Raw genomic sequence first — 115,343 nt, 5'->3', positions numbered from 1 at the left:
TTAAGTTTACAAATGTTGGTTGAAACCGTTCAAATAATTTGTCTAATTTTCTTTGTCCCACACTATTCAAAAGTGTCAACGACAGAACTTCATCTTTAAAAAAACGTTCAGCAGTTTCAGGGTGATTTAAACGATACATGAAATGCACACCTAACTCAGAATCGTTTTTTGCAAAAGTCGACAACAGTCCAATCCCTTCTAGCTTTTTTCGGGCTGTTTCGATTTGTTTTATACTCATATCCATCATCGTAATCAAATCAGCATGAAAAAGTGATTCACTAGTACCTTTCCCTTCCACTTCCGATAAAAGTGTCAAATATAAACTGAACGCTTCGGCACCAATAATCGGTTGATATAAAAGCGTCAATATCGTTTGTTCTTGATTGGATAATGGATAAGGTACGGCTACTTGAAAAATACTTTTAGGATGGACTTCTTTCCAACTGTCTTTCAAAGAAAGACCTCCTTATTCATTGGTTGTATCTGAATTTGAAGATTTTGCTTTATCCACGATACCTTGCAGTTCTTTTAAGAAGACACTCATATCTTTAAATTGACGATATACACTAGCGAATCGAATATACGCAATTTCATCTAAATTGACTAAATCTTCCATAACATACTCACCAACTAAAGTAGTTGAAACTTCATTTTCACCCAAACTACGAACACGGTTTTCAACATTATCAACGATTTGTTCCATTTGTTCCATGGCCACTGGACGTTTTTCCGCAGACCGAATCAACCCACGTAAAATTTTCTCTCTATTAAATTCTTCCCGATCACCATTTTTCTTGATAACAAGTAGCGGAGCTGCTTCGATTCGCTCGAATGTTGTAAATCGGTAATTACAATTTTCGCATTCTCTACGACGACGAATTGCACGCCCATCATCTGCTTGACGGCTATCAATTACACGGGAATTATTATGATGACATCTTGGACAACGCATAATATTCACCTCATTTTATCTTATGCTATCTATTTATAAAGTTTCGTTTTAATTTACTCTCCATATTATAACATGAAATGCTTCAGAAACCAGACATTAACTGTTACTTCTTAACCATTTTTTTTAGTTTATTCAGATTTCATTTAATAACAATTTTCTAGATTCAAAAAATAACTGAGTAAGATAACAGGCTAAATGTCTTGTCTTGCTCAACTACTCTCTTGTTAAAGTTCTGTTTTGTCTCTCATTCCACACTCCATATTCTTCTGAGCCATATAGCTCCAAACTCGATTTAGAGATAATAGAACGATTGCCTATGAACTATAAAATAGAAAGTAAAGAAACACAATCCATTTATCTCGATTTGCTAAATCGTTTCTGGGAATAGCAAGATATGACAAGGAATAAACGGACTCAATGTTAATGGAGCCTATAAAATAAACGAAAAATCGTTCATTATAAAAATTAGTCAATATACATAGTTATGATTGATTTAAACTCGGTTGAATTTTTTTCAATTAGTTAAATTAACCATTCTTTAATCGCATCACCCCTAATCTTTACCTCATGACTTATCATACTTATCAGACCAACATATTCACCTAAATTAACGCTACTTCTTTTTTCTTTCTATTCTCCATTCCCTTTTTGTTTTTTACATTTCTGTTGTTCAAAAAAGAGAATACAGATTTCAAGATATCGATTATGTTTACCGACACAATATCGTTATTTTAAATTAGATTTTACAAACAGCTTCAAAGTAGGTTGAAATTTATCAAAAACAAAAAAGATGTATAATCAGCAGTTATACATCCTAAACTTTTTTCAATTCATCGTAAAATTTAAATTTCCGAAAAAACAATTATGCATCTTTGTTATACTATAAGAAATTATTTTCTAATACCCAGTCCTTCACTATTTTTTCTGTTTCTTGAATGCTTTTTTGATTATCAAATATTATATCAGCTTTTTCTTTTTTCTTTTCAATTGACAATTGACTATTTACTCGTTGATTCGCTTCAGTTTCAGTTAAATTATCTCGTTTCATCAAACGAATCATCTGAGTTTTTTCAGGTACATAGACAACGGCTACTTTGTCAACAAACGCATCATACCCACCTTCGTATAATAAAGGTATATCCACAACAATCAGCGAAGCTTCATTTTTTTTGGCTGCAATCTGAGATAAAATAGCCTCTTTGAGAAATGGGGATAATAATTCATTTAATTGTGTTCTTTTTTTTTCATCTGAAAAAACAATGTCTCCAAGTTTTTTTCGATCTAATGATCCATCTGAGTATAATACCTCTGAACCAAAAGTAATTGCTATTTTTGTTAATGCCGGAGTTCCTATTTCAACAATTTCCCGAGCGATCACATCGGCATCTACCACAGGAAATCCTAATCCTTTAAATACGTTAACAACCGTACTTTTCCCCGTTGCGATTCCACCAGTCAAACCTAAGACCATTCCCATTGATCAATTCCTCGCTTTCAATGTCTGGCACTTCGGACAAAAATGGGTCCCTCGTTGAGCGACTTTTATTTTCTTAATTGGTGTTGCACATCTTGGACAAGGTTTTTCCGTCTGACCATAGACATTTAATGAGATTTGAAAAGTCCCAGCTTCCCCCAGTGCATTTAAATAACTGCGAATTGTTGTTCCGCCGGCTTCAACAGCACGTCCAAGAACATCAATGATTGCATGATATAGCCTTTCGACTTCTTTAGGTTTTAAAGTATCAGCTGGCTGTTCTGGATGAATTTTTGCTTCCCACAATGCTTCATCTACATAGATATTACCTAGTCCTGTCACTAAACGCTGATCTAATAACAGTGGTTTGATTGCTTTGTGGTGTCTTTTTAACCCAGTACGAAATTCTGATAGTTTAAACGATGCTGGTATCGGTTCAGGACCTAGCGCTAAAATCCCCTTGTATTTTTCTCCTTGATCTTTCGCCACTAACACCATCCGTCCAAATTTCCGAACGTCAAGATATCGTAATTCTGTTCCATCCGTAAAGGTGAAAATCACGTGAGTATGTTTAGTACGTTCTTCTTCCGGATCATGGGTTTCGTATTTTCCTTCCATTCTCAGATGGGATATCATATCGTAATTGGTTAATTTAAAAATCAAAAACTTCCCTCGACGTTCCATTTTTTCGATTTTTTGACCAATCAACTGCTGTGCAAAGATATCCGTTTCTGGTGATTCAATGATTCTCGGCCACAAAATCGTGACTTCTTCAATCGTTTTCCCTACAACTAATTTTTCTAACCCTTTTCTGACTGTTTCAACTTCTGGTAATTCAGGCAACTTTCATCTCTCCTTAGAAGAAAAAGACCGAAACGAACAAATCAAAGATTTAAAAACCTTTTTTTGTTTGGTCAGTCTTTTTCAATTATTTTAATTAATTATTTTGCTTCATACCATGTCTTGCCCCAACTGCTGTCTGTTAACAGCGGTACATGCAGAGCCACAGCATTCTCCATCACATCTTTAACTAATGCATTTAGTTGTTCTAATTCAGATTCAGGCGCTTCAAAAACAAGTTCATCATGTACTTGTAACAACATCGTCGCCTGCATGTTTTCTTCTTTCAATCGCTGTTCCATATTGATCATTGCGATTTTCAAAATATCTGCAGCACTTCCTTGAATAGGTGTATTGATCGCCGTTCGCTCTGCAAACGACCGCAAATTGAAATTACGAGAGTTGATATCTGGTAAGTAACGGCGGCGATTATAAAGCGTTTCTACAAAGCCTTTGTCTTTTGCATCGCGTACGATATCTTCCATATATTTTTTAACTCCTGGGTATTTTTCAAAATAGGTATCAATATATTCTTGCGCTTGTTTTCTAGTAATCCCTAAATTTTGAGACAAACCATAATCACTGATACCATAGACGATCCCAAAGTTGACAGCTTTCGCCTGACGACGCATATTCGGCGTCACATCTTCTGGTTTTTCAATGCCAAATACACGCATTGCTGTACTAGAGTGAATATCTTGTCCTTCAATAAAGGCTTCCTTTAAATGCTGATCATCTGAAATATGTGCTAAAACACGTAATTCGATCTGAGAATAATCGGATGAAAAAATCATCCAATCCTTTTCTCTAGGCACAAAAGCTTGACGAATTTTTCGACCCTCATCTAAACGAATAGGAATATTTTGTAGGTTAGGATCAACCGAACTTAAACGACCAGTTTGTGTCAATGTTTGAACATAGCGTGTATGAATTTTATCATCTGGCTGAATTACTTTTAGTAATCCTTCTACATATGTTGATTGGATCTTGGCAATTTGACGATAAATCAAAATGTCTTCAACAATCGGTGCCTGTTCTTTTAATTGCTCTAATACATCAACAGCTGTTGAATAGCCTGTCTTTGTCTTCTTTATTACAGGTAGACCCATTTTTTCAAATAAAATCACCCCTAGTTGTTTTGGTGAATTTAGATTGAATTCTTCGCCTGCTTCTGCATAAATTTTTTGTTCGATTTCACGAAGTCGATCTGAAAATTCGATACGCATTTCTTTCAATCGATTTGCATCTACACGAATTCCTGTAATTTCCATATCACCTAAGATTTTCGAAAGAGGCAATTCCATCTTATAGAATAAGTCAGCTTGATTTTTTTCAACTAATTCTGCATCTAGTTTTTCAGAAAGGAAATGAATAGCATTGACTTTTCGAGCGAGATGACTGAAAAATGCCTCATCATCTTCTGGTAAACCTTTCTTAGCCCCTTTTCCATAGACTGATTCATCAGAATGGATATCTGTATAACCATAGTGCTGCGCTACTCCTTCGATATCAGCACTATTATCGTTTGTATCTAATAAGTATGCCGCTAATAATACATCGAATGTAATGCCCTGAGTTTTACCAACATAACGGTTAAGCGAGACATATGTGCGCTTTGCATCATATACTATTTTCTTAAATTTATCTGATAACAACCATTCAACAAATGGTTTGCTTTCAAACAGTTCAAGGCTATTTGTCGCATATACTTTGTTCTTCGTTCCCCATGCCACACCTACAATCGGAGAGGTATGATAATTATCTTCTAGCATCTCAACATATAATGCCATATCATCAGTAAACATTTCTTTAGTGAACGTATCTACTACATCAAAATGGACATCTTCAAGTTCAACCGTCTCTTCTTCGACATTTAACTTACTTAACATTTGCTTGAATTCCATTTCTTTATAAAAAGGAATTAATTTCTCTAAATCTTTGCCTTCGTATTTCAACTCATCAATATTGACTTCAACTGGAGAATCAACATTGATCGTTGCTAAACGTTTAGACATAAAAGCTTGTTCTTTGTCGTTGATTAGATTTTCTTTCATTTTGCTTTGCTTCAAGCTATCGATATTTTCATAAACACCTTCGACTGAACCAAATTCTTTTAATAACTTAATTGCGGTCTTCTCACCGATTTTGGTTACGCCAGGAATATTATCTGAAGTATCTCCAGCCAAACCTTTCATATCGATAATCTGATTTGGAGTCAAACCATCATATTTTTCGGCCACATGCTCTGGTGTGTAAGATTCTAGATCACTAACTCCTTTGATCGTGATGTCAACTTTTACTGAATCTGTTGCTAGTTGAGTCAAATCTCGATCTCCTGACAATACAACAACATCAAACTCGTCTTTTGGAACTTTAGTTGCAAGTGTACCAATGATATCGTCCGCCTCATAATTATCTAACTCATAATATTTCACACCTAAACCAGTCAACAACTCTCGAATGTAAGGCATTTGTTCTTTAAATTCTCCCGGTGTTTTTGAACGGCCTGCTTTATATTCAGGATAAAATTCAGTTCTAAAGGTTGTTTTGCCCGCATCAAATGCAACTAAAACATGGGTTGGGTTTTCCTTTGCCATAACGTTTTCAAACATATTGTTAAACGCATAGACGGCATTAGTATGTAATCCATTTTTATTTTTAAAACGCTCTAGTGAATTGTGTAAAGCAAAAAAAGCGCGAAATGCCACACTATTTCCATCAACTAATAATAACTTATTTTTTGTCATCTTTTTTCTCCTCATCTTCAGCAAACTGGTTTCCTTCTTATTCTAACAAAAATCTGCCAACTTTGCAGTAGGAAGGAACTAAAGTTCGTAAAGCTTAATTGAAAACACAAGAAAACCCGCTCTGCACACTCAGAGCGGGTCAATTAGGAGTTCACACAAATGAAATTAGTTCCTAGTAGCTATTGTCTTTCTTCTATGTCCTCATAGTACAAGGAATTTGTGAATATTATATGAACGAAAAATTTCCAAAGTGTAACTTTTTTAGGTACTCTCGTCCTATTCTTATTCTTAAAGATGAGCAATCAGTTAAACAAATTGAAAACCAGATAAAGTTGTTGCTCCAACACTCATCATCACACCCAACACCAACTACAATATTGCACTAGTTATTATAAAAAGAATTCGGAACAAAACTCAAAATAAGCTTCGTTCCGAATTCTAACCTAATAGTGATTATTCAGTTTATTATTGTAATTTATGGTAATATATTGCCCGCAGCACGATAGATTTCATACCACTCTTCTCTACTCAAAACAATATCTGAAGCTTTAGCAATCTCTTTAATCCGCTCTTTATTCATACTCCCAGCTATTACTTGCATTTTTGCAGGATGTCTTAAGATCCATGCCGTTGCTAGACCAGTTGCAGTACAATCATGATGTTCAGCAATTTTGTCTAAAGTATTGTTTAACTCTGAAAATTGTTCATTGCCAATAAAAACGCCCTCAAAGAAACCATATTGATAAGGCGACCAGGCCTGAATCGTCATCTCATTCAAACGAGAATAGTCCAAAATACTGCCATCTCTCTCAATGCTTGCATCATCTGTCATATTTACATGGATACCTTGATCAATCATACCAGTATGTTTGATGCCAAATTGTAATTGATTGGCTAATAATGGTTGTTTTACAGTCTTTTTCAGTAGTTCGATTTGCATTGGTTTTTGATTACTTACACCAAAATGTTTTACTTTCCCTTGCGCTTGTAACTGATCGAAAGCTGCCGCTACTTCTTCTGGCTCCACAAGAGTATCTGGTCGATGAAGTAACAATGCATCAACATAATCCACACCTAATCGTTTCAAGCTACCTTCAAGTGAAGAAACAATATGTTCTTTTGAAAAATCGAACATCCCTTTACGAATACCACATTTTGTCTGAATAATAATATCTTCTCTTTTAATTGCTGTCTCTTTTAAAGCTTTGCCAAAAATCGTTTCGCATTCACCACCGCCATAAATATCTGCATGATCAAAAAAATCTATACCATGCTCATATGCAGTTTCGATAATTTCTGCTGGATTTTTTGCACCATTCATTCTCATACATCCCAAAATAACAGGTGATACTTGTATATCGCTTGTGCCAAATTGAATCTTTTTCACTAGAAAACCTCCTAAAATTGTATTCACAATCTCATTTTAACACATTTGGTTGAAAGGGCTTCATTTTCTAACTTCTTTTAATAATTTTTCAATTTTAAAAAATATTTCTTCAGAAAAATCGTGTTCTATAAGCAGGATTGGCTGTGCGTATTTTTTACTTAATGCTTGATAGACAACAGTGGTTAAAATAATATCAGTATATAAAATTGATTTAGACGTTCTAGCAAAGATAACCATTAGATTGAACTTACTACTAAAAAAATCAGTGATCCTTTTCCCTAACTCAATTTCTTTTTCAAGCGATAAATCAGTCATTAGGCAGATAAATATTCTTTTTTCATTATATACAGGTGAAATAAGTGAACTTAAAATCATAAAATAACGATAACTTAATGCATCTCTTGGTATTTTTTTGTAAATCGAGCATTCCTCAACTAATTCACATAGCCCTTCTTCCACTTTACGCATAAAACTAGGATAGTTCTCTTTTAAAAAAGCTCTGGATTGAATTTTTTCAAATAAAAAACCTGAAATCAGTTCATAATATAAATGAAAGCCTAAAAATGCCACCACACTTGCTTTCGAATGATTAAAATTCTTATCCCAAAATATTTGTTTGAATTTATTTGTAGCAACTAGTGTATTTGAATGACATGTGGTCTTTTTTAAAAAATGCTCTTCAATAATATACGCCTGCATGCTCGAACTAAAGTATGGTAAAAAATGTGCTTGAATAATTAAGTAGAGATAGGATAACTCTTCAAAATCTAAATTTGTAACGGTTCTAACTCTTCCCATTGTTTTTATAAATTTAAAAAAAATGGAGCTATGATTGAGATACTGCTTCCATTCTTTCTTTATACAGATCTTTTTTCCCTTTTTGAAACGCCATGTCGCAATTTGAACAATTCGGAAAAGCGATTCTTTTTGAAGTTCATTAATTTGCATTTGAAAAAATTGGACCAATTGATTGGACAAGTGTTGGCTGTCTCCTTTTTCCAATGGTAAAAATTTATTTTCAGTGCCTTGATAAACAAACCAGTAAAAATGTAAAATCAATGCTCTAATCTGCTCTTCTTCCCCTATAAACTCATATGTTCCTCGCTTCAAATGAATGTCAAATTTTTTCAGCCATTCATTGATCTTTTTCACTCGTCTTCTCAAACTCGACTCACTGATCATCATTTTTTCAGCAAGCTTCTTCGTCTGAATATTCTCTTCTTCTATAATAGCTTTTAAAAAAATAATTTCAGGTACATCACTTAGATACTGCACTAAAAAAGTTTCTAAATATAAATCATTCTCTCTTTTTATATAGAAAAATTTTTTTGAATGACTGCAAATAGCTAAATGCTGATCTAATTGATAACGCTGAAATAACCTCTTCATTTTTTTTATTGACCTTACTATTGTTCTTACGTTAAGCCCTAATTCGCTAGAGATATTCTCCAATGATCTGCTCTTTTCAGAAGACTTAAGTAGATCAAAAAGTCCTAGTAATTTTCTCGATTCAAAATCAAGTATTTCTTTATATTCCATACTATACCGCTTCCCCCTCAAAAATGAACACTCATTATAGCAACTAGAAACAAAAAAAGTAATGAACATGCATAAAAAATATACGCACTATTCATTACTTTTCATTTTTTATTCGTGGATTCTTAAGGTCATAGCGTTTATGGCTACAATCACTGTACTCATGGACATCAAAATTGCACCTACTGCTGGGCTCAATATAATCCCCCAAGGAGCTAGAATACCTGCTGCAAGTGGTATTGCAATAATATTGTACCCTGCACCCCACCATAAATTTTGAATCATTTTAAGTCGTGTCTGTTTAGCTAAATCTAAAAAACGAAGTATATCTTCAGGATTACTATCCGCCAAAACAACATCAGCTGAATCAATTGCAACATCTGTCCCTGCTCCTATCGCAATACCAATTGTTGCTCGAACTAAGCTTGGAGCATCGTTGATACCATCACCAACCATCATCGTTTTTTGACCTTTCTTTACGTAAGTTTGAATTATTTGTTCTTTATCTTCTGGTAATAATTCTCCATAAAACGCATCAATACCTAAATATTGTGCAACAGATTTTGCAGCTTCTTTATTATCACCTGTCAGCATTACAGGTACGATACTTTGTTTTTTTAAATCTGTTATAAATTGTTTTGCCTCTGGTTTCACTACATCACCTAATGCAATCATAGCAACTATTTGGTCATTAATAAGTAAATAGCTTAAAGTATTTCCTTGCTCCTGATACTTCTGTTTCAACGCATGGTCAAAAGAAATATTTAAACGTTCCACTTCTTTTTCATTAACTATTTTAACAGCTTGCCCATTAACGTTTCCATTAAGGCCTATGCCAGAAATAGTATGAAGATTTTCTACTTTGTAAGGAGATATTTTTTCCTCTTTCAAATAGTTCATGATGCCAATTGCTAAGGGATGATTCGCATTGTTTTCTAAAGCACCTATCACTTTTAACGCTTCTTTTGCTGTGATTTCGTGAGTAAACATTTCAAGTCCTGTTACAGTAAATTTTCCTTCAGTTAATGTTCCTGTCTTATCTAACATGATAACTTGGATGTCATTTGCTTGTTCTAATGCATTTCGATTTTTTATTAATAACCCATGTTTTGCTGCAATCGATGTAGAACGTGCGATAACTAAAGGAATAGCTAAACCTAAAGCATGCGGACAAGCAATCACAAAGACTGTGACCATTCGTTCAAAGGCAAGGCTCAAATCTTGATCCACAATCCACCAAACAACAAAAGCCAAAATCCCTGCAGCTAGCGCTATATAAAATAGCCATTTGGCTACTCGATCAGAAAGAGATTCTAGTTTTGATTTTTCCATCTGTGCTTTTTTAACCATATTCATAACTTTGGAAAGATAACCTGATTCACCGATACCAGTTACACTTATTTCAATCGTTCCACTACCATTAACAGAACCTCCGATAACAGTATCCTTCTCTCTCTTTACAACAGCCTTTGACTCACCAGTGACCATCGATTCATCTATTGAGGTATTCCCTTTAATGATTATACCGTCAGCTGGTATTTTGTCTCCTGTTCGAATAACTAAGTGATCATTTTCCTGTATTTGTTCTAATGGGACTTCTTCTTCTTGGCCTTCTTTATTAACTCTTATGACTTTATCAGGTAAAAGTTCAGCCATCTTCTGCAAAGCGTCACTGGCATTAGAAATAGCACTCATTTCAACCCAGTGTCCTAACAGCATAATAACAATCAGTGTTGCAAGTTCCCAGAAAAAATCCATCACATGCCCCTGCGGCATCAGTTTATTCATAATAAATGCATAAATACTATAAAAATAAGAAACAGAAATCCCCATCGCGATCAGGGTCATCATCGCCGGATTTTTTTGGCTAAGTTCCATTTTTGCTCCACTTAAGAAAGGTTGGCCACCATAAAAAAATAAAACAGATGCAAGTATCAAGACCAACCAATCCGAACCTTTAAACGTAAACTGAAAAGGTAAATCAATGCCCATCATTGGTGAAAGAACAATAATTGGTAGCGCAAGTATAAGAGACAGCCAAAATTTTTTCTTAAAGTTCTCCATATGCATAGAATGATCCATATTATTCATTTGATCATGACCATTCATTGAGTGATGCTCCATTGTTCCCATCGTATGATTTTTTTGAGTAGCATGCTTACTTTCATTGCTGTTCACTAAAATTCCTTCTTTCTTTGTATACGTTTTATTTCTATAATATCCGTACTCTAGAACAACCTTTGAAGAAGAAAATGACATCCTTATTAAAAGCATAGCACAACCTATCTTTTGGGAAAAATAAAGTCTCTCAAGTTATAAAAGCATTTTTTTGCGTATCTTACAATTGAACCCTTTTCAATGCCAAGTGTAACTCTTTAAAAGCCACAGTGCATAATCTCTTTTTTCTTTGATTCTAGCGTATTTTAAGCGCCCTGTGTCTTTGATATATCTAAATAGATTCTTCTCTGACTCTTGCTTTATTGCTGCATACATCCGTTTGATCGCATTTCGATTTGCTTTATATTTTTTTCGGTTTCCTCCAGTAAACCCATAAAATATATCAATCCCTTCAGATTCTTTAGTCAGAGGTGAATGAAGGAATAATTCGTTTTGAGCTTTTTTTAATTTTTTTAGTAGTTCTTCTGTTACGTCCTTGTCAAAATTTTGTTTTATAATCATTTTACAAAGTCTTGTATATTCAATCTTGGCGACATGATTGTAAACATGACCTGCGTAATCTAAACCTTTATACAAGATATTCGCACTGAAAGACATATTCACCAATAGTCTGTACTGATGCACACAACTATCTTCTAGTTTTTGTTTGTTTTCCTGATACGGAACTTCTCTGTTCAATTTTTCCAAAAATTGATACAAAAGATGATTTTTCTGTTCTTCAACTCTAGCTATTTTTTTCATTCACACTCTTCCTCCCTAAAAATGAATAATTTTCGGCATCTCAATTTCAATATAATAGTAAATAAATGTTCTATTTATACTTAGTTTTTAATCCGTTTGATGATAAACATCTCACAAATCAATTAAATTTATTATTAAGTTTTTAAAGTATAAGTACATTTATATTGAAAAAGAATGCCGGTTAAAAGAAACAAACCAACTGAATAAATTTCGGTATAAAAATAATAGCATTTAAATAGAGATATTACAAGAACAAAATGAAAAAAAAACGGTACACCCATTCTTGAAATAATGATATAGTAGAGGAAAGAGTTTTAGTTAGCGTCACGAGTTGATCTTTCAATAAAGATCATGCATGAATAAACCAAAAAAGGATCACAGTCATACTTTTCCACTTTTAGTCAAAACAAAATCAGTTCGTTCAAGCTTTTATGATTAAGGAGGTATTATTTTGGAATTAGATTTAAACGCGGCGGGAAAACGGATCAAAGAAATTAGAAATCAACACAAATATTCAATGGCTCTTTTTGCAAATCTAGTTGGAAATTCAAGTGCTAGTACAGTTAACAATTGGGAAAAAGGAAATAATTTACCTAAACAAGAACGACTGGAAAAAATAGCAATTCTTGGTAATACAACTGCTGACTGGATTCGCTATGGAGATTTCATCGAATATGTCAGGAAACTATTAACTGAAGCAGGTTTGCGTAAAGATCTTGATCCTGAGCAGCTTGAATATTTAATCGGTACACTAGAGAAACGTAAAATTACTTATGCTCAAGATTTGTTAATATTAACTACTGCAAATGAGTTATTTCCAGAATTATTTGAAACAAACTATCAATTAGAACGTTCAAAGCAACCACTATTAATTGCCGAAGATTTTGCTGTGTATAAGATTGAACAAGACGATCGCTATAGGAATGACTTTTTACCCATACTAGAGGAGTTATTAGCTGATTCCACCCAAAAAGAAATAAATGCCTCTGTCCTATTTCTAGTATGCAATATATTAAAACGCACTGAATCAAGTAAAAATTTTCTATCGATTCCTCAACTCTTTAATTTATTGTCAGAAGTTGTGACTAACGATATATCCTATAGAAATGAAATAGGATCCAAAGTAGTTGATTATACTGATCTTACTAAAGTAAAGATCAAAGGAAAACCCTTGTCTGAGAAAACAGTGAAGAAAAAGCATTCCAAAATAAAAAAAGATTTCCTTGATTTACTGGATGAATTTCATGCAGAATACAACGATATGTAGCATTTATATAGTCTAAAATATGTTATAAATGACTATTACAACTAATTTCTGTTATTAATAGTAAATGTCATATATTACAATTAGATGATACCTTTGTTGCCAGATTTTAAATTTCAGCGTTCTCTATTAATCTTGCTCTTTAAACATGATTATTCTCTAAAGATTATGGTATACTTTATCTTGTGTTATTAAAGAATGATAATGGTGATTTTTTTAATCCCCTGTTTAAAATGATAAATAAAAAGCGAGGAACATCACTTGAAGAAAAAACTACTGATTACACTTTCATTTATTTTACTAGTAAACGTTGCACCACTGGGCGTGTTAGCGGATGATCTTGATCAAAAAATCGAAAATCAAACGAAAAAAATAGAAGATATCGTAAAAAACGAGAAGGACGCTAAAGATTACTTAGCAACTTTAGAAAATGAAATCGCAACAATCGAAACAGAATATCAAACTGTTCTCTCTGAGAAACAAAAACATGAAAAAGAAATGAATAAATTAAACACTGATATTGCGAATTTAGAAACTAAAATAAAAAAACGAAATGAACAGTTACGCGCTCAAGCAAGAAATACTCAAACAAATCATGAACAAGAATCTATGCTAACTGTTTTACTAAGTGCTGAATCGATTTCTGATGCTATTTCAAAAGCCTTAGCTGTCAATACATTAGTTACCGCTAATAATGATATTCTAACTGCTCAAAAAAATGACAAAAAAGATCTTGACGCACTGAAAGTATCTCTGACAGAAACATTAGCAACACTTGAAAAGAAAACGGCTGAACTTGAAGAAAAAGAAGCAGCTTTGGCAGAGGCAAAACTTGAACAGAATGTTAAAATCAATGAAATTGCTGCTAATCTTGCAACAGAAACGGCTGAAAAAGACAAGTTCGTTAAACAAAAAGAAGAAGCTATCAAGAAAAAAGAAGCCCAATTAAAAGCGATTGCTGAAGAAAAGAAAAAAGAAGCAGATGCCAAAGCTTTAGCTGAAAAGCAAGCGAAAGAACAAGCTAAAATCAAACCAACAGCCACTACTACTACTCAAACAACAGAAAAGGAACAGCCAGCAAGTGTGCCTGATACTTCAGCAGATACTGGTAGCAATGATGTTTCTGATAATACACAACAAGCTCCTACTCCTCCACCAGCTTCTTCTGGCGGATGGTCTGCTCCTGTAGCAAGTATGAACATCACGAGTGGATTTGGCGGTCGTGAAGATCCTACTGGGATTTCTGGCAGTTTCCATGATGGCATCGATTTTGGTGGCGCAAGTGGTACACCAATCATGGCTGCTCGTTCAGGCGAAGTCGTTAGTGCAAATTATAGTGGTATGGCAGGAAATCATGTTGTAATCAAACATGACAATGGCTATTATTCCTATTATTTACACATGAGTAGCTTAAGTGTCGCAGCAGGACAAAGTGTTAGTGCTGGACAAACTTTAGGGGGCATGGGAACTACTGGAAATTCTACCGGTGTTCACCTACACTTCAGTATTTCAACAGGATTATGGAGTGGTTTTGTTAATCCCGCACCTTTCCTTGGCTTATAAGCAATCAAAAAAGATAAGAACCCAGTCTGATTCTGGTTTCTTATCTTTTTTTGATTTAATTCGACTCTAACACATGCTTTCCATCGATTCGTTTAACCTCTGCCAATGAACGTGCTATAATGAAGTTAGATAAAGAAAGGTGCTGATTACAATGATCAATAACTACTCAAATATCTTAGTCGCTCTGGATGGATCAAAAAACTCTGAGCTAGCTTTAAAACATGGTGTTGCTATTGCAAAAGAAAAAGATGCTACCTTATATTTATTATCTGTTGTTGACGAAAATGCAATCAGCCATAGCTCTTATGCTTATTCAAAAGTATTGGCTGAAGAAAAAGAAGCTATCGAAAAGGAACTATTAAAAAATATTTATTATGCCACTGAACAAGGTTTAGAAGATGTGATTCCAATTGTTGAAATTGGTAATCCAAAGGAAATGATTTCTACAATAGTACCCACAAATCAAGCAATTGATTTAATTATCGTTGGAGCTACTGGTAAAGGGATGATCCAATCGAATCAACTAGGTACTACGACAAGTTATGTTGTGCAATCTGCTCCTTGTAATGTCCTTGTTGTGAAATAAGTTTTTATTTGTTTATAACAACTTAAAAAGCGTGTAGTCAGCAAGTTTAGAGCTGGCTACACGCTTCTTCGTTACCCTTTTAGCCTTCCTACTAGAGCAAATCGATGTTGTTGATTATAAATGAACCTATTCTTTAGTAATTCTTCTTGAAGCGCAAGTAATTCATCAAAATGAGTTTCTACAGAAAAATTGGGATATTCCCAGGGCACTCTTTTAACGTAATAAATCAATCCTTCCATATCGTAAAAATGTTGATATGGATAATATTCTCTAGCAAATATAGTATCAAAATTTTCCTTTAACAATGATTTTTGTTCAACTTCTAGTGACCACTCGTTGATTTTTGGTTGAACATTCTTCAGCAATTTTTCTGAAAGAACACAGCCATTTTGATCTCCAACTTGTTGTGTAATAAAAACTCCGCCAGGTTTCAATACTCTCCTTACTTCCCCAAGATCATAAGACTCATGCCTATTTAAAACGATATCAAAGGAGTTATTAGGAAAATTTAACTGATCATCTTCAGCAACAAAAACAATCGTTACACCTAAAGGTTGAAGTTTTTCTTTTAGCAACTGATAATTTGGTTCCCATCCTTCAGTTACACAAGTCTTATCATAGGGATGATTAAATGTCAGTAATAATTCTCCTCCACCAGTTCCCATATCCAATAAATTCAGATCCTTGGACAAATACTCACGAACAAATTCAGAATAACACCAAGGCAACTCTTCAATTTCCCATCTGTGATTCATATACGAAAAATCCCAACCACTAAAAGCCAGTTCTTCAATAGTTTGCCAATACTTTTTTAACTTCATTTTCTCCATAACTAGACCTTCCTTACATCTTATTTTGCTATATTGTAAGTTAGATACAGTTTGTTCTGACAGAAATAGTTTTCTCAATACAGCTTCTATCAGATCATAACTGTACTGAGTAGCTACTTCGATGTATCACTTTTCTTTTCAATAGATCATCTCCTAGATTTTTCGATAAATTTTAGTCCAATATAAATCCATAGATACCCCATTACAACACAAAAAAGTAAACCGCATAAAAGAAACCCCGCCCCTTCATAAAAAGTCGTTGATACCACATGCTTCATTAAAGGAACAACAAAGATAAACAAAGCAACTGCGATTAAAACACCTGTAAAATATATAAGTCCTGTCGAAAAGTAATAACTAGCTGCAGATGGTTCTCTCTCTGTTGGCAGGACATTTTTACCTTGACCATTAGAAAAGCGAGTTTGATTTGTATTCATTGCGTCAAATGTACTATTACTGATATTTGTTCGTTCGGAAAATTTCTTTTGTTGTTCTCGATTATTTATCTTCATCATCCCTTTTCAATTTACACAATATCTTCTTTATTTATTATAACACCAATCAAAAAAGAATAAAGCCAGATTTATTTCCAGCTTTATTCTTTCGCTTATATTAAGCCATTTCGGTCAATCAGCTCTTTGAACCAAATCCCGCTCTTTTTCAAAGAACGCTCATCACTTTCTAAATCCAGTCGGTAAAAACCATAACGATTTTTATATCCATTCAGCCAAGACCAGCAATCGACAAAAGTCCAAGTATGGTAGCCAAAGCAATTACTTCCTGCTTCGATTCCTTTATGCAGCTGATTTAAATGTTCTTCCATAAATTCAATCCTATAATCATCTTGAATCATCCCAGTTTGATCCAAAAATCGCTCTTCATCTGCCACACCCATTCCATTTTCTGACACATACCAGGCAATATTGTTGTAGTCATTTTTGATCATCATGGCTACATCATATAGTGCCTCAGGATAAATTTCCCATCCTCGATAAGGATTGATTTTTTTATCCGGCCAATCATAATGATCATAAAAATCAGCTGGCGATATAGCTGGCTGATTCACCTCAGCAGGCGCTTGAACACGACGAGGTTGATAATAATTCATACCAATAAAATCAACTAAGTTCATTCTGATCATTTCTAAGTCTTGCTCTGCAACTTTCGGAAGAAGCTCATTTTCAGCTAAACATTCTACCAACTTTGGCGGTACTGTACCTAAAACGGTCGGATCCAAAAAACTTTTTGTATTCAGTAAATCAGCAAGTTCCGCTGCTCGTAAATCTTCTTCCGATCGACTTTTAGGATAACATGGAGAGACATTCAAAATGATTCCGATTTGCCCTTTATACTTTCCGTCTTTAAATGCTTTTACAGCCATCGTATGCGCCATTAACGTATGAAAACCTACTTGGACAGCTTTTTTCAAATCATGAACTGCAGGATAATGGTAACCGTATAGGTAGCCACATTCTACATGAACCATAGGCTCATTGAAAGTTGTCCATTGATCCACTAAATCACCAAACAGCTCAAAACAAGTAGTCGCATAAAAAGAAAATGCATCAATTGATTCTCGTGTTTCCCAACCACCTTTTTCCATCAACCACCAAGGCATATCAAAATGAAATAGATTGATGATTGGTTTTACCCCATTTGCATGTAATTCAGAAAAATAATTACGGTAAAAAGTAACAGCTTCTTGATTAACTGTTTTACCATCTGGCAATAAACGAGTCCAAGCAATAGATGTTCTAAAGGAATTCATATGGATATTTTTCATTCTTTTGACATCTTCACTGTACATTTCATACATATTTGATGTATGTTCAGGTCCTTGATTCTTTTGAAATTTCTCTGGATTCATTTCATACCACTTATCCCATGTCGAAGGGGATTTTCCATTCAAGGAGCCATGTCCTTCCGATTGCGGTGCAGAAGTAGCCGCTCCCCATAAAAAATGCTCTGGAAATTTTTTCATTGCTTTTCTCCTATTTACTTATTTTTAAATAATCTAAAAGTAGCTCACAAAACATCATATTCGCCCATGAAAACCATTCACGAGTATACAGGTTAGGATCATGAACATTGATTCCTTCATGCATATGATTTGTACCTGCATCTGTCTGAACTAAATTATTTAGAAGTTCAGCTTTTTCAAATCGATCATTAGTCGTCAATCCTTGAATACACAGTGCAATTGGCCACACATACTCTTTAGGCGTATGCTCACTCCCAATCCCTTTTAACTTACTTCCTTCGTAGTAATATGGATTCTTATCAGATAAAACCAGCTTTCGTGTATTTTGATAAACAGGATCTTCAATCGAACAATAACCTAAATAGGGTGCTGCTAACAAACTTGGTACATTTGCATCATCCATCAAGAGGTAGTTGCCTAGTCCGTCCACTTCATAAGCATAAACTTTTTGCCCAAAATGGTCAATAATCCCCCATTTCTTAATACCATGATCGATTTCTAATTTTAGCTCACAAGCCTTCTCAGCTAGTAATGTATCAAAATAAAATTCATTTAAAATTTCTTCTAAATAGCCCAAAATAACAACAGCAAACATATTGGCTGGAATTAAATAATTATATGTACAGCTGTCATCACTTGGACGGAAACCAGACCAAGTCATACCAGTATAGCCGAAAGCTTCACCAAATCCATTGTTGGAAAGCGTATCTTCTGGCCTTTCGCCAATACGCTCAAAACGATAAGGTGAGTTTTCATGCCGCTGTTCAGTTTTGAAAACATGAATGATCATCTCTGCAGCTTTTTTGAAATCATTAGTGAAATGCTTTGTTTCCCCTGTTTTTTTCCATAATAAGTAAGCTAGCTCGATTGGATAACACAATGAGTCCACTTCATACTTTCGTTCCCAGATCCAACCATTCATTTGTGTGATATCTTCATGATAGCAATTGCCATTATCCTTTTCATTGAAAGCATTCGCATATGGATCGATCAAAATACATTTTACTTGACGATCAACTAATCCTCGAATCATTTTTTTGATAGTTTCATCTTCATTTGCTACGATCAAATAAGGTTTTATTTGAGCAGATGAATCTCGCAACCACATTGCTGGGATATCGCCCGTGATCACAAAAGTATCTTCGGCTGTTGATTTTACGGTTGTTTCTAGCGTATTGTCAAAGCAATTTGAGAACACTTCACCCCATCTTGGATTGTCGGATTGTTCGCTTACTATTTTTTTTACATTTTCGATGACTGATTTTGAATAGTTCATTCTTATGATCATTCCCCTTTTTACTTTCCTTTTAAAATCACTTCTGACTTAATCCAAGATTTAATTGTATCTTCATGGTACATCGCTAGTATTTCAGTATATAAGATGTCAATTACCGTCAACACAGGAATCTGAGGTGATATCCCACCCATATCTTTTTTCCCCATTGAACTTGTTAAACAAAATGCTTCAGAAAATGCTTTATAGGGACTTTTTTCATTTGCTGTGATCACAATCACTTTTGCATGTTTTTCTGAAACAATTTTTATTGCTTCCTGAATAGCTGCGTTGTCCCCCGAAATCGAAGATACAACAACTAAATCACCTTGTTGGACACCGTGAGCCATCATCACAATGGAATGTTCATCTTTGATCACGTTGACAATTTTTCCAAGACGAGAGAATTTAAACTGGAAATCTTCTCCACAAAAAGCATTATAGCCTGTCCCCCAATAGTGAATAATTCGTCCACCATCAATCATTAACGCTGCTTTTTTTACTTCATCTTTGTCTAGTTTTTCGATAATATCATTTAGCAGTAATGAGTAATTTAAATTTACATAGCTAATACTTGAATCGGTTTGTTTTTTTGTTCCTTTACTGGAATATTTATATAAGTATATCAATTCTTTATAATTAGCTAACCCAATTTTTTTACAAAAACGCGTAATTGAAGAATTAGATACACTTAATTGTTTAGCTAGCTCTTGAATCCCTAGTTCTTTATTCCCGTCAAGAAAATATTGTGCAATCACTCGTTCTACATCAGTAAATTTTTTTTGATTTGCCTGAATAATTAGTTCAATGTAACTTTCCATGATTGATCACTTCTTTCTTCATAGTAAATAAAACAAGAGACTGGGCTACTTCTAACCCAGTTTATCTCTTGTTATTTTACCATCTACTAATCTTGTGCATTTAGTAATTGGCTTTCATCAAATTTCATATTCATCCGAACAAATGGCGCATAGATAAAGATATCTAAAACAACTAAAACAGCCGTTAAAACTACTGGGCTTAAATGGAATGCCCCTAAAATCCAAGTACTGATAAAGATTGGCTCATTACCTGAATTTAACACAACTAGTGGGACGACCCAGCCAATTTTAGTAACAATGTATGCAACAATTGCATTAAATACTGGTACAAATACAAACGGGATAAACATTAATGGGTTTAGAACGATTGGAAAACCAAAAATAATCGGCTCATTGATCCCGAATAAACCTGGGATAAACGAAAGTTTAGCGACTTCACGTCCACTGTATGTTTTTGGTGTAAAAATCAAGATGGCTAAAATCAAACCAAACGTTGCCCCTGAACCACCGATCATTGCATACACATTCGTCATTGTATTTGGTGCCACAGAAATATCAGCAAAGCTTTTTGTTTCGGCAAATTTTGCAACGTTTTCCAAGAAGATTGGCAACCACAAAGCTGAAACAACACCCCAAACAATATTGAAGCCATGTAATCCTAAAAACCATAATATTTGTTCTAACAAAATAACAACGATAATTGCAGGCAACCCTGTTCCAACAGAAGTCAACGGTTGAACAAAAAGTTGACTGACCATATCCATAAAGGAATTAAAATCAAATGCTTCGATCACAACTTTCATGACAGAACAAACTAATAACACGATAGAAATTGGAATCAATGCAAAGAATGAGTCAAACACATTTGGCGGAACATTTCCGGGTAGTTTGATGGCGATTTTATGTTTTGCTAAAATCGAGTAGAGAAAAACAGCAAGTAATCCGACAATCAACGCTGTAAACATTCCTTCATAACTAAAGAAATTATTGGCATATCCTTGTAAAATATCAGCAGAACTATCTGCGAAATTCACATTATTTGGTACCATTACAAAATAAGCTGCGAAAGCTAATAATGTTGCCAACAAAGGATTGATATTGGCCTCTGGATGCTTTTTCATCAATTCTTTTGCATAGTTATAAGCAGTAGAAAACACGATCAGTAATGCAACGATTCCAAGTGTTCCTTGGTAAACATTACCAAAAATCGCAGAAGCAGTTTGTCCGATTGCCGTCTCTCCAAAAAATGCATCGATCTGCATCTTGATCAAATTAGAAAAGGAGCCCACAACAGTAAAAGGAATACTGCTGATAAAAGCATTTTTAATTGCTTGTAAAACACTGTTATTATCTACTTTATTAGCGATTTTTAGTAATGGATCCTGAATTTTCTCAATATTTATTTTCATCTTAGCTCGACCTTTCTTGTGTTATCTTTCTATTGAAACTGTTTTAATTTCCCCTGGTTTAAATTCACCTAATGGAATTTCATTTATATTCCCTAAAGATTCAAGCAAGTCACCATTTAAATCAACAAAAGAAACATTCTTTTTATCTGTTAATAGGATTGTTTCGTTGACAACTTGTTCTACTAATGATGGGTTGTACAAACGAATATTGATTCTATGACCATCACGGCTTAACTCCAATGCACTAAATACTAGATTAGAATTATCTAAATTCAGAATTTCTTTTGGACTATTTAATTGATCTATTTTATTGCTTTGGAAGTATTGAATGGGATTGGTAAAGCGATTCAATTGCTGAACTTGATAATACGGACTTGCCACTGAATATTGTTGATATTCTTTTTGGATTTTCACGGGATCAAACTCCTCAGCAATCATCAATGAAAATTCCATTTCCAAAGTCCCTAGCAATTGACTGTCCGGCGTTGGAATATAGCGGAATTGATTCCCAGAAGCATCTCCAGGTCTTCTTAACAATTCAGGTCTACCTAAAAACCCTACACCCCTAAACAAAGTAATATACATCTTGCTGTCAATCACTTGATATTCCTTGATTCCTTTGCTAATAACAGTCCAGCTAGCTGTTGTATCATGAATATTCGCATAATGGATCATTGGATAAATTTCTGTTGGTTCTTCTTTCCAACCAAGTTCTTTCCAATCATTGATATGAGGATCGTGATTATTTCGTTCGACAATGCCAAATAGTGTATCCGCATAGCTGACCTGACTTTCAACTGGTGTCTTTACAACGAAGCGCATTCGATGATCCAAAGCTTGATTATTGATTTTTAATTTCATATCAATTCGCTTAGAACTTTTGCTTAATGACAATGTAAAAGTATAGTCAATCACTTCATTTAAATTTTGCTCTTTTCTAGCGTTTAAATCTTTTGGTACCTGCCAACTCCCCTTTAATGTCATTGTAGAAATAAAGGAACCAGTTTGGACGGATACATCTGTCGTATCAAAGGTCAACTGATGGATTTTATCGTGATAAGCAGGTGAATAATCATACGTATCTCCTTCATCACCAGATTCTTCCATATAAAGACAATTTTCATACATTTTTCCTTGGTCTTTTGCTAAAATAGAGAACTTCCCTTTTGCAAAACTGATTTTATATGAATCATTTTCAATAATTGCATTTTCTCTATCAGTTCGATCTGTGCTATCAATCATTTCATTTTGCTCTTCTATGGTAACAATCCTATATGATAATGGTAATGTTTCTTTAATGAAGCTTATTTTATGGATGTAGTAATATTTTGATTCATCGTAATCACTTTCTGATCGTCTAACTTCACCTGCATACACTTTATCTGTTGATATTACTTGGATATCCAGTTCACTATGATTTTCATCAAATAACTTAATATTTTCAAGTTTTGTACTCACTTCTACCACATAAGGATCCGTTCTGGTATAGGGCAGTGTATTAAATAAAATTAAATCATTTTCTTTGATTCCTTCAATGGATTCAGATATTTTTCGCACAAGGTAATCGATCGTTGAATAAGACAATTGATCCGCTTCTTTATATCTAGCCAAAATCATTTCATTGGTTTTATCCGTATTACAACCACCGATGCTGTCATGGGCATGATTTTTCAATAATAGCTTCCAAATATAATCCAACAGTTCTCTTTTAAAGGGAATTCCTAAATCATCCGCCATTAACATCAAAGGTTCTAACTGGAAAATCAAGCGATTTTCGATCGTGTCATTCAATTTTTTTAAGTCGTATCTTGATGAATAGATCGAACGATGAATTTTCGAAACACTTCCGCTCATAAATTCCCCTTGAACCGTTGGTAAATTTTCTGCTCTGGCTCTTAATAGATTAAAAATATGAGGGTAATTGCTTTCTTCAATTTTGTATTCGCTGTCAAATTGTTCATTAACTTCTTGGATAATTGCTTTCAAATTGCGATCTACCGCTCGCTGATCTCCTCCAACTGGTAAAGTCACTATCTCTGTACTGCTATCCTCAGATACAAGATCCAGCATAGATTTTTTTTGATAAAGATCGCCCTCAACGAGCGTCACTCCAGCATAGTAACCATTGCGAATATTGACCGTCAATACTTTCGAACCATCTTCAGCAGTCCAATAAAATTCACGACTTTTTGTGACTTCACTAGGCATTCCTCGCCAAAATACAGCATCTTGAATACCAAACCCATTATAAATTTTAGGCATGTCCTTTCCTTGACCAAAAGAGTCGGGTAAATAGCCCAAGGATGTGTAGCCGCCTAATCTTTTTGACATATCGATACCAATTTGTAAGTTTTTCACAACTGATTCCCCAGCTACCACAAATTCATCCATCTGCGTATACCATGGTCCGATAAATAATTTACTCGCTGTAACTAATTTTATGATCATTGCTTCTTTTTCTGGATAAACTTTTAAATAATCATCTAAAATACTTAATTGGCCATCTAAATAATAGTAGTCTAATTCGTTATTTTCCAAAGCATAAATCACTTCATCCATATGATAAGAAAATTGGATAAAAGCTTCATTATCGCTAAAATACCATTCACGATCCCAATGTGTATGAGCGACAACATGTATTTTCTTCATTATAATTCTCCTTCCAGCTCTCTTCTTATTTAATATACTCTGGATTATAAAAAAAGAGAACAATTCCGATAATATTTTCAAGTATTTTCTTCGTTATCTATAATTAATGAAAATATTTTCATCGAAACAAATAAATAAGTGTCTTATGAACGAAAGGAAAATTCTTCATTAGACACTTATTTCACTACATATTCATTTTTTATCAGTTAGAAATTGTAAACACTTTTTATTCGCTATCCCTTCTTTACTAGCGGTTCTTACCATTTTTACAACTATTTACTCTTGATACGCTTGTTCTGAACGCTTCTATAGATGTTTTTTTACGACTTTAAATCAGTGAGTCTGTGTATGTCTCTAAAGTCATTTTGGTGGACGTATGCCCTAACTAAATCTCCCCACCTTAGTTTCTAATCACCGGGTTGCATAGATATGGCGCAAAGAATGGATGTCCTCTCTCTTATTCCAGTACTATCCACAATTTTTTTACGTTAAAACTTCATATTCAGCTATTGTACTTGAAATAAATCCAGCTCTTTTAGGTTGTTCGTTTTCATGCTCTTCTTTATTGTCTTTTCTTTGATGCATCTGTTTGAACGATTGACTGTTCACCCAATTTTTTTGATGCTCCTTTGAAGTCCAGCGGCTTAAAACAACCAATTCCGTTATTTCAGGATCCTCTGGTAATAATCGATGCATTAATTGAAAATTCAAAAATCCATCTACCGCTTCCATACTTTCTTTAGTATGACCAGCGGTAAACTGTTCAATGATTTTTTGTGAATGAGCCGTCTCAGTTTTAATCGTATTCGTTACAATATACATAGCTTTTCCTCCATTAGTCTTTTATAGTTGTTTCAATAAAATAATCTTCTATGATTTGCCCCTGTTCAAAGTGAAGAACTCGCTGACATGTTTGACTGAGAAATTCTTTGTCATGAGTAATCACTAGTACCAATATTCCTTCTTGATGCAGCCAACGAATCGTATTACTGACTTCCTCCATATGCACTAAGTCTAAACCGCTTGTCGGTTCATCAAAAATAATCACGTTTTTGCCTGATAATAAGGCACTAGCAATAGCAACACGTTGTTTTTCTCCTCCTGATAAGGTCTGCGGATGACGTAATAACAAGGATTCTAAATTCAACATCTGGACAACTCTATCAAACTCAGCAGTATTTTTTGCATTTAAACTGATTTCTTTTTCTACTGTTTCAAAAAATAATTGCAAATTAACATCTTGCATCACCACAAAACTCTCTTTGATCAACTCTTTTGGTCGCATTGCAAGCTGATTCAACCGAATTGTTCCTTGATTAGGTTTGAGCAGTCCTGATATCAGTTTTGAAAAAGTTGATTTTCCAGCTCCGTTACAACCAATTATACCTGTAATATGCGTACTAGTTAAAGTGAGTGTAGGAATGTTCAGAACGGAAGGCTGCTTGCGGTAATGAAAATCAAGTTCCTCACATGTTAATACTATTTCCCCATGAGATTCAGTTGTTTGAATCCTCTTCTTAAAATAAGTTTGTTCAAGAGATCTTAGTCCCATTTTTTTAATGTCTAAGGAGGATTTTTCTTTCATTTCATGACTTGTATAGTTTTCAATGATTCGACCTTGATCCATAATTAAATAGCGATCAGCAAGGTCCGTCAAATAATATAAACGATGTTCAGAAACTATGATTGTCATCCCTTGATTTTTTAATACTTGTAAATAGGCTTTCAACTGGTTGATTGTCGCTTCATCTAGATTACTTGAAGGTTCATCTAGTAAAAATAATCGATGTTTCAACATACTGGCAGAAGCAAATGCGATCAATTGTTTTTGGCCTCCTGATAAATGAAACATACTGCATTCTAAAAATTCCTCTAATGAAAACAAACTAGTTATTTCATTGATTCGCTCAATCATTTCTTGTTGCGCTACGCCATAATTCTCCATCGCGAAAGCTAACTCAGAATACACATCACTCGTAAAAAACTGAGTTTTCGGATTTTGAAATACAACCCCTATATCACGAACGTATTCATTAAAATCTTTTTCTAGCAGTTCTTGGTTCAATACACTCCCCGTTCCAGCCAATTCACCCGTATACAATTCTGGTATCAACCCATTCAAAATTCTTAATAATGTTGATTTTCCACAACCGCTTTTACCACATAATACGATAAACTCTCCCTCATTGACTTTTAAATCTACTTGTCGGATGATTTTTTCCTGATCTTCATAAGAAAAAGTTACATCTTTTAAATCAATCATTAAATCAACCTCCCAAAGATTCCACAAAGAACTAATAACCCAATCAATAAATAATCTTGAACTTTTAGTCGTATTTCATAGACACTTGTATGCGATGTCGGATTTGCTAGACCACGAACTAATGCTGCTGACGATAGATCTAACGATGTGTTTTCTGCTGACATTAAAATCGGCACAATAATATACTCCATCGTCTGAAAAGGATGTAAGAACAAATCAACGGTAGAAACTGCAATACCTCGATATTTCATTGCATTACGGATGCTTCTAAAATCTTGAAACAATGTAGGGAAAAAACGAAACAAGACTGTTAACGGAATGATCAAGCCAAATGGTACATGACATTTCTTTAACGACGCAATCCACTCACTTATTTTTGTTCGATTCATTGCAAAAGCCGCTGCCATGATCGTTGGCAGCATCCGTCGATTGCCTACGAATAAAAAATCAAAAAAAGCAGCAAGAGAGTTATCGATATAAGGAAATAATAGATAGTCGCCTAAAATTAGCAACCAAAATATACCATAAAAAATCGTGCCTTTTTTAAAACTACCGTTTAAAATGAATAGTAAGTAAAGTAGCGTCACAAACAAGATTTCCGCTTTGAATGGCAAAGGGAACATCAACAAAAAACTAGCAAATAGAATCGTACAAAGCTTACTTCTGGGATCAAAGGTTACGTATGTTTTTTCCATATTGTTTTCCTTTAGCTTTATCAAAATGTTTCGCATAAATCTTTTGACCGATCAGAATACCTAAAATACTACATATAATAACCGCTGCCACACAGACATAAAAAGTTGTTGTTGTGATCGGTGCAAAAACTTTATCGATGTAAACAGCATCCTTCCCACGAGCAATTAGTGAGTCAACATAAGCATTTTTCATAAACCATAATGGCAATACTGGTCCCATCAAACCAAAACTAAATACAGTATAACTGACCATTGTGCGTACTTTTTCAGATAGTTTTGTTTGATATTGAATCCAATCAGCTGCTACCGCACACAAAATATTGGGTAAAAAGGATAAAGGAAAATGTCCTGAGACTAAGAAAAACAAGCCCATTACACTCCCCATAATCGTGATAGCGCCAAAACGAGGAATCCGATGGATAACTAACAAATAGACAATTCCTGCAAAAAGTGCTGTAGCACTTGGTATTAAAACTGAATTAAAGGCTGGAATCGTAAAGCGTAAAATAACCATAGCAATCGTCACGACTAAAAAATAAATAGCTGTATAGATTCCTATCGAAATAAAATCTTGAATTTTTAACTTTTTCATTCTTGTACTGACCCTTCTTGTTTTATTGTGAATAAAAATAATAGCTGACCATAAATATCACTAGTGATTTTCAATTGATAACGTCCTAGTTTTTCAAACTGTTTACTAGATAATCTTAGTTGATCTTCTAGCAACTCGTACTCTAATAAATAAGCGTTCTCTGAAGTCTTTTTTGTTTTAAATAATTCAACAAGGCAGTTTGTTTCCTTAACTCTTTAATGACGCCTGGATCAATAGATAGGCAAATCATCTCCCCCTGATTATATTCTACTTTAGATAATTGAGGTGAAAACGCCATTTGTTGTTTTAAATGAGAGTCAAACCGAACATCTTCAAACCCATCCGCCAGAATTTCAATGGTTATAGACTCGCCAGTTTCCCAATGGTCAAATAGTTGATATCTAGGCTGATCTGTATTAGATAACAGACCAAATTCTAAATGATTCTCAGGTTTATGATAGAGATAATCTGGCCACAAAAGCGGTATTGTTTTACCATTCTTAGTAATCGTAAAACTGTAAACATATTTACCGTATGCTTCATGAAACTGATCATAGGTTTTTATGCCATATTCTGGTAAAAATTGAATCATCGCTGCATAACGATAACTGGCAAAAGAATACAGTTCATTTATATACTCTAACTTATTTTGAATAGTTTTAACATGTTTTTGCTGAGCAGCTTCCAATAATTCTCGAGCTCCATAAGTACCATCTAAAAATAGCCGTTTTCTTTTATATCTAACATCTGAAGATAATTCCTCTTCAGTTATAGGTGTCAATGATTGAACAGCTTCCAATTTTTTGTTAAAAGCTGAATATTTATTCGGTTGACTCTTTCCTAAAATATAATCTTTGGCAGTTATATAAATTGGTACTGAATTCATATTATAGCTGTTTTTGTCATTTAAAGTAACTTTTTCCTGATTTGTATGAGGAAATCTACCCACAATCTGTTGGAACTTCTGAGATAATTGACAATCTGTCTCTAGCAAATCGGGACAATCAGCTTGATAAAATTCGAAGAATGTCAACTTCGTCTCACAGATAAAATAACGAGGCAATGGTTTATTCTCAATGTATGTATGATCATCCAGCATTACTTGACAGTCCGCTGTTTTCGACGTGGCATAGTGAATTGAAAATGTATCTACTATAAGCTCATTCATTGAAACACTCCTTTCCTTATTGGGTTAGTATAGCACAAGAAAATGATAATGAGAATCATTATCAGTAAAAAATATTTTTTGTATTGCCCTTTATTTAATAACTGTCTTCATAAAAAATAGTTTGAACCAATCGTCATTAGTCCAAACTATTTTTTGATTCATTTCATTTTAATGTGTTGTTCCTGTATTCTCCTCAATATCTACCTCTGTTGTAACCGCAGCTTCGATTGCAAATGTTAATGAATCAGCAATCGATTGAATTGGCATAGACGGTGTCCCTACTGGGCGGTCAATTACTTGTGTCGGCTCAAATGGCACATGAATAAATCCACCCTTAACTCCTGAAAAGGTTCTGTCAATCATGTACAATAGACGATACATGATATCGTTACAGACAAATGTACCTGCGGTATAGGAGATGTAAGCGGGTAAACCATGTTCTTGAACGTTTTTCATCATCGCTTTAATTGGCAATGAAGTAAAATAAGCTGTCTCTCCATCTTCTTCCAATTTTGTTCCAATTGGCTGATTTCCTTTATTATCTGGAATTCTCGCCTCAGCTAAATTGATCGCTACTCGTTCAAAGGAAACAGCGCTACGTCCCCCAGCTTGCCCAACACAAATAACGATATCAGGATTATGTTCTTTCATCGATGCTTCTAAAACTTTAGCACTCTCTTGAAAAACGGTTGGTATTTCTAATTTAATGATTTGGGCTCCTGCTACTTCATCTGGAATCAGTTTTACTGCTTCATACGCTGGATTCACTGAATCTCCACCAAATGGATCAAAACCTGTGATTAGAACTTTCATTACATATCTCCTCCTAAATTTACTAGCATAAGTGACTCATCAAGTTCCGCTTGAAGAGTCTATAACGCTTGATGAATTATTATTTAAACAAAATCATATACACAACTTGAAAAACAAACATGAAGATCGCAATAAACCATTGATTTTTGATCACGCCATATTTATCTTTCATCTCTAACATGGCAACTGGAACGATGTTGAAGTTCGCCGCCATCGGTGTCAGTAACGTACCACAATAACCACACGTCAGTGCCAGCATACCGATCAAAGCTGGATTGGCACCATAGGCTAAGACGAATGGCGCTCCGATCCCAACTGTCATCACCGTGATTGCTGCAAAGGCATTTCCCATAATGATGGTAAATAGCATCATACCAAAGGCATAAATAATAATTCCAACCACTACATTCCCTTGCGGCACGATCGTTCCGACTGCAGAAGAAATCACCGTTCCAACACCAGCACTTGTGAATACAGCTCCTAATGAAGCTAAAAGCATAGGCAACATACTCAATGGCCCTACTGTTCCAAGCATATCTGCCGCATCATCCAAAAACGTCGTTGGTTTATTATTTTTAGAATAAAACATTAAAATCAGAATTGCTACTAAAACACCCGCACCAACACCAACCAACGCGCCCAATTTAGTAAATAAGGCAAAAATAATAGCAAATACCCCAATACTTAAAGCTGGAATAAAAATCTTCATACCTAATTTATCTGACATTTGTTGCATATACTCTTTAGAAGGCAACTTACTTTTTCCTTTACTGACTTTTTTCAAGATTGCTGGGATCGTCATTGAAAAAATCAAAATACCGCTGATCATTGATGGGATAAAGCGACCGCCAGCAATTACAATCCCTAAAGCACACCAAAAATAGCCCGTACCATAGCGATGAGGATTACTTTTATCTAGTAAATTCTTAATCCCCGTATAAACCAAAATCAAGCCCATTAAAATATATAACACTTCTAATAATTTCTCGCCAAGCAATATTTCAGAATTCATAAAATAACTCATACTCGGTCCACCTTCTTCTCACTATCGCCATAATATTTTTTCATCAAGCGACGATCTTTCGTATAAAAATAAATACTAGCAACCACTAAAGCTACCAATGCTACAGGAATTTCAACAGCAGCCAATTGGACTAACGTCACTTCATAACCTAATTCTTTTAATGTTGATTGAACTAAAAGACCGCCTGATCCACCAATAAACAACACTTGCCCAAAAAACCAGCAAATATTTTCCATAGCCGAAGCCATTCCTTTTAGCTCTTCTTCATATTCTTTGTTTAATTTTAAATCTTGAGATTCAACTGCTCCGATCGACATTGGTAAAATAATGGGACGAACAAAACCAGCGACACCCCCAAAGCTAACGTTAAATGCCGCAAAAATCATCCGAAAAACCCCGTAAATATCAATGATCAAACCAGCTGAAACTTTTTTAAAACGGCGAATTAGCGATGCTGCTGATTCTTTTAAACCATTTCTTTCTAAAGTTCCTGTAGCTAACATAATAATAATAAAAATAGCCATACCTCGATTATTTACGAAACTTGTACCTAAAATATCCAGCATTCCTTCTAACCCGAGTCCCCCGACTAAAGCTGTTACAACTAAGGAAACCATTACGATCAAAATCGAGTCTAATTTCATTGCAAAACCGACAATGACGATTAGTACGCCTAATAGGCTAAGAATATTTTCCACTGCTCACACTTCTTTCTTTATTTTTTAGCAAAATCATATTTTGAAAATAGAGCGTATTGCGACATCCCTCGTAGCTCATTTTCGAAATCAATGACTTCTTTATTATACACAATATTTGTTTTAATTTTAATTTTTAACATACTATTCATTTTTCATAAAAATAATCCTCTATCTCATAAAAAAATTACCTCTGTGAGCGTATGAATCACAGAAGTAACTTTTTAAGATTTGATATATAAAATGAACAGCACCAGAGACGCCTACTATTCCTGCTACTTTGTTTTATTATTGATCAATAAACACCAACTTTTTCTTCAGCATTATCATAGATCTGCTGTTTCTTCACCTCATCTATTTTTTCCCAATTTTCCCCATACACATGCTCTAAGCGACCATAATCATCATATGACAAAATAAAGCGATGTTCATCCTTTTCATCATTGATAATTGTGTACAGTTTATCTTCTTCATCTTGGCTAATTTGCCATGTTCCTGATTCAAATTCTTCTGCTATTGGCATCGAACTATTTTTATCCAGCATTTTTTTCACGTTATCTGTCACATACTCTGGATTATCTTTTAGATTTTCCTTGCGTTCATCTGACAATAAATAATAAACAACAAAAAACTTTTGTGACATCATCGGGCGAACTTGAATATCTGCCCATAATGCATCAAATTTATCTTTAGGCAGTACTTCCCAACCAGCGCCAAAAATATTCGTGATATTCTCTTCCTTATCTTCTTGAAGAATAATAAATGGCTCCTCTTCATCTAAAAGAGTCAGTGCCGTTACAGGTCCATAATTCGCAACATTATCTGGTGAAGAGTAAAAATCATATCTGTTGTCGATCTGTATTTCTGGAAGCTCAGCAATCGTTAACTGTTGTGCCATTTCTTTTGCTTGACCAACTAGGTTTGCTTCTATAAAGCTTGCTCGATCATCATCTTCTCGATCAACATAAAAATAATAGATAAATTGATCATAAAGATTTTCACTTTCTTTTAAATCTAATAGCTTATTCACAAGCTTAGAAGTTTGTGAATCATGTTCTCCACTAAACAGATTTTGTCTATCGATCGTAGGGACATATGAATTTTTCTCACTATTTTTTGAAATTGCGCCACCTATTTTAACAATAGCAAAAATCAATACAAAAATCATCCAAACATATTGGCCGCCGCTTTTTTTCTTTTTAGAGGGAACACGTATTGGTTCTACCAGTTGCAGCATAGCTAATTCTTCTGGTCTAAACAATGAATGATTCTTTTTTCTGAGATCATCCCAGCATTCTTTAACACGGGAGTGTCGACGTAGAGTAAAATAGACATATCCCATCAACAAATCAACGATTGTTGGAGGGATATTTAGTTTATTTTTATCAAAGATCAATACATCGTTAGCCGCCCCATTTTGTGTAGCCCACTCATAATAAGCACTAAAAAAATCACTAGCATTCGTTTCCTTTAATTCTCTTGCTTCGCTAAGTCGTTTTTTTAATGTGATGACAGTCTGCTCTTTTTCCATTCTAAAATCATTCAGTAAAAGATAGGATATCTCTAAAATAACCACTTCGACATCGTTCGTCGTTACACTTCTACATAGGTCTAATCGCTCATACCAAGAATTTTGATTTGGAACACCACTATTTACTAATTGAAACAGCTCAAAACGATTGGTAAAATACTCGATCCTTTGTTCTTTCGGAATTTCTTGATAAATATCAAATGTAAAGGGTGGTACATGTTTGATTTCTGTCCATGTATAACAAAAATAATTGCCCGATTTAAAGTCGTTGGCTAATGAATCAAAATCAAAAAAACTGTCCAAATAATCAATAACTTTCCTCGAAAGTACACGATAATTCGCTAATAGAAATTCCTGCATCACTTCTGTAATCTCACTATGTTCATCGATCGTCCATTCTAATTCATTAAAAAATAGCGGCCTCCAAGATTCTATATCAGAAAAAAAGTCCATTTTTTCATAAATCGTTAATAGTTCTTGCTTAAACTGTTCGACCGTTTTCATTGGTTCTAGTGCTTCTGTATAATTTTCATCAATAAGCTCAACTTCTTTTCCAATAAAGATATCTTGTTTTTCATCACTAGGATGATTCACGACATCTTCTTTTAGTTCAATGATTTGCTTCTCTGAGGTAAAATCACTATTCTCAACTGATATGTTGCTGTCTTTGATCGGTCGATTACTTTCAATAATTGTTCCTGACAAAAAAATTGCCGAATCGAACGCTTCTTTTAATGTTTGAAATGCTAATGGCTCATCATCAACATTGATTGTTTTTAGTTTTGCAGCGTATGCCTGCTTCACTTTCTTTTTGTCTGAAGTTGGTTCCAACTCCAAAATTTCCCAACAATTCATAACCCCAACTCTCTTTCTCACTTCTCTATAGTCATTTATTCTCCTCTTACTTATTATGGCAAAAATAATGAGGAATAACAATACGTCAATATCTCAGAGTTCACTCCTAAATAAAATCAAAAGTTGGACTACCAAACTCTTTGAGTCTCCCATAACAGATGATGTGCAAAAAAATCATGAACTGTTGCTTGGTATCTTCTATCTTTCCGGCCTTCTCCTCTCATAAGCATAGCGAATCCATACTTTATTGATTCTATCAATGAAAAACCTGTTAAAAAACTGTCAAACGACTTTATTATTTAGCATCGCTTGACAGTTTATCTTTATTTGATTTTAGTTAACGTAATCACTTGAGTCGCAATTTTTTCTAAAAAAGCTTGATCATGTTCTACTATCAACATTGTTGGTTTGACAGATAAAATCAATTTTTCTAGTTGTTCTTGATTAAAAACATCAAGATAATTCAATGGTTCGTCCCAAATATAAAGTTCCGCTGGTTGTGCTAAAGATTTTGCTAACTCAACTTTTTTGCGCTGTCCCATACTCATATGCTCGATACGATTTTGAAAAACTTCTCTTTCCATCCCTAATTTATGCAAATTATTAAGAAACTCTTGCTGGTTTAGTCCCTGCTCTTCAGCAAATTCTGGTAAAGTTCCTTGATTATCTTCATAATTTTGACGAACGTAGCTAATGTTTACTTGAGTTGGTCGCAGAATGTCTCCTTGGCTTTCTCCATCAAATTGATCAAGTAAAAATCGAATAATCGATGATTTTCCAGAACCATTTTGCCCTGCCAATGCAATACGTTGACCTTGGTTTAATTCAAAAGACACTTTTTGAAACAGGTCTTGCTCCTGATAACCTAACACCAAATTTTGAACTGTCAGTAACCGTCTGTGATGCCCAGGCTGATAGTTCATTGTCAAAGGATCGATATACTCAATATCTTTTAAAAGACTTTCTTTTTCTGATAGTTGTGTTTCCATACGATGTTCAATCGTCTTTGAACGTTTCATTGTACGAGCAGCTCTTGCGCCGATAGCACCAGTATCAAAAATTGCCCCGCTCCCTTTTTCAGAAGCTTTGCCATATTTATCTTGCTCCTTGGAACGTGACCATTCAGCTTTTTCAGCAGCTGTTTTTCTCAGTCGATTAACTTCTTTTTTTAATTTCTCATTTTGAGCGAATTCAAATTCATCTTTAATTTTCTTTTGCTCTTCATAGACAGAAAAATTCCCTTGATAGAGCTCTAATTGGCTTTTTTCGATTGATAATACATGATCGACAACCTCATCCACAAAGGAACGATCATGGCTAACGACGATAAACCCTTGGCGCTTTTTTTTCAAATAATCGGCAACTTGTTTTCGACCTACAATGTCCAGATGATTGGTTGGTTCATCGATCAATGGAAAATGATGACCATCAATAAACAGCAAGGCCAATAAAACTTTGGTTTGTTCGCCACCAGAAAGGGTCTCATAATCACGCCATAAAATTTCTGGATCAACTTGTAGAAGATTTAGCTCACGCTCAATTTCCCATTGTTCAAAATCACTGATTTCTTGCAGCACATAATACGTTAATTGTTGTTTATTTTTAATTGGTTGCGGGAAATACAGAAAATCTAATTGATGATTGATTTGACCACTATACGGCAGTTGATTCTGTAAAATTTTTAGTAATGTTGTTTTGCCACGGCCGTTTCTTCCTATCAAGCCTAATTTCCACTGGGTATCAAAGTTTAAATTTGCTTGATCAAAAAGTAATGTTCCTTGAGTATCATAGCCGAATGTTATATTTTTTAGTTCAATTTTTGACATAGTCTCACCTCATTAAGAAAAGCGGAAGGAAATCATTCTTCCCTTCTGTTCTTTTCAGAATCGGCAACGCGTTTACGAGTACACAAAAAGACCCATACGCTGAAAAATTAATGCCAATTCTGAAAATCTGCACACTGCTCCCTTGAGATTTCTCAAGTTACAGTCTGAATGCAGCTTCAACAAATTGACTTAATTTTTCAACGCACGGATCCCTCACTTCGTTTTTTATTGCATTCAATATATCATGCTTATTTTGTTTTTGTCAATAAGCTTTACTTTTAAAGCTGGCAAAGTTGGATAAATAACGTACAATATACTTCATATGAACAAACTTTTTCACATTTAACCATTCACCGTCATGATTTTTGAAAAAAAACTTTCAACTTCTCGAATAGTCCCCTTTTACGTTTCATTATCCTTTATACTTGAGTAGTCAACAGATTCTTGCATTTCTTGGTTTGATCAAGAATAACTCATTAATCTGATTCGCTGTACTTTAAGGCAAAGGAGAGTTTATTATGAAAATCGAACACGTTGGTTTATGGGTTAAAGATTTAGAAAACATGCGTGCATTTTATGAAACTTATTTCAATGCTACGTCCTCTGAGCTTTACCACAATCCTAAAACAAGTTTCCACTCTTACTTTTTAACTTTCTCTGATGGAGCTAGACTTGAAATCATGCAACGAGGTGATATTACTACTCGAACTATGGGAAAAGAAATTTTAGGTTTTGCTCATTTAGCAATCTCTTTAGGCAGTAAAAAAACTGTTGATAACCTCACCACCATCTTGGTTATGGAAGGATACGAATTAATAAGTCCTTGCCGTACAACAGGCGATGGTTATTATGAATCTGTGGTCGCTGATCCAGAGGGAAATCGCTTAGAATTAACTATTTAAAATGGAGGCAGTAAGATGAATGTAAAAGCAATTGTTTTAGATATCGATGGAACACTTTTAAATGATGAAAAAAAATTGACCATTGCCACAAAAGAAGCCTTGATCGAAGCTCAAAAAAATGGCATCAAAGTCATTCTTGCTTCTGGTAGACCAACGCCAGGTATGTTGAAACATGTCGATGAATTAGAAATGGCAAAATATAACGGAATGATCGTCTCTTACAACGGAGCTCATGTACTGGATGTCAGCACTCAAGAAGAGCTATTCAGTCAGCCACTTTCAATTGAACATAGTAAAAATATATTGGAACATCTTAAACAGTTTGATGTGAAGCCGATGATTGCTAAAAATGATTATATGTATGTCAATAACGTTTTTGACGGTATTCTAGATCTAGAATTTGCAAATGGATCATTTAATATTATCGAATATGAAGCACGCGGCGGAAACTTCCAATTGTGCGAAAAAAAAGATTTAGCGGCATTCGTTGATTTTCCATTGCATAAAATTCTTGTTGCCGCTCAACCTGAGTACTTACAAGAAAATTGGCAAAAAATTCTTGCTCCTTTTGAACAATCTGTCAGCGGTGTTTTCTCCGCCCCAATGTATTTTGAATTTACAGATAAAGGAATCGATAAAGCAAATGCCTTGGCGCAAACGTTGCAACCATTAGGAATCGATAAAGAGCATATTGTATCATTTGGCGATGGTCATAACGACCTATCTTTGATTCAATACGCTGGAATGGGGATCGCCATGGGCAATGCCGTTGATGAGTTAAAAAGTGCAGCTGATAAAATCACGTTGTCCAATAACGAAGATGGAATCGCTAAAGCATTAGCCGAATTACTATAAATTAAAGAAATAGATCAGGATTGATTTACGCCTGATCTATTTCTTTTAAGTTATACACACATACAATAATCAGGTATAATTCATTTAGACTAACCGAACTGAAAGGTGTTTTATAGAATGAATTTAATCCTTAAATTGAAAAATTTAGACAAACTTACCACAAGCGAAACAGCTCTTGTCAATTATATACTTGATTTTCCAGAAAAATTGATTCATTTCTCGCCGAAAGAACTGGCAGAGCATTCTTTTGTATCTATTTCAACGATATACCGTTTGATCAACAAGCTGGATCTTGATGGATTGAATGATCTTAAACTAGCCTTAGTCAATTATTTAAACGAACATACTACAGAACAGATTATTGATGTTGATTATCCGATTTCTGCAGAAGATAATCATTATGCAATGACAAAAAAATTAAAGGCCGTCTATGAACAAACGTTACAATCAACGATCGATGCAAATACGGTTGAAATGATGGCTCTTGCTAGCAGCCTTCTTGAGAAGTCAGATTTTATCGATATCTATGCCTCTTCTGCGAATATTTATTTTGCACAGAATTTTCAATTTCAAATGCAAGAAGTTGGAAAAAGGATCAATGTTCCTATCGATGATTACATGCAAAACTTAGCAGCCGCAAACAGCACGTCTGATCACTTATCCATTGTGGTTTCTTACGGTGGTCGTGGCTCTAGTGTTAAAAAAATTTTGAAGACTTTAACAAATAATAAGAGTAAAATTTTGTTGATTACATCAAAGAACAATCCGCTTCTTACTGAAAAAGTAGATGGTATTCTGCTATTTTCTTCGTTAGAAAATCACTACAATAAAATTTCTTCCTTTTCAACACGGACATCTTTGATGTATCTCTTTGATCGATTATATCTTAGTTTTTTTAATCAGGATTATGAAAAAAATTTAGCGTATAAATTAGAAAACTATCAAAAGATGAATCCGGATTTGATTTAAGTACATCGAAAAAAGACAACTCCTCTAAAAAGGTAGCTGTCTTTTTTCATTTTACTAGTCTAAGAAAGAAGTTCTATAAAAATATTGAGCACTTTTGATCCACCTAATAGCTTAAATAGGAAGAAAACAACGTTTAAAGATAGATACAAAATAAAAAGAGTCAAACCAAAGCGACCAATAACATCACTTCTATGCCATAAACTTTCTGCAAACGAAAAGCTAATCAACAATGCGGATAGAAACACTAACCCTATCACAAACATATATGAATATTCACCTGGCATAAAAGACAGCAAAACCGCAAATAAGCTAATATAAACCGTCAAACTAGCTGGACTAAAAAGAGCGTCGAATGCCTCTGTAAAAACTATTTTCGTCTGAAATAATTTGTTTACCATGAAAAAATATACTAAAACAAAAATGAAATAATAAATCCCCATCATCAGTAAACTTTCTATAAACAATGACAATGGTGTTTCATCCGTATGTCCACTTATGCTTAAAATACTTCGACTGACGGCTAAACTATTCAAAACAATCAATAACAGAAAATTAACAACTCCGAACATCGGGATGCTTTGTTTATTCTTTCCTCTGATTTGAGTATTTAGCCAACTAAAATAATTTTTACTTTCTTTGGTTAGTTGCTGAACAGTTTGATTATTTTTCAGTTGTTCATTCAAATTTGATTGAAGTTGCACTCCTTTTTCTAGAACTGATTCTACTGTCATTGCCTCTGTTGTTACTTGAATTCGATTTTTACCACATGCTGGACAGAATTTTGCCTCATTCTTTATTTCTTTGCCACACTGAATACAATATTTCATCTTTACACCTCTACCAATTTATTAACCCCACGTTATTTTTCATTTTTAATACTCGATAAACCGATTGATTCAATGCCTCCTCTGTATACTCGCCTCGCTCGATTCCTTGTAAAACATATGGAATCTGTTCTTGGAAGGAGGAAGATAAAATCATATCATTGCCTGCTTTTAATGCTGCAAGTCCTGCTTCTTCTTGAGAAATAAAATCGGCAAGTCCTGCCATATCCATATCATCCGTCATAATCACATTTTGGAACCCTAATTCGTTTCGTAAAATGTCATGGACTGGTCGAGAAATCGAAGCCGGCATTGCTCCGTCAATACTCGTAATAATGTTGTGCGAAACTAAAATACTATCTGCCCCTGCTGCAATCCCCGCTTTAAACGGTAAAAAATCATTACTTCTTAACTCATCTAAACTACGAGTATCATAAACGATTTCCACATGGGAATCACGGTTATTTCCATAGCCTGGGAAATGTTTCAATGTTGACGTAATTTTTTGTTTTTTCAATTCCTCTACGCTGATTTTCACATATTCACTTGTTTGCTTTGCGTCAAGTCCTAATGTTCGATCATAGATAAACGCCTGCGGATCTGTTGCAACATCTGTATCTGGAAATAATCCACTGTGGATCCCATATGAATGTAGAATTTCAGCTTTCTTTTGAATATCTGAACGAATCCCAGTCCAACCCGATTCTTGATAGATTTCTTGTGGTGACTTGAATACCTCTGGCACTAAATCCGTCCCTCTACTCAAACGTGAAACAGTACCACCTTCTTCATCTGAAGCGATAAATAAAGTAATTTTACTTGTAGATTGATAGTCTTTTATTTTTTTCTTCAGTAAATTTGGTGTTTCCGTCTCGACATCACGACCGAATAACAGATAACCGCCTAAATGATACTCTTGAATATTTTCTAGTTGTTCCTCAACTGGCACTCGAGCCAAAAATAATTGTCCAACTTTTTCTTCCACACTCATTGAAGCAATCATTTCATTGATTGCTTTTTCTTGATTCTTTACTGGATTTTCTCCATTTTCTTTTGTTGAACTTGATATCGTATTTACCGTTCTTGTACTTGATGTCGCTGTACTTTCCTGTTGTATTGTTTCTTTTTGACCAAACAACAAAATCACCGCTAAACTAATACCAAAAATCACTAGTAAAATAAGAATTGCACTGATAATCATCTTTTTTGTATTAATGGTGTTTCCTCCTTAAAAGGCTGGGCAACGTTATGAAGTGAGATAATTAAACATGGAAAAAGTCCAATTGGCTTTTTATTCGATTCCTCCATTATCCACTACTTCAAAATTCTCTTTGCCGCCTAAGCTTTGAATAGTGAACTTCTTTTCTTCTTCATTATAAACAAGTGTTGCCTTTTGATAACGGAAAATTTGTGTTACATCTTTTTGTTTGTAGTCTTTATAAATTGTTTTGTATTTGATCAAGTAACGAACATCATAAGTATTTTTACCTATCATTTTAACCGATTCTACTGTGGGAGAACCATTTACTGAACTTTTGATTTTGCTATCTCGAACAGATTGAATGAACGTATCAAAATCTTGATACTCTGCGTTGTCTTTCCCTTCTTTAAAATAACTTGAAAATTTTTGTTTTGTAGTTTCATCATACGTTGCATATGTTCCTGTGAAGTTGGAGACATCTGAATAAAAACCGTTTAAAAAAAATTCAACATCTGATTTTTCTTGTATACCGGAAAAATCAGAATTAACAATCGAAAATTTGGGATCGTAACGACTTGCTTCAAAAGAAGAATCATCAATTACTTGCTGTTTTGTCATGATAACACTTTTATCTTCTAATGTCTTTTTCAGTTGAACAGTCATTCCTTGTTGCCATATCTTGTCTTTTACTTCATATTCTCCAGCAGATAATACGCCGACTTTTTTATCATTGAGAAAAACTTCAGCGTCAGAAATGTTCGAGCGCAACTTAAATGAAATTTTACGAAAGTCTAAACTTACTTCACTCATTTGATCTATTCCAGAATTTTGAGATTGTACTAAATCAATGGTTGTTTCGCTTTTTTCCCCTGCTAACTCACCTTTGATCGTATATTCAGCGGGCGTCAACGGTCCCCAAACAGTTTGAAACTGCTGTTTATCGGTTGTTTCCTTTTCTTGATTATCCAAAAATAGTATCATGCCTTTTTGATTAGCTGTGATTGTGATATAGCTAGGCTTTAACTCCCAAAGGTACTCATCAAACATCAGAAATTTTTTCCCTTTTTTTGTGAATGTTAATGCTCTTGTTTGATTCGTGTTATCGCTTAGCTGAGTAATCAGTGTGGAAAAGGCTGCTTTATGCTCGTTACGCCCATAATAATCGAAATACTTTTTTAGTTCTTCTTTGGTTACATTATAATTGGGATCGGCTGAAACCGTCAATTTTTCCATCTGACTTATATCTTTGTTCTTAACGACGGCTACCATTCGTTTTAGTTGATTTTCTTGACTATAATAATTTTTCGCAGCAAAATACGAGCCAAAAATGATACATAGAAAAACTATAGCTAGACTGAGTAAAATTTTTTGTTTTTTGCTCATGGATGTTTTGACATTACTAGTTTGACTATTCTCAGCTTTGGTTTTACTTTCTTGTGATATGGCTTTCCCACAAGTTGGACAGAATCGATCCTCTTCCCCTAATTGTGCCCCGCAGGAACAGCTATTTTGGTCAACTGTTTTAGGATTGACTTCTGTTTCTAGTGTATCGTTCTGAGCAATTTCCAGTTGCTCACCGCAATTTTCACAAAATAGTGCTGCTTCTTCATTTTCATGATGACATGATTTACAACTCTTCATTCTTTCTCTCCTATTTTTTTATTCATTTTTATCTCCTCTCTTATCATTCTATTTTATACACAAAAAGTCAACTATTTTTGCGATTAAACTATATATAAATTAAAAAATATTGCTAAAATGAGCTTGTCTACTCTGATTTAAATATCAGATCAAATTTAATTCTTTATTTTTGACAAAAAAATGACCACATGAGATGCTTTAAACGTAATCAACAAAATAAAGAGAGAAGGTTGGATTTTTATGTCAACAATGGTATTTGTGAATTTTCCAGTCAGTGATGTGAAACGTTCTACAGAGTTTTATGAAAAATTAGGGTTTAAAAAGAATGAAGAATTTTCTAATGAAGAAACAAGCTCAATGGTTTGGGACGATAATTTCTGGATTATGTTATTGAATCATGATTTCTACAGTAAATTTATCAAAGACAAAAAAATTGCGGATGCAAAATCTACTAGCGGTGTTTTGGTGGCTTTCAGTCTTGAAAGTGCTGATGCTGTGAAGAAATTTGCTGAGACAGCTAAGGCAAATGGCGGTGATTTTTATAAAGTTGATATGGGAATTCCAGAAGATATGATGTTTGGACTTGAAGTGCAAGATCCAGATGGAAATTCTTTGGAACCGACTTGGATGAAGATGTAAATTAAATATTGTTAGTTGAAAAACCATCGGCTAAACTTGTCGATGGTCTTTTTTTGTAACAAAACGAATTAGTTTTGTTATGACTTATGCTTTTTTACAGTATCTCGTTTCTAAAATGTTTGTGCTATTCAATAGGACATGATATCCAAGCAAAAACTGCAGAAATTCTCTATTCAGGGAAAGATAAAGTTGCTCATCTTACTTTTAGGTATGATCAAACAGATGAGTTACTTGGAAAATCGCAAATTATGTTTAAAAATCGATTTACTTTGATTGATAAAGATTCGAATTAATTGAATTATGGTTATAAAAGTAAAAAGATCGGAGAAATCTCCAATCTTTTTTTGTTTGTCTTTCTCATTCAGCTAAAACTCTTCATTTTTCAACTTTTCTAGTTCGAGTTCTTTTTCTTCCACCAATCTTTTCTGCAATTCCTTATCATAATTTCTCGCAACTGGTATCATAAAATTGATCACGCCGCAGACAATCGCACCAACTCCTGCTATCACAAACATCTTTTCAACACCGATTTTATCCGCTAAAGGTCCTGCAAAAAGTAAGCCTACAGGGCCTGTAATACTTAGCAATGAATTCAACACGCCTAATACACGTCCAAGTACATTCGGCTCATAGCTTTGCTGGATCATCGCCATCAATAAGGTATTAAAATAGGGAGTTGCAAAACCTGCAATCGCATTTAAGAGGACAAAATAGAGAAAGCCTTTACTCGTTGCTGGTAATAATCCGCTCAAGCCAATCGTTACACCAATCACAGCATAAGCAAAAAAGATCAAGTTCATCCGATTTTTCCAATTTCCAAAAATCCCGATCACAGCCCCACCAATCAACATTCCTACTGAATAGATCACTTCTACCAAACCAGCTTGCCCCACAGTTCCATTAAAATAATTCATTGTCATCAAAGGATACAAACTTGCAGCTGGCATAAATAATAACATAAAAATCGCTCCAACGATCGTGATATACCAAAGGCCTTTATTTTCAAATAATTTTTTAAATCCAAATTTAGTATCTTCGAAAAGGTGGATAGCCTCCCCTTCCGAAGCGATTTTTGGAATCATGACAAACATCAATAAACCAACCCCAAAGACAGCACCAAGAACATCTAGCAAAATCAGGAAATTCATTGGAATCATTGAATACAATACTGCACCTAATGCTGGCGCAATGATAAAGTTCGCCGATTGCACCATGCTGAATTGTCCATTGACCTTCGTCAACTCATCTTCTGGCACCATCGTAGGTAATATCGATTGGATCGTCGGCATTTGAAACGTTTGAGCAATCGAACGAACTAATAGCGAGACAAAGACGAGCCACAGAGGAAAATCTGCTGAAATCGTTCCAACGATTGATAAGATCAGTGCAAAAATCGCAACAACAATATCCGTCACGATCAGTAACACCTTTTTATTCCAACGGTCAATCAACGGTCCTGCAAATGGGCTTAATAATACCATCGGCAACATCCCTAAAAGCATCGCAAAACTCAAAATAGTGGCAGAACCAGTTGTCTTTGTCAAATACCAGATAATAGAATATTGTACCGCCATGCTTGTGATGCCTGATAAAAACTGTCCTGTTAAAAACAAGTAAAAGTTTTTTTTCCATTTCGTAGGCCCAAATAAAGTTGGATTTTTAGACATATAAACACTCCTCGAATGATTTATTATTATTTACGTTAAAGTTATAATAATCTCTCCTAATTTTGAGGTGTTTGTCCAAAATTAGAACAGCCTAGCCTTTTTTAAACGGATCGAATGGATAGTTGCCTTTATTATGTAGATCATTTGATTCTTTCCTATCTTTGTCAGTTTTCTATAGGTTGATTTTACCTGACGTGTTCTTTTCAAACAAGTATTTGATTTTGCTCTTTGTACTAATCACTAGACTATACCAAAAGGTTCTGAACTATAACTTTTCCAGTTATAATTCAAAACCTTAAAGTTCTAGTATATAATTTTATTGCGCTCTTCCAACCAACAATGAGTCTTTTTTTCCTTCATAATAAAACACCTTTTCCATTCTTTAAGTGATACTTCACTTTATTTTTAATACTAAAGAGGCTTACTTGATTTCAAGAATCATCTATTTTTATGCTCATTTATTTTTTGTAAGAATGCTACTAGCTGAAAAACGTTTTGTCGTTCTTCTTTATGGTCTTGCAGATCGTTTCAACTTAACCTTTAAAACAGCCCATACGATTTCAGTAAATTTCATAAAATTATTTAATTGGCTTCATGACTGTCACGGATTCTTCTTTATACTCTTTTCGATCTTCCGATTTTTCAAGAGAATTAGACAATGGCCATAAGATAATATTTTCCCCATCCCAGTACATACTTTGACCAACAGTATATCCACCATAATTTACTAAAATATGATTTCCGTTCACTTCATACGTTGTCGTTAGCCATCTGTCCTCGCCATCAAGTTTCTCCTTTCGTAGAAATCCGTCAAAAGTAACCGTGCTATTTAAGCCGTCATTTCCTTTAATAATGGCGGTCCATGACGAATAGGCTGTCAAATCTGGATCAATTGCAGGTTTCAATTTTTTGATTGTTTCTTCTGTATACGAAAAAATTTCTTCGTTATGAGGCTCTAAGATCATTCGTTTAAGGTCAGATGATTTCGGTTCTAGAATCAAGTTTGCGCCTTCCATTTTGACTTGATATAATTGGACATCTGCTACTAATTCATCTTTATCGTTAAATACACCAGAAAAAATAGTGAGTTGATCCCCTTCAAGGGTATATTTAGGTTCCATAAATGTAAAATACTTGATGATTATACGAACTTCACCTTCATTAAACTGATAATAATTCTCTTCACTTTGAACTTTCCAATACTTCGTTGACTGTAGCAATTTTGCTGAAATAGTTTTGGCTGGTTCAATTGCAGTTGAAATTTCAGAAGCTGGTTTGTTCGGTTTTTCGGTTTTCGGCCACATCAAGGTACCAATAAAAAACAAACATATCATGACTAAACTAGATAAAATAATTTCCCCCCATTTGTATTTAGACATGAGGTATCGACCTTGCTCCCGTTCTGAATTTCCACTTAGTGCTGTGAGTGATTCTTCTTCTGGTACTTCGATTTGGTTCATTGCTTTTTGTAAAATATTCTTCTCATTTTCAGACATAATAATCCTCCCCTAATACTTTCCTAAGTGCTTCACGTCCTCGTTTCAAATTCGTTTTGACTGTTCCTTCTGGCATCGTTAATAGTTCACTGATTTCTTTCACAGAAAAACCTTGGTAATAAAATAATTGTAAAATCAAACGGTATTTATCCTCTAAATTCATGACCGACTCTAATACATCGATTGCTTGATTTTCATTTTTTTCTAAATCAGCTTCCTCTTCAAATTCTGGGCTATTTTGTAACTCACGGATTTGAATTTTTTGTTTGATTACTTTGCTCGCTTGTCTTGCCATGATCGTACAAAACCACGTCAAAAAGTAGCTAGGCTCTTTTAGCGTATGAATCGAGCTCATCGATTGAATGGTTGCTTCTTGCATGATGTCTAGCGCGTCTTCTTTGTTGCCAATGTAGATATAGGCCATTTTATAAATGTACTCGTGGTTTTTACGTAAAATTTTCCCTAACGCTTTTGTATTTCCTTTGATTGCTTTTTTGATCAGTAAAAGTTCTGAATAAGTAAACTTCCCCATTTTCTCACCTCTTCACCCTAATAGTGTAAAAAAACTCCTAGTAGGTTTCAATTAATTTTTTTATACATAAAAAAAGAGCTAAACCTTTATTCGGCTTTAGCTCAGTTTATTAATTTATTTCAAATGCCCACTATTTTATTCAGTTTCATTATTGTGCTGACTAATTTGTGCCTTTTTGGTCGGAAGAAACAGTTTAGGATTGATTTTAAGTAATAATAACAGCACAACTGACGTTGCGATTGCCGTAGCCACACCACTTAGTCCATTCATTACAAATGAAAATAACCAAGGATTCATGCCCCACAGCGCAAAGCTTCCCCAGAAAATGACTCCTGCGATAAAGTGCCAAAAATAGCGCATAAGTGTTCCGAAAAAAGAAGCATAAAGAATAATTCGACTACTCTTCCCATACTCTTTATTGCCAATTGCTTCTTGCAACTTCCCACTATATACTCCTGCAAAACCGGCAAACCCAAACGCCAAAATATACTCAATAATCACTTGGACAGGCATCAAATAATACACCTGAGCCGTTGGAAAATGCAACAAGCCCCAAATAAAGGCAGAAAAGAATCCTGCTTTGGCTCCTCTTCGTAAAGCAAAAAGAGTGATCGGAATCATCCCTAATGAGATTGAAAAACTACTCCCAATATTCGTTGGAACAAAAGATAAGACCATCGCAATCGCTGCAACGATCGTTCCTTCGATCCATACTTGTAACGCCTGTTTTCTTTGCATAAAAAAATCCTCCCTCTAGAACGACCGATTCACAAAGGAGGAGTAAAAGTTGCTATTTACTCCATCACAATTCCTACGCTCGTACTAACGAACAGGTTCAAGGGTTTAGAGTGGTTACTCATTCTCAGCCAAGGCTCCCCTTTGTGATGGGTTCTATTTAATTTTTAGTGGTTGTTTGTATAACAACATCAAAATCGTAACATGCTCTTCATTAAAAGTAAAGGAATTAAACATCTTCTTTACTACTGAAGTAGTTTTTTCAATAAAATAGCCGAGTATTAAACTTGATTCATTCTCTCTTTGATTTTAAGGTAGAATAAGGGATAGAAGGAGGAGTAATATGAAAATGAAATTGAAACAAGTTATTTCTATTTTGGTGATGTTGGTCGTTGGAGGAGTAAGCGGTTATTTTGCGGGGTATTTATTAGCAGATAATACTTTGTCTGGATTTGATATAGTGGTCTTTTTCTTCGCAATAGGTATTTCATTTGTTCTCCATGTTATCATCCATGAAGCTGGACATGGGATTTTTGGACAATTAACTGGATATAAAATGGTAAGTTATCGGATTTTTTCTTTTATGTGGGTCTGGAAAAAGAATGGGACTATCGTCTTTCGTCGCTTGAAAGTTCCAGGAACTTTAGGACAATGTTTGATGGCACCTCCGCCTTATCAAAAGGGACGCTTTCCATTTCGTTTATACTTATTAGGTGGTGTTTTAGCAAATATAGTAACCAGTAGCATTATTGGGATTTTATTGGTACCTCATTCTATGATTGCTGCAGTTTTTGTTCTTACAGGTATTTTCATAGCTGTTACAAATGTTTTTCCGATGGGCTTTAATGATGGAATGAGTCTAAAAATTGCTTCTTCTAGTGAGGAACAGCAATTTTTGTTATATGTACAATTTGAAGTGAATTATCAGCTGAATCAAGGTTTGACTTACATGCAACTTCCTGATAGCTATTTTGATTTGATGCCAACAGAACCTAAGCAAACCTATTTCAACGAGTATCAGCAATTTTTACAAATCGCTCGATTGGCAGAAGCCTTCGATTGGGCTGGTTTAAATAACATATTAGAATCACTATGGAGTCAATTAGATAACTTGATTGAGATCTACCAAATAGAAGTGAAAAAAGAGTTGATTTTCTCTTTATCCATCACTCACCCTGATGATCCTCGAATCACTCAATTATGGACGGATAAAAAAGTAAAAATGAGTTTGAAGCAACCTTTAATGGGGAATAAACGAATAGAAGCAGCTTATTATTATTTTGTTAAACATGACACTCAGTCTGCTTTAGATTGTTTAAAAGCTGGAAAAAAATTAGTTAATAAAGCACCGAATGCTGGTGATGCTAAGGTAGAGATGAAGCTGAATGATTGGCTCTATGAGAAGTTTTACTGCAACGATCATACTTAATTTTATAAAAAAAGTGATTAGATCGATTTAAAAAAATCAATCTAATCACTTTTTACATTTTAGCTCAAATTATATTAGTACTTCCCTTTTATCACGAAAAAAGAGCCGCGGATCGTCCCCGCCAGTTTTGACTTTTGTCGTGCAAATTTAAACTTACCTTCAAATTCTGCTGGAATATCCATCCCATCAGATAACTTAAACCCAACAGCACGTTTCCCACCTTCTTCAAGTGTATACATCACATTAACAGCTAAACCATTTTCATAAAAAACGTAAGCCATCTTGATACCATCTACTTCAAAACTTGAAACCTCTAACGCTTTATAAGGAAATGTCATCTGACGTTCTGCTAACACTTTTTCGATCCATGCTAAGATTTCAGGATCATCACTTACCGGTACAGTTACGAATTCATGTTTGTATTTGTTCCAATAGTAACGAGCTTCATTTGCACGTAAACCTGCCAATGCATCTGCCACTGGAGATGTTTCAAAACCAACTGTTGAGACATTTTTAAAATCTACTTTATAAGACATATTGGCTCCTCTTTTCTTTTTATATGAACATTATATGCAATGTATAAGCGATTGACAAATATTAAAACTGAGTGTATTTTTTCCCGTTTGTGACTTTTATCTGAATAGAATTAATAAAAAAGTTGTAAATTTGTCGATCATTTACTATAGTTAGATTAGCTCGTTTGTGCTAAAATGAACAATCGCTTTAAATCTTAAAATTTTTAGGAGGGTAAACATTGAGAATCCTTTATATATCAATATCAGGTAATACCCGCTCTTTCGTAAACCGTCTTGTTTCATATGCTGCTACTGAGCATAACACTCAAATCGAAGTAAAAGAAATTCAAGAGAATTCGACTCTTGAAAAAGAAACAACATCTTTTTTCACTTTCGTACCAACTTACTTAGATGGAGGAAATGGAGTTGATAATGGTGATACAGAAATTCTTACGGAAACGATGAGAGAATATCTAGAGTATCAGGAGAATTTCCGTTATTGTTTAGGTGTAGTCGGCAGTGGAAATAAAAATTTTAACCACCAATATTGTTTAACTGCTAAACAATATGCTCAGAAATTTGATTTTCCTTTTTTAGCTGACTATGAGCTTCGTGGTACACAAGAAGATTTAGAACATGTTTTTAATGTTTTGTCAGTGGCTATTTCTAACATTTAAAAAACTCTTTGAATACTCTAACAAACAACGAGGCTGGGATATGATGATGTCCCAGCCTCGTAACTTTTTACTGAAATTTCCACTTTGTTTCATCGTAACCACTAGCTTCACCAACACTGATATAACTCAGTATACCACCACCCCAAAAATATGTATTGATCGGGATGCCATTGTGAAAAATTTTGTAGTAACCGTCCCCTTTGTCAACAATGATAAAACGTTTCGCATTACTTTTAGTATCTAAATAAATATAACCTCTAGTTGAAAAGTTCCAATAATCATAACCACTCGTATATGGATTAGCTGATCTGATCGTATATATGTTTAACCCTTCATGATCTAAATAAACACCATCACTACTCGTACCTAAAACAGCGTACTCCCAATTGCCAACTTCTAGGGTTTTTCTAAAGTTACCTTTAAAGTCCCCATTCATCGTATAAGCACTCATCTTTACTTTTTTCCCAGTTGGCGGTGCTGCTTGTGCCGTTACGCCCAAATATAAACTTACTCCAAATAGACTACTAAGCAATAGTAACGTTGTTATGACTTTTTTGACCCTTGATTTCTTTACTTTCTTTTCCATTTGCATCCCCTTATCTTTCATTGATAGTTTTTTCACAAATCAATCATAAGGTAGTTTCAAAATAAATAACAGTTCAAATTCGTTTTTACAACATACAAAAATGGTCTCTTTCTTTAACATGTTTGTCCACTCTTTCCCTAAACGTTATTTAAGTCTTATACAATCACAATCAATTTCTAGTCTATCAAAATTATCCCGTAATCTAGTCATTATCTTCATCTCAAAAGATTATTTTGACCCATTATTAAACAATAAAAAGAGAATGCTACAATTTAACATTCTCTATATGTTCTTGATTTAGTTTTTTTTACAATAACTCTTTTCTCAATTCCTCGTCTGTTCGAGTAGACAAATATTTAGGCGCAATATCCAAAACAGTATATGCCCCAAATTGTTTTTCCCTAGCCAAACGAACACAGGCTCTAGCATAAGCAACTAAGACACTTGCCGTAAATTCGGGATTACTCTCCAGCTGTAAATTATATTCGATGACTTGCTTGGTATTTTCATGTGTTGTTCCTGTATGCAGTACCGTGCCGCCATGAGGCATCGCTTTATGTTTTTGATCCAATTCAGACTGAGAAATAAAATGAACCTCAGTATCATAATCTGCAAAGTAATTCGGCATTGTAATGATTTCTTCGCGAATTTTTTCTGCCTGTGATTCATTTTCAAGCACAACAAAACATTCTCTAAAATGTTTATCTCGAGTAGTCAAATCCAGTTGTTCTCCCGCTTTGAGCTTCTCTATAACATCATTGTTTGGAATTGTATATTGAACGGCATCTAATACACCGTCGATTCGTCGTAATGCATCGGAATGACCTTGGCTAACACCTTTACCCCAAAATGTATTCGTCTGTCCAACTGGTAAAATGCTTTGTGCATACAAACGATTCAAACTAAACAAACCTGGGTCCCATCCTGTTGAGATAATCGACGTTGTTTGATTTTCTTTTGCTACTTGATCCACTTTCGCAAAATGCTCTGGAATCTTAGCATGTGTGTCAAAGCTATCGATCGTGTTAAATAAATGAGTCCACTCCGGCGTTTGCGTTGGCAAATCTGTCGCTGAACCGCCGCAAAGAATGCAGACATCGATTTCACCTTTTTTGTGTTTCAATTGCTCCATCGTAAATGCTTTAGAACCTTCTGTTTGCACCGTTTCAGGAGCTCTTCTTGTAAAGACACCGACTAATTCCATATCTTTGTTTTGTTTGATCGAACGTTCAACCCCGCGTCCAAGGTTTCCATATCCAATGATTGCTACTTTTATCATACTAACATTCCTCCACTTCTATAAATCAGATTATACCAAAAGAAAAAGACATCTGACAATTGGAAGTTGAAAAAACGAGTTCCTTCTTTTACTGATCCATTATATTCAATTGTTTTTTTAATTCCGTGGTGATTTTTTGCTTTTCCTCATCTGAAATACTCTGATAAGAAATCCCTTCTTCCCCAGTATAGCCATCACCTGTAAATCCTTCCCCTTGCATTTGATAACTTTCAATGTTTTCTAAGGCTTTTTGATAATTTTTCATTAAAAGAGTCATTTGATCCAGGGTCATATCGGTTTGACCATTTTCTCCTATTATGTCGAGTAATTCTTGATAACGAAAAACACTTTTCATCGAAGTTAATTCTTTGGTAAGCTGAATCGTTACCTCTCGCTGCCTCTTTTGTCTGCCGTAATCGCCTAAAGGATCTTCATAGCGCATTCTCGCATACTGTAATGTTTCCCAGCCGCCTAAATGCTGTTCCCCTTTTGGATAATGAATTCCTTCTGCATCAAACTCAAAATCATTATTGACGGTGACACCGCCAACTGCGTCACTTAAAGCTGCTAAACCATCCATATTGATCACAAAATAATGATTGATCGGGATATCTAAATAATGTTCAACCGTATCGATCATCATCTCGTCTCCACCAAAGGAATGAGCATGATTGATTTTGTCATAGACGCCATCTTTCCCAATGATTTCGACATAAGCATCTCTGGGAATACTTGTGATCGTAGTTTTCTTCAATTGATTATTGACGGTGACCACCATAATCGTATTTGCTCGAAAATCTGTTTTGCGTTTAGAATCATTTGCGATACCTAAAAGTAAGAAACTCGCAGGTTCACTATTTCCTAACTCTGCGGCTTTATTTTTTCGATTTAGTGGCTGATACATTTTATCGGCAGTTTTTTGGACTTTTTGAAACACCGCAGCACCATAAGCTGAAGCTCCAGCAACGACTAGTAAAAGCACTGTTAGCGTGCCTAAAATAGTTCTTTGAATGAACTTTTTTTTAGCAATAGGGGTAGAAAATTCTCTATTAAGGTACACTCTTTGCAAGAAAACAAAAGAGAACTTGACCCAAGTATAGCTTAAAAGAAAACCTGCAAGCACATCACTTGGATAATGAACTCGTAAATAAATCCGGCTCAATCCAATCAAAAGAACATAAACGATCAAAGTGTTTTTTAAAAACTTGTAATGCTTCATTTCCTTTGAATAAACGGTTTGTAAAATCAAGATCATCGAACAAGCTAAGCACATGGCTAAGAGCGAATGCCCACTTGGAAAACTATAGGAAGTTCGTTCAGCCAACTGTTCTACATTTGGTCTTTGCCGCGCCACAAGCTGCTTTAAGACAAATCCAAAAGCGCTGACTACTAAGACATTACTACTTAGCCAAACCGCCAATAACTTATGTTTATTTCGCCAAAGTATAAATGAGACTATCAAGCTAACAACAAAAATCGGCACGATCGTAGCACTTTTGGCAACTAAATCCACAATACTGGTCAGTAATTGACTCGGTTTCCAATTAAAGTGATAAATCGCTGAATCTAACTGAACAAACCATGATTCTTGTTTTACAACTAAAAAGGTTAGCAATGAAAAAAATACGACACTTAAAACTGCTGGAGTAAATTTCTTTTCTTTCAACGTATACATGTGATAAATCCCTTCATTCATATATTCAGTAAAACAACCAAGTTAAAGATTATTTCCAAGTAGTTTTCACAGGAATATCATACAACTAAATAGATCACTAAATGATTTTGCCCCTTAATTGGCAGTAGTGAATCATCTAACGGTATACAGTTGGAAAACTCTTATTCACCAAAAGAAAAAAGCCAAACATGCTTTCCCTAAGACGTTTGACTTTCAATCAATCTCATCGTCTGAGTTTTAGCACTATACAACGTAAAGAAAAGTTCTTAGCTATTTTATGAAAAGCCTTAATTCGACAATTCCTGTTTTACACATTGGCGTCTTTCGACGTTTCTGCGCAATAGCCTGTGTTTGTATAGGAGCCTCACCTAACAAGGTTATTTATCTATTTATTTTGTTAAATAGTAACGCTGGTAAAAAAAATTTTCAAGTTATTTTATGACTCTTTAGTTTTTCTTAATTTAAAATTTGAAAAAGATAGCACCCGTAAACAAGCAGAAGCAATCATCAAAATAGTATTGATGATTGCTTCTGCTATACTCTATTTTACTCATCTAACTCTTCAAATTGTGAGTTATAAAGTGACGCATAATAACCGCCTTGAGCAAGTAATTCTTCATGTGTTCCTTGTTCTTTAATATCGCCATCTTGCATATACAAAATCTTATCCGCATCTTTGATCGTTGATAAACGGTGCGCAATAACAAATGACGTACGACCAGCCATTAAATTATTCATAGCACCTTGAATCAAGCCTTCTGTTCTGGTATCAACAGATGATGTTGCTTCATCAAGGATCAAAATCGGTTTATCAGCTAAGATTGCGCGGGCAATTGTTAAAAGTTGTTTTTGACCTTGGGAAATGTTGGAAGACTCTTCATTTAATTCCATATTGTAACCACCAGGCAACGTTTGGATAAAGTGATGAACGTGAGCCGCTTTCGCGGCTTCATAGACTTCTTCATCCGTTGCATCTAAACGACCATAGCGTAAGTTTTCCATGATGGTTCCTTTAAATAACCAAGTGTCTTGTAAAACCATCCCAATATTTTTACGTAAATCTGCACGATTAAAGTCTTTGATATTATGACCATCGATTTTGATTGCGCCAGATGTTACATCGTAAAAACGCATCAATAATTTAACCATAGTTGTTTTACCTGCACCAGTTGGTCCAACGATTGCCACTGTTTGGCCGGGATCAACATGTGAACTGAAATCATTGATAATGATTTTGTCTGGTGTATACCCGAAACGAACATGTTCAAAATCGACCATCCCTTTGGCTTTGTCGATTTTAACTGGATTTGGTACTGTTTGTGCTTCTTCATCTTCTTCAAGAAATTCAAAAACACGTTCAGCTGCTGCTGCCATTGATTGGAGTAAGTTTGATACTTGAGCCAATTGGGCAATAGGTTGTGTTAAGTTACGAACATATTGGATAAACGCTTGGATATCTCCGACCGTGATCGTGCCATTATAAGCTAAGATCCCACCAAAAATCGCTACTGCAACGTACCCTAAATTTCCAACAAAGTTCATGATCGGTTGCATCAAACCTGAAAGAAATTGGGATTTCCAAGCTGATTTGAATAAGACATCATTTTGTTTTTTAAATTCTGTAAGTGAATTTTCTTCATCATTGAATAGACGTACGATGTTATAACCACCGATGGTTTCTTCTACTTTACCATTGATCACGCCAAGATATTCTTGTTGTGTTTTAAAGTATTTTTGCGAATTTTTCACAACGATCAAAATTAAGATCATTGAAATTGGGACGATCAAAATCGCAATACCTGTCATTTGCACAGAAATCGATAGCATCATGACAATAACACCAATGATAGTGAATACTGATGTAATCAGCTGTGTGATCGATTGGTTTAATGATTGACCTAGAGTATCCACGTCATTGGTGATACGAGATAAGACTTCACCCGTTGTACGACTTTCAAAATAATTCATTGGCATACGATTGATTTTTTCTGAAATTTCTTTACGCATGCGATATGTGATTTTTTGCGAAATCGTTGACATGATCCAACCTTGAATGATCCCAAAAGCGGATGCCACTAAGTAGAGCCCTAACATAAAGAGTAAGATTCCACCAATTTTATTAAAATCGATTCCGCCAGTTCCTTGATATTTTTTGATTAAACCATTAAACAATTCTGTGATTGCTTGGGATAAAATTTTTGGACCCCAAATATTAAATACGGTTGAAGCAATTGCAAAGATCATTACAAAGAAAACGGGTATTTTATAAGCACCAATATAGGAGATTAATTTTTTTAGTGTTCCTTTAAAATCTTTGGCTTTTTCCACTGGAGCGCCATGCCCAGGTCCGCGTCCGCCACGAGGGCGATTTTGTGTTTGTTCTGCCATTATTCTTCGCTCCTCCCTACTCTGCTTCTTCTATGCCTAATTCAGCATTACTCAATTGTGATTGAGCAATTTCTTGATAGACAGTGGATGATTTCATTAATTCATCATGTGTTCCATGATCTACAACACGACCTTCGTTCAATACGATAATATTATCTGCGTGAAGAATCGTAGAGATTTTTTGAGCAACGATGATTTGCGTCGCACCTTTGATATTTTCAGATAAGGCTTTTCTCAACGCCACATCTGTTTTATTATCCAGTGCTGAGAATGAGTCATCAAAGATCAAGATTTTAGGATTTTTCGCTAAGGCACGAGCGATGGATAATCGTTGTTTTTGTCCACCAGAAACGTTCGTTCCACCTTGAGAAATTTCCCGATCGTAGCCTTTTTCATTTGAATCGATGAATTCTTCAGCTTGAGCAATTTCAGCTGCTTTTCGCATTTGTTCATCCGAGATATTTGCATCCCCAAATTTGATATTTGAGGCAATATCACCTGAGAATAAGATCCCTTTTTGCGGCACAAATCCAATGATTTCATGTAATTTATGCAAACTCATCTCACGAATATCGATGCCATCGATCGTAATTCGCCCACCTGTTACATCAAACAAACGTGGGATCAAGTTAACGATCGTTGATTTGCCTGAACCTGTTGAACCGATCAACGCTGTTGTTTGACCTGGTTTTGCCGTAAAATTGATATGATGTAAGACATCTTCATCCGCATCGCCGTAACGGAATTCTACCGCTTCAAATTTCACTTCACCTTTGAAGTCATGGTCATCTTTAGGTTGTTCTGGATCTTTGATCGTTGGTTCTGTTTCGAGAACTTCTTCCACACGACCAGCAGCAACATTAGCACGAGGTAAGATAATTGAAACCATTGACAACATCATAAAGGCCATAACGATTTGCATCGTATACGTAATAAAGGCCATCATATCCCCAACTTGTAATTGACCGTTATTCATATTATGTCCGCCGACCCAAACGATCAAAACTGAAATACCATTCATCAATAACATCATGACTGGCATCATAATAGACATTGCACGGTTAACGAATAATTGAGTTTTCATTAAATTCGTATTCGCAACATCAAAACGCTCTTCTTCGAATTTTTCACGTGAAAATGCACGAATAACAGGTAATCCAGTGATGATTTCACGAGAAACCAAGTTGACTCTATCCACTAAGTTCTGTAATGCTTTAAATTTAGGCATTGTTGTTACGAGTAAGCTTAGGACTAACACTAGAACTGCTGCGACAGCTACACCGACGATCCAGCCCATACCTGTTCCTGTTTGATAGACATTATAAATCCCGCCAATACCTAATATCGGTGCATATAACACGATACGCATGATCATTACGATTCCCATTTGCATTTGTTGGATATCATTGGTATTACGTGTAATCAATGAAGCTGGAGAGAATTTCTCCATTTCAGTATTTGAAAATTGCAATGTTCGTTCATATTGACCGACTCGCAAGTTTCGCCCAACAGAAGCTGCTACTAATGAGGCGATCAACCCAACAATGATTGCAGCCACTGCAGAAACAAGGGTTAAGAGAACCATTTTAGTTCCTGTTTTGACCATATAATCTGTTTGAATTTGTTGCGTATTCATATCTAGTGCTTTATATTCAGCAAGGGTCAATTGAATCCCTACTGTTTTCATTGAATCTGCCCCTAAATCGCCTAAGCTGTTTTTAGTCTCTTTACGAGCGGCTTCGACTTTTGCAGGCATAGCATCTGTCGTTGTTTTGATTGAGTCAGCTAACGCTTTCGCTTCTGCACCTTTTGCTTGTGCTTTTGCAGCCAACTCTTGAGCTTCAGTCCCTTTTTCAGTTGCTGTAGCACTATCTGTTGCTGAGGCTGCCGCAGCACCTGCTGCTTTTGCTTGTTCTCCTAATGTTGTTGCTTCTTCACCAAGCTGTTTTGCTTTAGCAGCATCTTCTCCAACTGCTTTATAATCGTCGATAATTGCTTTTGCTTCACTACCACTAGATGAATCTTTAGATTGAGCGGAAGCAAGCATCATCATCGGTAGATTAAAGATATCAGCTAACTTAGCTTCGGTCATACCGTCTTGAAGATTTAATGTATAAACTTCAACTTCTTTTCCATCAATTTTTTCAGTCGTTAATTTATAGTTGTCTTCAATTGTTTTTTTCTCATCGTCTGTCATGAACATTTCGATGCCCTGAAGAGTTGTTTTCCTGATTTTTTCAGGTGTAGAATATTCAAGCCCTCCTTGTTGAATACCGACATCGACGATTCCCGATGTTAATTTTGGTAAGCTTAAATCACTATTTGCCTGTACGACTAAAAGCACAAGAACTGCGATGACCGCATACCAGTATTTGCCGAGATATTTGAAAATCTTCACTATTGGTCACCTTCCTCTTTCTGGGAAATTTGTTGGGAGTAGTCTACGAATTTCGCAGTTAGCTCGATGAACTGTTTGGTGTCTGTTTCTCCCATTAGTTTAAAAACCTGAACGATCTTATCGCGCATTTCTTTCTTTTGCAGTTTTGCTGCTTTTTTCCCGCACTCCGTTAGCGTAACGTTGATACGGCGGCGATCATCTGGATCCATTTTCCGTTCGATTTGTCCTTTTTTTTCTAAACTTCCTAAGACAACGGCGATACGAGCGCTAGATAAATTCAATGATTCAGCGAGATGCTTTGGGCTAGTTGGCTCCCCATAACGATGTAGAAACTTAATAACAATACTTTCACCTTGATTGCTCTTTTCTAGTCTACTAAATGCGCTATGTCGATTTTGAACCATTAGACGCATAAGTTCTTGTTCGGCCTCTTCTGCGAATGACATATGACTCCTCCTTTTTTCAAAATAGTTACTTCTACCATTAATAGCTAACAGTGTTAGTAACTAATGCTGTTTGATATTAACGCAAATAGCTTTTGATGTCAATAGGATTGGCTCAAAAAATTAAATGAATACGGTTTTATTTAAAAATCTTTAGTCATTGAATCTGATTGACAAGCTTTTTTATAGTTTAGCACGCGCTACAACATGCTCATTTTGAATATGTTTCACTAAAATACTTTATTCATATCAACTGAGTGAAGGTAAAATTCTTAATCTAATATATTAAAAAAAGCAATAAATCGAAATAAAAATCGATTTACTGCTTTTTTCATTATAGCTTTAATTCATATTACCTTTATTTAAATTAAGCTGGCGGTATGAATTGAATAATTTTTTTGTTGAAATGTGAGTAACCACATACTACTGACATAACGATTAGCAACAACTCTAATTCATAGCCACCAACAAAACCACTTCCAGATTTTAACATAAACATAGCTGAGCCTAGAATAGCAATAAAACCTAGTGAAACCAAAGGTACTAGTAAACCAATAATCATAAAAATACCTCCGCCAACTTCGATCAGTGCAATAATTACAGGCATGAAAGCTGGTAGACCTAAGCTAACAAAGAAATCAGTCGTTCCTTTTAAATCTGAAAACTTTGCTATACCATGTATTGCCATAGTAATCCCTAACGTTATTCTTAGTAATAAAAGACTCGTGCTTGTTGCGTTTTTTAACTGCATTAATTTTGTATCCTCCTTTAATTGATGGTTTATTATATCATGCAAAAAGAGAACTTACAATAAGTAAGCTTAAAATATTTATTATTCTTTTATTAAAGTATTTTTACTTTTTAGACACAAGAAAAGCACTTAGCTAGATCACTAAGTGCTAATTTTCACTCTTTAGTAAATTCATCAACTCAAATCCCGTGTTTATTTTAGAATAGATCGAGCAAACGACAAACAATTCTTTTCCTGCAAAATGCACCATTTTATATCGGCCAAAGGATGCTGGTATATGATGATGACCATGAATAGCACCAATTATATTGTACTCTTCAAAGAGCTTTTCAATTTTTAGCTCTGAGCAAACATAGTCTTTTTTATATGCCGTACTGTCTGGTGAAAGCATGCTTAGTTCATTAAATAAAGGTGCATGTGAAACAATTACGGTTGGAATATCATGGTCTTTGTTTAATAGGTGATTTAATGCCTCTAAGATAAATTTTTGTTGTGCTTTTTTTCGTCTCACTAATACAACTGGAATTGTCAGTCCGATATAGCGAATACCATTATGAACAAAACTGCTATTATTTAACACGTTCATTTTAGGAAACCGCTTTTCAATTTCGTCTTTTACACACTCGTAATAGATATGATTGCCTATAGGCAGTTGATACCAAGAATCATCTGGATTCCGCATAAGATCTTGAAACCATTTATTTTTGAAAAAAGGAGTCCATTTCTTCCATTCTTCGTTTTCTTTACTTTGGCTTTTTGGCAGTACATCAGATAATTCGTGATTCCCTATAACATAGAGTCCCTTGATTTCTTCATCAACTATAGGAGAATCCTCTGAAGTTCCAACTATGATATTGAAGTTTTTATTCGTGAATGGAAGATTCTCATCTGTCGCATGGACGTCGGAAACAACATTTACTAAATTAGGATTTTCTATCGGAAGAACATTTTCAAAATACTGTTCCAGTTCTTTTGGATCAACACTATGAGCAACGTAGTTTTGCCTAACCTCAGACAGTTCTTTTCCAAATTCTGATCGTAAAAGTAATTTATTGTTTGTAGGTATAGTTTGGCTCCCGATAATGATTGAATTTTCTATTGTTTGTTTGACTTCTTGAGGAAGTAAACTTAACGCCGATGTAATATCAGATTCAAAGGTTAAATGATTAGCCGAAATCGCACTATTTTGCATGACTGATTCTAATAGTCGGATATTTTTTCCATCCGTCATTAGAGGTAAAGCTTGAGTCAACTGAACAACAAACTTAAGGTATTCTGAAATATAGCCGGATATTCCTGTTTTGACATTTTCACTGAATAAAAACTTCCCTGCAAGATTAGCCGAAAGTGCTCCAGTTTCATCATGTTGCAATAAACGTCCTAGTATTTGGATCTCAAATAATGGATCTTTAAATATTGCTTCATACGCTTGGGTCACTTTAGCAGAATTTTCATCTACTCGTTTATTTGTTACTTGAAAAATACTGAGCTTAAGATAAGTTTCTAAATTTATTTTGTGTGACTCGATGTATTGGTGAGCGACTTCTGGATGAAGTAAATATTGAATCGCTGCACGTTGGATATAGTTCCTAGCCGTATCATAAGGGATTGCAGAGTAGACAAGATCACCTCTGGAAGATATATTTAGCGAGTTTTCTTTCATATTGTAGGTTAATTGGAAATACTCATTTTTGAATATTGTTTTATTAACGGGTCTCCGTTTATTTTCTGGATAAAGATCAATACGCGTAGCAATTTCCAGAGGTAAGCTGCTCCCAGTTATTGAAGGTGATAAGGACTTTCGATCCTCGATAAAAAAAGAATCTTTCTCTTTGTTTGATTTCATGATTGGATCACCTACTTCCTTTATTTTCTGACTTTCGTTAATAGAACAGTCAATCCATTCGTCATGTTCATTGTATTAGACTCTTTATAACAATGCAATTCGTTTTTAGTCGATCCCCTCTGTTTTTTCTTAGCTTGTCGAAAATGATATTAAAAAGCTGAGTGAGTCCTGATTCAGAACATCACTCAGCAATATAAAAAATCAACTGTTTAACTTATGAAGAAATGATTGGCCGTTTTGCGGATTCCCTACTTCAAAAAATTCTGCTGCCGTAGCTGCTACATCTGCCATCGTTTCTCTTTCACCAATCGCTTTTCCTTCAATACCAAGACTATAAACCAACAAGGGCACGAGTTCTCGTGTATGTTGGCTATGACCAATTGTTGGGTCATTCCCATGATCAGCCATTATGATCAGCAAATCTCCTTGATTTAAAAGAGGAATTAATTCTGCTAGTTTCTTATCACTGATTTCTAAGCGATCCGCATACCTTTCAACATCTTCTGCATGTCCAGCCAAATCCGTTTCTTGGATATTAATGAAGAATAAACCATTGTCATTTGCTTTCACTTCTGCAATCAGTTTATCGTATAGTTCTTCAGTATCTACACCAGGAAACAGTTTTTCACTGGAGGTTTGAATAATATCCGCCGCTTTGCCAAATAAAGCTACTGGAATTCCTGCTTGATCTAATATCGTAGGAATTTGGACGTTAGGATCAATCCCATATCCGAGGTGAATAACATGATAATCATTATTATAAACACCTGATTTTGGTGCATCCACTCCAGCAAATTTTCCAATCACAGTTCTAGCATCTAATAAATCAGCCAAATGGATGCCATGTCCACCAAATGTAATCACCCTAGATACTTTGACCACTTCTCGGACGGCTTTTCCTAAAACTGTCACATCTTCAAATGAAATATCATCAAGAGCTGCTGAAACATTAAAAACTTGACCTAAATCCGTTTCTAAATTATCACCAATTGTAGCCACTTCATTTACAACTAAAATCTTAGGCTCATCTATTTCTCCTACATAGCGAACCTGATACCCTTTGGCTTTCAAATGTTCGAAAACTTCATCGATCACTTCATTGAACGCCTGATTTAATGGTTCTTTTGGTGTCGTTCCAGAAATCTCCTGATGGCCTAAAAATGAATCAGCACCATGATGAGTTAAATTCGCTTTTCCATAATTTGCTTTTGGTGAAAATGTTAATTCTTCTGTTTCAAATTCTAGAATATTCATCAATCCAAGTTTTGTTAATGTAGGGATCGTTATTGTAGGAATCTTTTCTATAATGTGCTTCGCTGTGTTTGAGCCATTATCTGCTGGTCTAACCAATGGTACATCCTTCATTGCCCCTACACCAAAGCTGTCTAAAACATTAATAATAAATCGACTCATTTTTTAAATCCTTCTTCCTTGACTATCAAAAATCCCGACTATCTCTGGTTTGCCTTCACTAATTCCTTTTACAACCGCCACATTGCTTCTCGTAACAAATATTTGGGTACGAAAAGCAGCAATCACGGTTGCCCCAACATGATGTTCCGCTGAGATAGAAAGATAATAATCAATACTTTCATCTGAAAATGATTCAACCTGATCCTCTGTGCGAATGTTTGCTTCATCGATTAGCACTGAATTCAAATGACCTCTGCGATAGTAGCCACCACCATAAAAATAGGCTTTTCCTTTAAAATTATGGGATATTTCACTTACATAAACTAAAGCTGGTTTTTCTGGCTGTACTTTATAAGCATGCAATGGCGTCGTTCCAGTCAACGCATGCCCTGGTTCCGCTTGTGTTCCGCCAATTTCTTTAATAAATGGAAATGTTTCGCTACATGATGCAGAAGGAACATTCAGCTCAGGTACTGCAAAACCTGCCTGACGCATAATAGCTCGAGCTTTTTCGATTGTTTCTACATTTTTTGTTTGTGATAATGTGGTGTATGTCTCGTCAAATAAAAAACAAGGAAAAGAAGTAATACCACTAAATTCAATAGCTCCGAATTCATGAAAAACGTTACTTGTTTCAGCAAGATCTTTTAATAAAAATCCGCCAAACTGCCCTTCATATAATTGATCATCATCTGCAACAACTTTTAGCAAAACCTTTTGCTTGATGCCTAATTTTTGAGCTACTGCATTGATCTGCTCTAATTTTTCAAGGGAAAAAACAGTGATATATTCCGCACCGTAAACCATAATGTTTTCTATGAGCTGATCTGGTATTTGCACTAAGTGCCCAACATTAAAGAGAGGAATATGATTTTCCATCATGATGAGTGCTTCTTTAAAGTCGACTACCACAGCTCCACGATAGCCGATTGCCATTAATTCTTTTGCAATCAACGGATTTCGACCAATTTGTTTTAGCATAAAAAACAGTTCGATGCCGATTTTCTTTGCGTTCTCTAACATCACTGCACCATTCATACGAATTGTATCTAAGTCTAAAATGTAAGTATCGGGAAGAATTTGTCCAGTTTGGTGTAAATAAATTCCTGCGTCTATCAAGGCAGGATTTTCTTGTTTCATCATCGGTAGAAACAAATGAATCCCCCCTTACTGCTCTTTCTTCAATAGATTAATAATGTGCATATAAATAAACCACAGTTCCTCTTGGCTAAAGGTTGTCGCACAATAGCGAGATAGTTCTTGCCATAATGCTTTCGATTCTGCTAGTTTTTCATCATTCTGAATCTCAGATAAAATCAGCTCATCCATGCCGATTACAGGCTCATTCTTTTTCTGCCTTGCATCTGCCATAGCGATATGCGTTAAAAACATATCTAGATGTTCTTCGTTATTGATGACTTTTTGTTCAAGTAAATAGTTATTCACTGTCAAAACGAACTGTTCTGTTTCTTCATCTATTATCTTTGAGTCTTTTAAAATTTCTAGTTTTTTTCCAATCATTCTAAACGTCCTTTTAGTAATGAGGGATCATTTTACCTTCTATTACTTGCTTTTGAACAGATAAAATTTTTGTTTCATCGATCACACTCATTAAGATTTTTTTTAATAGCAGATTGTCTTTATGGACTACACAAACTGCTGTACTGGATAAATCATCTTCGACACTACCTTCAAGAAACTGATAGTTTAAATGATCTAATTTTCGATCTTTGATTTCATCGTAATTCCAAATTCCTACATCGATCAGTCCTTGTTCCAGTGAATAAATCAATTGATGACTTGGCACTTCGATAAATTCAACTTTTTTACCAACTGTCGCATTTTCTGTTAAAATCTGTTGATCGTAAGAATTATGGTCAATTCCCACACGCATATGGTTTTCAATTTTTGAGCTTTTGGGATTTGAAAAGATCATTACATGATTAGACAAATAACTGCGAGGTCCAAAGTCTTTAAAAATTTCTAACTTGTTCTCTTCCGCTATTGCTTGTAGCGCAGCTAGTTTTGATACAATTGAAAAATGCATGGTTTTTTCACTCGTCAAATCCATTCGATCTTTAGAACCTCTTACATAAGCCATGCTCAAAGGAATTTCTGCACGTTGAAATACTTCATATAAACCGGTCGCAAACCCTTCGTATGTCTTGGAGTACGGTAACGGCATCGTTCCACGAATCGGTCCTTCGATCACAATTTTTTGTAATCGTTGGTAGTCGATCGTGGTCAAAATCGTCCCTTGACGTCCTTGACTTACTGTGTGGATTATTTTTTCTTCTTTCAAGTAATTCAAAGCATTCTGAACCGTTCCCCGTGACATCCCATATTTTTTTTGAAACTCTGAAATCACAGGCATACGGCTACCTTCAGATAATAAAATCAACTCACCTGATAATTGTTGAATTGCTTTTCCCGTTTTATTTAGAAATTCCTCTTGCATTGGCTTTAATTCCCTTCTATTGACTCTTTTATAATTCTAATGATCGTATCTGCACCTGCTCTCATCGGATTGATCCGAATCATCGTTTTAGTACTTTCTGGAGATGCTGCTCTAAAGGTTCCTGAAAGTCGATAAAACATCGGGACAAATTCATATTTTGATTCAGCACCTACTGGATTAGGAGCTGCTCCTCGTTTTTCTGCTTGTTTCAGTATTTCCGGTGCTATCGGTTGGTCAAACTCTACAATGATCACTTTAGACTGAGCATTAGCGATAAAGGCTTGCTTTACGCCTTTAATTTCACCAGAATTTAAGCGCGTTTCTACTTCCTCAGAAACTTGAGATGAAATCGCTAAAGCTACCGGTGCATATATCAACCCTTGCAATACTGCTATTGCTTCAAACCCTTGTACCTGCAATCCTCCAGAATAGTTCTCTTTACGTAACGCTTTGATCAATTGGGCATCTCCTACAATACAGCCGACACCTTCTGGTCCTAATAATTTGAAAGTCGAAAAACAAGAGAGATCTGCACCGCATTCTACGCCGATTTTGGGTACTTTTAAGGTAGAATAATTGTCATCTGTGATGATCACAATATCTTTATTTTGTTTTTTTATTTGTTGAATAACAGCTTCTGGCTGGTAAGCATCGTCAGGCTTTTGCCTTGTAAATTGAACGATTGCCAATTGGATATCATTTTCAGAAAGTGCAGTTTTAATTGCTTCTGGTTGGTTAAAATCAGCAACAACTGTTTTTAAACCCAGCATCTCAATCGATGTTTGCGTCGTGGGATATACTGGTGCATCGTGAACGAGTACTGTTTTTCCATATTTTTTACTTGCCGCATGTAATGACAGACGAATCGCCATTGTACCCGCACCGCGCACCAACATTGCTGCCTCTGCCGTAAATAACTCTTTCAACACACTCTCTACTTTATTCGTAGTGATGGGTTGATTATAACCTGGCACAACGCCTAAATCGCCACGTGTTAAGATTTCTGAACCTTCAAAATTTCTCGTAATACAATCGACAATTTGAAATTGTTTCTTCATTGCTTCTTCTAGATTCATCGTTTCTAAAGGAAATGTTTTCATGTTCATTTCACTCCTTGTCCAAAGAAATTCAAAGGATTATGAATCAGCATTTTTTCAACTGTGTTACTCGAAATTCCTGCTTCTTTCATCATTGGGACAAACGTATCAAGTAAATACGAATAACCAATGCCATTTTTAAATTTCATATTTGATTTTCGGGTAATGTCCATTGATAAAAAGACCTGATCTGCTAATCCTCTTTTTTCAATTTCTTTTAACATCGATACACGGAGTGCATCTGGTTGATAGTTCTCTTTTCCTATTGTATCAAATTCTACATAGACACCTTGGTCTAACATGTTTAAAATGTACTCAAGATTGCCACTTAAATCAACATGTCCAATCACAACAGATGCTAAATCAACATTATTTTCTTTAAAAAACTGAACTTGTTCATGACCGTTTGTGCCAAGGGTTGTGTGGGTGGTAATTGGCACACCCGTTTCCTTATGGGCAATCACAGATGCATCGAAAACTTTTTTCTCATTTACCGTCCAACCATCTTTACTTGAACCAATTTCACCAATGATCTCAGCTTTAATAGTTGTATCTGCGATACCACTTTGGATTTCCTTGATCATTAATTTCCCCAAATCTTCAACTGACCATTCCGTAACAATAGTAGGTAAAAATTTTTCAGTGTAAAAGCCCGTTGCTTGCACAATATTGATACCTGATGCTTCTGCCACTTTTTGGACATATAATGGATTTCTCTTCATATCTAAATTTGTAACGTCCACAATATTACGGACGCCTTTATCATAAAGTTCTTTAAATTCTATGATTGTTTCCTCAAAACAATTTAGGTTTGTATCGTCGATATTTTTTATACGAGACAAATCAATTGTCGTATGTTCATGCATATAAGTGATTCCATCTACTAAGCTCATTCGTTGTCGTCTCCTAAATTTTTTAAAGTCCTGGTGGTGTCATTAAATTAAGTAATACTAAAACATTTGAAATCACACCGACTAATAAGGCACCCACTGGTCCAATTGCAAGGTCGACCATTTTCTTTTTGAATGTGCCATTTAATACGTAAAGTCCAACAACAAATAAACCACCCCAAGCAGGAGCAATTGCTGTTGCTGCGATCACACCACCAACAAGCAAGGCAATTTCTAAGACTTTTGTGATCGCTGTTCGAATATTATCACCAGCATCACGCATTCCTGGGAATCGATCCAACAATACAGAGAATTTCGTTAAGAGTAACACTTCGATGGACATCCAAATACCGCCTGCCACAAAGGCTAAAAGCGGTTGTCCCATCGCCGCACCGATTGAGCCAATCACAAAAACCATCTTGATGCCAGCTGGTGAATAAGTTCCTGTAGCAATTCCAGTCGTTACAACTAATGGAATAAATCCAACAACTCGAGCTAATTCGGTCAAAGCAGCTGAATTAAATTGACCTTCTTGGTATAATGGAGCTGAGAGTGCAGATTCCGTTACAATTGACATCGAAGCCGCCAAAGCAATCAATGCGCCAGATAAAGCAAATAAGTACCAATATTTCTTAATTTGTTTTACTCGTTCCGCAAAGATATTTGCCAATTGTGCCTGAGAATCTGTTCTTTCTCTTTTATCATTCATCGCATAACTGATCATAAAAATCATCCCAACAAGCAACGCAATCGCATTCGCATTAATAACGATCGTATTACCATTCGCTAAATTAAACGAACCAAATTGTGTTGTCACTACTTGAGCTAATACTGTTGCTGTAAAGGTGATCATTCCTTTTTTCCAACCATATTGAAGGGCTACAACTAAGGCTGGGAAAACAGCAAATGCTACTAAAACAACGGATGAGACTTGACCGAGACTATCTAAGAAATTATAAGGAAGAATTTCAAATACTTTTTGAATTGTTCCTAGACCCGCCCCCATCACAACACCATAAACTCCGCCAGCTGCTCCTGCTATCCAGATAGAATATCTTTTATCATCTGGCAAATAGCTACCAATAATATCTGTTCCCAATAAAACAACATGAATGATAATTACGCTGGACGCAATAGACTGTGGAATAAACCCAACTATATACCCGATTCCAAAAGCCAGTGCCGTAGTTCCTAATGCTGATTTTGTGACTCTCTTTTCACGGTACTCTAAAACGATCGGTCTTAGAGCATCGTTAAAAACAGCAATTTTCGTATTCGCCATAATCGTTGTTACAGCACATAATGCTGCCATGATTACTATGTTTAATGCCATTTTATTACCCCTCCTTATTCTCAAGCGCTTTCATCACATTTGAAATGATAAAGTCCATATCTTGTGAAGTGAAACCAAAAGCAATTTTCCCAGCAGTTACACTCTGGTTGATTTCTTCTTCAGATGCGGTCGTCCCCGGCATGCCTAATGTTACCGTTTTATCTCCGCCCAATAATGCAATCGCCATTGCTAATGCGCCACCGCCTCCTGTATTGCAGGCCCCAAAATAATAGTCAGCAGTCCCATTTTTTAATGCCATTGCCGCATCGATATCGGTTTTTACGGTGATTTCGTAGTTCCCCTTTCCATACTTTTGTAGCAGTTCTTCGATTGTTGATTTTTCGATTTGCCCACCTATAACGATTTTCTTCATGATAATTCTCCTTTCGTACAAAATTTTGTATATTTACCTCGAAAATAAAAATACAAAAAAATGTATTTTTGTTTTCAGGGTTATTATAGCATCTTTATTTTTGGATGTAAACCCTTTCTATCGGATAGGTCATGGCACTAATATTTTAGCCAGAATTTAGCCATTTACTTTCCTCAAAATTTTGTACCATGACATTTACCTCTCTAAAAAATGTGGGATTATTTCTACTATTTTTTCAGATTGAGTATGATGTAAATAGTGGCTCCCTTCTAATATCTTTATCTCAGATTTCTGACTATCTTTTATCATATCTTCATGTAGGAGAACCCATTTCTCATCTGACTCAACACTTTCAGAGGCTAAAAAGTATAAGACTGGTAACTGAACTGGATAAGTTAAGTTAGCTACTTTATCAAAATTCTCTTGCATGACTTCTCCTTCATTCAATGTCGCTTTATTCCCAATATTCTTTAGCGAAATATATTTAAATTGTTCAGTATCTTTTTTCGATAACTTAGGGGCATTCAAAAATGAAGGTTCTATATCAGAAAGTAAACGATAGATTCCTGATTGACTCAATAACTTAATGGTCTCACCTTGATTATCATCTGCTCCACCTTGAGTAGGCAAACTACTATCAATCCCAATAAAACTTTTCACTTCATTGGGATACTCATTAATATAAGCAAGTGAATACACTCCAGAAATAGAATGCCCTACTAAGTGATACGAACTGATATTTAACTGCTCCAATACTTGATGAAGCTCACTCGTTAAATTCTCAATGGAACGTACTTTATCCGTATCATCACTTAACCCATAGCCGAAGGGTTCCACCACGAGGACCTGATATTTTTTTGATAACTTATTCACTAGGGGTTGAAAATCAAGAACAGGAGAACCCGTTAGATAACCTGGTAACAACACCATTTTTTCGTCACCAGTCCCCGTCACTTGAACGCGCAGCGATTTGTTCTCTACTTTCACTTCTTGACCATAAGGAATAATTTTTTTCGTTTCTTTTTTTAGTTGGATTTTATTATTTGCGTAAACTCCGACGAAAACAAGAAGCACAACCACCAATAAACTTCCGATTGAAATACCTAAAATCTTCACTATTTTTTTCATAGTCATCCCTCAACTCTGTCAGTTATTCAAAAAATTGCTTGTTTCTTTTACGATTGTTTCCATTTGCGTGTGGTGTAAATAATGGGCGCCTGGCAGTTGAAGTAATTTTCCTTTATCTAAACCTTTCACCTGATCTTGATGCAGCTCAAGCCAATTTTTTTGATTCATATCATTATCTGCAACAACTAATAAAACCGGCATATTTTTTGGATAGGTTAAGCCACGAGAATCAGGGAAGCTATTACTTAATTCTTGAAGTTCATCTTTCATCGCGGGACTACTCATATTCTTCATCGTCAGTAACTTAATCTGTTCAAAGTCTGGACTATCTTGACTCACCCCTAACCCTGTTTCTGGATTAATGTTGATTAACGCTCGAAAAACACCTGCTGTTTTTAAGAAGTCAAAGACTGTCATATCAATACCAGGCCAAGGTTGTTCCGGTGTGCTGGAATCAATTCCCACAAAGCCTTCCATTTCTTTTGGGTAAACTTGGGCGTAATTCACCGCATAAAGCCCCGCAATCGAATGCCCCATTAAAGTGTATTTAGAAAGCTTCAATTCTTTGGCTACTTGATGGATTTCCTCCACAATATTTTCAACGCTACGACGTCGATTCGTTTGGCTGCTTAAGCCATAGCCAAATGGCTCAATCGTAACCACACGATACTCTTTCTTCAACTCTTCGATCATCGGTTTAAAATCTAAATAAGGACTAGCTGTTCCTTGCCCTGGTAAAAGTAAAATCGTTTTCTGTCCTTTACCTTCATCAACAATATTCATCTCACCATCAAATATTTTTAATTTCTCACCATAAGACTCAATTCGTTTTGCTTCACTTTTCAAACTTATCTGGTGAATCGTAAAGGTAATTACTAAGGACACAATTAGGATGGTGATTATACCTAAGATTACTTTGCCGATAACTTTTAATAGTTTGACGCCTAGTGATTTAGTTTTCAGTTGTTTGGTCATTTAGTTCTGCCGCCTTTATCATAATTTGTTGGTCAAGTTGCTCTAAAAATACATCACTGATAATTGGCATTCCACTATTTTCAAGCATTGTTTTGGCAGCCATTAATTTTTCAAAAAAGGTCTCTACTGTATTTGGAAACAAGGCCTGAATAAACCATGTACTTAAAATCAAGATCGCTAATTCAGCCATTTGTTTCGGTTGATCAACTGTGGCTGATCCATCGCTGTTTCCTTCGATCAAACAGGTTTCTACTAAAGGTGCCATAATTTCATTCGTCGTTCGAATATACATTGAAAAGAATTTAGGATTATCTAATAACGTAAAACTAAGGATTCGCGATTGACTGGCCTCACTATTGAACATTCCTTCAAATAACAGAGCCTGAATTTTCTCTAATCCATTTAATTTATCTTTCTCCATAATTGCTGTTAAGGCAGTTTCATTGGGAATAAATCGTCTGACGACGGCATCTATGATCTCATCTTTAGATGCATAGTGGTGATAAACGGCACCTTTAGTTAAACCGTCTAAACCTTTGACGATATCGGAAATAGATGTTTTTTCATAGCCTTTTTCTATAAATAGTTGTGTTGAAACATCTAGAATTAATGATTTAGCTTCCTCGGCTGTATATTTTTTAGTCATCTAATCGCTCCTTTCTTAAAAAAACATTCAATCGGTATGTTTTTATCATACGCTTCTTTTGTGGAATGTCAAATTATATTTTCATTTTTTTAGTTAATAAAAAAGTTGAGTAAGTTCTATTTTAGAACATTACTCAACTTTTAATTACCTAAATAGCTTCGATTTATTGAGTTGTCATCAAATCAAAGATGTATCATTCGACACTTTTAAGTGCTTCAGTCATTTTAATCTTATTGATTTTTTGATTGGAGAGATAATTCACAATAATGATTAAAACAATCGTAAAAATAATCGTAATCAGATAACTCTGTCGATCAATAACTGGTTTGAAATAAAGCTCATCACCCAACCTGCATTAGAAAAGATTTTTTCATGTATTTTAATCCCAAGTTGAAGAATTCTAATTTTTAAAAGCTCTTAACTACATTAACTGCCATAGTTTAGCTGACAACCCCATTTTTTCCCGTGCTCTCTCATACGATTTCACCATTTGATGAAATAACATTTTTATACCAATCAAAAGAAGCTTTTTTGTATCTTTTTAAGGAACCTTTCCCATCATCATCTAAGTCTACATAAATAAATCCATATCTTTTAGACATTTCGTTTCCACTAGCACTAACTAGATCGATACAGCCCCACGGCGTATAACCAATAATATCGACGCCGTCCGAAATTGCTTCAGCGATTTGTTCAATATGTGCCTGTAAATAATTGATTCGATACTCATCATTCACTTGATGATCAATAGTCAATGTATCTTTAGCACCTAGACCATTTTCCACAATAAATATCGGTTTTTGATAACGATCATATATCTTATTTAAGCTAATCCGCAGTCCAACTGGATCAATTTGCCAACCCCATTCGCTTTTATCCAGATACGGATTTTCTTTACTTGCTAAGATATTGCCCGCTGTTTCCTCGCCTTCATTTTCTGCAATAATCCCACTCATATAATAACTGAAAGAGAAAAAATCAGCAGTATTAGCAGCAAGTAATTCTTTATCCTCTTGCGTACTATTAATTGAAACACCTTTTTCTTTAAACAAACGTTTAGAAAAGCTTGGATAATAGCCCTTCATTAATACATCTGTGAACAAAAAGTTTTCCTGATCTGATTTTAAACTGGATAAGACAGTCTCCGGATTGGTGGTTTCTGGGTAATTCTCAAATCTGACAATCATACAGCCCATTTTTGCTTCTGGATCGATTTTGTGTAAAAGTGCAGTCGCTTTGGCTGCAGCCACCATTTGATGATGTGCCGCTTGAAAATTTACTTGATTGCTATCTTGAGTTTCAGTTAGTTTATCCGCTAAAATTCCGCCAGATAAGTAGCCTGTCATACCAATAACATTCATTTCATTGAAGGATATCCAGTATTTTACTTTGCCTTTAAAACGAGTGAATACCGTTTCTGCATATTTTTCAAAAGCAGCTATTGTTTTTCGACTACTCCAGCCATTTTGCTTAAATGATAGTGCTAGCGGAAAATCATAATGACTGAGTGTCACTAATGGTTCAATATGATATTTTAGCAGCTCATCAATAACAGCCTCGTAAAACTGAAGTCCTGCTTCATTTGGTTGCTCATTGTCACCCTCGGGGAAAATTCTAGCCCATGAAATGGAAAATCGAAAGGTCTTAAAGCCCATTTCAGCTAATAGAGCAATATCTTCTTTATAGCGATGATAGAAGTCAATCCCCGTTCTTTTAGGATAAAATCCCTCCGTATCTTCTAATGCTTCCTGAACTTTCTGAGTGGTCATCGGAGCCAGCATTTGCTGCATCCTTTTTTTTGGATCTTCAATGTATTTTGACGTATCAGAAGTTGTCCAGCCTTTCCCATCTTCTCTTGTAGCACCTTCTATTTGATTCGCAGCTGTCGCTCCTCCCCATAGAAAACTTTGTGGGAATTTTTTTTCATCCATCTCTTATTTCCTCCTAGCTTACTACTACTGATAATTCATCACTAAAATTGATAGCATCTTCTGAATGTATTGGTAGCACCTTCAAATAATCGTTACTATTCGTAATGATTGTTAATACGACCGGATCATAACCGGATTCTTTAATAAACTTGATATCCATAGACATAATAGAATCGCCTACCGAAACGTGGTCTCCAACTTTCACCTGAGGTTCAAAACCTTTGCCTTGAAGCTCTACTGTATCGATACCTAAATGAAGCAAGATCTCCAACCCGTCTACACTTTTTAAACCAATCGCATGTTTTGTTTCAGCTATCATGATCACTTCACCTTCAACGGGAGACTTAATCTTGTTACTATTTGGGTTTATTGCTACTGTGTATCCCATGATTTGTTCTGAAAATGTAGCATCAGAAATGGTTTCAATTGGTACAAGTTCGCCAGATACAGGAGAACTGATATTCAGCTGTTTGCCTGACGCCACACTTCCTTCCGTTTTTGATTGAGAAGTGTCTTCAGTTTCTTCATTGAAACCTAATACCCAAGTCAAGCCAGCAGCGATAAGAAAAGCCGCCAGAGACCCAACGATAGTAATAATGATATTTTGACCATTACTCGCATCAACATACCCTGGAATTGCAATCAAGCCCGGCATTGCCATACCAAATGTTTTTACATTAAATAAATTGAAAAATATCCCTACGATCCCACCACTAACGATCGCTGCATACAAAGGACGTTTTAGCTTTAGCACAACTCCGTACAATGCCGGTTCAGTGATTCCTAAAATTGCTGACATTCCAGCAGATAAAGAAAGTTGTTTCATATCCTTATTTTTAGTTTTAAGAAATACACCAAAAGTTGCCCCAGCCATAGCAAAGGTTGCTGCTAACATCGCTGGCATTAGTGTATTATCAAAGCCAAATTTTGCAAATGTATCAATCATAATCGGTGACATTGCCCAGTGCATTCCTGTCATAACTAATAATGGATAAAAGGCACCTATAATTGCACCACCAACGAATCCTGCTGAATTGAATAACCAAGTGATAACACCTGCCAACGCACCGCCAATATAGGTTCCAATTGGTCCTAAAACGATTAATGTTACAGGAATAACAACTAATAAAGTCAACATGGGTGTAAACATTGTAGTTAATGTAGCTGGCATCCATTTTTTCACAAAGTCATAAACATATTTTAAAAGATAGGTAGCTAAAATGATTGGAATTACAGATGCGCTATAAGTCAAGTAAGGAATTGGCAGAATACCAAACAAACTTAACTGATTAACTGTTTCCCCCGCCATTAATGCAGCAGCTCCCGCTGTCATTGAAGGGTAAAGTAACGATCCTGCAATACAAAGCGCTAAATACTCATTCGTTTTAAACTTTTTAGCACTAGAAACGGCTAATATGAATGGCAAGAAATAAAAAGCACAATCCGCAATAATATTTAATACTTGGTAACCTGTACTTTCGAGCTGCAGCCAATTAAAAGCAGTGCATAATGCAAGCACACCTTTTAATAATCCTGTCCCAACTAATGCAGGCAAAGCAGGGGTAAATATCCCGGAAATCGTATCCATTAACTGATTTACAATATTTCCATTTTTACCTTTGCCATCTCCTGCTTCACCTGATAATGTTCCTAATTGTTCCTCAACCTCATCAAAGACGTTGGAAACATCATTACCAATGATTATTTGAAATTGATCTCCAGAAAATTGAGCGCCCATAACCCCTTTAGTGTTCTTAATCGCATCAATTCTAATTTTACTATCATCCTTCACATTAAAACGTAAGCGTGTTACACAATGCCACGCAGCCGTAACATTCTTTTTCCCACCGATCAATTCAATCAATGTCGATGCTAATTCTGTATATTTTGCCATTTTCAACACTCCTTATAAATAATAAAAGACCAAACATTACAAAAGAATTATTCCTTTTGCAATATCTGGTCATGCCTGATCGAATCAGTAACAGTCCATTTTTCTATTTTTGTCTTTCAGTGACTCTTTCAATGTGTAACGTAAGATAAAACAACTCATCCGCATTGACTTCACACTTTTGATTGTTTTCAATCATTTTTCCAACCTTCTCAGCGGCTTGAAAGGATTTTCGATAATTCTTCTTTACGATATCAATTAATTGAGTATCAATTTTATCTGAGCTTTCATGATTGATCTGTCTCAAAATAAAATATCTTAAATGTGTAACAAAACGGATATAATTCACAGAGTTTTGATCTAAGATTATTTGGTAATGATATTGAATAATTTCGATGGCTCTATTGATTAATTCCGCTAGTTGCATTGATTGAAGATTCACCCGAGAATCATATTGAGCATTCACAAAATGATAGGTTAAAAAGGTCTGCTCACTTTTAGGTAATCGAATTCCTGTTTTCTTTTCAATATAATATAAACTATCAACCGCTATTTCATGCTCCTTAGGATATAAATTTTTCACTTCCCAGCGCAGATTCTCTGGATAATCAAATGTATCGCTAGCACTTCTTTTCAGTGCATGACTTAGATGATCAGCCAATGCTAGATAATGACTATCATCAAATTTAGGAATTCCAAGTGCAACAGCAGCTTGCTCACTAATCTCTTCTGTTAAAAGCAAAGTATCTGCGGTGATATTTTCAATTGCTTTGTAAAGTACATTTTGTTCCTTTTTGTCCTCATCATTCGAATGAAAGACACGCTCTATTTCCTCATGCTTCACTTCCTGCCCCGCTTGCTTTCCAAACGAGATTCCTTTTCCCATAGCAATAACTTTATCTCCATTATCATCTATCACCCAAGCAACACTATTATTGATTTTCTTGTGAAACTGCACAACAATAACCTCCTCTCCAAAAAAAATACGCCAAAACACGCATTAATTACTTAATGTGTTTCAAACGTAGGTTATGCCTGATCGAATCAGTAACAGTCCGTATTCTTATATACGTATAATAGCAGTTGTTGTAAACGTTGTCAACACACTTTTTTTTAGTAGCATATCGCTTATACAAAAATGAAAAATGTCTGGGTGCTTAGTAAGAGGTGCCGTATATAGAAAATTTATTCGTGGAGGTGTTCTTTATTTTTTCTAACAATATATTGCTTCATCCCTCATACATCATCCCTTTTAATTTCCCAGCATACAATTATATTTGTACTCAAAGTGTACCAGGCGCTTTTAAAGTCTTTTTAAGAATCAAGTTATACACCCATGATTGTTAATTTTGATTTATCTATATTTAATAACCTAGCACGCACATCCTTTGATTTGTACTTAACTACTATGATACCAGATTTTGAGTGAACTTTTAGTAAATGAATCTTGTTATTTCATGCTAACGGAGTTTTTTAATCTTCAGGACTATTTAAAAATTAATGGCATCGTTCAATAAATCCGAATTTTTGTTCGTTTTTTTCTCTGTTCGGCTTGGTTCTCGCTGTCAAGTTATTCACACTTAGTGCTAAGTAAAATGAATAGAAACAGAAATAAAAATGATGCTCCAAGTGAATCAATAGAACTACCAATTTTGCTAATCTCAGACGCAAGTGATTTTTTTACATTCTCATCAATAAACATATTAGCAACTGAAATTACTGGAACAATAATTCCTATAATTCCTAAGGGTAACATTGTTGTCTTAATCAAAGACTTGTGCGACTTTGTACACTCCAAGATAATCTTACCATTGCCTGAGACAGAAAAAATTACATACATACTGAACCAATAAACAATGAGTAACAATATACTTGAAATAAAGAAAAATAAATTACTATACACATTTATTTGCTTTGGAATAAAAAACTTCACAAATTCAAGCATAAATAACGCAGTAAAAATAAGAGTTGAATAAAAATATAAAGGTGTTTTAAATATACTTTTATAAAAATCAGTATTTATATATGGCCTTTCCCATTTACCTATTTTTACTTTTATTATAAGACTCCAAAATAGTTTTAGATAAAAAATTAGTAATGAAAATATGAAATAAAACGACCAGCATAAATATAGTAACATTATTATTAATGTAGGAAATAGCCAAAGTAAATGTAACGGATTTCCAGAGTTCATTCAATACCTCAATTTCTTATAAAGTCAATATTATGAATTCTTTTAGTTCCTTATTAATTAGTTAATTTATTGATAGTGATTGTATAGATACACTCATTTTATTCAATCTTATATGTTGTTCTTACAATAATTAATAATGAATAAAAAACTCCTAAAGCCTGTATTCATGATGACGGTCTATTTGATTTAGAAATCTATCTATTAATTATTGTTTAATGAGTAGTATTATTTTAAAATAAACTATTCATGTTTACCTTTGTATTCTCCAAAATGATTATCAATTTCTATCGAAGTATTTTCTATAGGTATGTTTAACTCCCAGTTAGTATTATAATCTTCTCTTGAATGACCTATATCACAAAAAATACGTAATTTATATTCATTATCAAAAAACATTTCTAAATCATACTTAGGCGTTAAGTTGAAATTGATTAACTTTCTACCTTCAAGGATAGGTGATTTTTCACCTATAAGACCATTTGGACTACTATTATTTTCGGTTGGTAAAATAGTATCAGAGGAAGTAACAATTACATTGTCCTTATCCTCAATTCTCCACGTACACCAGATAAATAGATAAGAAGTATCCTCAAATTCTACCACTAAAATTGATCCTGCTGCACCACCAGCACTACTTTTAACTACAGTTTGATTAATCAGACTTTTTAATTTATCTTTCATTTGCTATATCCTCAACAATTCAAACATTAATTATTTGTTTTCATATAAGAATAGTACTCAGCTAAAGTATCTCTAAAATATTCTTTATTTTCATCGTTCACAGTCATCGTAGATAAAAATCGTTTAATTTCTTTGTCTGTTTCTTCTAGAAACCTGTCCATATCAAATGAATAGACATAATATTTTTCATTATCGTAATAAGATATTTCTCCACAACCGTTTGGTAATAAACCTATATAAAAATCTGGTGTCTTCGTTCCTCTTAGATGAAAACGATGATTCATAAAATAATCAGATAAACAATCCACATAATCAAACATTTCTTGTACATCTGAAAAATCATCAACTTTGTCATACAACAATTCTCTAGATTCAGCTATTGAATTGGTAAACGGAAATGGGAATGTTTCTACTTTTAGATATTCCTTTTTCTCTGCAAACCATTCGATAAAACTAGCCACATCCCAGTCTAAATTAAGCAATGTTATATTTTCACAGTATATAGCAAATTCTCCCCATAATTCTAATAAGGCTGATGATTCACCCTTATATGGATTATCTGTTTTCTTTAGTTTTATTTTTAAATTTTTCATCTCTATTTTCCTTTTATAATTTTTTTGAATTCTGGTTTAGTCATTTTTCCTTCTTTCACCCAGTTTCTTAATATATCAGCTCCACCTTTTTTATCTACTAATTCATTACCAGGTATTTTATACCCATGCCATCCACCGGCTCCATCAGGTTGAAATTCATAGATTTGTCCATTCTTTATTCCATATTTTTGTTTCCCAACTTGTTGAGATTCATTTAGAACTTTCTGGGCCTCATCTGCTCCTAAATCCATTTCAGAACCCCATCCCCCCTTGCCTTTAGGTGTATGTTTAGGACTAGAAACAAACTTTCCATTTGGATATAAAGATTGTTGACGATCACCGTAATTATTTGCAAAATTATAGTCGATTGAACTTGCTGGAACGCCCATTTTACTGAGAGCATCTGAAACAATTGCCACACCCGCTCCTGTGGTTGCTGTGCCTGTTACAACTCCAGCTGGCGTGACTCCTGTTAAAGCAAGAGTTCCCCCAGAAAAATAAGTTCCCCCTAAACTTAGTCCAGTTATCCCAAGTCCTCCAAGTGCTGTAGTTACTCCTGTTGCTAATTGTAACAGAGATTGATTTAAAAGTTCTCTTTGTTGAGCATTCAATTCTTTGTTCGCTTGTGCGGTTAATTCTGCATCATTTACGCCATTTTTTAAGATAATGACTCCGTTACCTGCACCCATATTAACAGGTAGTACTCTCAATATATTCCCGTCATCATCAAACAATAATAACTGATTCAACTCATTGATAGCTGCTGCCCATTGATCAGCAGGAACATTTTTCAATGCCTCTTTCATAATTTCTTGATAGTATTTCCGAGCTGCTTTTGGTAATTGGAGTTCGTCCATCCCATTTTCTAGAGCAACCTGTTTTCTTGTTGCGGTTACACTCGTTGATTTTACTGATGTTAACCAAGAAGAATCAAAACCTTCTGGAAAAGCATATGCTCCTGTTTTAGGGTTCACTGTCATTAGTCCTAATACTTCTATTGCTTGCATACCAATTTTTAATTGATTCAAAGAATCACGAAATAAACCGTTTGTTTCTGACTGAAAATTGGCTAAAGCTTCTAATTTTTCTTGTTCTTTCTTTATTTTATCTTCTAAATTTGTACGCGCTTGTTCTAATCGTTGGTTATCATGAACTAAAGCTTCTAAAGCACCTTTAGCTAGTTTTCCCAGTAATCCTAATTTATTTGAGTATTGAATTTGAAAATCAATTACCGAAATTTGGCGTTGAAACGATTGAATTAATTCATTTTGAACCTGTTCATCAATAACAGCCCATTTATTCACTAATCCGTCGGCTGCTTGATAGCTGCTGAGTTCTTCTTTTATTGCATCAACAGCACTATCTACACGTTCAACGGTTGGAAGAATCAAGTCTTGGAATAAGCCTTTCCCTGCTGTATACGCAGCCCCAGACAACTGTTCACCATCCACTGACTGAATCAAATGTTGACTACCTGATTTCAGTTGTCCTGTAACGCCTTTTGCAGTAGCTATATTCGTCGTTAAACCTTGAATCAAAGCCGTGGAATCTACACTTATATACTTTACCATTCTAACGCCACTCGCTCTTTATACAAACGTTCGTTAGTCTCTTCTAATTGTTTGTTAGATTTTCTATAAGCAGATTCTACAGTTTCTTCCTGAGAACGAAAGACAGATTGAACCGTTTTGTAAATATCTTGGATCTCTTCTTGGTTATAATAAGCAGTTTTATCTCCAAAGTGAGCAAGTTCTTGATATAATGAAGCGATTCGATCAGTCTGTTGTTTCATTTGCCAGTTACTTTCTTCTAACTGTTCCTGCCACTTCCGTTGTTCTCTTTTCAAATCCTCTGAAATTTGCTCATTTTCTTGAATTTGTTTGGTTAATACAATTTTATCCGCTTCTATTTTTTGCTTATCCTTTGTCAATAGACGACACCACCCATTTGGTGAGCAGCTTTACGATCTTGATACTCCATTATTTCTGCAATTTGGGGAAATTTTTCTGCTTGAGTCCAAACGCACTCTGCAAGACTACTCACTTCACCGACAATTTGATTTGCAATTTTCAACCCGTCTGTCATGCTAGATACCGTACTTCCAGAAAAACTGATTGCCTTTTTGGATAAATCTACATTTTTTCCAGTTAATTTAGTTACAGCATTTTGAGCTGCTGCTGTACTCGACGCTATTTTACCAGTCATAAAAAAACTCCTTTTATAAATTATTCACAACAAATGTATTTATATCATTACATAAAGTCTGTTTATACAATTAAAGTCTACCAAATATAATGACTAATAACAACAACATCATTACACCGCAGCATCTAATGGCACAAAATTTATCAGCTATTCTATGAAGAAGTATTCTTTTTTATGTAAGTTGATGAAATATTTCTGTGATGCAAAAGCTCTGAAACATTGCTTCAAAAATTAAATACATTGTATGAATGAAAAAAATGGCAGCGCACAATAAATCCGAATTTTTGTTCGCTTTTTTTCTCTGTTCGCCTTGATTCTCTCTGTCGTTTTATTTATACTTAGTGTATAGAATGGAAATAAAAAAGCTGAGTAAGTCCTGATTCAGAACATCACTCAACTTTATGACAATTTAATCCTTGGCACCTTTTTGTTTGGCTGGAACCGAACGAAAATGGTCTTGAAATCTTCAAAAACTGTCCTCACAAGTTTGCCAATAGTAAATGAATCACTAGCTTTTTTGTCGTGTCTCTTTTTGAGCTACCATTAGAAAGGATTGCTAGGTTTCTTTAAGGTACTATTGACTTATTCAGGTATTGGACATTGGACCAATGCCTTTTTTGTTTCTATTCTAGGTCTGATTTTTATCGATGGTGGTGATAATGAAACGTAACGATGTACAAGTTTAAAAATAGAAAAATAAAAAACGGCACCTTACAACCTGACTGGAATCATGTTGCAAGGCCCCGAATAAACAGCCTCACGCTGCTTATCCGAGTTGCCGATAGCGCGTACCGAAGTACTCGCATGTTTTATTGTACTTAATTTTGATTGATTTTACTAGTCTCTTTGCTGGATTCTTTCATCTTTTTGACGATTTCATGTGTTCTTTGGCGAACTATTGCACACGATGAGGCACAGATAGGTCTGATCGTTTTTTATTTTCCTGTTGGTTTTTCAAAAAAATAGGAATGGATGTGTAGTGATGAGTAAAGAACAGAATTTGAAGGCAGTACCTTATCAGGATATTTTGGATGTGCGGAGTGAGTTGATCAAGCTTCGATCTTGGCAGAAGTCGTTGGTTTATTTGGATGAATTTTTTGATGGGAAGGTTACGAGGAATAAGAAGGATATGCGGATGCGGTATTATTCTTGTCAGCAGTTGTATCAGGTTTTTGCTGGGGATTTTGAGGGGGTTTTGAAGGAGAGTGAGGAGATTGTAGCGAAGATGATTCAGAGAGGGAAAATTCAGTAGATATATCTATAAAAAAGCTAAAATCAATTTGTTCCCTTGGTGATTTTAGCTTTTTATGTGCATTGATTTTATACTAAATACCTTTCCATTTGACTTAAGTATTTGAAAAATTAAAAGTATCAAAGGATTCAATTATTTTTAAGAAAATTAAAATCGGTATAAATTTTTTTCGTCTTTGAAACGGATTAAAATCAAGATTATTAATTATTAAAGCTAAACATTGTATTTAGAAAAAACCTTTTCATAATGAAAATATAACATAATCGATTCTAACTTATTAATTTTTTTCAATTGATTTTTTACATTATAGAGTTTATGTGTACACCTATAAGAGACAATTTTTAAATTACTCTTCAAAAAGTAACTGTTTAAGTAAAGTATTTATTAATATCTAATTTTAATAGTAGAATTTTTAATAATTGTTTTAGGTGACTTGAGTTCAACAATTGGGCGCCAATAACTACAGTCGTCGCTATTAACACCGAAAACAACTTCTTCGAGTACTACGGTGTCAATTTCTAAATAGAGTTTAGGACTGTTTAAGTCATACTTAATATTAAAAATATCATCTTCAAATTTTGATACTATAGCCAATAATCTATATTCGTCCTCATATTCATATATTGAATTTTTAATTAAAAATTTGATCCTATCTAATTCAGAAGAAACAAACTGACTTATAAAATTTAATAATTCAGGCTCATCTATTTCCTCAACTAAATCACTAAGAGTTAAAAGGTCATTGACTACTTTGTTTAAAAAAACATTATCAAATTTATCTACAGTAGTAGAATCTTCTATATAATAAATTTTATACAGAGAAGCTTTCTCATTTAGAGTATAATAATTCCCTTTTCCAGTTAGGTAATTATATGTTTTTAAACTCATATTTTCTTCTTCATAATATTTACTTTTCTCAAATGGTAGATTACTGAATCCTAAAGATACGCCTTGGCTATCATTACCATACATTGACCACATAGGTATTGCATCACTATTTGATGTTAAAGATGCAATAAATGCACGACTAACAACATGATTAGGTTCTAATATTTCATTCAAATTATGACTTTTATGACTCTTCGATATTATATTTAATAAATATTTTCCTTCCTCAGGATCATTCATGTAGTCAGTATTATATAATCGAATTTTGATATTGTTATCTTCTTTATTTTTATTAACCTGCCTCCCTAAATTAAGTATGCTGCCTAAAGTACTTAACGACGTATATTGATATAGTGTTAACTTTTTATCTTGTTTAACAGATAAACTATCTTTAAAATTGTTTATATTTACTAATAATTTTATTATATTAGAGTATAATTTTCTTTTGTCATTGAAAAATTGTTCAGTGCTAAGCACTAATTCATATAAATTACTATTATAAGAATATAACTTTTGAAAAACAATATTAAATTCCTCAATAGATACTTTTTTCAATAATCTTTTAACATCTTCAAGTTCAATTTGAAAATTTCCTAGATTAGATAATAGAAGAACTAAGGCTTCACAAAAATCACTCATTTTTTCTAAGACAAATGATAACCTTCTCTTATATAAAACATTTTTTTTGTCAATATAAATAGCTTTTTGATACATTTTTTCAGCTTTTTCAAAGTCCTTCAAATTTATATATAATTCACCTAACTCAGCATAAGGAATATCGACATTTGAATCTAGAAAGATACTTTTTTCAAAATATTTTATTGCTTGTTCAAATTTTTTTTTCTCACTATACAACTTGCCTAAATTATAATAAGTGCTACCAATATTTGGATCTATATCAATAGCCTTATTATAGCTATTTTCAGCTTCTTTATATTTGTGTTGGAGATAGTATGTGTATCCTAAGTTATTATGTGCAGAGGTATCATTTGAATCTACATCAATAGCTTTTAAATAGTTCATTTGAGCCTTTTCATATTTGTTTTGTAGTAAATATAGATTACCTAAATTATAGTATGCTAATTCAGAACCAGCATTTATTTTAATAGCTTTCTTGTAGTATTTCTCTGCTTCTTGAAATTTATTTAGTAGTACATACAAATTACCTAGATTATTACATGCTATTTCGTTACTACTATCTAAAACTATAGCTTTTTTAAAAATTTTCTCTGCATCACTATACCGTTTCTGCTCTACATACAAACTTGCAAGATCATCATAAGGAAGAACATATTGAGGTTTATTTTCAATAGATTTTATATACATACTTTCTGCTTCAGAATAGTCACCTCGTTCAAAACATATTTTCCCATAATTATACAATGCTTCTGGCAATTTAGAGTTTATATTAAGTGCTTCTTTATAAGATTTTTCTGCCTCAAAGTTCTTATTTTGATCCTTATATAAATTACCTAAGTTGTTATGTATAGAAGCAATATTTGAATTCTTTTTTATAGCTTTTTTATAATATCGTTCAGCTTTAGAATATTGATTTTGCTTTTTATACAAATTACCTAGGTCATAGTAGGGTTCATATCTTTTAGGATTCATTTCTTTAGCTTTATTAAGATTTTTTTCTGCCTCATTATAATTTCCAGCTTCCGTTTGAAGTTCACCTAATAAAAGTTGTTTCATAAACTCATTTTCTGAGGATAATTTATTATTTCTCAATTTTTTTCTCCCTTTTAGTAATTTTAAATAATATTTTATCATATAAAAACAATTACAATACAATCATATTACTCATAAAAAAATCAATTTTTGAATATTCTTTCAGTCTTACTTTAAATTCCATTTACAATACATATTTTCAAAAATAAAAATCAACTATAAAACAAATTAAGAAGACACAATGTAGGCTTATCAACTCATTTTTTTCTACAGTCTAATACTAGAATTATCTAATGTTTAATCTTTTTTATAAAATTTCTTTTATTGACTTTGGAATATAATTAATTCCTTTCATAAAATCCTCAAATGTATACTCTAACCATTCAGTTGGAAAAGTAAACTTTGATTTATTTTTTCGTATCGTATTTTTGAATAGTTCAAATTCTTGATAATCGTCTACATGCAAGAAGTCCCCTCCTCGCACTTTGTAACATCCTACTAACTTCATTAAATTGATTGTTGCTTGTGTCTCCATTTTTAAATATGAAAATTCACTTGAAACACCTAAATCTTGAACAAATAGAATACATTTAGGTTTATATCTCTTTGTATATAGGGCTGAATGTGCTTTACTATTTGTGTGTTGATAAAATCTTTTGTCAGGATTTTTACTAATTCCTACATAATATCGCCCGTCCTCTAAGGATAGACAATATATATACTTTTTTTCCGAAATTAATTCAATGTTTTTTTTAGTAGGCAGTTGTATAGAACCTTCATAGGTTAGTATTCTATGCTTAATCAAAGTTCTTTTTAAAATCTTCTGATCAGAAACCACATATTTCCCACCTCTTACATTTTCCCATCCATATTGTTGCATGTATTTAATTACTAAACTGTTAACTAAGATTTCTATTTCAGCACTTTCTAAGTTTGAAATATCTTTTGATTCAACAATAGATAGTGGTTTGTATTTCTTTGTCCATATAGCTCCTTTTCCATCAAATTGTTTTTCCATTGTTTTTTTGTAATTAGATGTATATCCAATATAATAATTATTTTTTTCTAACTTTAATACGTACAATATTTTTCCAGTAGTTTTCATTTAATCATCCTTTCAGACAAAAGGTTCTATATAATTTTATCACATATAAAAATAAGGTCTATCCATTATTTAAATAAATTTAGAGATAATTTTATTCCTAATACATTCGTTTCTATTCTATTTGTTGTAATGTGTTACCCAACTCACAAAATTAACTTTTAATATTGTCTATCTCTTCCGAATCGACATCGGAGAATACAATTTTTTTTCTAAATAGAGCTATTTTAGCTAATGATTTTTTCATCTTTAATATCAATTGCTAAGTAATATTTCAAGAAATTTACTATTAATTTATTTTTTGCTTGCAATTTTTCTTTCTCACAAAAAATCCTTTACTATAAAAATATCAGTGAACTATCACGCACTTTGTTAATTGAATCCACTTTATCTTTTTTTTATTTAATTCTTTCAAAAATTTTACGAACAATACCTTCAAAAAATGTTGAATCTAAGTATTTTACGTAGTTGTTACTTACCTATATCGCTTTCTTGTTTGTTAAGATAAACTAAAAGTCCCCCTTTTTCCTCTTTACTTCCTTTTCCAGATAAATAAATTTTTTGATATACAACCTAAGTCTTCTAAAAGAATAATTAGCGCTATTGGCTTGTGTTTAATGGTTCTAGTTCAATTAATGGTGAATGAAGTCATTTTCGTTTTAGCAAAGATAGTTCTAGCTTCAAAATATCCTAATAAAGAAGCTGGCAAGGTGGTTCAACAACGATTAGGGCATGAATTAGACAGCTATACACATATTACGAACAACGCACCTAAGAAAACTGGTCAAGACTTTGCTGATACGATGGCTCATCAGTAAAAAAGCTGGTCATTTCTAGTATCAAGGTAAAATAAAAAAGCTAGAATCCTTATACATCAAGGGTTCTAGCTCCTATAACAGGTTTATCCAACACTGCCTTCCAATACCGATTTTTGATTGAGATAAGTTGAAATATCAGTCATATCAAGGGTTTTAGGTGGTTAGGGATTTTAAATCTTTCAATGGTTTTCATTGATTTTGAAGTCAACCGGTGTAAGTTTCGGTGTATAAAAATATGACCTTTCGTGGGCGAACGTTTGGTAGGTATCCAACACTGTTTACATATCTCTAATCCATCCAGCTTACCATTTAGTACATTATTCAAAATAAACTATCTCTTGTTCCAATTTAATATTCTGCTCTAACATCGTCTCAAATACTTCTAAAGGATGTTTCTGATATAAAACTTTTAATCTTCTATGATCATTTGCACTTAAGTTTTTTCCATAGCTTTGGTATTTTAATAACGTCTCTTTATCCATAGCCAATGTTTGAAATGGAATACCAGTCTGTTCCTTTAAATGAAAAAAGATTTCAAATCCTCCCACATCAATATCTCCGAAATGTAAATATCTCTTCTGGGGAAATTTCTGATAAATTAGCTGTAAAAATTCTCTTCTAATCCGATTATGAAAACCACCTAGATACATTACTAATTGATTATTCGGGATAAAATCATGAAAAGATGTTAAATTTTCTATTGTTATTACTTGGTTACTTAATAATTCTTTTATCCTTATTTTGGAAGCCATTTCTGGAGATAATCCTATCGCACCATCATCTTCTCTAAGAATTATAACTGATTCACCTATACTAAAAGTCATATTTCCTTTCAGATAAATAAAACTTGGATTTTTAGTTATATTAAAATACTCTAGTAATTCTTTTGATTCAAATAAAGAGACAGAATCATCTACTTGTTGAATTAATTGCACAATCCTATTTTCGATTGAAGAAAACTTTTTTGTATCAGCAAAATTTTTTTGAGAAAATCGTCTAACTGAAATTTCTTCATCTTGGTTATACAATGCAATCAAGGTATTAAAAAGTTCTTTCAGTTCCTCCACACTTTCAGTTGGAACATATTTTTTTATTGAATATTTAGTCGTCAATTGCTCAGCAAAAAACTGGCAGTACAATTTTATACTTTTGTATTGTTCCTGATATTGCAGACAAGTGCTCATTAACTCTTTTCTTTTTTTATCTGGCTCTTCTTTGCCTAAATAGTGATAAATTTCTTCTAACTTTTCAAGATTTAAGAAAATTTTTGTAACAAATTGATCTTCAAATTCAAGTCTAACCCAATGTTCATTATCTAATTGAGCAAATAAGAAATTATACTCCTCAAACCTTTGGTAATAATTCGAAGTATCAAAATATGTTGCATCATATTCTAAGATTGAAAGCGCGATTTGTAGCTGTCGATTTGAACCTTTTTTGGATAACACACTTTTTTCATACTTGCCAATTAGAACTTCTACTAATTCTTTTTTAGATATTTTTTTCATGATATAACTCCATAGCGAATGATTTATTCCCTCTTCTAGTAACACCAACAGCTGTCTGTACATATGGCAAAATTGTAGACAATCGGTTAGGTGGCACAACAACTATAATTTGAATGTTTAAGTTGTTATAAAACTTCATCATTGCTTTAATTCGAGCCTCATCCATGTTATTAAAAGCTTCATCAAATAACACAACGCAACCAGCATCTATAATACTAAGTTTGTGTAACATCTGTTCAAAACAAGAGGCAATTGTAACATAAAAAGGTGTTTGCGTTTCCCCACCTGATTTTTCTTTAATAACACTGGAGAGCTTAGTGATATCCCCGTTTTCATTCGTCACAATGATGTCATACGACATATAATTACGATAATCCGTATATTTTCTAAGTTCGCGTTCATCTTTTCTTTCATCATCAAAGTAAGCTAATTTATTAAACAACGTCTCCATTAAATCACGTTCTTGATCCATAAGGCTATCTAGAAATAAATTGTCCATATATAAAGAATTATTCCCAGTAACAATCTCACAATATTGTTTAAAGGCCGGATCAGGATTGGCTTCATAAACAAATTTATAAGTATCTCCATTAAAATTTTGTCTTTCTAGACCACGATTTAGTTCTTTGATACTTTTCTTCGCTTTATTTATATTATCTGAGAGTTTTGCAACAAAGCTCTCATTAAAAGCTTTTTCGCTTTTTTCTTTAGCTAAATTGAGACTGTCTTTGGTGCGAATAATATCTATTTCATTTAATTGATTAAATTTATCTAGATATTGCTGAATATTATCTAAAGAATTTCCATATCCAAGACTTGTTCTATTATTAAATTTGATCATACAATCTTTTAACAGCATTACTTTATTATCATTCTCACGATTTATTTTTTGCTGTTTTGATTGAACTTTCTTACCAGTATCATTAAGAGAATTTCTGTTCTCTGTTAAAAATTTTACAAGTTGTAGCTGAGCTTCTTCAAAAATATCAATATTTTCTAGTCTATACTTTTCCCTCGCTTTAGAAAACAATTCAAGCTGTTCATTTGTAATAGCCAAATGGCTTTCAGATTGTTCAATAGAATTTTTATGACCGCCACTTTGCTCTCTTAGTTTGTTAATATCACTTTCATACTTCTCTACAACAAATTTTAAATTTTCTAATGCTTCAATTTTAGACATGAGTCCAACATCATTTTTTAATGTAGCTAGTAAACCTTCTTTAGAAGTTTTACTTTCTAAAGAGTCCCAATAAGTTTCTAGATGATGATCAAAACTTTTTAATTCAGTCGGATTAATTTTTTCGAGAGCTGAAAATACTTTTTCTTTTTCTTTTTTTTGACTCTCTATCTCTTGCTGTTCCTGTCTGAATTCAATTAAAGTTTCTCGTTCATTTTTTAACTGTGTTTCAAATGCTTGTTTTCCAATATAAGGTTTATTGTATATCTTTGGATGGATAGCATATACAGAATATTGGCTATAGGTCATACATTCTTTCGTAATTGCTATAGGATGATTCCTCAAATTTGCCACTTCATCTACACATTTTACTCGACCAAGTAAAAAATTGATGTACCCTTGAGCAAATTGATTCTTACAGATTAATTGTTGTGCTAATGTATTATTTTCTGCAGTATATTCTCTAGTTTTACTCACATCGACTACACGCACACCATATATTTTTTCTTTTTGAGTATACTCTTTATAAATCTCCATTGCTTTTACGAAGTATTTTGGCTCGACAATCAAATTAAAACGATTCTTTCCTAAAAAACCTTCTGCCGCATTTCTCCACGATTCATCTTTCATTTCTAATAGCTCACACAGAGGTTTTACCTCAATCGGTTCTTCATAAAATTTGTATAACTCTCTTATCAAAACCTCTTGTAGCTTTTTAGTTTCATCTGGGTACTTGAACTGACGCTTTTCAAGCAAACGAATTAAATTCGTACTTCTCTTAATCTTCTGCTTTACTTCATTTAAATCAGAGTCAAATTGAAAGAGTTCTTTACTATATTGGTCTTTTACAGTACGTAATTTTTTTGAAAACTCTTCTAAATGACCTGCTCTTTTTTCTGGGACTGACTCTTTAGAGGAAAGTAACTTTTCATCTAAAGAGAAATTTACAACTTTTAAATTAAGATTGGTTTCTTTTAATAAAGCGAGATACCTTTTGTAGTTAGACTCTTCTTTATCCAATGTCATTTTTAAGTTCATTAATTCTCTTTCAGCCTCATTAATTACTTGCAACTCATTATCATTTTCAAGTTGAAACTTTTTTCCTTGGCTTTCTTTTAAATTTCTCTCTTTTATCGGTAATTGCTCTTCAATTATTGACAATTGACGTTTTTTTCTAGCAAGATCTTCCATATATCGTGACCTATTATTGAGAAGATTCTTCTCTTTTAGCAACTCTTCCATCAATTTTATAATTCTTAATTGTCTACTTCCTTCTTCGATTTCAAAATAGCATTCTCTGATTTGTGTCAATTCACTTAAATTTTGCTCTTCTTCTATCAGTTTTTGATTAATTGCGCGATAACTACGGATGCTTTCTCTAAGTGATTCAATATCTACTGGTTCATCATCTAATAAAAATTGGAAAATGAAGCTATTTAAATCTTCAACAGGTTTAAATGCTAAGGCTTTTGGAACTAAATCCATATATGTTGATTTAACACCTAAGGCAGTTGCAAACATCATATTTCTTTGCGCAGTTCTAGTAGGGATATCTATTTGAATATTTTGATTTTTTAAATAATAACGAAAATCTGTCATATCTCTGACCTTTTGATTATCAATAAACCACTCCTCTTGAAGTGGAGAATTAACTTTATAAAAGTGTGCTTTTGGTTGTTGTTGCTTTTCAACTTCAATTACAGCACCTAAAACTAAATGAGAGGTTACATCTCCTCCAGTTTGAAATTCTAGCGCAACATGAGCAACAACAAAATCATCACGTAAAAACTTTTTTCCTTCTATCCCTAACTTACCTCGAACATAACCTTCTAAAGTTCGAGTACTTTTTTCATTAGCAGCCATATTAAACTTTGTTTTTCCTGCAGTCAAAATATATTGAATCGCATCAAGGATTGTTGATTTGCCACTTTTATTGTCCCCAGACATTAAAACATTACCTTCTATTTGTATCGTTTGATTATCAAACATATGCCAGTTAATTAATTTAATCTTCGTCAATTTCTTCATCAACTATCTCCTCCTTTCTCTCATACGTCTGAATTTGTTGCTCTAATTCTTCTAACGTTTTAGTAGAAACAACATAGATAATTGATGGTTGAATAATAATAATAGTTTCTAAATCAGTTAACTCTCCAGAATAATCGCATAAGTTATGTCTCTTAAATAATTGAATAATTTGTTTAAATTCAGTTTTAGGGATGGAATTCTCAAATAAGCCTGTAGCTAATAATTCTTGATAAACTTCTTCTGATGAAGTAGCTATTTTGTCAATTAACGAGATTTCATGTTGCTTTTTAAAATAGAGTTTTCTAAGAATTAACAATGCGATAGATTGAACTTTTGTGAGGTTCAATCTATTAAGAGAACTAGCTGGATATAATCCAATAACACCAAGTACTTTATCAAAAATCATTTCATAATTTAAAATTGAAAAATAATTTTCGAACATTTTTTGATTGGGAATGATAGCATAATAATTTTTTTTATCCTTTTCGTGGTCTCTACAAATAAAATTACGTGTCAATAAACGATTCGCTAACATCGCAAATTGCTCTTGCTCTTTTTCTTCAAAATGACGGTATGCCAAATAAAAATGCTGACTATTCTCTGCTAAACTCATAATTTCCTCCTAATGACATAATCTCTAAAAATGGTATCTTGCTGATAAACCTCTTTATCTAAAACTTCAATTGTGTAATTCGCGCCATAAGAAAACGCATAAATATAAATGAGAACATAATAGGCTTTATTATCTAAAACACATTCAGACGCACACACTTCATACTTTTCTTCAAGTAATCTAGAGACAAACTTCTCAATATTCGCCTGTGAAAATTGACTAGATTGCATTAAAGTTTTTTGAAACTCTCTCTTTTCATGCTCAGTTAGTTCCAATTGCATGCCAATATTACTTTCTCCAAGTATTTTCTTTCTTCTAGGCGTTGCCAATGAGTATTGATCGATCAATTTTACTTGGCTTAAGAATAATGTTTCAGAATAATCATCTATCTGACTTATTTTTCTAATCAGTACATTAATACTTCCCTCAATATCTGCAGTCTCATTAAGTAAAAAGCTGATTCGATTAATCGCTGAAGAAATAAATCGCTTATTTTTATCATTGATTTCCTTTAAAATAATATCAACAGATTCAAATTGTTCTTTTATATAAACTAATTTTTCATACAATTCCTCATGAATCTCAATATAGTCTTTTTTTGCTGTATCCATTAGACGTTCGGCAATCTCATCTAATAAATATTCATCATCCAAAATCCTGTTAATTGCATCAATAATTTTTCCTTTATATTTATTTGGATGATCATTTGTCATTAGATGATAGTATGCTTTATCCACCACATTTAGTTGGTATTCATCAGCTAACAATAAAAATAATTGGTTTAAATCATCTTTTATCCCATCATCTAAAATCTTTTGAATGTATTTCTTTATACTTGTGTTCAATTGTTTTAATTGAGAAAAAAATTCTTTTGTTTGATGATAAGCAGAATCAATACTTAATTCTTCACGGCCATCATAAGTAAAGTTTTCAAATAACTTATAGATTGTATAAACATTTCTGGAATAAGATAATTCTGAGTCTTGTTTAAAATTTGTAATAAATTCTAAAAAGGCGTAGCCAATATCACTCAATGAAATGATCCCTTGATAATTCAAATTAATATCACCACTTAACCAACCAGTATTTTCAAACCTACTTAAAAAAGCACGAGCTCTTTCTCTGGAGGTTTGTTTTTTATCTTCAAACAAATTTGCTTTCTCCAAAAAATAGTTTTCAAACATTGAAATGACTTGATGTTTCGTCAATGTATGTTCTAATTCCTCATTCACCTGTTTGTATAGTAAAAGCAAACAGTCACTATATTCATCTCTATTTTCACCGCTCAATACACTAAAAAAATTTGCTGGAACTACTTCGAATATGTTTTTCATATAATCTCCTTCACACAAATAAATAAAGCGTTATCATTCCTGTTTTTTTATTAAGTTATCTGTAAATTAAATACAACACTATTTAGAATTTCCATCTACATATATGTACACTTAAAATTATATCACAATTTGTAAGGAAATCTTGAAAAAATAACAATAAAAAATATTAAATAAGTTCTATTAGTATCGTTAGTTGAAAGCTCAATCGAAGTAATTAAAATATTCATTCCAAAATTATATTTTGCACAATAAAAAAGACAGAAATACCTCATTCAAAGTATTTCCGTCTTTATCTCACAAATTTATCATTCAACTACTTTCTCCATTACGGAACTGATTAATCTCTCCAAGAGCTTCACATCTGAATAAACAGTTCCATCCATGTATTGCTTATAAACTTCATCTTGACCATCAACATTAATCAACACTTCGTATCCCTTAGCCAACCCTAAAACCCGAATGACTTCACGCTGTGTTCTCCCGTTACCTTCTCTGAATGGATGCATATAATTGAGATTATCCAAAATATTAGCTAACTGACTTGCAATTTGTTCTTTTGTTTGAGCATTGCCGTGGTATTCTTCAATCAAAAAATCCATATACTGCTCTCCAGTACCAAAAGACTGCATAGCCATAAAAGATTTTCCTTGCTTTGAAATATTTACTTTCCTGTAGTTGCCAGCCCATATATATAATTCTGAAAATAATTCATGATGAATTTTGCAAACATCTTTCATCGAATGAACCATAATTGGCGAAAGGAAGAGATCAAGCGCCTTAATTTTCACTAACTGATATTCCTTTTCCATCAGCTCATCAAAGTTTTCTATATTCAGCTTATTTTTTAGAACAGAAGAATCAGGATACGTATACTCATTATCAGGGTCAACATAATAATACGTGTCATATACAGGAAATTTATCCATGGAGTTGCTCTTTATTTTTTCTGATAATGTATTGTTTCATCTCTTCAACATCGTGTTTTTCAGGCTCCCAGCCTTCAATCATATTTGTACTCAAAGCATACCAGACACCTTTAAAATCTTTTTGGGAATCAAATTGTACACCCATAATTGTTAATTTTGATTTATCTATATTTAATGACATAGCACGCACATCCTTTGATTCGTAGTTAACTACTATTATACTAGATTTTAGGCTAATTTTCAGTAAATAAATCCTAACTTGTATTAGTTAATTGGTTTAAGTTGAATTCTACTACTAAAAAATACAAAGGAATTTTTAAAAGTAAAAGATAATTAATAGCACAATAAAATAAGCTAAACTGCGATTAACAGTCTAGCTTATTTCATTATGAAACAAATTCTTTTATATTTTCAATGTTACCAGCGTGGTTTTCAATTCTGAAAAGCTCATTATTAAAATCCATTTCACCCTTTTGAGAAAAAATATCAAATATCTCAATTCGTTCATCTTTATTATTTAAAAACTGTAACATTTGAATCATAGTTTCATCTTTATTACTTTCGGCTTCTGAATTGTATAAAATTGATATTTTTTCTGAATAATCATAGTTATTAGAAATAAAGCTCATTCTATCTAACCATTCATACGATGTATTCAACTTGTCTGGTGCAGAGTGAATCATACTCAATTTATTTGATTCAACATACCCAAAATCAATTGTATAGTTTCTAGGAATATTTTCAACGATTCTTAATTTCACATTTGGCTGAATAATTTGAGACAACGCAGTTCTCTGATTAATTAATTTTGTTGCTTTCCTTTTAACTTGCATAGAATTTACGCCAGTTTCCTCTTTTAAAAACTTAGTTCCGACATATTCCTTTAATAGAGTATCAAATAAATCATCAATATTGGAACTTTTTGCAAATCTGTTTTCTGTAAATATAAAACCCTTTGGTAATTCTTGATTATTAACTTGAGCAATAAAAGAACTAGAATGTGCATTGACAGCAAAAAATGTATCATTTTCATCTATAGATTTCATCAAAAATTCCATATAGTTTAGCCCAAATTTATAGGTGTCTTTTTCTATTTTGGATGTAAGTATACTTTTTAACTTTGAATTATTTTCACTTATAAACTTATACTTAACAACTCCATCATCTGGCGTATTTAGTATCACTCCAACATTTAATAGTTCTCCCTTAATCACATCTGACAAATATCTTACTATGGTGTACCATGCGACTTTCCTCGAATTGTCCAATCTAAAGCACCTCCCCTATGATTAGAAAAAACATCAGTTAATGCCAATTGATTAATTATAAATCTAACATTCATCTTTTGTCTAATTAAAAAATTCAAATATTCATTTTTTTGAATTTGTCCTTCTACAACCCATTCATCTGGAATTTCATTTAGCCACGTTATAATTTCAGACTCTTGAATAGCTTCAATTGATGTTACCACTTCAATAAATGGATTACCATTTTCTAAATCAATATTTTGCTCCAGCCCTTGAAAAACACTGCCAAAAGATAAACCAGTACCACTAATATCTCTTAAATTTTTAAGATAATAAATTATATAATCATTTATTGGTTTGTCATTTTCTCTCAAAAGATTAACTTTTCCGATATTATAAAAAGGATTGCCAAAGCAATGCCCATGATCTATCGCAAACATTAACCTCTTACCAACGCTATCTCTTCCAACCATAATGTTTCCATCATTACCAAATCTATCAAAATTATGAGTTAAAATATCAAAACAAATAATATTGGGTATAGCCTCTTTATTATCAATATTTCTAAAAAATGAATTCCACGCTCGCTTAACTCTAGGTTGACCGTTTTGGAGAGCTAAATCATGATCGGCCATTAAATTATCTTCAACATCTTCAATTTGTTCCGTAGCAAAATATAACCCTTTTTTAAATTTATCTGAGAATCGTAAATCTGGGTTATTTTCAATAAAATCTTGTTCTAGTTCTATTATAGCAAAATTTGGTACAGGAACACCTAGGCTCAAAGCCATTTGAGCACATAATAATTCTTGAAATAAACAAGCATTTTGTTTTGTGCCTTGTACAATATCATTTTTCAAAAAATAAATCTTGCCATTATCAGCTTTAATTTTTACTGGTTTAGACTGCCCTACTTGTGACGCTATACTACTGAGATGGGTATCTGCATAGTGCTTATCTACTGCCATACTATATCTTAACTCCTTTAAAAAATTATATTTAGTAACTCACTTAATTTTAAAACCTCACTTTATGATACCATTTTATTGAACAGAAAACATTCAAAATTTAATTTTTCTTATACTATTTGTGAATTATTGGTTATTGTGACTACCACCTATAAAATACTAAAATCATGTCACTTTTATTAAACTTATCCAAAAATTTATTTATTTTTATTATACAAAAAGTTTTTCATCAACAAATAGTCAAGTGAATTACATATTAAAGCGAAGTAAAAGTATCCTTTTCTAAGTGAGCAGATAGATGAATTAAAGTCCATATAGAGTCTTATTTAATCAAAAAAAGCCAATTCCTACCACTAATTATTGGAAATAACTTGTTTTTTTATTTTAAATTATTATCTCAGCACTGTTCTGTTTTTTTCTTATCAAGCAGATAATCAATACTCATACTAAAATAAGCAACTATATTGACCAAGCTGTTAACTGTCTATTTTATTTTTTCAACAACTCATAAGGACTCACTTCTAACGCAAGAGCTATCTTTTCAATATTATCAATTGAAACATTTCGTTTTCCTCGTTCAATATCAGAGATATAGGTACGATGTAAATTACAAGCAAAAGCAAGTCCTTCTTGGGATAGATTTTTATCTTGCCGAATAGTTTTAACATTATTCGCAAAAGTAACTCTCAATGAAGTCATATTGGCTCGTTTCCTTTCTCTTATTGACTGTGTTCTAACGTCATGATATAATCTTTGTATACTTTAAGTCTACAGACTATAAGTTACGTTTTTTTAATATCTAAATAAAAAATACTTTGCTATTTAGCGCCAACTAAATAATAAAGTAAGGATGGATAGCGTACACTATCAACCAAAAGAACTTTTTCCTAATCAATTAATAGGTTTATTTGCAATACTTTTCTATTGTAATAGACCTTGAAAATATAGGTGAAAAGCGGTGTTGGAGTGTATCCAATACCGCTTTTTATTTGCATATCGAGAAATAATATTAGTCAAGTTTAGATTTAAAGCAACAAAAAAAGTGGCTCTTCAAAGTTTAGCGCCAACCAAACAATGAAGACTTGTATGAATAGCGTACACTAAACATACAAGTTGCCACAAATATTGATGCATAATGCATCAATCAGACTGTAGACAAACGCCTAAATTTGGAGTGTTGTTTACAGTTTTTTTGTTTTATACTAATTGTATAAACTATTTTGGGAGTGATTCTAATGATGAAAAAACAATCTGTTGAAGGTAGAAATCAATTTGCTATGTTAACGCTTGATGATCTTGTACCGAAAGATCACCTAGTTCGAAAAATTGATGCCGCGATTCAATTTGATTTTATTTATCCCATTGTAGAATCTACCTATTCGACCTTAGGTCGCCCTAGTATTGACCCGGTGATCTTAATTAAATTAGTTTTTATCCAATATTTATTTGGTATTCGTTCGATGAGACAGACAATTAAAGAAGTCGAAACAAATGTTGCTTATCGTTGGTTTTTAGGCTTTTCTTTTAACGAAAAAGTCCCTCATTTCTCCACATTCGGTAAAAATTATGTCCGAAGATTCAGAGAAACCACTTTGTTTGAAGACATTTTCTCTCATATTCTAGAACAAGCTGTAAAAGCTGGTTTTGTTACGGAAGACAACCTTTATATTGATTCTACTCATATCAAAGCAAATGCCAATAAACATAAATTCACGAAAGAAATGACCTACAGTCAAGCAAAAGCCTATCAAGATGAATTAGAAGATGAAATAAATAAAGAACGTATTGCGACGGGAAAACGCCCTTTTACATGGGACACAGAAAGTGAGTTGAGTCTTCGAAAAATAAGTTATTCAGACCCAGAAAGTGGTTACTATGTTAAAAGCGAACGAGAAAAACAATTTGCTTATTCTGCACACACTTCTTGCGATGACAATGGATTTGTCTTATCTACGCTAGTCACACCAGGAAATGTACATGATAGTCAAGTCGCAATTACTCTGGTTAAACAGTCAAAAAGAGCTTTTCCAAATATAAAACGTGTTGTCGCTGATGCGGGATATAAAAATCCGAAATTTGTTCATTTTCTGACACACTTGAACCTTTATCCAGTTCTTCCCTATACTGCACCTCATGGTGTGAAAGGGATGTTTCGTAAAAATGACTTTGTCTATGATGACTATTTTGATTGTTATTTATGCCCTAATAATCAACCGTTGCTATTTTCAACAATTACTCGTGAGGGCTATAGGACATATAAATCAAATCCAAAATTCTGTATGAGCTGCCCGTTACTTAAAACTTGTACATTGAGCGCAACACATCAAAAAGTTGTGACTCGACATATTTGGGCTGATCTGATGGACGAACTTGAGCACCAGCGCCATACAGCGTTGAATAAAGAAATCTACAAAAAGAGAAAACAAACCATTGAACGAATATTTGCAGATGCAAAAGAGAAGCATGGGATGCGTTGGACGAACTATCGAGGGATTGAAAAAGTCGCCACGCATACGATGCTTACGTTTGCTACCATGAATTTAAAGAAACTGGCTACATGGCTATGGAAAGAAGAAAAGCCTATAGCTTTTCGTTTCAAAATTAAGTATAGGATAGCCAAAAGGAGCTGGTTTAATTACCAACTCCTTTTTGTCTACAGTCTGATTGATGCATAATGCATCAATATCTCTTATTTTACCTAATTGTAAATAAATTATCTACTACTTTCTTTATTTGCTAGGTAAAATTTGAAAATTAGATGAGGAGGATTTTTTATGAACCAAGAAAACGGAACAGTTCTTAAAACAAAAAATAAACAACCAATCAAAGCAATTTCTTATCAAGACCTGTATCTTCTGAAAGATACCCTTGAGCAACTCCAATCATGGACAGCTGTACTCGAATTGTTAGACGAATTTTTTGCCAATAGACTACTTCCACTAGACAAGAAAAAAATCATTAAAGAATTTCATTCTTTATCTCGGATTTATGGCATGTTTATGGACGATTTTTCAACTTGTACAGATGATTTAGAAAATCAAGTTGAGAAATTGATGGTGAAAGAAAAAGTCAAAGTCTCACAATAATTTATTTGCTATTTTGCTTGATTCTATGGAAGAAGGTAGCTTTTATTTACAAAGACAATACAAACAACATCGACAAACGGTGGGCATGTTACTCTGAAACGCTCCGAGAACTAGCTAAAGCATTTGCTATTTTATGAGTTCCTCGTGCACTAATAGAAGCCCTAGACCAATTAAAGAAATCAATAGCGTCGTTAGGAAACCGTACTGATCTGTTGATTTCTTTTATAGTGTTTTATAGATCTATAGCAAACTTACTTAATTACTTCGATAGGATAGATTTTTGCAACTTTCAAATCTTATTCATCATTATTTTAATCTTTCTGATATCTTGATAAAATACACGATTCATCTGATTCAACCTCTTAGCAATTTGATTGATGTTTACACTATTTTTATTAAACCTAAGTATAACAATGACATATTTTCTATTTTTAGACAAAGAAAAAAGACAGAAACACCTTAATTAAAGCGTTTCTGTCCAATAGCTCTAAATTTAACCAACAGACCCTTCCATCTCATAACTAATCAATCGATTCAACTCAACCGCATACTCCATCGGCAATTCCTTCGTAAACGGCTCTACAAATCCCATAACGATCATCTCAGTCGCTTCAACTTCAGTCAATCCACGACTCATCAAGTAATAAAGCTGTTCTTCCGAAATTTTCGAAACCTTCGCTTCATGTTCCAAAGCCACTTGGCTGTTATGAATCTCATTAAACGGAATCGTATCTGACTTCGATTTATCATCCATAATAATCGTATCACACTCAATATGTGAAATCGAACCAGCACTATCTTTTCCAAACGTTACTTGACCACGGTAATTCACTTCACCGCCGTCTTTGGCAATTGATTTAGAAACGATCGAACTTGATGTGTTTGGTGCGTTATGAATCATTTTCGCCCCTGTATCTTGGATTTGGTTTTCCCCAGCAAATGCAATTGAAAGCATTGTACCGCGAGCGCCTTTTCCATCAAGATAAACACTTGGGTATTTCATCGTTGTTTTGGCACCTAAGTTACCATCGATCCACTCAACGGTTGCGCCTTCGTAAGCTTTGGCACGTTTTGTTACTAAGTTATACACGTTATCAGACCAGTTTTGGATGGTTGTATAACGTGTATAGGCGTCTTTATGTGTAAAGATCTCAACGATCGCTGCGTGTAAGCTATTGCTTGTATACGTAGGTGCTGTACAGCCTTCTACGTAGTGAACACTGGCGCCTTCATCCACGATAATCAGTGTACGTTCAAATTGTCCTGTATTTTCCGCATTGATTCGGAAGTAGGTTTGTAACGGTACATCCACACGAACCCCTTTTGGTACATAGATAAACGTTCCACCAGACCAAACCGCTGAGTTTAGTGCTGCTAATTTGTTATCTGTTGGTGGGACTAATTTTGCGAAGTATTTTTTGAAAATATCCGGATATTCTTTCAACGCTGAATCTGTATCTGTAAAGATGATTCCTAATTTTTGGAATTCTTCTTTCATATTGTGGTAAACCACTTCTGATTCATATTGCGCTGAAGCTCCAGCTAGATACGCACGTTCTGCTTCTGGAATTCCGATTCTTTCAAAAGTTTCTTTGATTTTATCTGGAACATCATCCCAGTCACGAGCGGGTTTGTCACTAGCTCTTTGGAAATATTTGATTTTTTCAAAATCGATATCCGATAAATCAGGACCCCATTCTTGCATGGCCATTTTGTTGAATTGTTCCAATGATTTTAAACGAAACTCCAACATCCATTCTGGTTCTTCTTTCTTACGTGAAATTTCTCTAACGACTTCCTCTGTTAGTCCATTTCCCGTACTGAAAATTGGTTTCACATCATCATGAAAACCAAATTGATATTCTTCTAACTCAGGTACAGTACTCAAATTATCTCACGCTCACTTTCTTAGGTTGAGAATCAAACGATTAGTTTCGGGTTATTTGATTTCTCACTAATTTTCTATTATTCGCAGTGTAATTGTCCTGCGGTTCCTTGTCCGTCATTTTCAACTGCTTGTTCTAATGCTTTCCAAGCAAGTGTTGCGCATTTGATCCGAGCGGGGAATTTTGCTACACCACTAAGCATCGCCGCATCGCCTAATTTTTCTTCTTCTGGTACGTCATTTCCTTGCACCAACTGAGAAAAATCTTCAGCCAGCTGTTCTGCTTCGGCTAATGTCTTCCCAATCACCGCATCTGTCATCATGCTGGCACTCGCTGTACTAATCGAACAACCGCTTCCGCTAAACGCAATATCTTTAATAACATTGTCTTGAATAGCCACTTGCAATTCAATCACATCGCCACAAGTTGGGTTATTCATTTCGATTTTCTTGCTTGATTCTGCCAACGTTCCATGATGATGAGGATGGCTGGAATGATCTAAAATCACTTGACGGTATAAATTATCTAATCTAGATAGAGCCATGTTGGAAAAACTCCTTTGTCGCTAAAATTGCTTCGATCAATCGATCCGCATCTGCTTTGGTGTTATAGAGATAGAAACTCGCACGAGCTGTCGCTGGAACATCTAAATACTTCAGTAATGGCTGCGCACAATGATGTCCTGCACGAACTGCCACACCTTCCATATCTAATGCCGTCGCTGTATCATGCGGGTGTAATCCATCTATATTAAACGCCAAGACACCTGTATGATGGGCTGAGTCTTGCGGTCCGTAAACTGTCAGACCTTCAATCGCCAATAGTTTTGGCAACACGTAAGCCACTAATTCTGCTTCATGTTGATGAATTTCTTCTAAGCCAATCTCTGTTAGAAAATCGATTGCCGCACCTAGAGCAATCGCTCCAGCAATATTTGGTGTTCCTGCCTCAAATTTCCAAGGCAGCTCTTTCCACGTACTATCATACAAATTCACGAAATCGATCATTTCACCACCAAATTCCACTGGTTCCATTTGATCTAGTAATTCACGTTTTCCATATAATACACCAATTCCAGTTGGACCACACATCTTATGCCCACTAAATGCATAAAAGTCAGCATCGATTGCTTGAACATCTACTGGCATATGGGGAACAGCTTGGGCACCATCGACAACTAAGACAGCACCGTGACTATGAGCCAGCTCAGCTAGTTGTTTGACTGGATTGATCACGCCTAAAACATTCGATACGTGAGCGATAGAAACGATCTTGGTTTTATCCGTGATTTGTTTTTTCGCACTTTCCATATCTAAAAAGCCATCTGCTGTGATCTCGATATATTTTAAGGTTGCGCCTTTTCGCTCTGCTAGTTGTTGCCAAGGAATAATATTAGAGTGATGTTCCATATAAGAAATCACGATTTCATCCCCAGCTTCAACCGCTAAATCACCGTAGCTTTTTGCAACCCAGTTTAAACTTGTGGTTGTGCCTCGGGTAAAGAGCGTTTCCGCTGTTTCTTTAGCATTGATAAAGGCTCTAACTTTTTCACGAGCGGCTTCATAATCTTTCGTGGCACGTTCTGCCAACGTATGCACACCACGGTGGACATTAGCGTTATCGTGTTCGTAATAATAAGTCAGTATATCTAAAACTGCTTTGGGCTTTTGAGTTGTTGCTGCATTATCCAGATAAACAAGCGGCTCGTCATTTACTTCTTGAAACAAGATGGGAAACTGCTGCCGAATCTTATCTGCGTTTATCATGCATTCAACTTCCCTTCGATTACGTCTACAAATTCTTTTTGCACATCTTTAACAGGAATCGCTGTGATCACTGAACCTAAGAAGCCACGTATAACCAAACGTTCCGCATCATCTTTACGTAAACCACGGCTCATTAAGTAGTACATTTCTTCTGGATCAACACGACCAACACTGGCTGCATGTCCTGCGGTTACTTCATTTTCATCGATCAATAAAATCGGGTTAGCATCGCCACGGGCTTTATCAGAAAGCATCAAAACACGACTTTCTTGTTGGGCATCTGCCCCTTTAGCTCCTTTTAGAATATGACCAATTCCGTTGAATGTTAATGTTCCACGCTCACGGATAACACCGTGTTGTAAAATATGCCCCACAGAGTGAGACGCTTTATTGGTTACACGAGTATCGATCCCTTGTGTTTGTTTACCGGCACTGATTGCCACAACTTTAACTTCTGAATGGGAGCCTTCTCCCACTAAATCAGAATCAAAATCAGCAACCACGTCACCATCATTCATCACGCCAAGCGCCCAATCAATAGAAGCATCACGCATGATATGACCACGACGGTTCATGTAAGTTGAAACATTTTCGCCTAATTGATCCACAGCTGAATATTTCACTTTTGAACCAGCTTTGGCAATCACTTCAACCACGATATTCGCTGAAACTTTGACTTTTTGATCGCCAATAGTTTGGAATCGTTCTAAATAGCTAAACTCACTATGTTCGTCTGCTACGATCAATACATGTTTGAAGAACGACTCTTCACTCGCTGAATCTTGAATAAAGATTGCTTCGATCGGTTCTTCGATGACAACATTTTTCGGTACATATAAGAATACACCGCTATTCATAAAGGCTGTATGGAAAGCCGTTAATTTATCTTCATCCATTTCAACCGCTTTGTTCATATAATATTCTTTGACTAAATCACCATGTTCTTGCAATGCTGTAAACATATCAGTGAAAATCACACCTTGATCGGCTAATTTCGCTGAAAGTTGTTCAAAGGCTGTGATCGACCCTTGTTGCACGATCACTGGGTTGTCTTTCATTGCGTCAAAGCTTGGGATGTTCATTGTCTCAGGTGCATACTCTTCAGTATTCACGTTAAACAAAGGCCAACGGTGAAATTTCACACGTTCGATCTTTGGTAATTCTAAGTTTTCAGCTTTTTCTAAAGCCGCTACACGTAAGTCGGTCATCCAAGTAGGTTCTTCGTTACGGGCTGAAAAAGCTTTAACGTCGTCAAGATAATTCGCTGTTGTTATTTCCTTCATTTATCTTGTCCTCCTTATGCTTCTTCTTTGTATTCGATACCTAATTCTTGGCTGATTCCTGCATAGCCTTCTGCTTCTAAACGTTTCGCAAGTTCCGCACCGCCAGTTTTCACTACACGACCTTCCATCATGATATGCACCACATCTGGTGTGATGTAGTTCAATAGACGTTGGTAGTGCGTGATGATCAACGCGCCAAAGTCTTCGCCGCGCATTTCGTTTACGCCTTTTGATACAACTTTTAAGGCATCGATATCTAAACCAGAATCGATTTCATCTAAGATTGCAAATGTTGGTTCTAACATCAATAATTGTAGGATTTCGTTCCGTTTCTTTTCTCCACCAGAGAAGCCTTCGTTTAGGTAACGTTCAGCCATTTCTTCTGGCATATTTAAAAGTTCCATTTTTTTATCTAATTTTTTGATGAATTCCATCACTGAAATTTTGTCATCTTCATCACGTTTGGCATTGATTGCCGCACGCATGAATTCAGCATTGGTGATTCCTGGAATTTCACTTGGATATTGCATTGCAAGGAATAAACCTAAACGGGCACGTTCGTCCACTTCAAGTTCTAATACATTTTCTCCGTCAAACAAGATTTCGCCTTCTGTGACTTCGTAATTAGGATTTCCCATGATCGCCGCAGATAAGGTTGATTTACCTGTTCCGTTAGGCCCCATGATTGCGTGGATTTCACCTGTTTTCATCGTCAGGTTAACCCCTTTTAAAATCTTTTTATCTTCGATTGATACGTGTAAATTTTTAATTTCTAAAACGGACATGTACAATTCCCTCCAACTTAAAATAATTATTTTATCGTTCTCATTCATTTTATCCTAATTGAGAATGATAAGCAATCTCTTTACTAGAATAATTCTTGTTTAATCTAGGTTTTGTTTGTGAAAAAATGGACTTAATTAGAATCTTTCTAAAATGGTTATTGTTCTCTTTTTTACTTTTTACGGACTTTCCCTCCTAATTATCAGTCAAATATCCACCAATAATTAGCAGACAGCTTTGATTTTCCTCAATCTTTGTGAGATAATTTACAACGATTTCAGAAAATTTTTTGACTAGAACAAAAATCATTTTGTCCCAGCCATCCGAAAAGAGGTTTTTTAATGTCTAAAAAAGGAATCATTATTGTTAATTTGGGTACACCAGACAAACCGGAAACGAAAGAGGTTCGTGCTTACTTAAAGCGTTTTTTAGGTGATAAACGAGTAATTGATACTAACCGTTTGATTTGGTTACCTGTTTTACATGGAATTATTTTACGAACTAGACCGAAAAAATCAGCTGCTTTGTACCAAAAAGTTTGGCAAGAAGCTGGTTCACCGTTACTTATTTATACTCAATCACAAACGGAACAGTTGCAAGAACGTTTTCCAGATCACATCGTCCGCTATGCTATGTCTTACAGTAAACCTTTGATTCCAGAAGTTTTAAAGGAAATACATGATCTAGGTGTTACCAATTTAACGATTATTCCATTGTATCCGCAATACTCAACAACAACCACTGCGCCGATATTTGATGAAGTAGCCAAATTTTATTTGAATGCTGAAGCAATCCCTAGTTTACATTTTATTCAATCATTTTACGATGAGCCATTATATATTGAAGCTTTAGCCAATCAAATCAAACAAGCATTAGCTGAAAAAGAGTTCGATAAGATTATTTTTTCTTATCACGGTATCCCGGTTTCTTACGTGGAAAAAGGAGATCATTATTTAGAGCATTGCGAGCAAACGACTCAAGCTGTAATGAAACAAGTTGGTGATGTTCCTTTCATCAGTACGTTTCAATCAAAATTTGGTCCAGCAGAATGGCTCACTCCAGCAACTGATCAAACGTTAAAAGAGCTACCTAAACAAGGGGATAAAAATATTTTGATCATCACTCCTGGGTTCGTTTCTGATTGTTTAGAAACAGTTGAAGAAATTGAAAAAGAAAATTACGGCTATTTTATGGAAAACGGTGGCGAACATTTCCACTATATTCATCCGTTTAATGCTGACCCGATCTTTGTTGATATCTTGGAGAAAATCATACAAAAATAGTAAAAAAGACAGAAAAATCAATTAAGATTTTTCTGTCTTTCGTTATTATTTATCAACTGGTTTAACTGATCCATCCCATTTTTCAAGAATCCAATCTTGGATTTCTTTGCTGTGTAATGCATCAACCAATTTTTTGATTTTATCGCTATCTTTGTCTTCTGAACGAACAGCCACAATATTTACGTATGGTGAGTTATCTTTTTCAAGTAAAACTGAATCTTTCAAAGGATTCAAGCCAGCACCATAAGCAAAGTTTGCATTGATCGCTACAAGATCTGCTTCGTCGTTATTATATGTTGTTGTTAGAACTTCTGGATTGATATTATGGATAAACTTCAAGTTTTTAGGGTTCTTGTCGATATCTTCAAATGTCGCTGTTTCTAAATCGACACCATCTTTCACTGTTACTAAATCCGCATCTTGTAAAATCGTAATAATACGACCCCAGTCAGATTCAGAGTTTGATGTAATGATCGTTGCGCCATCTTTTAAGTCCTTGATATCTTTGATTCGTTTTGAGTATAAGCCCATTGGCTCGATATGAATCCCGCCAGCATTTGCGAAATCATAATTGTTTTCTTTGACTTGTAAATTGAAGTATGGAATATGTTGGAAGTAATTCGCATCGATATCGCCTTCTGCCAAGTTTTTATTTGGTAAAATGTAATCATCAAATTGAACGATTTCTAAATCAATGCCTTCTTTTTTCAGAATTGGTTTTACTTGTTCTAAGATTTCAGCATGTGGTGAAGCAGATGCACCGACTTTTAAAACGGATGATTCTTTTTCAGATCCCGCTGACTTACTATCATCTGTTTTGTCTTTTGCTCCTCCACAAGCGACTAATCCAAACGTCACAACTGCTAATGCTGCTAAACCGAATAATTTCTTTTTCATATTTATTTCCTCCAATTATTTTCTATTTTGATTGTTTATCGTTTGTCAGAACGTTTCACTAATTGATCGCCGACAAACTGAATAATAAACACAATAACCAAGATCAAGACTGTTGCGACTAATGTAACTGTATTATTGTTGCGGCTAAATCCTTCTTGATAAGCTAAACCGCCAAGTCCGCCACCACCAATGATTCCTGCCATTGCAGTAAAACCGATCATGGTGATCGTTGTTAGTGTAACACCAGATAGTAACGCTGGCGTACTTTCTGGAATCAAGACTTTAAAGATTTTTTGAATTCTAGAAGCGCCCATTGCATCTGCTGCTTCTAAGACCCCGCTATCAACTTCACGAAACGCGATTTCTACTAAACGGGCATAAAATGGTGCAGCGGATACGATCAACGATGGAATCGCTGCTTTTGCTCCAATACCAGTACCAACTAGTTTTCTTGAAAAATCCATCAATAAGATAATCAATACGATATAAGGAATCGAGCGAAAAATATTACTGACTACTGATAGAATGCTATAACAAATCTTAGCATATGGTGATTTGTTACGGCTCAAGCTATAAAGTAACAATCCTAATAAAAAACCAATAATAATAACAAAAATCATCGCAACGGCCGTCATAAATAATGTATCGATCGCCGCTTGTTGCATTGATTCTGGATTCACTCGGCTAAAATTTAAATATTTTTCTGCAAATGTTTCATTCGCCATGGTGAATCACCTCCAAACCAACTTCCTTTTCTTTAAAGAACGTCAAAGTTTTTTCGACTTCACTTGTCGTTCCAGTAATCATCACGGTCAATGTTCCAAATGCACCTTCTTTAGCTTGCTGAACTTGTCCTTGAACAACATTGATATCTACAGCAAACTTACGGATTGCTTGGGAGATCACAGGCTCATTGGCATTATCGCCACTAAATTGCAAGGTTGCAACAAGTCCTGCTGGATTTTCTTTGATCAATTCTTCTAATAACTCTTCTGTATCTTCTTTAGGTTCTAATTCTTGTTGGACAAAACGTTTTGTAACAGCTTGTTTAGGATGTCTAAAGACTTCTAACACATCGCCTTCTTCTACGATTTGCCCTAATTCCATTACCGCAACTTTATTACAAATTTTGCGAATAACGTGCATCTCATGTGTGATCAATACGATCGTTAAGTTTAATGTTTTATTGATTTCAAGTAGAAGATCTAACACTTCATCAGTTGTTTGCGGGTCTAATGCGCTTGTTGCTTCATCACATAAAAGGATTTCTGGATTATTGGCTAACGCTCTGGCAATGCCCACACGTTGCTTTTGTCCACCAGACAACTGACTTGGATAAGCATCACCCCGCCCTTCTAAACCAACTAAATTCAAAAGTTCTTGGGCTCTTTCTTTTCTCACATTCTTTGGAACATTTGCTAATTCTAACGGCAACATGATATTTTCTAAAATCGTTCTTGACCAAAGTAGGTTAAAATGTTGGAAAATCATCCCGATTTTTTTACGAAATTGGCGTAGCTCACGATTTGCCATTTGAGCCACATTTTGTCCCTGAATAATTACTTCCCCTTCTGTTGGTAGTTCTAGACCGTTTAACAAACGAACTAAGGTACTTTTACCAGCACCAGAATAACCAACGATACCATAAATATCTCCTTGATCGACTGTTAGTGACACGTCACTTACAGCTGTTACTTGTCCAGATTTACCTGAAAATTGTTTTTGTACGTGTTGCAATTCGATTAGAGGCATTTTTTCCCCTCCACTTTCTTTGGTTTTGCTTCTTTTTTATTATACTACATGCTTTGTGTTGTGTAGTGAAATAAGTGACAAATCAATTTTCTTGTTTTTATGACCTAGCCCGCCTATTTCGGATTTTGGCTTGGATTATGATTTGGTAGAAATGAAACTTCTCTCACTTCGTTCGCCAAGTATTGTTCATCATCTACTCTGGCAAAGCCAGTCATAGTGATTCACAATAAAAAGCCTCCGTCCCAGTCATTTATCTGACATCAGGACGAAAGCTTGTCTTTCGTGTTACCACCTTGATTTACTATCATTTCACAATAATAGCCTTATACAGTACTTGAATCCGCATACTGTCGTGCTGTAACGGGCACTCCCGTAATAAGTTCACTTCTGCTCACTTATTCCGCTCAAAGACCATCTTCCATCTCAATCATGTTGCCTATTTTCAGCAAACAAGGCTCTCTTCAAACACTTTTGACATGTACTCTTCTTTTCAAAGCTTTTACTTTTATTGATGAAATTATAGCAACATCTAAATGGCTTGTCAATTATTTTTACGCTTGACCCAATTCTGCTTCCTCAACATCTGTCAAAATCGCAATCCACGCTTTTGTTTGATCTGCATCATCTAATACACTTGGATCTTGTTCAGCAGCTTCATTGATCACAGCGACCGTTCCACTTAGTGGCGAACTAAATTCACTGACTGCTTTTTCAGCTTCTACTTCGATCAAAGAATCACCTTTTTTTAACGATTGACCGACCTTTGGCATCGTGGCAAACGTAATATTGCCTAAGTCTTCTTGTGCTTCATTCGTTAAACCGATTTTATAACCTTCACTTGTCTTTAAAACCCATAAATTATCGATTATTTTCAACTCTTTAGCCATTATTTAATAGCTCCTTCATAATCAGATTCTTTAAATCCATTTGCTAAAAATTGATCTCCCTTAACAAAAATCGGACGTTTGATCAACATACCATCAGTAGCTAATAATTCACTTGCTTCTTTGATCGAAAAGTCATTGACTTTGTCTTTCAATCCTTGTTCTCTATAACGAATACCGCTTGTATTAAAGAAACGACGGACTGGTAAATCACTTTGTTCCATCCAACTTGCTAATTGCTTTGCAGTTGGTGGGTTTTCAATCATATCGATTGTTTCGTATTTCACTTGATGTTGATCTAACCAAGCCTTTGCTTTCTTACAAGTCGAACATTTCGGATACCAGAAAAATGTGTACATTTTAACGCCTTCTTTCATTTAATAGTTTTCGATCGTAGCTTCTTTTTGATATTTCATCGACATAATCAATCCCACGCCTAACATATTTCCTAAAATAGAGGAACCACCTTGGCTAATAAACGGTAACGGAATCCCTGTTAATGGGAGCAATCCAATATTCGCTCCAATATTTTCAAATACGTGGAATAAAATCATCATAATGATCCCAGTTGCAATGTAGGCATAGAATTCATTATTTGTCTCAAAACAAACACGAATCATGCGGTAAATCAAAATAAAGTAGAGCAAGATAATAAAGCAGCCGCCAATGAAGCCAAAGTTCTCACCCACAACGGTGAAAATCATATCTGACTCTCTGACTGGGACATAAACATCACTAACATTAAACCCTTTGCCAAGTAAACCACCAGAACCAATCGCGGTTATCGCTAACGCTGGTTGGAAAGACCGGTCAGGATCATGATGGAAAGGATTTATCCATAGATCGATCCGATCAAATTGATACGGTTTAAACCCAACTGAATAAAGAAATTCACGTCCCGTAGTCGTGGTTACCAAATAAATTGTCCCAGCTCCTAGTAATAAAGCCGCCAAAAATGTTGGTAAAATAATTTTCCATGTAATTCCTGACATTAAAAATACGCCGCCAAAAATGGCTAAGAAAACTAACATTGTTCCAAAGTCATCCTGCAGTAAAATCAGGATAATGACTGGCATTGTCACCAATAACATTTTACCGATCAGCCAGAAATCAGATTTTATCGTGCGGTTGACATTTTTAACATTATGCATTGTCACTACATAAGCCAACATTAAGATAAAGGCTACTTTCATTAATTCCGAAGGCTGAAAAGTCGTGCCGCCAATGCTGATCCAGTTTTTAGAACCTGTTTGTGATTCTAAAAAAGGGTCATAGAATTTTAAAAGCAACCCCATCATGATCAATCCGATCACATAAAATACTGGAGTCAGCCGCCAGAGAAGCTTGGAGCTGAAATTCATAACAATCACGATACTAACGCCACCGACTAAATACCATAGTCCTTGTTTCATCAGCATATTGCCGATTTCTGGTCGGTTTGGATCATTACTTAAAGCAACATAAAGTGACAATATACCGATGATCGAAAGAAGAAACACAGGTAAGATCACGCCATAATCAATTCTATTATCTAAGTTACGCATTAATTTATTTTTATTCATTCGTCATCCCTTTTCCTTAAATCATACGCTTTTTATTATAACTTTCTATAGGGAGAAAAGAAAGTATAGACTTGATGATTTTGGAAAAACTTTAGGGAATTTGTCAGTTTGACTCTTTTTAATTACCAATTAAAGAGAGTGGGATAATCAAAAAATAGTATTATCTCACTCTCTTTAACTTATAAAGTTTTATTTGGTAGCCCCTAATCTTGCAATCTAATAAAAATAGCCGTCTTTAGACCACAACTAATTATCTGTCCAGAAATACTTGTCTCAATAATTGCTCCTAAGCGGTCTCCTTTTTTTAGTCTACCACAATAGATTCCAAAACCATCGTTTCTATTCTTCCAAGCATTTGATCCCCAACCTGCAATTCGATCTTCACCGCCAGCTCTCACACCGTTTTTAACAAAATTATAGTACCAAAAACCATCTACAGTTCCTGATGGTTGACACCAAGATTGAATCAAAATTGCATAATACCCATCTTTGTTTACAACAGCTTCATGCGTTGTTTTGTTCACTGTCACTGGAATTTGTCCAGATGATCCTAGAAGATTCCCAACAGTATTACCAAAACCAACTATTTTCCCGTTCAAAGCTGTACCTGATAGTTGTCCTTCCTTTCCATCTACAATAGATAGCTGAAAATTGCCTTCATCTAATAACTTCATCCCAGCTAATAAAGGAACTTCTAAAAAGTTTTTAGTTCCTGAGATATCTTGATTACTCGTCTTTGTCACAGTATTTTCAAAATTCCCTTGAATCGTTTCCGCTCCATTTTCCATTCCTCTATAAATTTTTTCTAATTCCATCATTTTTCCTCCTTCTTATTTCCGCAATTCAAATATAATTGAACGTAGATTATCTTCATCAATAATCAGATAATTCAATTCATCGATCATTACAATTTCTGCATCTGTTTTATATTCAACTGGCAACGATACAATACTTTCACTCGCTCCCAAATGTGTGATCTGACAAGGAATCGACTGACTAGCTGAACCTCCAAAAAGTCCAGCCGGCTCTGTTCCTAAGTTCATAATTCCGATTCCGTGTGTCCATGTTCGAACATTGATTTCAGGCTGTACGCCTAGATCATGCCCAATCGTTACATCAAAACCTACTGGTAAAAACTTAACAAGCAATTGTTCAATGTTTTCTAACCTATCATCCAACACAGGAAATTTCCCATATAGTTCACTACTTCTCGCGTTGATTAACTCACTATCAACTGTCGCATTTTGCTGAACTTCTCTAAATTGATCTTCTATTTTCGTTTGTCGTTGTTCCACTTGTGTTTGTCTTTTTTCTGTCTTTTCAGCAATCTCTTTGATACGGTTGAATAAAACACTCGAGTATTCTGAGATTCTAGCAATAGCTTCTCTTACATGGCGACGCCACATTTTTGTTCTAACCCACAATGCATATTTTTGCGTTAATGGATCGATGACACCGAATTTAATGGCTTCTTCGATTTCTTCTACATCCGTAGGATCTTTGTAGTCGACCTCGTGATTTTCACCTGTGGGTTGTGTGTCATAAAATTTTTGTTCTGACAATTATTTCACCTACTTTTTCTGTAATTCTTTTACTAGTGTATAAAGTTCTTCTATTTTCGTTTGTTGTTCTGTCAATTTTATTTCTTGTATCTGAATCCGTTCTTTTTGCTCAGTAAGCGTGGTGGATTGTTCTTTTAATCCAGCTTGTTGTTCGCTTAGGCTTTGCTCGAATAACGGCAACATAGAGGTCTGTTCTTCTAACAGCTGTGCTTGTACCTTTAAGTTATCTATCGTTCTATTGCTAGCTCCAACATTACTTTTGACCGTTTCTAATGTTTCACGCATCCCTTTATACTCTAACTGATATTGTGAAAACGTCTTTTTCCCACTGCCAATCGTTAATCGGATTTTTTGTGGATTCAAAATATCGATTTTTTTCTCAATAACTTGTAATGTCTCTTTTTCGTACAAATAAGGATTGAACACTGGATAGGAATTTCCCAGTTTGATGATCTCGTAGCGTTTATCTAACAAGCCCAGTTCAATCACTTCTGCACTCCAAGTGATCAACATCAAACGCTGATTATTTAAATATTCTTGTCCTCTGCGTTTTAAGGTTTGTTTATCAGCTATATTAGGAAATTCGACGATTGTTTGAATCACACCAAATTTTTTCACTAGTGAGGCATCTTCTAAAAAGTTTTTGCCATTATTCACGCTTTCAATCGTTGTTTTAGGTCGGAATTGATTCGTTTGTGTATCTGTTGTCGTATCCATTTCAAGATCTTTACCGACAGGCACGATTCTTGTAGCTAGTTCAGAAATATCGATTTCTCGACTAGCACTTTTTAGATTACGGGCAATTTGCAAAGGGGTAGTAGAAGTTCTTCCATGCTCTACTAAATAATCTAAATACAATAGCCCATTTTTTTCTCTGAGAATCAAATAACCACCCAAGCGATCAAGTAACTGATTTTTGATTACTTCCGCTGTTTTTCCATAATCTGAACCACGATAAACTTGCTCAGATTCTGTCACGGTCACATTTCCTAGATAGATTCTTTTAAACGGTTCTACTTGAGCATTGTGTTCATTCAATAGTTTTTCTAAAAACTGTCGGACACTCATCACCTTAGATTCCATGTATTTTTGCGTACTATCATATAAAAAAGCTTTTTGATCTTCGCACAATATTTTTTCGATAAAATGACCTTGGCTATTCATCACATTGGAAATTTTTGCGATTCTTCCTTTGAATACTTGACCATTTCGATCAGAAACCGTGACTAAATTGACGATGGGTTCCGCTTTTCGATACAAAGGATTATTGACATTGATTGAAAATTCAAATGTACTAATGCCCAACCCTTCTAATGAAAGTTCTAAATCACCTGAATTCACTTTGTTTCCGAAATTCGCCGGCTCATGTACCACTGTACCTTTTTTATCTTGAGCATCTTTGAAAAGCGTTACTCGATACATTACACCATCACCTCAGTTTCAGTGATAAAACGAATATGACCATTTCCAAGTATCGTAAGGCGATTTTCTCCTCTTTTTAATTTAAAAAATAAATCTTGATTTTCCCCTTTTTGGATCTCTAGTGATTCTCCATCTTCCATGATCAATTGCATTTTTCTTGTTGCAGTAATGATCGGGCTTGTTGCGTTGACTCCTTCATTGATCAATAAAATAGTCCGCTGACCTTTCACAAAAAATCCAGTCCATTGATCTACTCCGTCGACAAAATAATCTACATCGAATTCGTCAGTATATCCGGCAGCATCTTTCAATGCAAATGGATAACAATCAAAAGTTAATGTTAAAGTCAGTGCATTTCGCCCCTGATCATCATCTGCATTTACACTTGTACATTTTCCCAGCCAGTGACAACCGTCCAGCCATGAATCTGTAATCGATGTAATCTCGTTTAACATCAATTGTTCTTTCGCTTCTTGTTCTAATCGTTTGCGTTCTTCATAGTCCGTTTGCGGGCGATATAATTTTATTGTGAGTTTGCGATTATCAAACACTCGTTCACCTAATAATCTTGAAAAATCGTAAACACCTTGCATAAAAGGAATGCTTTCGATAATTTCTTGCTCATCGGGACTAGGGGCGTCGTGTTCTAAAACATAATAGCCCGCTTCTTTACTATTGAAGCGTCCCATTTCGATG

99 protein-coding genes, 2 pseudogenes, 2 riboswitches and 1 other annotated feature (2 of these 104 cut by a window edge) are annotated in these 115,343 nt (G+C 34.4%); of the genes and pseudogenes, 14 read left to right on the top strand and 87 right to left on the bottom strand.

What is annotated here, in order from left to right; all coding sequences use genetic code 11:
• The 9 genes from AC4BB7_RS07415 to AC4BB7_RS07375 form a co-directional block, all read right to left on the bottom strand.
• Window positions 1-454: the start of a replication initiation and membrane attachment family protein gene (locus AC4BB7_RS07415; RefSeq protein WP_490484924.1), read on the bottom strand. It extends 953 nt beyond the left edge of the window; only the first 454 of its 1,407 coding nucleotides appear in the window; its start codon is at window positions 452-454; its stop codon lies beyond the left edge, outside the window.
• A 12-nt stretch (window positions 455-466) separates the two neighbouring features.
• Window positions 467-952: a transcriptional regulator NrdR gene (gene nrdR / locus AC4BB7_RS07410; RefSeq protein ID WP_025868683.1), complete on the bottom strand. Its 486-nt coding sequence runs from the start codon at window positions 950-952 to the stop codon at window positions 467-469.
• Window positions 953-1,832: 880 nt separating this feature from the next.
• A complete protein-coding gene (gene coaE, locus AC4BB7_RS07405; protein ID WP_490484923.1) occupies window positions 1,833-2,429 on the bottom strand; it encodes a dephospho-CoA kinase in 597 nt (198 codons plus the stop codon).
• Between the two features lie 3 nt (window positions 2,430-2,432).
• Window positions 2,433-3,269 carry a DNA-formamidopyrimidine glycosylase gene (gene mutM / locus AC4BB7_RS07400; protein ID WP_490484922.1) on the bottom strand — a complete coding sequence of 279 codons (837 nt, stop codon included), beginning with the start codon at window positions 3,267-3,269 and terminating at the stop codon, window positions 2,433-2,435.
• A gap of 98 nt (window positions 3,270-3,367) precedes the next feature.
• Entirely contained in the window at window positions 3,368-6,013 is a 2,646-nt protein-coding gene (gene polA, locus AC4BB7_RS07395; RefSeq protein ID WP_490484921.1) for a DNA polymerase I, read from the bottom strand.
• Window positions 6,014-6,488: 475 nt separating this feature from the next.
• Entirely contained in the window at window positions 6,489-7,400 is a 912-nt protein-coding gene (locus AC4BB7_RS07390; protein WP_490484920.1) for an aldo/keto reductase, read from the bottom strand.
• A gap of 60 nt (window positions 7,401-7,460) precedes the next feature.
• A complete protein-coding gene (locus AC4BB7_RS07385; protein WP_490484919.1) occupies window positions 7,461-8,939 on the bottom strand; it encodes a helix-turn-helix domain-containing protein in 1,479 nt (492 codons plus the stop codon).
• A gap of 108 nt (window positions 8,940-9,047) precedes the next feature.
• On the bottom strand, window positions 9,048-11,069 hold the full coding sequence (locus AC4BB7_RS07380; protein ID WP_490485128.1) for a heavy metal translocating P-type ATPase: 2,022 nt from the start codon (window positions 11,067-11,069) through the stop codon (window positions 9,048-9,050).
• A gap of 222 nt (window positions 11,070-11,291) precedes the next feature.
• Window positions 11,292-11,855, bottom strand: a complete 564-nt coding sequence (locus tag AC4BB7_RS07375) for a hypothetical protein (RefSeq protein WP_490484918.1) — start codon at window positions 11,853-11,855, stop codon at window positions 11,292-11,294.
• A gap of 451 nt (window positions 11,856-12,306) precedes the next feature.
• Here AC4BB7_RS07375 and AC4BB7_RS07370 point away from each other — a divergent pair, with 451 nt between their 5' ends.
• The 3 genes from AC4BB7_RS07370 (at window position 12,307) to AC4BB7_RS07360 (ending at window position 15,268) form a co-directional block, all read left to right on the top strand.
• A complete protein-coding gene (locus AC4BB7_RS07370) occupies window positions 12,307-13,122 on the top strand; it encodes a helix-turn-helix domain-containing protein (RefSeq protein WP_490484917.1) in 816 nt (271 codons plus the stop codon).
• A 258-nt stretch (window positions 13,123-13,380) separates the two neighbouring features.
• Window positions 13,381-14,682, top strand: a complete 1,302-nt coding sequence (locus AC4BB7_RS07365; protein WP_490484916.1) for a murein hydrolase activator EnvC family protein — start codon at window positions 13,381-13,383, stop codon at window positions 14,680-14,682.
• A gap of 151 nt (window positions 14,683-14,833) precedes the next feature.
• Window positions 14,834-15,268: a universal stress protein gene (locus AC4BB7_RS07360; protein WP_086312785.1), complete on the top strand. Its 435-nt coding sequence runs from the start codon at window positions 14,834-14,836 to the stop codon at window positions 15,266-15,268.
• Between the two features lie 71 nt (window positions 15,269-15,339).
• On the opposite strand, the gene AC4BB7_RS07355 is transcribed toward AC4BB7_RS07360, so the two are convergent.
• The 17 genes from AC4BB7_RS07355 to AC4BB7_RS07275 all read right to left on the bottom strand — a co-directional run bounded on the left by AC4BB7_RS07355 (window position 15,340) and on the right by AC4BB7_RS07275 (window position 35,693).
• Window positions 15,340-16,098, bottom strand: a complete 759-nt coding sequence (locus AC4BB7_RS07355) for a class I SAM-dependent methyltransferase (RefSeq protein WP_490484915.1) — start codon at window positions 16,096-16,098, stop codon at window positions 15,340-15,342.
• Between the two features lie 146 nt (window positions 16,099-16,244).
• The gene (locus tag AC4BB7_RS07350) at window positions 16,245-16,613 is read right to left on the bottom strand and encodes a hypothetical protein (RefSeq protein WP_490484914.1); all 369 of its coding nucleotides are present in this window, start codon (window positions 16,611-16,613) and stop codon (window positions 16,245-16,247) included.
• A 92-nt stretch (window positions 16,614-16,705) separates the two neighbouring features.
• Entirely contained in the window at window positions 16,706-18,079 is a 1,374-nt protein-coding gene (locus AC4BB7_RS07345) for a glycoside hydrolase family 1 protein (protein WP_490484913.1), read from the bottom strand.
• A gap of 10 nt (window positions 18,080-18,089) precedes the next feature.
• On the bottom strand, window positions 18,090-19,355 hold the full coding sequence (locus tag AC4BB7_RS07340) for a glycoside hydrolase family 125 protein (protein WP_490484912.1): 1,266 nt from the start codon (window positions 19,353-19,355) through the stop codon (window positions 18,090-18,092).
• A gap of 20 nt (window positions 19,356-19,375) precedes the next feature.
• Entirely contained in the window at window positions 19,376-20,173 is a 798-nt protein-coding gene (locus AC4BB7_RS07335; RefSeq protein ID WP_490484911.1) for a MurR/RpiR family transcriptional regulator, read from the bottom strand.
• Window positions 20,174-20,259: 86 nt separating this feature from the next.
• Window positions 20,260-21,582 carry a PTS sugar transporter subunit IIC gene (locus tag AC4BB7_RS07330; RefSeq protein WP_086312778.1) on the bottom strand — a complete coding sequence of 441 codons (1,323 nt, stop codon included), beginning with the start codon at window positions 21,580-21,582 and terminating at the stop codon, window positions 20,260-20,262.
• A 21-nt stretch (window positions 21,583-21,603) separates the two neighbouring features.
• Window positions 21,604-24,231 carry a glycoside hydrolase family 38 N-terminal domain-containing protein gene (locus AC4BB7_RS07325; protein WP_490484910.1) on the bottom strand — a complete coding sequence of 876 codons (2,628 nt, stop codon included), beginning with the start codon at window positions 24,229-24,231 and terminating at the stop codon, window positions 21,604-21,606.
• A gap of 483 nt (window positions 24,232-24,714) precedes the next feature.
• Window positions 24,715-25,053, bottom strand: coding sequence for an antibiotic biosynthesis monooxygenase (locus AC4BB7_RS07320; protein WP_490484909.1), 339 nt, complete (start codon window positions 25,051-25,053; stop codon window positions 24,715-24,717).
• Window positions 25,054-25,066: 13 nt separating this feature from the next.
• A complete protein-coding gene (locus AC4BB7_RS07315) occupies window positions 25,067-26,494 on the bottom strand; it encodes an ABC transporter ATP-binding protein (RefSeq protein ID WP_490484908.1) in 1,428 nt (475 codons plus the stop codon).
• Window positions 26,494-27,189 carry an energy-coupling factor transporter transmembrane component T gene (locus AC4BB7_RS07310; protein WP_490484907.1) on the bottom strand — a complete coding sequence of 232 codons (696 nt, stop codon included), beginning with the start codon at window positions 27,187-27,189 and terminating at the stop codon, window positions 26,494-26,496. The genes AC4BB7_RS07315 and AC4BB7_RS07310 overlap by 1 nt, the downstream gene beginning before the upstream one ends.
• Window positions 27,164-27,781 (bottom strand): MptD family putative ECF transporter S component, encoded by a 618-nt coding sequence (locus AC4BB7_RS07305; protein WP_086312769.1) that lies wholly within the window; start codon window positions 27,779-27,781, stop codon window positions 27,164-27,166. Before AC4BB7_RS07305 ends, AC4BB7_RS07310 begins: the two co-directional genes overlap by 26 nt.
• 142 nt (window positions 27,782-27,923) lie before the next feature.
• A complete protein-coding gene (locus AC4BB7_RS07300) occupies window positions 27,924-28,949 on the bottom strand; it encodes a hypothetical protein (protein ID WP_490484906.1) in 1,026 nt (341 codons plus the stop codon).
• Window positions 28,950-29,117: 168 nt separating this feature from the next.
• Window positions 29,118-29,762, bottom strand: a complete 645-nt coding sequence (gene pcp / locus AC4BB7_RS07295; protein ID WP_086312764.1) for a pyroglutamyl-peptidase I — start codon at window positions 29,760-29,762, stop codon at window positions 29,118-29,120.
• 79 nt (window positions 29,763-29,841) lie between these two features.
• Complete coding sequence (locus tag AC4BB7_RS07290; protein WP_490484905.1) at window positions 29,842-30,786, bottom strand: DUF979 domain-containing protein; 945 nt, start codon at window positions 30,784-30,786, stop codon at window positions 29,842-29,844.
• The gene (locus tag AC4BB7_RS07285) at window positions 30,783-31,484 is read right to left on the bottom strand and encodes a DUF969 domain-containing protein (RefSeq protein ID WP_086312761.1); all 702 of its coding nucleotides are present in this window, start codon (window positions 31,482-31,484) and stop codon (window positions 30,783-30,785) included. Before AC4BB7_RS07285 ends, AC4BB7_RS07290 begins: the two co-directional genes overlap by 4 nt.
• 292 nt (window positions 31,485-31,776) lie before the next feature.
• The gene (locus AC4BB7_RS07280; RefSeq protein WP_490484904.1) at window positions 31,777-33,867 is read right to left on the bottom strand and encodes a hypothetical protein; all 2,091 of its coding nucleotides are present in this window, start codon (window positions 33,865-33,867) and stop codon (window positions 31,777-31,779) included.
• A 323-nt stretch (window positions 33,868-34,190) separates the two neighbouring features.
• On the bottom strand, window positions 34,191-35,693 hold the full coding sequence (locus AC4BB7_RS07275) for an Lsa family ABC-F type ribosomal protection protein (protein WP_490484903.1): 1,503 nt from the start codon (window positions 35,691-35,693) through the stop codon (window positions 34,191-34,193).
• 518 nt (window positions 35,694-36,211) lie between these two features.
• Here AC4BB7_RS07275 and AC4BB7_RS07270 point away from each other — a divergent pair.
• From AC4BB7_RS07270 to AC4BB7_RS07260, 3 genes are all read left to right on the top strand, one after another.
• Entirely contained in the window at window positions 36,212-36,595 is a 384-nt protein-coding gene (locus AC4BB7_RS07270; RefSeq protein ID WP_490484902.1) for a VOC family protein, read from the top strand.
• A 15-nt stretch (window positions 36,596-36,610) separates the two neighbouring features.
• Entirely contained in the window at window positions 36,611-37,450 is an 840-nt protein-coding gene (locus AC4BB7_RS07265; RefSeq protein ID WP_490484901.1) for a Cof-type HAD-IIB family hydrolase, read from the top strand.
• A gap of 117 nt (window positions 37,451-37,567) precedes the next feature.
• Window positions 37,568-38,419, top strand: coding sequence for a MurR/RpiR family transcriptional regulator (locus tag AC4BB7_RS07260; protein WP_490484900.1), 852 nt, complete (start codon window positions 37,568-37,570; stop codon window positions 38,417-38,419).
• A 59-nt stretch (window positions 38,420-38,478) separates the two neighbouring features.
• On the opposite strand, the gene AC4BB7_RS07255 is transcribed toward AC4BB7_RS07260, so the two are convergent.
• The 3 genes from AC4BB7_RS07255 to AC4BB7_RS07245 form a co-directional block, all read right to left on the bottom strand.
• Window positions 38,479-39,246 (bottom strand): zinc ribbon domain-containing protein, encoded by a 768-nt coding sequence (locus AC4BB7_RS07255; RefSeq protein ID WP_490484899.1) that lies wholly within the window; start codon window positions 39,244-39,246, stop codon window positions 38,479-38,481.
• Window positions 39,247-39,256: 10 nt separating this feature from the next.
• Window positions 39,257-40,444: a glycoside hydrolase family 3 protein gene (locus AC4BB7_RS07250; RefSeq protein ID WP_490484898.1), complete on the bottom strand. Its 1,188-nt coding sequence runs from the start codon at window positions 40,442-40,444 to the stop codon at window positions 39,257-39,259.
• Window positions 40,445-40,534: 90 nt separating this feature from the next.
• Window positions 40,535-42,085, bottom strand: a complete 1,551-nt coding sequence (locus AC4BB7_RS07245) for a zinc ribbon domain-containing protein (RefSeq protein WP_490484897.1) — start codon at window positions 42,083-42,085, stop codon at window positions 40,535-40,537.
• Window positions 42,086-42,325: 240 nt separating this feature from the next.
• Between AC4BB7_RS07245 and AC4BB7_RS07240 the strand changes: the two genes are divergently transcribed.
• Window positions 42,326-42,724, top strand: a complete 399-nt coding sequence (locus tag AC4BB7_RS07240) for a VOC family protein (RefSeq protein WP_086312745.1) — start codon at window positions 42,326-42,328, stop codon at window positions 42,722-42,724.
• Between the two features lie 365 nt (window positions 42,725-43,089).
• Here AC4BB7_RS07240 and AC4BB7_RS07235 read toward each other — a convergent pair whose 3' ends face one another.
• The 4 genes from AC4BB7_RS07235 to thiT form a co-directional block, all read right to left on the bottom strand.
• The gene (locus AC4BB7_RS07235; protein WP_490484896.1) at window positions 43,090-44,391 is read right to left on the bottom strand and encodes an MFS transporter; all 1,302 of its coding nucleotides are present in this window, start codon (window positions 44,389-44,391) and stop codon (window positions 43,090-43,092) included.
• 578 nt (window positions 44,392-44,969) lie between these two features.
• A complete protein-coding gene (locus AC4BB7_RS07230) occupies window positions 44,970-45,887 on the bottom strand; it encodes a hypothetical protein (protein ID WP_490484895.1) in 918 nt (305 codons plus the stop codon).
• Window positions 45,880-46,419 carry a sigma-70 family RNA polymerase sigma factor gene (locus tag AC4BB7_RS07225; protein WP_490484894.1) on the bottom strand — a complete coding sequence of 180 codons (540 nt, stop codon included), beginning with the start codon at window positions 46,417-46,419 and terminating at the stop codon, window positions 45,880-45,882. Before AC4BB7_RS07225 ends, AC4BB7_RS07230 begins: the two co-directional genes overlap by 8 nt.
• Window positions 46,420-46,554: 135 nt before the next feature.
• Window positions 46,555-47,157 (bottom strand): energy-coupled thiamine transporter ThiT, encoded by a 603-nt coding sequence (gene thiT, locus AC4BB7_RS07220; RefSeq protein WP_490484893.1) that lies wholly within the window; start codon window positions 47,155-47,157, stop codon window positions 46,555-46,557.
• Window positions 47,158-47,210: 53 nt separating this feature from the next.
• Window positions 47,211-47,308, bottom strand: a riboswitch (TPP riboswitch).
• 189 nt (window positions 47,309-47,497) lie between these two features.
• On the opposite strand from thiT, the gene AC4BB7_RS07215 reads away from it, so the two are divergent.
• Complete coding sequence (locus AC4BB7_RS07215; RefSeq protein WP_490484892.1) at window positions 47,498-48,583, top strand: zinc metalloprotease; 1,086 nt, start codon at window positions 47,498-47,500, stop codon at window positions 48,581-48,583.
• Between the two features lie 74 nt (window positions 48,584-48,657).
• Here the strand turns inward: AC4BB7_RS07215 and AC4BB7_RS07210 are convergent, their stop codons facing one another.
• Entirely contained in the window at window positions 48,658-49,119 is a 462-nt protein-coding gene (locus tag AC4BB7_RS07210; RefSeq protein WP_490484891.1) for a DUF8821 family protein, read from the bottom strand.
• Between the two features lie 218 nt (window positions 49,120-49,337).
• Here AC4BB7_RS07210 and nrdI point away from each other — a divergent pair, with 218 nt between their 5' ends.
• On the top strand, window positions 49,338-49,775 hold the full coding sequence (gene nrdI / locus AC4BB7_RS07205) for a class Ib ribonucleoside-diphosphate reductase assembly flavoprotein NrdI (RefSeq protein ID WP_490484890.1): 438 nt from the start codon (window positions 49,338-49,340) through the stop codon (window positions 49,773-49,775).
• A 67-nt stretch (window positions 49,776-49,842) separates the two neighbouring features.
• Here nrdI and AC4BB7_RS07200 read toward each other — a convergent pair whose 3' ends face one another.
• The 27 genes from AC4BB7_RS07200 to AC4BB7_RS07070 form a co-directional block, all read right to left on the bottom strand.
• Window positions 49,843-50,361 carry a hypothetical protein gene (locus AC4BB7_RS07200; protein ID WP_490484889.1) on the bottom strand — a complete coding sequence of 173 codons (519 nt, stop codon included), beginning with the start codon at window positions 50,359-50,361 and terminating at the stop codon, window positions 49,843-49,845.
• Window positions 50,362-50,668: 307 nt separating this feature from the next.
• Window positions 50,669-51,640 (bottom strand): diaminopimelate dehydrogenase, encoded by a 972-nt coding sequence (locus AC4BB7_RS07195; RefSeq protein WP_490484888.1) that lies wholly within the window; start codon window positions 51,638-51,640, stop codon window positions 50,669-50,671.
• An 88-nt stretch (window positions 51,641-51,728) separates the two neighbouring features.
• Window positions 51,729-53,315 (bottom strand): phosphatase PAP2/LCP family protein, encoded by a 1,587-nt coding sequence (locus tag AC4BB7_RS07190; protein WP_490484887.1) that lies wholly within the window; start codon window positions 53,313-53,315, stop codon window positions 51,729-51,731.
• A 215-nt stretch (window positions 53,316-53,530) separates the two neighbouring features.
• A riboswitch (M-box (ykoK) riboswitch) is annotated at window positions 53,531-53,698 on the bottom strand.
• Window positions 53,699-53,861: 163 nt separating this feature from the next.
• Window positions 53,862-55,703, bottom strand: coding sequence for an ABC transporter ATP-binding protein (locus tag AC4BB7_RS07185; RefSeq protein WP_086312724.1), 1,842 nt, complete (start codon window positions 55,701-55,703; stop codon window positions 53,862-53,864).
• A 16-nt stretch (window positions 55,704-55,719) separates the two neighbouring features.
• Complete coding sequence (locus tag AC4BB7_RS07180; protein WP_086312722.1) at window positions 55,720-58,101, bottom strand: ABC transporter ATP-binding protein; 2,382 nt, start codon at window positions 58,099-58,101, stop codon at window positions 55,720-55,722.
• Window positions 58,101-58,547 carry a MarR family winged helix-turn-helix transcriptional regulator gene (locus tag AC4BB7_RS07175; RefSeq protein WP_086312720.1) on the bottom strand — a complete coding sequence of 149 codons (447 nt, stop codon included), beginning with the start codon at window positions 58,545-58,547 and terminating at the stop codon, window positions 58,101-58,103. The genes AC4BB7_RS07180 and AC4BB7_RS07175 overlap by 1 nt, the downstream gene beginning before the upstream one ends.
• Before the next feature lie 364 nt (window positions 58,548-58,911).
• Entirely contained in the window at window positions 58,912-59,295 is a 384-nt protein-coding gene (locus AC4BB7_RS07170; protein ID WP_490484886.1) for a DoxX family protein, read from the bottom strand.
• A gap of 148 nt (window positions 59,296-59,443) precedes the next feature.
• On the bottom strand, window positions 59,444-61,141 hold the full coding sequence (locus AC4BB7_RS07165; RefSeq protein WP_490484885.1) for a metallophosphoesterase family protein: 1,698 nt from the start codon (window positions 61,139-61,141) through the stop codon (window positions 59,444-59,446).
• 201 nt (window positions 61,142-61,342) lie between these two features.
• A complete protein-coding gene (locus AC4BB7_RS07160) occupies window positions 61,343-62,554 on the bottom strand; it encodes a phosphopentomutase (protein WP_490484884.1) in 1,212 nt (403 codons plus the stop codon).
• 3 nt (window positions 62,555-62,557) lie between these two features.
• Complete coding sequence (locus tag AC4BB7_RS07155; protein WP_490484883.1) at window positions 62,558-63,709, bottom strand: YhfX family PLP-dependent enzyme; 1,152 nt, start codon at window positions 63,707-63,709, stop codon at window positions 62,558-62,560.
• A 12-nt stretch (window positions 63,710-63,721) separates the two neighbouring features.
• The gene (locus AC4BB7_RS07150) at window positions 63,722-64,075 is read right to left on the bottom strand and encodes a PRD domain-containing protein (RefSeq protein WP_025868596.1); all 354 of its coding nucleotides are present in this window, start codon (window positions 64,073-64,075) and stop codon (window positions 63,722-63,724) included.
• 13 nt (window positions 64,076-64,088) lie between these two features.
• Window positions 64,089-65,012, bottom strand: coding sequence for a GntR family transcriptional regulator YhfZ (gene yhfZ / locus AC4BB7_RS07145; RefSeq protein WP_025868595.1), 924 nt, complete (start codon window positions 65,010-65,012; stop codon window positions 64,089-64,091).
• A 5-nt stretch (window positions 65,013-65,017) separates the two neighbouring features.
• Complete coding sequence (locus tag AC4BB7_RS07140) at window positions 65,018-66,112, bottom strand: aminotransferase class V-fold PLP-dependent enzyme (protein WP_490484882.1); 1,095 nt, start codon at window positions 66,110-66,112, stop codon at window positions 65,018-65,020.
• A 2-nt stretch (window positions 66,113-66,114) separates the two neighbouring features.
• Entirely contained in the window at window positions 66,115-67,002 is an 888-nt protein-coding gene (locus tag AC4BB7_RS07135; RefSeq protein WP_490484881.1) for a phosphotriesterase family protein, read from the bottom strand.
• Between the two features lie 22 nt (window positions 67,003-67,024).
• A complete protein-coding gene (locus tag AC4BB7_RS07130) occupies window positions 67,025-68,332 on the bottom strand; it encodes a YhfT family protein (RefSeq protein ID WP_490484880.1) in 1,308 nt (435 codons plus the stop codon).
• Window positions 68,333-68,336: 4 nt separating this feature from the next.
• Window positions 68,337-68,705: a DUF2620 domain-containing protein gene (locus tag AC4BB7_RS07125; protein ID WP_490484879.1), complete on the bottom strand. Its 369-nt coding sequence runs from the start codon at window positions 68,703-68,705 to the stop codon at window positions 68,337-68,339.
• 195 nt (window positions 68,706-68,900) lie between these two features.
• Entirely contained in the window at window positions 68,901-69,833 is a 933-nt protein-coding gene (locus AC4BB7_RS07120; protein ID WP_490484878.1) for an alpha/beta fold hydrolase, read from the bottom strand.
• 18 nt (window positions 69,834-69,851) lie between these two features.
• Window positions 69,852-70,808 (bottom strand): alpha/beta fold hydrolase, encoded by a 957-nt coding sequence (locus tag AC4BB7_RS07115; RefSeq protein WP_490484877.1) that lies wholly within the window; start codon window positions 70,806-70,808, stop codon window positions 69,852-69,854.
• Window positions 70,786-71,454 carry a TetR/AcrR family transcriptional regulator gene (locus AC4BB7_RS07110; RefSeq protein ID WP_490484876.1) on the bottom strand — a complete coding sequence of 223 codons (669 nt, stop codon included), beginning with the start codon at window positions 71,452-71,454 and terminating at the stop codon, window positions 70,786-70,788. The genes AC4BB7_RS07115 and AC4BB7_RS07110 overlap by 23 nt, the downstream gene beginning before the upstream one ends.
• A gap of 473 nt (window positions 71,455-71,927) precedes the next feature.
• Window positions 71,928-73,385: a glycoside hydrolase family 1 protein gene (locus AC4BB7_RS07105; RefSeq protein WP_490484875.1), complete on the bottom strand. Its 1,458-nt coding sequence runs from the start codon at window positions 73,383-73,385 to the stop codon at window positions 71,928-71,930.
• A 13-nt stretch (window positions 73,386-73,398) separates the two neighbouring features.
• A complete protein-coding gene (locus AC4BB7_RS07100; RefSeq protein WP_490484874.1) occupies window positions 73,399-75,279 on the bottom strand; it encodes a beta-glucoside-specific PTS transporter subunit IIABC in 1,881 nt (626 codons plus the stop codon).
• 103 nt (window positions 75,280-75,382) lie between these two features.
• Window positions 75,383-76,234 carry a PRD domain-containing protein gene (locus tag AC4BB7_RS07095; RefSeq protein WP_207111710.1) on the bottom strand — a complete coding sequence of 284 codons (852 nt, stop codon included), beginning with the start codon at window positions 76,232-76,234 and terminating at the stop codon, window positions 75,383-75,385.
• 1,476 nt (window positions 76,235-77,710) lie between these two features.
• Window positions 77,711-78,151, bottom strand: coding sequence for a hypothetical protein (locus AC4BB7_RS07090; protein WP_490484873.1), 441 nt, complete (start codon window positions 78,149-78,151; stop codon window positions 77,711-77,713).
• Window positions 78,152-78,177: 26 nt separating this feature from the next.
• Complete coding sequence (locus AC4BB7_RS07085) at window positions 78,178-78,744, bottom strand: hypothetical protein (RefSeq protein WP_490484872.1); 567 nt, start codon at window positions 78,742-78,744, stop codon at window positions 78,178-78,180.
• Window positions 78,745-78,746: 2 nt separating this feature from the next.
• Entirely contained in the window at window positions 78,747-80,315 is a 1,569-nt protein-coding gene (locus AC4BB7_RS07080) for a DNA/RNA non-specific endonuclease (RefSeq protein WP_490484871.1), read from the bottom strand.
• Window positions 80,309-80,674 (bottom strand): hypothetical protein, encoded by a 366-nt coding sequence (locus tag AC4BB7_RS07075; protein ID WP_490484870.1) that lies wholly within the window; start codon window positions 80,672-80,674, stop codon window positions 80,309-80,311. Before AC4BB7_RS07075 ends, AC4BB7_RS07080 begins: the two co-directional genes overlap by 7 nt.
• Entirely contained in the window at window positions 80,671-80,949 is a 279-nt protein-coding gene (locus AC4BB7_RS07070; RefSeq protein WP_490484869.1) for a hypothetical protein, read from the bottom strand. The genes AC4BB7_RS07075 and AC4BB7_RS07070 overlap by 4 nt, the downstream gene beginning before the upstream one ends.
• A 982-nt stretch (window positions 80,950-81,931) precedes the next feature.
• On the opposite strand from AC4BB7_RS07070, the gene AC4BB7_RS07065 reads away from it, so the two are divergent.
• Complete coding sequence (locus AC4BB7_RS07065; RefSeq protein ID WP_490484868.1) at window positions 81,932-82,201, top strand: hypothetical protein; 270 nt, start codon at window positions 81,932-81,934, stop codon at window positions 82,199-82,201.
• Window positions 82,202-82,585: 384 nt separating this feature from the next.
• Here the strand turns inward: AC4BB7_RS07065 and AC4BB7_RS07060 are convergent, their stop codons facing one another.
• Both AC4BB7_RS07060 and AC4BB7_RS07055 read right to left on the bottom strand, forming a co-directional pair.
• Window positions 82,586-84,820, bottom strand: coding sequence for a tetratricopeptide repeat protein (locus AC4BB7_RS07060; protein ID WP_490484867.1), 2,235 nt, complete (start codon window positions 84,818-84,820; stop codon window positions 82,586-82,588).
• A gap of 247 nt (window positions 84,821-85,067) precedes the next feature.
• Entirely contained in the window at window positions 85,068-85,865 is a 798-nt protein-coding gene (locus tag AC4BB7_RS07055) for a GIY-YIG nuclease family protein (RefSeq protein ID WP_490484866.1), read from the bottom strand.
• A 695-nt stretch (window positions 85,866-86,560) separates the two neighbouring features.
• Between AC4BB7_RS07055 and AC4BB7_RS07050 the strand changes: the two are divergent.
• Window positions 86,561-86,680: pseudogene (locus tag AC4BB7_RS07050) on the top strand (site-specific integrase); the annotation flags it as partial.
• A gap of 317 nt (window positions 86,681-86,997) precedes the next feature.
• On the opposite strand, the gene AC4BB7_RS07045 reads toward AC4BB7_RS07050, so the two are convergent.
• The 9 genes from AC4BB7_RS07045 to AC4BB7_RS07005 form a co-directional block, all read right to left on the bottom strand.
• On the bottom strand, window positions 86,998-88,188 hold the full coding sequence (locus AC4BB7_RS07045; RefSeq protein WP_490484865.1) for a Wadjet anti-phage system protein JetD domain-containing protein: 1,191 nt from the start codon (window positions 88,186-88,188) through the stop codon (window positions 86,998-87,000).
• A complete protein-coding gene (locus AC4BB7_RS07040) occupies window positions 88,172-91,393 on the bottom strand; it encodes an ATP-binding protein (protein ID WP_490484864.1) in 3,222 nt (1,073 codons plus the stop codon). The genes AC4BB7_RS07045 and AC4BB7_RS07040 overlap by 17 nt, the downstream gene beginning before the upstream one ends.
• On the bottom strand, window positions 91,371-92,006 hold the full coding sequence (locus AC4BB7_RS07035; protein ID WP_490484863.1) for a DUF4194 domain-containing protein: 636 nt from the start codon (window positions 92,004-92,006) through the stop codon (window positions 91,371-91,373). Before AC4BB7_RS07035 ends, AC4BB7_RS07040 begins: the two co-directional genes overlap by 23 nt.
• Window positions 92,003-93,340 (bottom strand): Wadjet anti-phage system protein JetA family protein, encoded by a 1,338-nt coding sequence (locus AC4BB7_RS07030; RefSeq protein WP_490484862.1) that lies wholly within the window; start codon window positions 93,338-93,340, stop codon window positions 92,003-92,005. The genes AC4BB7_RS07035 and AC4BB7_RS07030 overlap by 4 nt, the downstream gene beginning before the upstream one ends.
• Before the next feature lie 305 nt (window positions 93,341-93,645).
• A complete protein-coding gene (locus AC4BB7_RS07025; RefSeq protein ID WP_490484861.1) occupies window positions 93,646-94,266 on the bottom strand; it encodes a Fic/DOC family protein in 621 nt (206 codons plus the stop codon).
• Window positions 94,259-94,447 (bottom strand): hypothetical protein, encoded by a 189-nt coding sequence (locus AC4BB7_RS07020; RefSeq protein WP_490484860.1) that lies wholly within the window; start codon window positions 94,445-94,447, stop codon window positions 94,259-94,261. Before AC4BB7_RS07020 ends, AC4BB7_RS07025 begins: the two co-directional genes overlap by 8 nt.
• Before the next feature lie 205 nt (window positions 94,448-94,652).
• The gene (locus AC4BB7_RS07015) at window positions 94,653-95,534 is read right to left on the bottom strand and encodes a DUF3037 domain-containing protein (protein WP_490484859.1); all 882 of its coding nucleotides are present in this window, start codon (window positions 95,532-95,534) and stop codon (window positions 94,653-94,655) included.
• Window positions 95,498-96,481 (bottom strand): HipA family kinase, encoded by a 984-nt coding sequence (locus AC4BB7_RS07010; protein ID WP_111248314.1) that lies wholly within the window; start codon window positions 96,479-96,481, stop codon window positions 95,498-95,500. The genes AC4BB7_RS07015 and AC4BB7_RS07010 overlap by 37 nt, the downstream gene beginning before the upstream one ends.
• Window positions 96,482-96,970: 489 nt before the next feature.
• The gene (locus AC4BB7_RS07005; protein ID WP_111248315.1) at window positions 96,971-97,180 is read right to left on the bottom strand and encodes a helix-turn-helix domain-containing protein; all 210 of its coding nucleotides are present in this window, start codon (window positions 97,178-97,180) and stop codon (window positions 96,971-96,973) included.
• Between the two features lie 536 nt (window positions 97,181-97,716).
• Here AC4BB7_RS07005 and AC4BB7_RS07000 point away from each other — a divergent pair.
• Window positions 97,717-99,145: pseudogene (locus AC4BB7_RS07000) on the top strand (IS1182 family transposase).
• A 110-nt stretch (window positions 99,146-99,255) separates the two neighbouring features.
• Window positions 99,256-99,567: a hypothetical protein gene (locus tag AC4BB7_RS06995; RefSeq protein ID WP_490484858.1), complete on the top strand. Its 312-nt coding sequence runs from the start codon at window positions 99,256-99,258 to the stop codon at window positions 99,565-99,567.
• Window positions 99,568-100,060: 493 nt separating this feature from the next.
• Here the strand turns inward: AC4BB7_RS06995 and sufB are convergent, their stop codons facing one another.
• From sufB to sufC, 5 genes are all read right to left on the bottom strand, one after another.
• A complete protein-coding gene (gene sufB / locus AC4BB7_RS06990; RefSeq protein WP_010772886.1) occupies window positions 100,061-101,455 on the bottom strand; it encodes a Fe-S cluster assembly protein SufB in 1,395 nt (464 codons plus the stop codon).
• Window positions 101,456-101,532: 77 nt separating this feature from the next.
• Window positions 101,533-101,997 carry a Fe-S cluster assembly sulfur transfer protein SufU gene (gene sufU, locus AC4BB7_RS06985; RefSeq protein ID WP_010772887.1) on the bottom strand — a complete coding sequence of 155 codons (465 nt, stop codon included), beginning with the start codon at window positions 101,995-101,997 and terminating at the stop codon, window positions 101,533-101,535.
• Window positions 101,984-103,219: a cysteine desulfurase gene (locus AC4BB7_RS06980; protein ID WP_490484857.1), complete on the bottom strand. Its 1,236-nt coding sequence runs from the start codon at window positions 103,217-103,219 to the stop codon at window positions 101,984-101,986. The genes sufU and AC4BB7_RS06980 overlap by 14 nt, the downstream gene beginning before the upstream one ends.
• Window positions 103,216-104,502: a Fe-S cluster assembly protein SufD gene (gene sufD / locus AC4BB7_RS06975; RefSeq protein ID WP_490484856.1), complete on the bottom strand. Its 1,287-nt coding sequence runs from the start codon at window positions 104,500-104,502 to the stop codon at window positions 103,216-103,218. Before sufD ends, AC4BB7_RS06980 begins: the two co-directional genes overlap by 4 nt.
• Before the next feature lie 14 nt (window positions 104,503-104,516).
• Entirely contained in the window at window positions 104,517-105,287 is a 771-nt protein-coding gene (sufC, locus tag AC4BB7_RS06970) for a Fe-S cluster assembly ATPase SufC (RefSeq protein ID WP_490484855.1), read from the bottom strand.
• A gap of 339 nt (window positions 105,288-105,626) precedes the next feature.
• Between sufC and hemH the strand changes: the two genes are divergently transcribed.
• Entirely contained in the window at window positions 105,627-106,568 is a 942-nt protein-coding gene (gene hemH / locus AC4BB7_RS06965; protein ID WP_490484854.1) for a ferrochelatase, read from the top strand.
• Window positions 106,569-106,613: 45 nt separating this feature from the next.
• On the opposite strand, the gene AC4BB7_RS06960 is transcribed toward hemH, so the two are convergent.
• The 10 genes from AC4BB7_RS06960 to AC4BB7_RS06915 form a co-directional block, all read right to left on the bottom strand.
• Window positions 106,614-107,465, bottom strand: a complete 852-nt coding sequence (locus AC4BB7_RS06960) for a MetQ/NlpA family ABC transporter substrate-binding protein (RefSeq protein WP_490484853.1) — start codon at window positions 107,463-107,465, stop codon at window positions 106,614-106,616.
• Window positions 107,466-107,500: 35 nt separating this feature from the next.
• Entirely contained in the window at window positions 107,501-108,190 is a 690-nt protein-coding gene (locus tag AC4BB7_RS06955) for a methionine ABC transporter permease (RefSeq protein WP_086312635.1), read from the bottom strand.
• Window positions 108,180-109,217 carry a methionine ABC transporter ATP-binding protein gene (locus AC4BB7_RS06950; RefSeq protein WP_086312633.1) on the bottom strand — a complete coding sequence of 346 codons (1,038 nt, stop codon included), beginning with the start codon at window positions 109,215-109,217 and terminating at the stop codon, window positions 108,180-108,182. The genes AC4BB7_RS06955 and AC4BB7_RS06950 overlap by 11 nt, the downstream gene beginning before the upstream one ends.
• A gap of 258 nt (window positions 109,218-109,475) precedes the next feature.
• Window positions 109,476-109,720 (bottom strand) — a binding site (T-box leader).
• A 48-nt stretch (window positions 109,721-109,768) separates the two neighbouring features.
• A complete protein-coding gene (locus AC4BB7_RS06945) occupies window positions 109,769-110,107 on the bottom strand; it encodes a glycine cleavage system H family protein (RefSeq protein ID WP_283936099.1) in 339 nt (112 codons plus the stop codon).
• Complete coding sequence (locus AC4BB7_RS06940; RefSeq protein ID WP_086312631.1) at window positions 110,104-110,460, bottom strand: arsenate reductase family protein; 357 nt, start codon at window positions 110,458-110,460, stop codon at window positions 110,104-110,106. The genes AC4BB7_RS06945 and AC4BB7_RS06940 overlap by 4 nt, the downstream gene beginning before the upstream one ends.
• Before the next feature lie 18 nt (window positions 110,461-110,478).
• The gene (locus tag AC4BB7_RS06935; RefSeq protein WP_086312629.1) at window positions 110,479-111,663 is read right to left on the bottom strand and encodes an FtsW/RodA/SpoVE family cell cycle protein; all 1,185 of its coding nucleotides are present in this window, start codon (window positions 111,661-111,663) and stop codon (window positions 110,479-110,481) included.
• A gap of 203 nt (window positions 111,664-111,866) precedes the next feature.
• Window positions 111,867-112,478, bottom strand: coding sequence for a hypothetical protein (locus AC4BB7_RS06930; protein ID WP_086312627.1), 612 nt, complete (start codon window positions 112,476-112,478; stop codon window positions 111,867-111,869).
• 15 nt (window positions 112,479-112,493) lie between these two features.
• Window positions 112,494-113,225 carry a hypothetical protein gene (locus tag AC4BB7_RS06925; RefSeq protein WP_490484852.1) on the bottom strand — a complete coding sequence of 244 codons (732 nt, stop codon included), beginning with the start codon at window positions 113,223-113,225 and terminating at the stop codon, window positions 112,494-112,496.
• Between the two features lie 9 nt (window positions 113,226-113,234).
• Window positions 113,235-114,647 carry a phage tail spike protein gene (locus AC4BB7_RS06920; protein ID WP_490484851.1) on the bottom strand — a complete coding sequence of 471 codons (1,413 nt, stop codon included), beginning with the start codon at window positions 114,645-114,647 and terminating at the stop codon, window positions 113,235-113,237.
• Window positions 114,647-115,343, bottom strand: the 3' portion of a protein-coding gene (locus AC4BB7_RS06915) for a hypothetical protein (RefSeq protein WP_490484850.1). 23 nt of this gene lie beyond the right edge of the window; the window shows 697 of its 720 coding nt (coding positions 24-720); the start codon falls outside the window, past its right edge — the gene reads right to left on this strand; the stop codon is at window positions 114,647-114,649. The genes AC4BB7_RS06920 and AC4BB7_RS06915 overlap by 1 nt, the downstream gene beginning before the upstream one ends.

The sequence above is a fragment of the Enterococcus sp. AAFC-DPL-5182 genome, assembly GCF_058216605.1.
The sequence above is the reverse complement of the archived record's forward strand: the minus strand, read 5'-3'. Positions and strand labels throughout refer to the sequence as shown.

Bases quoted from the DNA above. Each gene is read 5' to 3' on its own strand.
- nrdR (WP_025868683.1), bottom strand. From the start codon at position 952: ATGCGTTGTCCAAGATGTCATCATAATAATTCCCGTGTAATTGATAGC.
- coaE (WP_490484923.1), bottom strand. From the start codon at position 2,429: ATGGGAATGGTCTTAGGTTTGACTGGTGGAATCGCAACGGGGAAAAGT.
- polA (WP_490484921.1), bottom strand. From the start codon at position 6,013: ATGACAAAAAATAAGTTATTATTAGTTGATGGAAATAGTGTGGCATTT.
- AC4BB7_RS07385 (WP_490484919.1), bottom strand. From the start codon at position 8,939: ATGGAATATAAAGAAATACTTGATTTTGAATCGAGAAAATTACTAGGA.
- AC4BB7_RS07380 (WP_490485128.1), bottom strand. From the start codon at position 11,069: ATGGGAACAATGGAGCATCACTCAATGAATGGTCATGATCAAATGAAT.
- AC4BB7_RS07375 (WP_490484918.1), bottom strand. From the start codon at position 11,855: ATGAAAAAAATAGCTAGAGTTGAAGAACAGAAAAATCATCTTTTGTAT.
- AC4BB7_RS07360 (WP_086312785.1), top strand. From the start codon at position 14,834: ATGATCAATAACTACTCAAATATCTTAGTCGCTCTGGATGGATCAAAA.
- AC4BB7_RS07355 (WP_490484915.1), bottom strand. From the start codon at position 16,098: ATGGAGAAAATGAAGTTAAAAAAGTATTGGCAAACTATTGAAGAACTG.
- AC4BB7_RS07350 (WP_490484914.1), bottom strand. From the start codon at position 16,613: ATGATGAAGATAAATAATCGAGAACAACAAAAGAAATTTTCCGAACGA.
- AC4BB7_RS07345 (WP_490484913.1), bottom strand. From the start codon at position 18,079: ATGAAAAAATTTCCAGAGCATTTTTTATGGGGAGCGGCTACTTCTGCA.
- AC4BB7_RS07340 (WP_490484912.1), bottom strand. From the start codon at position 19,355: ATGAACTATTCAAAATCAGTCATCGAAAATGTAAAAAAAATAGTAAGC.
- AC4BB7_RS07335 (WP_490484911.1), bottom strand. From the start codon at position 20,173: ATGGAAAGTTACATTGAACTAATTATTCAGGCAAATCAAAAAAAATTT.
- AC4BB7_RS07330 (WP_086312778.1), bottom strand. From the start codon at position 21,582: ATGAAAATAAATATTGAGAAAATTCAGGATCCATTACTAAAAATCGCT.
- AC4BB7_RS07325 (WP_490484910.1), bottom strand. From the start codon at position 24,231: ATGAAGAAAATACATGTTGTCGCTCATACACATTGGGATCGTGAATGG.
- AC4BB7_RS07320 (WP_490484909.1), bottom strand. From the start codon at position 25,053: ATGTATATTGTAACGAATACGATTAAAACTGAGACGGCTCATTCACAA.
- AC4BB7_RS07315 (WP_490484908.1), bottom strand. From the start codon at position 26,494: ATGATTGATTTAAAAGATGTAACTTTTTCTTATGAAGATCAGGAAAAA.
- AC4BB7_RS07310 (WP_490484907.1), bottom strand. From the start codon at position 27,189: ATGGAAAAAACATACGTAACCTTTGATCCCAGAAGTAAGCTTTGTACG.
- AC4BB7_RS07305 (WP_086312769.1), bottom strand. From the start codon at position 27,781: ATGAAAAAGTTAAAAATTCAAGATTTTATTTCGATAGGAATCTATACA.
- AC4BB7_RS07300 (WP_490484906.1), bottom strand. From the start codon at position 28,949: ATGAATGAGCTTATAGTAGATACATTTTCAATTCACTATGCCACGTCG.
- pcp (WP_086312764.1), bottom strand. From the start codon at position 29,762: ATGAAAGTTCTAATCACAGGTTTTGATCCATTTGGTGGAGATTCAGTG.
- AC4BB7_RS07290 (WP_490484905.1), bottom strand. From the start codon at position 30,786: ATGAGTTATTTTATGAATTCTGAAATATTGCTTGGCGAGAAATTATTA.
- AC4BB7_RS07280 (WP_490484904.1), bottom strand. From the start codon at position 33,867: ATGAATTGTTGGGAAATTTTGGAGTTGGAACCAACTTCAGACAAAAAG.
- AC4BB7_RS07275 (WP_490484903.1), bottom strand. From the start codon at position 35,693: ATGTCAAAAATTGAACTAAAAAATATAACATTCGGCTATGATACTCAA.
- AC4BB7_RS07270 (WP_490484902.1), top strand. From the start codon at position 36,212: ATGAAAATCGAACACGTTGGTTTATGGGTTAAAGATTTAGAAAACATG.
- AC4BB7_RS07265 (WP_490484901.1), top strand. From the start codon at position 36,611: ATGAATGTAAAAGCAATTGTTTTAGATATCGATGGAACACTTTTAAAT.
- AC4BB7_RS07260 (WP_490484900.1), top strand. From the start codon at position 37,568: ATGAATTTAATCCTTAAATTGAAAAATTTAGACAAACTTACCACAAGC.
- AC4BB7_RS07255 (WP_490484899.1), bottom strand. From the start codon at position 39,246: ATGAAATATTGTATTCAGTGTGGCAAAGAAATAAAGAATGAGGCAAAA.
- AC4BB7_RS07250 (WP_490484898.1), bottom strand. From the start codon at position 40,444: ATGATTATCAGTGCAATTCTTATTTTACTAGTGATTTTTGGTATTAGT.
- AC4BB7_RS07245 (WP_490484897.1), bottom strand. From the start codon at position 42,085: ATGAAGAGTTGTAAATCATGTCATCATGAAAATGAAGAAGCAGCACTA.
- AC4BB7_RS07240 (WP_086312745.1), top strand. From the start codon at position 42,326: ATGTCAACAATGGTATTTGTGAATTTTCCAGTCAGTGATGTGAAACGT.
- AC4BB7_RS07235 (WP_490484896.1), bottom strand. From the start codon at position 44,391: ATGTCTAAAAATCCAACTTTATTTGGGCCTACGAAATGGAAAAAAAAC.
- AC4BB7_RS07230 (WP_490484895.1), bottom strand. From the start codon at position 45,887: ATGTCTGAAAATGAGAAGAATATTTTACAAAAAGCAATGAACCAAATC.
- AC4BB7_RS07225 (WP_490484894.1), bottom strand. From the start codon at position 46,419: ATGGGGAAGTTTACTTATTCAGAACTTTTACTGATCAAAAAAGCAATC.
- thiT (WP_490484893.1), bottom strand. From the start codon at position 47,157: ATGCAAAGAAAACAGGCGTTACAAGTATGGATCGAAGGAACGATCGTT.
- AC4BB7_RS07215 (WP_490484892.1), top strand. From the start codon at position 47,498: ATGAAAATGAAATTGAAACAAGTTATTTCTATTTTGGTGATGTTGGTC.
- AC4BB7_RS07210 (WP_490484891.1), bottom strand. From the start codon at position 49,119: ATGTCTTATAAAGTAGATTTTAAAAATGTCTCAACAGTTGGTTTTGAA.
- AC4BB7_RS07200 (WP_490484889.1), bottom strand. From the start codon at position 50,361: ATGGAAAAGAAAGTAAAGAAATCAAGGGTCAAAAAAGTCATAACAACG.
- AC4BB7_RS07195 (WP_490484888.1), bottom strand. From the start codon at position 51,640: ATGATAAAAGTAGCAATCATTGGATATGGAAACCTTGGACGCGGGGTT.
- AC4BB7_RS07190 (WP_490484887.1), bottom strand. From the start codon at position 53,315: ATGTATACGTTGAAAGAAAAGAAATTTACTCCAGCAGTTTTAAGTGTC.
- AC4BB7_RS07185 (WP_086312724.1), bottom strand. From the start codon at position 55,703: ATGGCAGAACAAACACAAAATCGCCCTCGTGGCGGACGCGGACCTGGG.
- AC4BB7_RS07175 (WP_086312720.1), bottom strand. From the start codon at position 58,547: ATGTCATTCGCAGAAGAGGCCGAACAAGAACTTATGCGTCTAATGGTT.
- AC4BB7_RS07170 (WP_490484886.1), bottom strand. From the start codon at position 59,295: ATGCAGTTAAAAAACGCAACAAGCACGAGTCTTTTATTACTAAGAATA.
- AC4BB7_RS07165 (WP_490484885.1), bottom strand. From the start codon at position 61,141: ATGAAATCAAACAAAGAGAAAGATTCTTTTTTTATCGAGGATCGAAAG.
- AC4BB7_RS07160 (WP_490484884.1), bottom strand. From the start codon at position 62,554: ATGAGTCGATTTATTATTAATGTTTTAGACAGCTTTGGTGTAGGGGCA.
- AC4BB7_RS07150 (WP_025868596.1), bottom strand. From the start codon at position 64,075: ATGATTGGAAAAAAACTAGAAATTTTAAAAGACTCAAAGATAATAGAT.
- yhfZ (WP_025868595.1), bottom strand. From the start codon at position 65,012: ATGCAAGAGGAATTTCTAAATAAAACGGGAAAAGCAATTCAACAATTA.
- AC4BB7_RS07140 (WP_490484882.1), bottom strand. From the start codon at position 66,112: ATGAAAACATTTCCTTTAGAAACGATGAATCTAGAAGAAGCAATGAAG.
- AC4BB7_RS07135 (WP_490484881.1), bottom strand. From the start codon at position 67,002: ATGAGCTTAGTAGATGGAATCACTTATATGCATGAACATACGACAATT.
- AC4BB7_RS07130 (WP_490484880.1), bottom strand. From the start codon at position 68,332: ATGGCATTAAACATAGTAATCATGGCAGCATTATGTGCTGTAACAACG.
- AC4BB7_RS07125 (WP_490484879.1), bottom strand. From the start codon at position 68,705: ATGAAGAAAATCGTTATAGGTGGGCAAATCGAAAAATCAACAATCGAA.
- AC4BB7_RS07120 (WP_490484878.1), bottom strand. From the start codon at position 69,833: ATGAAAAAAATAGTGAAGATTTTAGGTATTTCAATCGGAAGTTTATTG.
- AC4BB7_RS07115 (WP_490484877.1), bottom strand. From the start codon at position 70,808: ATGACCAAACAACTGAAAACTAAATCACTAGGCGTCAAACTATTAAAA.
- AC4BB7_RS07110 (WP_490484876.1), bottom strand. From the start codon at position 71,454: ATGACTAAAAAATATACAGCCGAGGAAGCTAAATCATTAATTCTAGAT.
- AC4BB7_RS07105 (WP_490484875.1), bottom strand. From the start codon at position 73,385: ATGGATGAAAAAAAATTCCCACAAAGTTTTCTATGGGGAGGAGCGACA.
- AC4BB7_RS07100 (WP_490484874.1), bottom strand. From the start codon at position 75,279: ATGGCAAAATATACAGAATTAGCATCGACATTGATTGAATTGATCGGT.
- AC4BB7_RS07090 (WP_490484873.1), bottom strand. From the start codon at position 78,151: ATGAAAGATAAATTAAAAAGTCTGATTAATCAAACTGTAGTTAAAAGT.
- AC4BB7_RS07085 (WP_490484872.1), bottom strand. From the start codon at position 78,744: ATGAAAAATTTAAAAATAAAACTAAAGAAAACAGATAATCCATATAAG.
- AC4BB7_RS07080 (WP_490484871.1), bottom strand. From the start codon at position 80,315: ATGGTAAAGTATATAAGTGTAGATTCCACGGCTTTGATTCAAGGTTTA.
- AC4BB7_RS07070 (WP_490484869.1), bottom strand. From the start codon at position 80,949: ATGACTGGTAAAATAGCGTCGAGTACAGCAGCAGCTCAAAATGCTGTA.
- AC4BB7_RS07065 (WP_490484868.1), top strand. From the start codon at position 81,932: ATGAGTAAAGAACAGAATTTGAAGGCAGTACCTTATCAGGATATTTTG.
- AC4BB7_RS07055 (WP_490484866.1), bottom strand. From the start codon at position 85,865: ATGAAAACTACTGGAAAAATATTGTACGTATTAAAGTTAGAAAAAAAT.
- AC4BB7_RS07045 (WP_490484865.1), bottom strand. From the start codon at position 88,188: ATGAAAAAAATATCTAAAAAAGAATTAGTAGAAGTTCTAATTGGCAAG.
- AC4BB7_RS07040 (WP_490484864.1), bottom strand. From the start codon at position 91,393: ATGAAGAAATTGACGAAGATTAAATTAATTAACTGGCATATGTTTGAT.
- AC4BB7_RS07035 (WP_490484863.1), bottom strand. From the start codon at position 92,006: ATGAGTTTAGCAGAGAATAGTCAGCATTTTTATTTGGCATACCGTCAT.
- AC4BB7_RS07030 (WP_490484862.1), bottom strand. From the start codon at position 93,340: ATGAAAAACATATTCGAAGTAGTTCCAGCAAATTTTTTTAGTGTATTG.
- AC4BB7_RS07025 (WP_490484861.1), bottom strand. From the start codon at position 94,266: ATGGATAAATTTCCTGTATATGACACGTATTATTATGTTGACCCTGAT.
- AC4BB7_RS07020 (WP_490484860.1), bottom strand. From the start codon at position 94,447: ATGTCATTAAATATAGATAAATCAAAATTAACAATTATGGGTGTACAA.
- AC4BB7_RS07010 (WP_111248314.1), bottom strand. From the start codon at position 96,481: ATGGCAGTAGATAAGCACTATGCAGATACCCATCTCAGTAGTATAGCG.
- AC4BB7_RS07005 (WP_111248315.1), bottom strand. From the start codon at position 97,180: ATGACTTCATTGAGAGTTACTTTTGCGAATAATGTTAAAACTATTCGG.
- AC4BB7_RS06995 (WP_490484858.1), top strand. From the start codon at position 99,256: ATGAACCAAGAAAACGGAACAGTTCTTAAAACAAAAAATAAACAACCA.
- sufU (WP_010772887.1), bottom strand. From the start codon at position 101,997: ATGGCTCTATCTAGATTAGATAATTTATACCGTCAAGTGATTTTAGAT.
- AC4BB7_RS06980 (WP_490484857.1), bottom strand. From the start codon at position 103,219: ATGATAAACGCAGATAAGATTCGGCAGCAGTTTCCCATCTTGTTTCAA.
- sufD (WP_490484856.1), bottom strand. From the start codon at position 104,502: ATGAAGGAAATAACAACAGCGAATTATCTTGACGACGTTAAAGCTTTT.
- sufC (WP_490484855.1), bottom strand. From the start codon at position 105,287: ATGTCCGTTTTAGAAATTAAAAATTTACACGTATCAATCGAAGATAAA.
- hemH (WP_490484854.1), top strand. From the start codon at position 105,627: ATGTCTAAAAAAGGAATCATTATTGTTAATTTGGGTACACCAGACAAA.
- AC4BB7_RS06960 (WP_490484853.1), bottom strand. From the start codon at position 107,465: ATGAAAAAGAAATTATTCGGTTTAGCAGCATTAGCAGTTGTGACGTTT.
- AC4BB7_RS06955 (WP_086312635.1), bottom strand. From the start codon at position 108,190: ATGGCGAATGAAACATTTGCAGAAAAATATTTAAATTTTAGCCGAGTG.
- AC4BB7_RS06950 (WP_086312633.1), bottom strand. From the start codon at position 109,217: ATGCCTCTAATCGAATTGCAACACGTACAAAAACAATTTTCAGGTAAA.
- AC4BB7_RS06940 (WP_086312631.1), bottom strand. From the start codon at position 110,460: ATGTACACATTTTTCTGGTATCCGAAATGTTCGACTTGTAAGAAAGCA.
- AC4BB7_RS06935 (WP_086312629.1), bottom strand. From the start codon at position 111,663: ATGAATAAAAATAAATTAATGCGTAACTTAGATAATAGAATTGATTAT.
- AC4BB7_RS06930 (WP_086312627.1), bottom strand. From the start codon at position 112,478: ATGGAATTAGAAAAAATTTATAGAGGAATGGAAAATGGAGCGGAAACG.
- AC4BB7_RS06920 (WP_490484851.1), bottom strand. From the start codon at position 114,647: ATGTATCGAGTAACGCTTTTCAAAGATGCTCAAGATAAAAAAGGTACA.